This window comes from Halomonas hibernica (assembly GCF_013183775.1).
GTDB classification, from domain to species: Bacteria; Pseudomonadota; Gammaproteobacteria; order Pseudomonadales; family Halomonadaceae; genus Vreelandella; species Vreelandella citrativorans.
The window spans coordinates 1-101,475 of the sequence record NZ_VIFN01000010.1 but is presented as its reverse complement, the minus strand read 5'-3'; the positions used below and the strand labels follow the sequence as shown (position 1 = coordinate 101,475).

Annotated in this window: 98 protein-coding genes, 1 tRNA gene and 2 pseudogenes; 65 read left to right on the top strand and 36 right to left on the bottom strand. The window is 55.4% G+C overall.

The features are described from left to right. Positions 1 to 103: 103 nt before the first annotated feature. The 4 genes from FKN99_RS18150 to FKN99_RS14555 form a co-directional block, all read right to left on the bottom strand. A complete protein-coding gene (locus tag FKN99_RS18150) occupies positions 104 to 232 on the bottom strand; it encodes a BPSL0761 family protein (RefSeq protein ID WP_406565435.1) in 129 nt (42 codons plus the stop codon). An 80-nt stretch (positions 233 to 312) separates the two neighbouring features. Then, entirely contained in the window at positions 313 to 1,269 is a 957-nt protein-coding gene (locus tag FKN99_RS14565; RefSeq protein WP_172118555.1) for a TraI domain-containing protein, read from the bottom strand. Next, a complete protein-coding gene (locus FKN99_RS14560) occupies positions 1,256 to 2,476 on the bottom strand; it encodes a site-specific integrase (protein WP_172118554.1) in 1,221 nt (406 codons plus the stop codon). Before FKN99_RS14560 ends, FKN99_RS14565 begins: the two co-directional genes overlap by 14 nt. Beyond that, complete coding sequence (locus tag FKN99_RS14555) at positions 2,469 to 2,708, bottom strand: hypothetical protein (RefSeq protein WP_172118553.1); 240 nt, start codon at positions 2,706 to 2,708, stop codon at positions 2,469 to 2,471. Before FKN99_RS14555 ends, FKN99_RS14560 begins: the two co-directional genes overlap by 8 nt. 125 nt (positions 2,709 to 2,833) lie before the next feature. Between FKN99_RS14555 and FKN99_RS14550 the strand changes: the two genes are divergently transcribed. Then, positions 2,834 to 3,076, top strand: a complete 243-nt coding sequence (locus FKN99_RS14550) for a helix-turn-helix domain-containing protein (RefSeq protein ID WP_172118552.1) — start codon at positions 2,834 to 2,836, stop codon at positions 3,074 to 3,076. A gap of 190 nt (positions 3,077 to 3,266) precedes the next feature. Here FKN99_RS14550 and FKN99_RS14545 read toward each other — a convergent pair. Next, positions 3,267 to 3,343 (bottom strand) — tRNA-Met (locus tag FKN99_RS14545). 274 nt (positions 3,344 to 3,617) lie between these two features. On the opposite strand from FKN99_RS14545, the gene phbB reads away from it, so the two are divergent. Beyond that, positions 3,618 to 4,364 (top strand): acetoacetyl-CoA reductase, encoded by a 747-nt coding sequence (gene phbB / locus FKN99_RS14540; protein WP_172118551.1) that lies wholly within the window; start codon positions 3,618 to 3,620, stop codon positions 4,362 to 4,364. 99 nt (positions 4,365 to 4,463) lie between these two features. Here phbB and FKN99_RS14535 read toward each other — a convergent pair whose 3' ends face one another. Next, on the bottom strand, positions 4,464 to 7,280 hold the full coding sequence (locus tag FKN99_RS14535) for a DUF349 domain-containing protein (protein ID WP_172118550.1): 2,817 nt from the start codon (positions 7,278 to 7,280) through the stop codon (positions 4,464 to 4,466). 183 nt (positions 7,281 to 7,463) lie between these two features. Between FKN99_RS14535 and minC the strand changes: the two genes are divergently transcribed. The 4 genes from minC to sbcB all read left to right on the top strand — a co-directional run bounded on the left by minC (position 7,464) and on the right by sbcB (position 11,007). Next, positions 7,464 to 8,216 (top strand): septum site-determining protein MinC, encoded by a 753-nt coding sequence (minC, locus tag FKN99_RS14530; RefSeq protein WP_172118549.1) that lies wholly within the window; start codon positions 7,464 to 7,466, stop codon positions 8,214 to 8,216. Between the two features lie 148 nt (positions 8,217 to 8,364). Beyond that, positions 8,365 to 9,183 (top strand): septum site-determining protein MinD, encoded by an 819-nt coding sequence (gene minD / locus FKN99_RS14525; protein ID WP_172118548.1) that lies wholly within the window; start codon positions 8,365 to 8,367, stop codon positions 9,181 to 9,183. Beyond that, positions 9,180 to 9,431 (top strand): cell division topological specificity factor MinE, encoded by a 252-nt coding sequence (minE, locus tag FKN99_RS14520; RefSeq protein WP_018918334.1) that lies wholly within the window; start codon positions 9,180 to 9,182, stop codon positions 9,429 to 9,431. The genes minD and minE overlap by 4 nt, the downstream gene beginning before the upstream one ends. A gap of 82 nt (positions 9,432 to 9,513) precedes the next feature. Next, positions 9,514 to 11,007: an exodeoxyribonuclease I gene (gene sbcB, locus FKN99_RS14515; protein WP_172118547.1), complete on the top strand. Its 1,494-nt coding sequence runs from the start codon at positions 9,514 to 9,516 to the stop codon at positions 11,005 to 11,007. Positions 11,008 to 11,020: 13 nt separating this feature from the next. On the opposite strand, the gene FKN99_RS14510 is transcribed toward sbcB, so the two are convergent. Together FKN99_RS14510 and FKN99_RS14505 are read right to left on the bottom strand one after the other, a co-directional pair. Then, positions 11,021 to 13,861, bottom strand: coding sequence for an insulinase family protein (locus FKN99_RS14510; RefSeq protein WP_172118546.1), 2,841 nt, complete (start codon positions 13,859 to 13,861; stop codon positions 11,021 to 11,023). Then, entirely contained in the window at positions 13,861 to 14,547 is a 687-nt protein-coding gene (locus tag FKN99_RS14505) for an SOS response-associated peptidase (protein ID WP_172118545.1), read from the bottom strand. The genes FKN99_RS14510 and FKN99_RS14505 overlap by 1 nt, the downstream gene beginning before the upstream one ends. A 190-nt stretch (positions 14,548 to 14,737) precedes the next feature. On the opposite strand from FKN99_RS14505, the gene FKN99_RS14500 reads away from it, so the two are divergent. Both FKN99_RS14500 and FKN99_RS14495 read left to right on the top strand, forming a co-directional pair. Then, positions 14,738 to 15,352 carry a TetR/AcrR family transcriptional regulator gene (locus FKN99_RS14500; protein WP_172118544.1) on the top strand — a complete coding sequence of 205 codons (615 nt, stop codon included), beginning with the start codon at positions 14,738 to 14,740 and terminating at the stop codon, positions 15,350 to 15,352. A 53-nt stretch (positions 15,353 to 15,405) separates the two neighbouring features. Beyond that, on the top strand, positions 15,406 to 16,011 hold the full coding sequence (locus FKN99_RS14495; RefSeq protein WP_216658108.1) for a 1-acyl-sn-glycerol-3-phosphate acyltransferase: 606 nt from the start codon (positions 15,406 to 15,408) through the stop codon (positions 16,009 to 16,011). Positions 16,012 to 16,069: 58 nt separating this feature from the next. Here the strand turns inward: FKN99_RS14495 and FKN99_RS14490 are convergent, their stop codons facing one another. Further along, positions 16,070 to 17,350 (bottom strand): HlyC/CorC family transporter, encoded by a 1,281-nt coding sequence (locus FKN99_RS14490; RefSeq protein WP_172118542.1) that lies wholly within the window; start codon positions 17,348 to 17,350, stop codon positions 16,070 to 16,072. An 87-nt stretch (positions 17,351 to 17,437) separates the two neighbouring features. Next, entirely contained in the window at positions 17,438 to 18,235 is a 798-nt protein-coding gene (locus FKN99_RS14485) for a cytochrome C assembly family protein (RefSeq protein WP_087110110.1), read from the bottom strand. A 209-nt stretch (positions 18,236 to 18,444) separates the two neighbouring features. Here FKN99_RS14485 and ffh point away from each other — a divergent pair, with 209 nt between their 5' ends. Continuing rightward, positions 18,445 to 19,872 (top strand): signal recognition particle protein, encoded by a 1,428-nt coding sequence (ffh, locus tag FKN99_RS14480; RefSeq protein WP_172118541.1) that lies wholly within the window; start codon positions 18,445 to 18,447, stop codon positions 19,870 to 19,872. Positions 19,873 to 19,949: 77 nt separating this feature from the next. Here the strand turns inward: ffh and FKN99_RS14475 are convergent, their stop codons facing one another. From FKN99_RS14475 to FKN99_RS14455, 5 genes are all read right to left on the bottom strand, one after another. Then, positions 19,950 to 20,717, bottom strand: a complete 768-nt coding sequence (locus FKN99_RS14475; RefSeq protein ID WP_172118540.1) for a metallophosphoesterase — start codon at positions 20,715 to 20,717, stop codon at positions 19,950 to 19,952. 30 nt (positions 20,718 to 20,747) lie between these two features. After that, entirely contained in the window at positions 20,748 to 21,560 is an 813-nt protein-coding gene (locus tag FKN99_RS14470) for an ABC transporter permease (RefSeq protein WP_172118539.1), read from the bottom strand. Beyond that, entirely contained in the window at positions 21,557 to 22,438 is an 882-nt protein-coding gene (locus FKN99_RS14465) for an ABC transporter permease (protein WP_216658100.1), read from the bottom strand. The genes FKN99_RS14470 and FKN99_RS14465 overlap by 4 nt, the downstream gene beginning before the upstream one ends. Positions 22,439 to 22,524: 86 nt before the next feature. Continuing rightward, entirely contained in the window at positions 22,525 to 23,658 is a 1,134-nt protein-coding gene (locus tag FKN99_RS14460) for an extracellular solute-binding protein (protein ID WP_172118538.1), read from the bottom strand. After that, the gene (locus tag FKN99_RS14455) at positions 23,655 to 24,695 is read right to left on the bottom strand and encodes an ABC transporter ATP-binding protein (protein WP_172118537.1); all 1,041 of its coding nucleotides are present in this window, start codon (positions 24,693 to 24,695) and stop codon (positions 23,655 to 23,657) included. The genes FKN99_RS14460 and FKN99_RS14455 overlap by 4 nt, the downstream gene beginning before the upstream one ends. A 211-nt stretch (positions 24,696 to 24,906) precedes the next feature. Between FKN99_RS14455 and FKN99_RS14450 the strand changes: the two genes are divergently transcribed. The 11 genes from FKN99_RS14450 to FKN99_RS14400 all read left to right on the top strand — a co-directional run bounded on the left by FKN99_RS14450 (position 24,907) and on the right by FKN99_RS14400 (position 35,564). Continuing rightward, positions 24,907 to 25,896 (top strand): LacI family DNA-binding transcriptional regulator, encoded by a 990-nt coding sequence (locus FKN99_RS14450; protein ID WP_172118536.1) that lies wholly within the window; start codon positions 24,907 to 24,909, stop codon positions 25,894 to 25,896. A gap of 274 nt (positions 25,897 to 26,170) precedes the next feature. Next, a complete protein-coding gene (gene rpsP, locus FKN99_RS14445) occupies positions 26,171 to 26,419 on the top strand; it encodes a 30S ribosomal protein S16 (protein WP_009724081.1) in 249 nt (82 codons plus the stop codon). 45 nt (positions 26,420 to 26,464) lie between these two features. Further along, positions 26,465 to 27,010, top strand: coding sequence for a ribosome maturation factor RimM (rimM, locus tag FKN99_RS14440; RefSeq protein ID WP_172118535.1), 546 nt, complete (start codon positions 26,465 to 26,467; stop codon positions 27,008 to 27,010). A 62-nt stretch (positions 27,011 to 27,072) separates the two neighbouring features. After that, positions 27,073 to 27,834 (top strand): tRNA (guanosine(37)-N1)-methyltransferase TrmD, encoded by a 762-nt coding sequence (trmD, locus tag FKN99_RS14435; RefSeq protein WP_172118559.1) that lies wholly within the window; start codon positions 27,073 to 27,075, stop codon positions 27,832 to 27,834. Between the two features lie 191 nt (positions 27,835 to 28,025). Then, a complete protein-coding gene (gene rplS / locus FKN99_RS14430; RefSeq protein WP_087110090.1) occupies positions 28,026 to 28,382 on the top strand; it encodes a 50S ribosomal protein L19 in 357 nt (118 codons plus the stop codon). Between the two features lie 138 nt (positions 28,383 to 28,520). Beyond that, the gene (gene xerD, locus FKN99_RS14425) at positions 28,521 to 29,402 is read left to right on the top strand and encodes a site-specific tyrosine recombinase XerD (RefSeq protein WP_172118534.1); all 882 of its coding nucleotides are present in this window, start codon (positions 28,521 to 28,523) and stop codon (positions 29,400 to 29,402) included. After that, complete coding sequence (locus FKN99_RS14420) at positions 29,377 to 30,168, top strand: DsbC family protein (RefSeq protein ID WP_172118533.1); 792 nt, start codon at positions 29,377 to 29,379, stop codon at positions 30,166 to 30,168. The genes xerD and FKN99_RS14420 overlap by 26 nt, the downstream gene beginning before the upstream one ends. 181 nt (positions 30,169 to 30,349) lie before the next feature. Further along, positions 30,350 to 31,666, top strand: coding sequence for a homoserine dehydrogenase (locus tag FKN99_RS14415; protein WP_172118532.1), 1,317 nt, complete (start codon positions 30,350 to 30,352; stop codon positions 31,664 to 31,666). 6 nt (positions 31,667 to 31,672) lie between these two features. Next, positions 31,673 to 33,061: a threonine synthase gene (gene thrC / locus FKN99_RS14410; protein WP_172118531.1), complete on the top strand. Its 1,389-nt coding sequence runs from the start codon at positions 31,673 to 31,675 to the stop codon at positions 33,059 to 33,061. Positions 33,062 to 33,124: 63 nt separating this feature from the next. Continuing rightward, the gene (locus tag FKN99_RS14405) at positions 33,125 to 34,879 is read left to right on the top strand and encodes a single-stranded-DNA-specific exonuclease RecJ (protein WP_172118558.1); all 1,755 of its coding nucleotides are present in this window, start codon (positions 33,125 to 33,127) and stop codon (positions 34,877 to 34,879) included. Positions 34,880 to 34,946: 67 nt separating this feature from the next. Beyond that, complete coding sequence (locus FKN99_RS14400) at positions 34,947 to 35,564, top strand: YitT family protein (RefSeq protein ID WP_172118530.1); 618 nt, start codon at positions 34,947 to 34,949, stop codon at positions 35,562 to 35,564. 72 nt (positions 35,565 to 35,636) lie between these two features. Here FKN99_RS14400 and FKN99_RS14395 read toward each other — a convergent pair whose 3' ends face one another. Beyond that, positions 35,637 to 38,147, bottom strand: a complete 2,511-nt coding sequence (locus FKN99_RS14395) for a heavy metal translocating P-type ATPase (RefSeq protein ID WP_172118529.1) — start codon at positions 38,145 to 38,147, stop codon at positions 35,637 to 35,639. Further along, positions 38,144 to 38,572 (bottom strand): MerR family transcriptional regulator, encoded by a 429-nt coding sequence (locus tag FKN99_RS14390; RefSeq protein ID WP_172118528.1) that lies wholly within the window; start codon positions 38,570 to 38,572, stop codon positions 38,144 to 38,146. Before FKN99_RS14390 ends, FKN99_RS14395 begins: the two co-directional genes overlap by 4 nt. Positions 38,573 to 38,877: 305 nt before the next feature. Between FKN99_RS14390 and FKN99_RS14385 the strand changes: the two genes are divergently transcribed. Next, positions 38,878 to 40,230 carry an OmpP1/FadL family transporter gene (locus tag FKN99_RS14385; protein WP_172118527.1) on the top strand — a complete coding sequence of 451 codons (1,353 nt, stop codon included), beginning with the start codon at positions 38,878 to 38,880 and terminating at the stop codon, positions 40,228 to 40,230. An 84-nt stretch (positions 40,231 to 40,314) separates the two neighbouring features. Here FKN99_RS14385 and FKN99_RS14380 read toward each other — a convergent pair whose 3' ends face one another. Beyond that, a complete protein-coding gene (locus FKN99_RS14380; protein WP_172118526.1) occupies positions 40,315 to 40,485 on the bottom strand; it encodes a hypothetical protein in 171 nt (56 codons plus the stop codon). Here FKN99_RS14380 and prfB point away from each other — a divergent pair. The 7 genes from prfB to rimI all read left to right on the top strand — a co-directional run bounded on the left by prfB (position 40,484) and on the right by rimI (position 46,773). Then, positions 40,484 to 41,582 (top strand): peptide chain release factor 2 gene (gene prfB, locus FKN99_RS14375; protein WP_172118525.1). Its coding sequence is split into 2 segments (ribosomal slippage): positions 40,484 to 40,558 and positions 40,560 to 41,582, totalling 1,098 coding nucleotides; the frame shifts between segments, so codons are not numbered across the junction. The genes FKN99_RS14380 and prfB overlap by 2 nt on opposite strands. A 34-nt stretch (positions 41,583 to 41,616) precedes the next feature. Beyond that, on the top strand, positions 41,617 to 43,128 hold the full coding sequence (gene lysS, locus FKN99_RS14370; protein WP_172118524.1) for a lysine--tRNA ligase: 1,512 nt from the start codon (positions 41,617 to 41,619) through the stop codon (positions 43,126 to 43,128). Between the two features lie 90 nt (positions 43,129 to 43,218). Beyond that, positions 43,219 to 43,605 (top strand): hypothetical protein, encoded by a 387-nt coding sequence (locus tag FKN99_RS14365; RefSeq protein ID WP_172118523.1) that lies wholly within the window; start codon positions 43,219 to 43,221, stop codon positions 43,603 to 43,605. Between the two features lie 143 nt (positions 43,606 to 43,748). Next, positions 43,749 to 45,149, top strand: coding sequence for an MFS transporter (locus FKN99_RS14360; RefSeq protein WP_172118522.1), 1,401 nt, complete (start codon positions 43,749 to 43,751; stop codon positions 45,147 to 45,149). Between the two features lie 43 nt (positions 45,150 to 45,192). Further along, on the top strand, positions 45,193 to 45,501 hold the full coding sequence (locus FKN99_RS14355) for a BolA family protein (protein ID WP_172118521.1): 309 nt from the start codon (positions 45,193 to 45,195) through the stop codon (positions 45,499 to 45,501). Continuing rightward, complete coding sequence (locus tag FKN99_RS14350; RefSeq protein ID WP_172118520.1) at positions 45,498 to 46,337, top strand: hypothetical protein; 840 nt, start codon at positions 45,498 to 45,500, stop codon at positions 46,335 to 46,337. The genes FKN99_RS14355 and FKN99_RS14350 overlap by 4 nt, the downstream gene beginning before the upstream one ends. Then, entirely contained in the window at positions 46,327 to 46,773 is a 447-nt protein-coding gene (gene rimI / locus FKN99_RS14345; RefSeq protein ID WP_172118519.1) for a ribosomal protein S18-alanine N-acetyltransferase, read from the top strand. Before FKN99_RS14350 ends, rimI begins: the two co-directional genes overlap by 11 nt. Here the strand turns inward: rimI and zapB are convergent. Beyond that, positions 46,766 to 46,948 (bottom strand): cell division protein ZapB, encoded by a 183-nt coding sequence (gene zapB, locus FKN99_RS14340; RefSeq protein WP_172118518.1) that lies wholly within the window; start codon positions 46,946 to 46,948, stop codon positions 46,766 to 46,768. The two genes, rimI and zapB, sit on opposite strands and share 8 nt — an antisense overlap. Before the next feature lie 93 nt (positions 46,949 to 47,041). Beyond that, entirely contained in the window at positions 47,042 to 47,650 is a 609-nt protein-coding gene (rsmD, locus tag FKN99_RS14335; protein ID WP_172118517.1) for a 16S rRNA (guanine(966)-N(2))-methyltransferase RsmD, read from the bottom strand. A gap of 90 nt (positions 47,651 to 47,740) precedes the next feature. Between rsmD and ftsY the strand changes: the two genes are divergently transcribed. The 4 genes from ftsY to rpoH all read left to right on the top strand — a co-directional run bounded on the left by ftsY (position 47,741) and on the right by rpoH (position 52,150). Next, positions 47,741 to 49,342 (top strand): signal recognition particle-docking protein FtsY, encoded by a 1,602-nt coding sequence (ftsY, locus tag FKN99_RS14330; protein WP_172118516.1) that lies wholly within the window; start codon positions 47,741 to 47,743, stop codon positions 49,340 to 49,342. Then, entirely contained in the window at positions 49,339 to 50,007 is a 669-nt protein-coding gene (gene ftsE / locus FKN99_RS14325; protein ID WP_087110053.1) for a cell division ATP-binding protein FtsE, read from the top strand. The genes ftsY and ftsE overlap by 4 nt, the downstream gene beginning before the upstream one ends. Next, entirely contained in the window at positions 50,004 to 51,050 is a 1,047-nt protein-coding gene (gene ftsX, locus FKN99_RS14320) for a permease-like cell division protein FtsX (RefSeq protein WP_172118515.1), read from the top strand. Before ftsE ends, ftsX begins: the two co-directional genes overlap by 4 nt. A gap of 233 nt (positions 51,051 to 51,283) precedes the next feature. Then, the gene (gene rpoH / locus FKN99_RS14315) at positions 51,284 to 52,150 is read left to right on the top strand and encodes an RNA polymerase sigma factor RpoH (protein ID WP_087110047.1); all 867 of its coding nucleotides are present in this window, start codon (positions 51,284 to 51,286) and stop codon (positions 52,148 to 52,150) included. A gap of 94 nt (positions 52,151 to 52,244) precedes the next feature. On the opposite strand, the gene FKN99_RS14310 is transcribed toward rpoH, so the two are convergent. The 6 genes from FKN99_RS14310 to coaBC form a co-directional block, all read right to left on the bottom strand. After that, positions 52,245 to 52,544, bottom strand: a complete 300-nt coding sequence (locus FKN99_RS14310; protein ID WP_172118514.1) for a hypothetical protein — start codon at positions 52,542 to 52,544, stop codon at positions 52,245 to 52,247. A 77-nt stretch (positions 52,545 to 52,621) separates the two neighbouring features. Continuing rightward, on the bottom strand, positions 52,622 to 53,230 hold the full coding sequence (gene slmA / locus FKN99_RS14305) for a nucleoid occlusion factor SlmA (RefSeq protein WP_087110043.1): 609 nt from the start codon (positions 53,228 to 53,230) through the stop codon (positions 52,622 to 52,624). A gap of 21 nt (positions 53,231 to 53,251) precedes the next feature. Then, positions 53,252 to 54,151, bottom strand: a complete 900-nt coding sequence (gene argB, locus FKN99_RS14300; RefSeq protein ID WP_172118513.1) for an acetylglutamate kinase — start codon at positions 54,149 to 54,151, stop codon at positions 53,252 to 53,254. An 89-nt stretch (positions 54,152 to 54,240) separates the two neighbouring features. Next, complete coding sequence (locus FKN99_RS14295) at positions 54,241 to 55,626, bottom strand: phosphomannomutase/phosphoglucomutase (protein ID WP_172118512.1); 1,386 nt, start codon at positions 55,624 to 55,626, stop codon at positions 54,241 to 54,243. Positions 55,627 to 55,698: 72 nt separating this feature from the next. After that, complete coding sequence (gene dut, locus FKN99_RS14290; RefSeq protein WP_172118511.1) at positions 55,699 to 56,157, bottom strand: dUTP diphosphatase; 459 nt, start codon at positions 56,155 to 56,157, stop codon at positions 55,699 to 55,701. A gap of 73 nt (positions 56,158 to 56,230) precedes the next feature. Next, positions 56,231 to 57,481 carry a bifunctional phosphopantothenoylcysteine decarboxylase/phosphopantothenate--cysteine ligase CoaBC gene (coaBC, locus tag FKN99_RS14285; protein WP_172118510.1) on the bottom strand — a complete coding sequence of 417 codons (1,251 nt, stop codon included), beginning with the start codon at positions 57,479 to 57,481 and terminating at the stop codon, positions 56,231 to 56,233. Positions 57,482 to 57,621: 140 nt separating this feature from the next. On the opposite strand from coaBC, the gene radC reads away from it, so the two are divergent. The 7 genes and pseudogenes from radC to ald all read left to right on the top strand — a co-directional run bounded on the left by radC (position 57,622) and on the right by ald (position 63,004). Next, a complete protein-coding gene (radC, locus tag FKN99_RS14280; RefSeq protein WP_172118509.1) occupies positions 57,622 to 58,296 on the top strand; it encodes a RadC family protein in 675 nt (224 codons plus the stop codon). 256 nt (positions 58,297 to 58,552) lie between these two features. Then, positions 58,553 to 58,789, top strand: coding sequence for a 50S ribosomal protein L28 (gene rpmB / locus FKN99_RS14275; RefSeq protein ID WP_172118508.1), 237 nt, complete (start codon positions 58,553 to 58,555; stop codon positions 58,787 to 58,789). Positions 58,790 to 58,815: 26 nt separating this feature from the next. Continuing rightward, complete coding sequence (gene rpmG / locus FKN99_RS14270; RefSeq protein WP_009098622.1) at positions 58,816 to 58,971, top strand: 50S ribosomal protein L33; 156 nt, start codon at positions 58,816 to 58,818, stop codon at positions 58,969 to 58,971. Between the two features lie 180 nt (positions 58,972 to 59,151). Further along, the gene (gene mutM / locus FKN99_RS14265; protein ID WP_172118507.1) at positions 59,152 to 59,979 is read left to right on the top strand and encodes a bifunctional DNA-formamidopyrimidine glycosylase/DNA-(apurinic or apyrimidinic site) lyase; all 828 of its coding nucleotides are present in this window, start codon (positions 59,152 to 59,154) and stop codon (positions 59,977 to 59,979) included. Between the two features lie 49 nt (positions 59,980 to 60,028). Continuing rightward, complete coding sequence (locus FKN99_RS14260; protein ID WP_172118506.1) at positions 60,029 to 61,219, top strand: class I SAM-dependent rRNA methyltransferase; 1,191 nt, start codon at positions 60,029 to 60,031, stop codon at positions 61,217 to 61,219. Between the two features lie 66 nt (positions 61,220 to 61,285). Then, positions 61,286 to 61,720 carry an acyl-CoA thioesterase gene (locus FKN99_RS14255; protein WP_172118505.1) on the top strand — a complete coding sequence of 145 codons (435 nt, stop codon included), beginning with the start codon at positions 61,286 to 61,288 and terminating at the stop codon, positions 61,718 to 61,720. Positions 61,721 to 61,884: 164 nt separating this feature from the next. Beyond that, positions 61,885 to 63,004 (top strand): annotated as a pseudogene (ald, locus tag FKN99_RS14250) (alanine dehydrogenase). A gap of 67 nt (positions 63,005 to 63,071) precedes the next feature. On the opposite strand, the gene FKN99_RS14245 reads toward ald, so the two are convergent. After that, entirely contained in the window at positions 63,072 to 63,320 is a 249-nt protein-coding gene (locus FKN99_RS14245) for a SlyX family protein (protein WP_172118504.1), read from the bottom strand. Between the two features lie 110 nt (positions 63,321 to 63,430). On the opposite strand from FKN99_RS14245, the gene FKN99_RS17795 reads away from it, so the two are divergent. After that, entirely contained in the window at positions 63,431 to 63,985 is a 555-nt protein-coding gene (locus tag FKN99_RS17795; protein ID WP_216658099.1) for a cold-shock protein, read from the top strand. A 132-nt stretch (positions 63,986 to 64,117) separates the two neighbouring features. On the opposite strand, the gene FKN99_RS14235 is transcribed toward FKN99_RS17795, so the two are convergent. The 7 genes from FKN99_RS14235 to map all read right to left on the bottom strand — a co-directional run bounded on the left by FKN99_RS14235 (position 64,118) and on the right by map (position 71,980). Further along, positions 64,118 to 64,507 carry a hypothetical protein gene (locus tag FKN99_RS14235; RefSeq protein WP_087110018.1) on the bottom strand — a complete coding sequence of 130 codons (390 nt, stop codon included), beginning with the start codon at positions 64,505 to 64,507 and terminating at the stop codon, positions 64,118 to 64,120. Then, positions 64,504 to 65,676, bottom strand: coding sequence for a succinyl-diaminopimelate desuccinylase (gene dapE / locus FKN99_RS14230; protein WP_172118503.1), 1,173 nt, complete (start codon positions 65,674 to 65,676; stop codon positions 64,504 to 64,506). Before dapE ends, FKN99_RS14235 begins: the two co-directional genes overlap by 4 nt. Continuing rightward, on the bottom strand, positions 65,663 to 66,688 hold the full coding sequence (gene dapD, locus FKN99_RS14225; RefSeq protein ID WP_172118502.1) for a 2,3,4,5-tetrahydropyridine-2,6-dicarboxylate N-succinyltransferase: 1,026 nt from the start codon (positions 66,686 to 66,688) through the stop codon (positions 65,663 to 65,665). Before dapD ends, dapE begins: the two co-directional genes overlap by 14 nt. 109 nt (positions 66,689 to 66,797) lie before the next feature. Next, entirely contained in the window at positions 66,798 to 67,145 is a 348-nt protein-coding gene (locus FKN99_RS14220) for a Spx/MgsR family RNA polymerase-binding regulatory protein (RefSeq protein ID WP_087110012.1), read from the bottom strand. A 39-nt stretch (positions 67,146 to 67,184) separates the two neighbouring features. After that, positions 67,185 to 68,381, bottom strand: a complete 1,197-nt coding sequence (gene dapC, locus FKN99_RS14215; protein WP_172118501.1) for a succinyldiaminopimelate transaminase — start codon at positions 68,379 to 68,381, stop codon at positions 67,185 to 67,187. Positions 68,382 to 68,513: 132 nt separating this feature from the next. Beyond that, a complete protein-coding gene (locus tag FKN99_RS14210) occupies positions 68,514 to 71,189 on the bottom strand; it encodes a [protein-PII] uridylyltransferase (RefSeq protein WP_172118500.1) in 2,676 nt (891 codons plus the stop codon). Further along, on the bottom strand, positions 71,189 to 71,980 hold the full coding sequence (map, locus tag FKN99_RS14205) for a type I methionyl aminopeptidase (RefSeq protein ID WP_172118499.1): 792 nt from the start codon (positions 71,978 to 71,980) through the stop codon (positions 71,189 to 71,191). Before map ends, FKN99_RS14210 begins: the two co-directional genes overlap by 1 nt. A gap of 369 nt (positions 71,981 to 72,349) precedes the next feature. Between map and rpsB the strand changes: the two genes are divergently transcribed. From rpsB to tilS, 18 genes are all read left to right on the top strand, one after another. Next, entirely contained in the window at positions 72,350 to 73,099 is a 750-nt protein-coding gene (rpsB, locus tag FKN99_RS14200) for a 30S ribosomal protein S2 (protein ID WP_172118498.1), read from the top strand. 217 nt (positions 73,100 to 73,316) lie between these two features. Beyond that, complete coding sequence (gene tsf, locus FKN99_RS14195; protein ID WP_172118497.1) at positions 73,317 to 74,186, top strand: translation elongation factor Ts; 870 nt, start codon at positions 73,317 to 73,319, stop codon at positions 74,184 to 74,186. Between the two features lie 121 nt (positions 74,187 to 74,307). Then, on the top strand, positions 74,308 to 75,081 hold the full coding sequence (pyrH, locus tag FKN99_RS14190; RefSeq protein ID WP_172118496.1) for a UMP kinase: 774 nt from the start codon (positions 74,308 to 74,310) through the stop codon (positions 75,079 to 75,081). Between the two features lie 4 nt (positions 75,082 to 75,085). Beyond that, a complete protein-coding gene (frr, locus tag FKN99_RS14185; protein WP_087109998.1) occupies positions 75,086 to 75,643 on the top strand; it encodes a ribosome recycling factor in 558 nt (185 codons plus the stop codon). Positions 75,644 to 75,729: 86 nt separating this feature from the next. Further along, positions 75,730 to 76,521 (top strand): polyprenyl diphosphate synthase, encoded by a 792-nt coding sequence (uppS, locus tag FKN99_RS14180; protein ID WP_172118495.1) that lies wholly within the window; start codon positions 75,730 to 75,732, stop codon positions 76,519 to 76,521. Beyond that, positions 76,514 to 77,335: a phosphatidate cytidylyltransferase gene (locus FKN99_RS14175; protein WP_172118494.1), complete on the top strand. Its 822-nt coding sequence runs from the start codon at positions 76,514 to 76,516 to the stop codon at positions 77,333 to 77,335. Before uppS ends, FKN99_RS14175 begins: the two co-directional genes overlap by 8 nt. Then, positions 77,332 to 78,528, top strand: a complete 1,197-nt coding sequence (gene ispC / locus FKN99_RS14170) for a 1-deoxy-D-xylulose-5-phosphate reductoisomerase (protein WP_172118493.1) — start codon at positions 77,332 to 77,334, stop codon at positions 78,526 to 78,528. The genes FKN99_RS14175 and ispC overlap by 4 nt, the downstream gene beginning before the upstream one ends. Positions 78,529 to 78,606: 78 nt before the next feature. Continuing rightward, positions 78,607 to 79,965: an RIP metalloprotease RseP gene (rseP, locus tag FKN99_RS14165; protein WP_172118492.1), complete on the top strand. Its 1,359-nt coding sequence runs from the start codon at positions 78,607 to 78,609 to the stop codon at positions 79,963 to 79,965. Positions 79,966 to 80,065: 100 nt separating this feature from the next. After that, the gene (gene bamA, locus FKN99_RS14160) at positions 80,066 to 82,417 is read left to right on the top strand and encodes an outer membrane protein assembly factor BamA (protein WP_406565434.1); all 2,352 of its coding nucleotides are present in this window, start codon (positions 80,066 to 80,068) and stop codon (positions 82,415 to 82,417) included. 59 nt (positions 82,418 to 82,476) lie between these two features. Further along, entirely contained in the window at positions 82,477 to 82,983 is a 507-nt protein-coding gene (locus tag FKN99_RS14155; protein ID WP_087109986.1) for an OmpH family outer membrane protein, read from the top strand. Positions 82,984 to 83,041: 58 nt separating this feature from the next. Then, on the top strand, positions 83,042 to 84,079 hold the full coding sequence (gene lpxD / locus FKN99_RS14150) for a UDP-3-O-(3-hydroxymyristoyl)glucosamine N-acyltransferase (protein ID WP_172118491.1): 1,038 nt from the start codon (positions 83,042 to 83,044) through the stop codon (positions 84,077 to 84,079). Positions 84,080 to 84,212: 133 nt separating this feature from the next. After that, positions 84,213 to 84,656, top strand: a complete 444-nt coding sequence (gene fabZ / locus FKN99_RS14145; RefSeq protein ID WP_087109982.1) for a 3-hydroxyacyl-ACP dehydratase FabZ — start codon at positions 84,213 to 84,215, stop codon at positions 84,654 to 84,656. Further along, positions 84,653 to 85,420, top strand: a complete 768-nt coding sequence (gene lpxA / locus FKN99_RS14140; RefSeq protein ID WP_172118490.1) for an acyl-ACP--UDP-N-acetylglucosamine O-acyltransferase — start codon at positions 84,653 to 84,655, stop codon at positions 85,418 to 85,420. The genes fabZ and lpxA overlap by 4 nt, the downstream gene beginning before the upstream one ends. A gap of 16 nt (positions 85,421 to 85,436) precedes the next feature. Continuing rightward, positions 85,437 to 86,609: a lipid-A-disaccharide synthase gene (gene lpxB / locus FKN99_RS14135; RefSeq protein ID WP_172118489.1), complete on the top strand. Its 1,173-nt coding sequence runs from the start codon at positions 85,437 to 85,439 to the stop codon at positions 86,607 to 86,609. Beyond that, a complete protein-coding gene (rnhB, locus tag FKN99_RS14130) occupies positions 86,599 to 87,216 on the top strand; it encodes a ribonuclease HII (RefSeq protein WP_172118488.1) in 618 nt (205 codons plus the stop codon). The genes lpxB and rnhB overlap by 11 nt, the downstream gene beginning before the upstream one ends. A gap of 65 nt (positions 87,217 to 87,281) precedes the next feature. Continuing rightward, a complete protein-coding gene (gene dnaE / locus FKN99_RS14125; RefSeq protein WP_172118487.1) occupies positions 87,282 to 90,788 on the top strand; it encodes a DNA polymerase III subunit alpha in 3,507 nt (1,168 codons plus the stop codon). 134 nt (positions 90,789 to 90,922) lie between these two features. Next, positions 90,923 to 91,876, top strand: coding sequence for an acetyl-CoA carboxylase carboxyltransferase subunit alpha (locus FKN99_RS14120; RefSeq protein WP_172118486.1), 954 nt, complete (start codon positions 90,923 to 90,925; stop codon positions 91,874 to 91,876). Next, positions 91,857 to 93,140: a tRNA lysidine(34) synthetase TilS gene (gene tilS, locus FKN99_RS14115; protein ID WP_172118485.1), complete on the top strand. Its 1,284-nt coding sequence runs from the start codon at positions 91,857 to 91,859 to the stop codon at positions 93,138 to 93,140. Before FKN99_RS14120 ends, tilS begins: the two co-directional genes overlap by 20 nt. 22 nt (positions 93,141 to 93,162) lie before the next feature. Here tilS and ppx read toward each other — a convergent pair whose 3' ends face one another. Beyond that, positions 93,163 to 94,707, bottom strand: a complete 1,545-nt coding sequence (ppx, locus tag FKN99_RS14110; protein WP_172118484.1) for an exopolyphosphatase — start codon at positions 94,705 to 94,707, stop codon at positions 93,163 to 93,165. 703 nt (positions 94,708 to 95,410) lie between these two features. On the opposite strand from ppx, the gene rho reads away from it, so the two are divergent. The 3 genes from rho to FKN99_RS14095 are packed head-to-tail and all read left to right on the top strand — an operon-like array spanning position 95,411 to position 99,008. Further along, on the top strand, positions 95,411 to 96,670 hold the full coding sequence (rho, locus tag FKN99_RS14105) for a transcription termination factor Rho (RefSeq protein WP_172118483.1): 1,260 nt from the start codon (positions 95,411 to 95,413) through the stop codon (positions 96,668 to 96,670). 48 nt (positions 96,671 to 96,718) lie between these two features. Further along, the gene (ubiD, locus tag FKN99_RS14100; RefSeq protein ID WP_172118482.1) at positions 96,719 to 98,215 is read left to right on the top strand and encodes a 4-hydroxy-3-polyprenylbenzoate decarboxylase; all 1,497 of its coding nucleotides are present in this window, start codon (positions 96,719 to 96,721) and stop codon (positions 98,213 to 98,215) included. A 55-nt stretch (positions 98,216 to 98,270) separates the two neighbouring features. After that, positions 98,271 to 99,008 carry an NAD(P)H-flavin reductase gene (locus FKN99_RS14095; RefSeq protein WP_172118481.1) on the top strand — a complete coding sequence of 246 codons (738 nt, stop codon included), beginning with the start codon at positions 98,271 to 98,273 and terminating at the stop codon, positions 99,006 to 99,008. Between the two features lie 13 nt (positions 99,009 to 99,021). On the opposite strand, the gene FKN99_RS14090 is transcribed toward FKN99_RS14095, so the two are convergent. Beyond that, positions 99,022 to 99,384, bottom strand: coding sequence for a hypothetical protein (locus FKN99_RS14090; protein WP_172118480.1), 363 nt, complete (start codon positions 99,382 to 99,384; stop codon positions 99,022 to 99,024). 25 nt (positions 99,385 to 99,409) lie between these two features. On the opposite strand from FKN99_RS14090, the gene FKN99_RS14085 reads away from it, so the two are divergent. The 4 genes and pseudogenes from FKN99_RS14085 to FKN99_RS14070 form a co-directional block, all read left to right on the top strand. Beyond that, positions 99,410 to 99,565, top strand: a complete 156-nt coding sequence (locus FKN99_RS14085) for a hypothetical protein (RefSeq protein WP_172118479.1) — start codon at positions 99,410 to 99,412, stop codon at positions 99,563 to 99,565. Positions 99,566 to 99,567: 2 nt separating this feature from the next. Then, positions 99,568 to 100,653, top strand: coding sequence for a 3-deoxy-7-phosphoheptulonate synthase (locus FKN99_RS14080; protein ID WP_216658101.1), 1,086 nt, complete (start codon positions 99,568 to 99,570; stop codon positions 100,651 to 100,653). Positions 100,654 to 100,722: 69 nt separating this feature from the next. Further along, positions 100,723 to 101,235: a DUF3087 family protein gene (locus FKN99_RS14075; RefSeq protein WP_172118478.1), complete on the top strand. Its 513-nt coding sequence runs from the start codon at positions 100,723 to 100,725 to the stop codon at positions 101,233 to 101,235. 41 nt (positions 101,236 to 101,276) lie between these two features. Then, a pseudogene (locus tag FKN99_RS14070) lies at positions 101,277 to 101,475 on the top strand (C-type lysozyme, inhibitor); the annotation flags it as partial.

The window sequence follows — 101,475 nt, the reverse complement described above, 5'->3', positions numbered from 1 at the left end:
TGGAGCCCTTGTGCCACGTTATTCTGCAGAGCGTAAAGCAGCCGTCCTGAAGAAGTTGTTACCACGGTAATCCCCCCTTTTGAATTCTCCCGATTTAGTAGCGCTACACTTTAATGTTCTTAAATAGCTGCTTTGCTTGTCTGCGGATAGTTTTTGAAAGGCCATTGTTACGGCTTAGCTCGATCAAGAATACTCGGGTCTGGATAACCGAACGCGTGCGTTCACTTGGCATGGTCATAAAATTTTCTTCTTGCTTTGATAGAACCGCCACACTAAAAGCTGAGGGTTCAGTTCGAAAAATAGAAGACTGCATCAATGAGATACTGCGGCAGGTAGTTGAGGCTGCCAAAAAATATTTTGTCCAATCCGGCTAAAGCCCCACTGGCTTTTGCTACGAAACGCACGTTGTTGGTTATCTGTCATGGCGCTTTGCCCATCTGCATCACGAATGTAACGAGCAAGTGTCATGGCGGCTGGCTGGCCGTAGCGTGCACCCGGGGAGGCACATGTCCAGATATGGCGCAAGGTCATCGCAATATCAGGCTCATGCTGGTCTAAGTAGGCAAGACCGTATGCACACGCTTCAAGTGTAAACGCATCGTGGCTACAGAGCTTCCACGCCGCGTTAGGCTTGCCTTTCGAGTCGTAGGTATACGTCTTACCAATATCGTGTAGCAATCCTGCCACAAAACACGTTTCCTGCATTAAGCGTGACATGGAAGGCTCATTTAAGCGCAGCATCGCCACGGCATTGTTAGCAACGTCCAGTGAGTGTGCTAGCAACCCACCTGCATAGGCGTGGTGGTAGGTCACGCTGGCGGGTGCATTCAGAAACGCCTCGATACGGTCCTTACGTTCCAATACCCGTGTTAAAAAACTGCGTAAGTGCTCCGATTGCAGAGACTGTACGGTCTTCACTAATTGATCGAACACCGCTGGTGCGGGGGCGTACACACGTGGTAGCGATTGTAGCGTGTCCAGTGAGTGGACTTCCTCACGGGTCGCCTTGCGAAACTCATCAAGAAGGAATTGGCCTGATAAGCACTTTACTCCTGATGCAGTAACAAAATCCAAATGGCCAATGCGCTCAGGAACGTGTGTCTTTGCTAAATTCAGCATTGCGATACGATCACCTTCGCAGTCGCTTAGCCGAAGCTTTAGAAAAGGCGTTTTTGCATTGTCGAACTCTACCACGCGCCCCGTAAGGCGATAAGTGCCCGTAAAAGTGCGAGACAGGTGTGCTGTAGCTTGTTGATTAGGCAGTTTCATGGCGGTGCTCCTTCTCGGGCTTGGTGGACGTGGCATTGCCTAATAAACGCTCGAAAGCAGAGCCGTCCATACGCGTGGCATTAGGCACATAGCGCGAATAGACCTTAAACAGCATCTCGGTTGAACTGTGGCCTAACATGCGCGCTACCCACTCTGGATTCTCACCCGAGGCTAGAAACAGCGTCGCGGCAGTATGGCGTGTTTGATACGGGCGGCGTTTGGTCATACCCAGTGACCGTAGTAGGGGATACCACACGCGTTTCGTCACGTTGTTGTGATCAAGCGGCTGTCCCAGTTGATTGCAGAACACGTACTGGCTCATATGCCCAGTCGCGGCGTACTGCGTTTTTAAGGCGTCATATACCTGTCCAAACATGGGGATTTCACGCTGGGAGCCATCGGTCTTGGTGTATTCCGTTTCGCCATTTATCAACGTCTCGCGCACCAAGATTTCTCGTTTAGCGAAATCGACATTTTTCCACTTCAATCCATCTATCTCACCGGTACGCATACCGGTAAAAAAGCGCACCGTATAGTAGTTGCGATAGTCGGGACGCACGTTATCGATGATGCGGTGGACTTCATGGAGCGAGAAGGGCTCGATGTGCGTCTTCTGTAGCTTTAAGGGTTTGATATTTTTGTAGGGCGTCTCGAAATCGAATCGCTCGGCAGCTTCATCCAGCACCATGCGAAGAATGGTCATATGGCTGTTGATGGTCTTTGGCGATACGAGCCCCGTGGTGCCACGCCCTTTGCGCTTGGCCAGCTTGGCGCGAAACCCCATGATGTCGGCCTTGGTGATATCACCAATGGGCTTTTTACCGAATGCGGGCTTCAGCGAGCTATCCAAGATCGAGCGCACATTGCGCATGTGGGAAGCACGCCATTGAACTTTACTCTCTTCAAGCCACTGCTCAGCAAAGTCGTTGAAGAGTGGTGTGTCTAAAACCTCAGCATATTGAGACTCTTTTGTAGGCGAGGGCTGATGGGCTTTCAGTTTTTGTAAATTGCTGCTGTTGGGAAAAAACTCTGCATAATTGAATTCCCCTAGCAGCATTTTTGCTTCCATGCGCTGTAAAAGCTGTTCCAGCTGTTTACGATTTTTTGCATTATCGTCTAGCAGGGTCTGTTCACGAAATCGCTGGCCGTCGTAGCGGAAGTCGATAAAAAGCTTTTTACTTTCTTGGCGAACGCGAACCTTACCCATGGCAGATACCCCCGTTAGCCATCGGTATGGCGACTCGTTGTTGACGAGGTGTCGCTTGCAGCATTTCTTCTTGGATAGCCTCCCAGATATACAGAATTTTCCGACGCCCAAAGGGACGGATGTAATGGGTGCCTTCAATGAGCACGCTGTCTTTGAGTTGCTGGCGGATAGTGCGCGCATCGTATTTGATACGTGAGGCGAGTTCTTCCGTTGTCAGAAAAGTGCAGTCCATGAGATTATCTCCTCATGTGATGATCATTTGATAATATTTTTAATCGCTAGATTAGAAATATATACAATCAAATGATTATTTCAAGCACTTTTTGATAATTTTTATGATCAATAATAGAGAAGACGATGATTCGGTATCACTTAAAAGAGTTGATTGCAGAGAAGGAATTTGCCGAGCGGCGCAGAATTACGATCGGGGAGATAGCGAAAGAAACGGGCATCAACCGGATGACGTTATCGAAAATTATCAATCACCCAGGCCACAGCACAGTGACAGATAATCTAGATAGGCTTTGCTACTACTTTGATTGTGAGATCGAACAGCTAGTGACTCACATCAAGGAGTCCAGTCCAGAACCTGCGCCTTAACTCGGTAGTAAAGAAAAAGAAGGAGATGCTAAATAAAGTTCGGTGCCTGAAGGTCGCCGCCTTTTTCACCTACCGATAGGCATTTTTAAAAATAGGCACGGTGTGGGCACAATTTGGGCACAGAGCTTTTTGGAATGACAGGCAACAAAAAAGGCAGATCATTAAGTAACTGATCTGCCTTTCAAAATATTGGTAGCGGGGACCGGATTTGAACCGATGACCTTCGGGTTATGAGCCCGACGAGCTACCAAGCTGCTCCACCCCGCATCAACGTGAGGCGTATTCTACGGATTTTTTGCGCCACGTCAACCCTTTGTAGCAAACAAAGCACAAAGGCTGATATTCATCGTACTGCAATATGCAAAGAGTAAAGCTATGCTTCCCATGGTCCCAATAAAAAGCTTACTGTCGGTAGGCCGCCTGACAATAAAATCGGTGGCGTGCTGTTGGTGATACAAGCGCTTGACGCTTATTCGAAATGGTTTACGAACCATAACAGTACTTAGCGTCCAAGCCATTTGTCATATCAGGGAGGTAGTCAATGGCCAATCAAGCCCCCGTCGCCTGGGTAACTGGTGGAACTGGTGGAATCGGCACGGCAATTTGTCGTTCGTTGGCAGATGCGGGTTATAGGGTAGTGGCAGGGTATAACAATCCCGAAAAAGCCAAAACCTGGCTGGACACCCAGCAAGCTGCCGGTTATCAGAGTATTACAACACTCGGAGTCGACCTGTCTGACCATAACGCATGCCTGAATGCTGCGCGTGAGATCCACGAACAGCACGGTCCAATTAGCGTGCTGGTAAACTGTGCTGGCATTACCCGCGACGGCACGATGAAAAAAATGGCCTACGAACAGTGGTATCAGGTCATCGATACCAACCTTAATAGCGTCTTTAATACGTGCCGCAGCGTGATCGAGATGATGCTCGAAAATGGCTATGGCCGAATTATTAATATCTCCTCCATCAATGGCCGTAAAGGGCAGTTTGGTCAGGTTAATTACGCTGCCGCTAAAGCCGGTATGCACGGTTTAACCATGTCGCTGGCGCAGGAAACAGCCACCAAAGGCATTACGGTAAATACCGTATCGCCTGGCTATATTGCCACTGACATGATTATGAAAATTCCGGAGTCAGTGCGTGAAGCCATTCGCGAAACGATCCCGGTGAAACGCTACGGTACGCCGGAAGAAATTGGTCGCTTGGTGACGTTCCTTGCCGATAAAGAGTCTGGCTTTATTACCGGCGCCAACATCGATATTAACGGTGGGCAATTTATGGGCTAGGCCACCCATGCCTACGCGACGGCTTATTCCTCACAAGGGAGCATGCAAAACGGGAGGCGAATCGCCTCCCGTTTTGTTGTTGTCGCATTGATGGGGCGGTCAGGGGGGCGGAATATGTCCCAGATCGCGCAATAAGCTATCCAGTTCCCTGGCTTCTTTTTCCCACTGCGCTATCGATACCGGGCCAAGCGCTAATAGCGCGGCTAAGACATCGATAATTTCTTCTTCGCGACTACGCTCCTGGCGAATTCCTTCATTCAAGCGCTCTACCTGAATCGCCAAGCGCAAAGGCTTGTCGCTTTGCTGGATGCTGCCGCTGGTTAATAAAGACAGATGCACCCGCAGCCGAGAAATGGCGTCTGCCCGTGCTGCCTCATCATCCAGCGACAAAGGGAGTGGCGTGGATTGACGCTGGTGGTTACGCGTCTGATGCGCCTCGACAAATACGCTGGGAAGCGGCGTGCTGATGATATCGTCAGCGTTGATAATTTCCGCGGCCCCGCCGTCCAGATAGCGCTGATCGGCGGCCAGGTGTGCGTTAACGAGCGGTAAAATAAGCTGCCATTGCTGAACGGTATCCGCAATCTTCAGACGACTCAAACGCTCGCGCTTGGCGCGCACAATACCGCTTAGGCGACGCTGCATGCCTTCGCTACGCCGGTTTCGCGGCAGTGGCTCAAGCTGGCTGACCTGGTTCAAAAAGTCGTCCAGCGTGCTGGTTTCATTGGCGGTAGTGGGTTGCCAGCTGTCCATTTGATCGATAAGTATTTGCATGGCTTCAAGCTGCTGTTGCTGATGGGCAGCCTGCTCACTCTTGTGGGCTTCGCGCTGAGCAAACAGCTGATCGCACTCGTGCCGGAACGCCTTCCAAAGGGTTTGTTCCGCCCCTTTGGGTGCGCGCCCTAACTGGCGCCAGTGCTGCTGTAGTTGCTTGGTTTGTGTAATGCGTTGCGCCAAAGGCTGTTGCTGGTCGTGACGAAGCGCCCGCACTTCGTCAATGAGTGCCTGCTTTTGAGAGGCGATCTGCTCGGCCCGCTGATCAATTAATGTTTGCAACTGATGGCGGATTTTTCCAAACCGCTGACCAACAGCCTCAGAGCGCTCGCGAGGCACCGGCGAGTAGTGACGCCATTGATGGCGTGCCTTGTCGCGAATTTCACGTAGTACATCCGGGTCAGCGTCCTCCGCTGGCTGGGCGAGCAGTGTTTCAAGCTGTTCACACAGCTGCTCGCGGGCCTGCAGGTTCGCTTCACGCTCCTGACCTAGTTGGTCGCGCCATGGGGCTAGCCGCTCGTGGATGCGGTCAGATGCGGCACGAAAGCGCGCGGACTGTTCGCGATTGGCGGCGGCATCGCCCAGCGACTTCCACTCTTTCACTAGCTGGCGGTGGTGGCGGTCAAGCGCGGTTTCCGCCATGTGCGGGTCGTTGGCCAGTGCTTCAATGCTTGAACATAACTGCTCGCGCTTGGGCCCTGCGACAAAGCCGCGCCAATCGCGTAGCTCGGCAAGGCGCGCGCCGGACTGCTTTAAGCGTGCCTTCAGCGGCTTGGCTTCCGCCATTTGCAGGGCTTCGATTTGCGGTTTTAAGCGCTGGTGAAGATGGCTGGCACTTTTGAAGGCGCCACGCTCAAGCAGGTGCTCAAAGCTATCGAGTTCTGCTTCATAAGTGCTTAATGAAACCGAGGCGTGTGGGCTAGCTGCCGGTGAGTGAGACTCGCTGGCAAGTGTTGCCTGAACGCGCTGTATTAACGCGGGCGGCGTAAATGCTTTTGGCCAGTCGCATTCGTTAAGCAGGCGACGCATGGCGTGGTGGTCATTATCCGCAAGCGCTTGCTCAAGCACGACGCTGACATCTTGCCAGCGCTGCCAGGCATCCAGGCACTGCTCATATTGAATAATGGCTTGCGTGTAGCGTTGGCTTGCAGGCTCGCTGGGCGAGTGTACGTCGGAGATCGCTTGCCAGCGTTGGCTGAAAAGCTGGCGTTGGGCACGCAGGCTGTCAATATCCTGAACGGTCAGCTCGGTAGCATGATGAAGACTTTCAAGCGTCTCCTCCAGCCCATCAAGCAACTGATCACGTGTCTGATCCGCTTCCTCTCGGCGGGCAAGGCTCTGCTGGCGAGCCTGCTCCTGCGTTTCATGGTCGTGAAGCGTTTTACGACAGCCCAGCATGGCTTGATGAAAGCGCTGCTCTTGCTCGGCGCTGGGCGGGGGCGTCAGGCTCTTCCATTCGCGCTCTAAATGGCGAAAGCGACCGCCATAAAGTGGCTCCCAAGGCGCGCGAGCCTGCTGTTCCATCTGGTGAAGAAGATGCTCCAGCTGCTGCTGTTGGCGAGCCAGCCATTCGGCATCGGTTCGCTGCTGGCCGAGCTTTTCGCGGGCAAGGCGCGTTACATAACGATCACGTCGCGCGTCTTTAAGCAGGCGCTTTAGGCCCTCTTCTGTCTCAATGCGCTCGGCGGCGCGATGACGAACAGCCGCGACACCGTTTTGGCACGCTTGCTTAATCAAGTCGTCTTCACTGGTTAGTCGGGCAAGAGCGGTCAGGCGCAGATCAAGGTTGTCGCCTTGCAAGACAATTACATTTAAAAGACGCGGCTCGTCCAGCCCTTCCACCAGCGCTTGGCGTTGTTGCAGTTCGGTACTGCCTTCAAGACCGCTAAGCCGCTGGCTCACGGCATTGAACCATGCCTCTTGCTGGCTGTGGTCAGGGTAAGCCGCCACCAATCCTTCGACATCATCCAGCGCGAGCAGGGCCGCCAAGCGGATGCTGCTGTCACTATCGTGCGCGAGTGCTTGCAGCGCTTCGCGCTGTTCAGCCTGGTGGGGGTCAAGTCGAGAGAGGGCCTGTCGGCGTACCTCGGGGTCGGGGTGTTGCCAACGAGGAGCGAACAGGCGTCTTAACAGTCCGTGCATGGATCATCCTGCGTAGAGGTGCGTAGCATGAAAAAAATTAGCCATTATTGAACAGCGGTTGCAGTCATCGGCGCTGTCGCTTAGCTTTGCCTTGCCAGGGTGTAATAGAAATTGATTCTTCACACCCAAAGGCGCCAAATTGCGCTACCTTTATTTTACCTGAACATGACATGGAGTTCGGCTATGAGCCTCAACGCCGATAGTGCCAACATGGCATTTACCTTTAAAGGCGGCATGCTGCCGATGACCGTCATGGAATTAAGTAGCGCTGACCCTGAGCATATCCGGCGGCAGTTGGCCGGTAAACTGTCTCAGTCTCCTGCCTTCTTCCAGCATACACCGGTTGTGCTAAGCGTGGAAAAGCTTGATGAGCCTCATTTAGCTTTGGAAAGAATATGCGCCGTTTGCCGGGACCACAAACTTTTACCCGTTGCGGTGCGCGGCGGTTCAGAGCCGGTACGCCAGTCGGCTTGGGCATTGGGGCTTGGGTGGTTTGCACCTGTAGAGGAGACGCGCGCTCGAGCACTGGAGAGCGTCAGCAGCAAAGAGGAAGCCTCAAAAAACAATGCCTCTGACGACGACCGTATTGAGGCACACGCCAAGAGTGCGGCAACACGGCTTTATCGCGGTACCGTTCGTTCAGGCCAGCAGGTCAGCGCATCGGATGGGGATCTGATCGTTATTGGTGCCGTCAATGCGGGTGCAGAAGTACTAGCAGCAGGTAGTATTCATATTTACGGTGCTCTGCGGGGACGGGCGCTGGCAGGTATTCATGGTAATACTCAGGCCGGTATTTACTGCCGCGAGCTTGAGGCTGAGCTGCTTTCGGTGGCTGGGAATTACAAACGCCTCGAAGATGTTGATCCCCGGCTTTTGGGCCGCGCCGCAGAAGTCCATTTTATAAAAGAGCAGCTTGAAATTAAGCCGTTGGGTTGATGCTTTCAACGCAGCGTGCATCCATGCTTAATGCTTAGCGACGCTGCCTTGCCTATCCGTTACAGTAGGGCTTTTGTGACATTGACGTTCCCGTTATTCGTTCAGCGTCATGCGCTCGCGATGAACGACTTCAAGAAGGAAGTGAATCTTGGCTAAAATTATTGTTGTGACCTCAGGTAAAGGGGGGGTCGGTAAAACCACTAGCGCTGCAGCAATCTCAACAGGTCTGGCCCTGCGTGGTAAAAAAACCGTGGTCATTGATTTTGATGTGGGGCTTCGAAACCTTGACCTGATTATGGGGTGCGAGCGTCGTGTAGTGTATGACCTTGTAAATGTTATTCAGGGCGAAGCCGGCCTTAACCAAGCGTTGATCCGTGATAAGCGCGTTGAAAATCTGTATATCCTGCCCGCTTCGCAAACCCGGGATAAAGATGCGCTAACCCAGGAAGGGGTGGCGGAGGTGTTGGAAAAGCTTCGAGAAGAATTTGACTTTATTATCTGTGACTCGCCTGCCGGTATTGAGCGTGGTGCGCAGCTTGCCATGTATTTTGCCGACGAAGCGATTGTGGTCACTAACCCGGAAGTCTCATCAGTACGCGATTCTGACCGTATTTTGGGCCTTTTGGCATCAAAAACCCGGCGTGCTGAGCAGGGGGGGGATCCGATTAAAGAGCACCTGCTCGTTACCCGCTATAACCCTGAACGGGTGACCTCCGGGGATATGCTTACCCTTGAGGATATTCGTGAAATTCTGGCCATTCACTTACTGGGCCTGATTCCTGAGTCCGAAGCTGTGCTTCGCGCCTCGAACCAGGGGGTGCCGGTCACTCACGATGCATCAAGTGATGCAGGTCAGGCGTATACGGATACCGTTTCACGTCTGCTGGGTGAGGAGATTCCGTTACGTTTTCATGAGGTGCAGCGCAAAAGTCTGCTTAGCCGTATGTTTGGAGGTAACCGTCGATGAAACTCTTGGAATTCTTGAAGCGTGAGCGCAAGAAATCCGCCTCGGTGGCCAAAGAACGGTTACAAATCATCGTGGCGCATCAGCGAAGCCAGCGTGGTCAGCCTGACTACATGCCGCTACTTGAGCGCGAACTGCTCGAAGTTATTCGTCGCTATGTACATGTTGACGACAATGCCATTCAGATTTCGCTGGATAGCGAAGATAACTGCTCAGTACTTGAGCTGAATGTGACGTTGCCCAAAAGCTGACAAGACAGGAGGGCAACAGGCGGCGAGAAAGGCGCTGGGTGTGCTAGGCTAGGGTTTTTGCTGCCTTGCGGAGTGCTTGTTCATGGCGCCACCTAATGCCGCCCCTGCCAGTTTTTTGTGGCATGACTATGAAACATTCGGGGCCGATCCGCGTCGAGATCGGCCCGCTCAATTTGCTGCGCTGCGTACCGATGCGGACTTAAACGAGATCGGTGAGCCTATCGAGCTTTACTGCAAGCCAGCAGACGATTACCTGCCTCATCCTGCCGCGTGTTTGATTACCGGGATTACCCCACAAAAAGCGCGACGTCACGGTCTGCCTGAAGCGCAGTTTGCCAGTGAAGTGCAGCGCCACATGAGCGAGCCGGGCACCTGTGTTGCAGGATACAACAGCTTGCGCTTTGATGATGAAGTGTCTCGTCACCTGTTCTATCGCAACCTGATCGACCCCTACGCCCGCGAATGGCAAAACGGTAACTCCCGTTGGGATTTAATTGATGTGGTGCGCGCATTTTATGCGCTACGCCCGGATGGCATTGAGTGGCCGCTACGTGAAGATGGTGCGCCAAGCTTTAAGCTTGAGCATTTAACCAAAGCCAACGGGATTGAGCATGAAGGTGCGCATGACGCGGTGGCCGACGTTCGGGCAACCATTGCCCTGGCGCGACTGCTCAAAACGCGTAACCCTAAGCTCTTCGATTACTTGCTTGGCCTGCGCGGCAAACGCGCGGTTGCCCAGCAGCTTGACCTGCCTAATGCCAAGCCGCTTTTGCACATTTCCCGCCGCTACCCGGCCAGCCGTGGTTGCAGCGCCCTGGTAATGCCGTTAGCTGAGCACCCTACCAACCCTAATGGGATGATCGTGTACGACCTGAGTGTTGATCCAAGCGACTTTCTTACGCTTTCGCCTGAGCAAATACGCGAGCGCGTCTTTGTCAGTCAGCAGGATTTAGCGGAAGGTGAGGCGCGTATTCCACTCAAGGTCATTCATATCAACCGTTGCCCGGTGATCTTTCCATCAAGTGTGCTCAAGGACATAGAGGGGCCTCAAAAAGGAGCGTATGGCGCGATTGTTGAGCGCCTTGGACTGGATATTGCAACGTGCCGCCAGCACTGGAAAACCTTGCGCAGCGCCCAGGGAGTGACGCCTAAAGTGGCCGAGGTCTTTAAGACCAACTTTGATGACGCACCCCACGACCCTGACATGATGCTTTACTCCGGCAGCTTCTTTTCCGCCGCCGACCGGCAGCAGATGGAGCAGGTGCGTAAGATGGAACCCTGGGATCTGGTAGGGCAGCGGTTTGCCTTTCAGGACCCGCGCCTTGAGGAGATGCTGTTTCGCTATCGGGCGCGTAGCTACCCTGACACGCTGGAAGGTGACGAGCGCGAGCAGTGGGAGGCGTTTCGCTGGATGCGTATTAATGATCCGGCGATGTCCGGCTTTACGCTTAAGGCCTTTGCTCGGGAGATCGAGCGCTACAATCAGCAGCCGCTCAGCGAGCGTGAGCGGCAGATCCTTGAAGAACTGGTGATGTTTGTCGAGGCCATGATGCCCGCCCAGGCGTTCGATGCCTGAGCGGCACATTCATTTACGGAGTGTTGCGCTGGGCAAACGGCGTTAGTGCTTCGCGGTAAGGCGTTACATCGCTGGGCTCATCACCCGGGTTGAAGCGTATATCAAGCTGGTGGCCAAGTAGCTTTGGCCATGCAGCTTGAATATCCGCAGCGCTAACCTCAAGTGCCAGGTTGGCCAGCTCTTCACGACGGTCAAAGCGGATCTCATCCAGCGCGGTGGCCTGCCAGTAACGGTTGGCCATGCCCGCAAGGCTGGTATCACGCTCGCTCAGACTGGCATGGACCGCTTTGCGATAGGCGTCGAGTTCAGCATCGTCGAGTTGCTTAAGTGCTTCGCCAGCGTCAGCTAAAAAGGCATCCATGTGCGCAGCGACCGTTTCGCTGTCCACATCCGGCGATTGAACGAGTAGTGCAATGCCTGGCGCCTCAAGCAGGGGTGAATAACCCGCGTTCACAATATAGCCCAGCTGTTCTTCCGTGCGCAGCTGTTGATAAAAGGGCGTCTCCAGCCACTGGGCAATCACACTAATGGTTGCTTGTTCTTTAGCGCTCTGGTCGCGCCCTTGCAAGTAACGCAGCACCAGGGACTCGTCGCGGGTGCTGTGCGGGTGCAGTACGCTGGAAGTCGTGCCAATGGCCAGCGGGCTAAGCGTTGGAATATCTTCTCGCGTCAAGCCTGGGCGCAGTTTGCCGCGCACCCGCTCGGCTTGTTCCTGGGCGAGTGCTTCATCCAGGTTGCCAATCGCCATGGCGTCGATATAGAGCCCGCCCAGAAAGCGCTTACGGAAGTTCTCAAGATGCTGCTGGTCAAGGCGCTGACTGGCGTCAAGTAGTTCGGCTGTCGACCAGCGTGGGGTCAGCAGGGCTTCACCCAGCGTGCGGCTTGCCTGGCCATAAAGCGATGATTGCGGCGCATTAACCAGCTCTCTCTGTAGCTGATATTGCACGCGATCAAAGGCGCCTTCGCTAATCTCAGCCGTTTTAAGCTGATCAATGGCTTGTTCAATAAGCGGTGTCTGGCCATCACGCCAACCGGAAAATGATAGCGTCATCCCACGTGCGTGCGGGTAGGCGCTAAACGATTGACCGGCCATCCATGCGGGATAAAGTGATTCATTCAAGCTGTCGTTTAGCCACCCAGCCAGCAGCTGCGTCAGTACGACCTCTTCGGCCGAATAGCTGGCGTCGGGATACTGCAAACTGACCCGCCACTCAACGCTTGGTGTATTAAAGCGTGAGTCCTGCATGTGCCAAACCTTAAAGAATGGCGTGTCGATCATTAGGCTTGGGTGCTCGTCTTGGCCTTCAATAAGGGCAAGGTCGCTGGCAATAAAGGGGTTGGGTTCAGGCAGAGCTAAACCCTCAAGCGCGAGACCTTCTTGAACAGGCGGTTGTTCTCGCCACTGGGTCGAGAACCAGGGCGAAACCGTGTCACTTTCCACCTCGGGCGCAGAGTAAAAGCGCAGCATGTTGTCCGGCGTTAACGCAGCCAGATACGCTTGCTGGCGCTCAGTGTCCGGTGCATCCATGCGATACGCGGCATACTGCACATCCTCAACCGGGTAGCGGGACAAATTCATGGCGAGCTGAGTGGCTTCCTGCTGGGGTGCGCCGTGCTGTTGAAAACGAAATGCCTGCTCGCTCAAATCGCGCAGTTCAGTATAGCGCCAGTCAGCCAACCCATCGTCACGCAGCTGATCAATGGCGGCAAATAGCGTAGCCTGGATATCATCAAGCCGCTCGGCACCGGCAGGCGTCAGGCTAATGGAAACCGTAAACAGGGCGTCCTGACCATCACCGCGCTGAACACCTGCGGACAGGCCGTCGGCCAAACCTGCGTTACGCAGTACCGCCAAAAGGCTGCCGTCCCCTTCATCGCCCAGCAAATGCGACATTAAATGAGTGGGTTTTGCGTGGTACTCATTTTCGGGGTCAGGGATGGGGAAGTAAAAACGCAGCTGGCGGCGATCTTGCAGTGACTGACGCTCAACGTAGCGTGGCAGGGTATCGGTATCTACCAGCGGTGCATCAATCGTAGGAACGCTCAGGCCATTGTCAGGAATATCCGCAAAACGCTCCACCACCCACTCTTCGAGTGTATCAAGCGACTGAGGGGCAACGACGGCCAGGTTCATTACGTTGGCATCGTAATGTTGGTGATAAAAATCGATGACACGTTCGCGTAGCGTCGCTTCTCCCGCCGGTGGGCTGGCTAACGTCTCGCGGCTGCCAACGGCAAATCCTGTGGTGGCATTGTCAGGGTTGAGCAATTGGTTAAGCACGTCGTTTTCGCGTCGGGACTCATCGCGAATTCTTGCCATGTACTCAGAATGAACGATATTGCGCTCGCTCTCTAAATGGTCGGCATTAAACAGCGGTGACAGGAAAAACTCGCTAAAGCGATCAAGCGCTTCCGGCAGAGCGGAGGGCTCGATATCAAAAAAATAGTTGGTATCTTGCTGAGCGGTAAAGGCGTTATGGGAGCCCGCGTGGTCAGAAATAAAGCGCTGATAGGCGTCTGGAGCGGGATACGCCTCGGTACCCAGGAACAGCATGTGTTCAAGGAAATGGGCAAGCCCTTGCAGATCATCTGGATCCTGGGCGCTACCGACTCGGACGTTCATGGATGCAGCGGCTTTATCGGCGTCAGGATCGCTTACCAATAGCGCTTGTAGACCATTTTCAAGCGTCAGCACGCGATAGTCGCGACTGTCAAAGGGGCTGGCAATCGGGATGACAATGTCTTCTATCGGGTCATCACCAGCGGCCAGCACGCCGGGAGAAAACCATACGGAGCTGAGCACCGCTGCCAGTACAACGCGCGAATAAAATAGTCTACTTTTCGGTCGTAACATTACGGCTCCTGTGGGACGGTCCATTGCAGCATTGGCCCAACCGGGTGGGCGCAAGCGGCTGATTGATAGGCAGGATTGTTGACATGCTTGGATACTGGAAACGCACCTAATAGTTCCAAGGGCGCGGGTGTTAATAACGTTTTAACGGTTTCCAAAGGGCTATCGGGATCAAGCCATGTGGTCAATGCATGCGGAGGAATGACCACCGGCAATCGGCCGCTAAGCGGTGCCAGGCATGCGTTGGCCGGTACGCTAATCAGTGCTGTTGAGTCAGTAAACGCGGTAAGCGTTGTATGGTAGCGACACCATAACGCACCGAGCAGTAAGGGCGCGCGCCTCACCTCTGTGACCAGATAAGGCTGTTTGTGTCGCGGCAGTGCTTTCCAGACGTAAAAACCGCTGACAGGAATAACGCAGCGACGAGCCTGAAACGCTTCATGGAACATGGCTTTTGAACTGAGTGTCTCAGCTCTAGCGCAGTGTGGAGCGTGATCCAGCACCGTTAACCACGGGGGGGTTAGCCCCCAAAAAACTGATTCGAGCTGCAATTCACCCTGGGCTAAACGAATAGCCGAAACGGGTTGGCGGGGTGCCAGATTGGGGGATTCCACCAGCGCGGATGTCGCCTTGAGTGAGGGCAGAAGACGCTTGAGCGGTAAGTTGTGTACATGTAGGCGTCCGGTCATGCCAGTCTCCTTAAGCAGAATCGGCTCAATCATGTCATGGGAGAGATTACAGATGCACAAGAATGCGCTAAATGTGGCGTTTTAGTGTCGAAAACAGTGTTCGATATAAGGTATCCTATATCACCCCTTGCTCACGCTAAAGCGCTGTGAGGCATTCTTTCTTGTTATTCGTTGACCTGAAGAGATCGCCATGGCCCGTCCTAGACAGCATGCGCCCGATGCCCTCCATGCGCAGGTCATGAAAGCTTGTGATGATTGGTTGGCTGTACAGTCAGTCCACGATTTATCCCTGCGTGCCCTGGCTAGAGAGGTTGGCTGCGCGCCCAGTACGCTGCTTAAACTTTACGGCAGCTTTAACAACTTATTGCAGCACGTTAACGTCGAAACGTTGGCGGGCTTGAAGCAGACCATTACGTCATTATCGGCAGACGCGCCAGAGCCTTGGCTGCGTGCGCTGGCGCATGCGTACTGGCACTTCGCCGAGCAAGACTGCTACCGCTGGAAGCTGCTGTTTGATTATCCTTTGGCGCAAGAAGGGGAGCTTGATCAGCGTCAAAGCCATCTCATTGAAGCGCTGTTTACCCAAGTGGAATCCGCCCTCAAAGAGTACCAGCCCACGCTTGACGATCTCGAAGCTCGGCGGCTGGGGCGCACGCTATGGGGCAGCGTACATGGGCTGGTACAGCTGGGCTTAAATGAACGCTTGGGGTATTGGCAAGGCCAGCAGCTTAAAGTGGATGAACTGCTGGATCAGTTGGTCAGTACGGTGCTGGCGGGGCTTCGGCGCCGGGAGCCGGCGTCGTGAGATGGTGGATCAATGCTGTCCGCCAAGTGCTGCGTAGCCTGATTTATCTGGCTATGCGACTTTGCTATCGCTTGCATGTGCATGGGCGTTATCACCTCCCCAAACGCGGCGGTGCGCTGGTTGTGTGCAACCACGTAAGCTTTATGGATGCTCTGGTCTTGGGGGGCGGTAGCCCTCGGCCACTGCGTTTTGTTATGGATCAGCCAATTTTCGATTCGCCTTGGCTCAAGTGGTGGTTTCAGCTTGTCGGCGCTATTCCCATTGAGTCCAAGCGGCGTAGCCCCGGCGCCTTGCGGCGTACGCTGGATGAAGTGAGCCTGGCACTGCGCCGAGGGGAAGTCGTTATGGTATTTCCGGAAGGGCGGTTAACGCCAGACGGTGATATCCATACCTTCAGACGCGGGCTGGAAACTATTCTGGCACGCGATAATGTGCCGGTGATTCCTGCCGGGCTGGCAGGCTTGTGGGGCTCCTGGACATCACACTACAACGGTAAAGCGCTGAAAAAGTGGCCAAGCCGCTTTAGGGCGCCGGTTAGCCTGCATTTTGGCCCACCCATTAATGTGCAAGAGGTGGATGGGGTTACGCTGCGTGGCTATTTGGAAACGCGGGTGCGAGCGCTAAAAGTGGCCGCCGATAAAGATATTGACGCGCGCTAACGCGCTTCATGTCGTCCCCAGTGCTGTCCATTTCAAGTGCTATCTGTCTCAAGTGCTGTCAGGGCTGGCGTCTTGGAAGACGCACGTTTTGCCAGCAGCGGGCAGAGGTGATCAGGTTGTCGCGGATCTCCAGTATTTCCATACGGATATTGTTAATTTGCAGGCTGGCGGGGCCTTCGGGGAACGCTTCAAGGTGCTCTAAAATCAACCCGTTCAGGGTCTTGGGACCATCGGTTGGTAAGTGCCACCCCAGCATTTTATTGATTTCACGGATGTTGGCCGTACCCTCAATGACATGGCTGCCGTCGTCCTGCTGATGAATCTCTTCATCTTCCGATACGTCCGTGGTGAACTCGCCAACGATCTCTTCCAGAATATCTTCAAGCGTTACCAACCCTTCGACATCGCCATACTCATCTACCACGATACCGATACGCCGCTTCTGTTTTTGAAAGTTAAGCAGTTGGGTATGGAGCGGTGTGGACTCAGGAATAAAGTAGGGTTCGCGTGCTTCCTGGACAATTGCCGCCTTGGTTACTTCGTCACGGGATAAAAAGCGCGCGGCATTGCGCAAGTGCAGCATGCCGATGATGTTGTTGATATCGCCTTTATATACCGGTAAGCGGGTGTGCTGGCTGGTACGAATTTGGGTCAGAATATCTTCCAACGAATCGTCCAGGTCAATCCCCAGCACTTCATGGCGCGGCACCATAATGTCGTTGACCGTGACATTCTCAAGATCCAGGATCGACAGCAGCATGGCCCGGTGGCGGTAGGGAATCAGCGTGCCGGCCTCATGTACCACGGTACGCAGCTCGTCGCGGGTAAGGTTGTCGCCGCCATTCTCCACGCTTTTCACGCCCAGTAGGCGCAGTAGGCCGTTCGAGATCATATTCACCAGCCACACCAGCGGATAAAGCAGCTTCAAAAGCGGCTCCAGCGCCATAGAGCTGGGGTAGGCAATACGCTCAGGTTTAATCGCCGCGTAGGTTTTGGGGGTAACCTCGGAAAAAATTAAAATAGTAATCGTTAAAATGGCAGTAGAAATCGCCGGGCCTGATACTTCGCCGAAAAAGTGAATAGCGATGATGGTCGCAATGGATGCCGCAAGATTATTGACGAAATTGTTGCCGATTAGAATGACGCCAATCAAGCGGTCAGGGCGGGTAAGTAGGCGCATGACCCGTTTGGCGCGCCGATCACCGCTGTTGGCCTGATGGCTCAGGCGGTAACGATTAATCGACATCATGCCGGTTTCAGAGCTAGAGAAAAATGCCGATAGCAGTACCAGTAAGCCAAGAAGGCCGAATAGTAATCCCAAGGGGAAGTCGTCGCTCAAGTCGAAAATTCCTTTATGCCGTATCAAGCACGGTTTGTAGAAGCTAGAAGAAGGTGTGTCAAGACAGCCATAGCCGTGTATATGGGCTTAGCGATTGAGCAGTATCTCAAGCACAAACTTACTGCCAAAGTAGGCCAGTATCAAAAGCGTGCAACCACCCAGCGTCCACCGTACTGCGCGCATGCCGCGCCAACCGAAACGATAGCGGCCAATGAGTAGGGTTGTGAAAATAACCCACGCACCTAACGAGAGAACGGTTTTATGTAATAAATGCTGGGCAAAAATATTATCAAGAAAGATAAAGCCGCTCACAATCGAGAGCGTTAGTAGCAAAATGCCTGCCCAGACCAACTCAAACAGGACGCGTTCCATCGTGGTTAGCGGAGGAAGCGACTGCACGATACCGCGAATATGGTGATGGCGTAGCGCCTGGTTTTGTAATCCCACCAGAATTGCCTGTATCGCTGCAATCGCGAGCATGGCAAACGCCAGCGCGGAGCTAATGGCATGCAGCAGAATGCCGGGTGTCAAGCCGGTTTGGCTAGTGTGGCTGGGGAGCCAGGTGGCGGTAATCAGCGCGACACCCGCTAAAGGAAAGAGAACGATGCCGACGTTAAGCACCGGCTTGAAAAGGCTCGCTATCAACAGCACATTAACGGCGACCGCCATGAAAAGCGTCGCGCTGGTGGTAAACCCAGGCAGAAGGCCTGGGGATTGCCCCATCAGTTGGACGACCACCGGGATATGGAGCAGCAGGCCCAAGGCGCCCAACAGGCGCACCATGCCTTGGCGTGGCGGCACGCGGCGAAAAAGGGTCATGCCCTGCCAAGTGGCAGCAGCGACATAGAGTACAAAAGCGATCGTGGCGAAAGGCAGCGCCTGCATGATGCTATCCGTGCGCGCATTTCGCGCGTTGCAGTAAAAAACAGTTAAGTTAACGTGTACCGACTACTATAACCAATCAAAGCAGTATCGCACAGCCATCGTTAGCCCGCGCGGACAGTCATGGAGACTCAAGGCGTGAGCGCGTATAATCCATGCACATCAGTCCAGGGGCGTAGGCCCGGCGACAGCGACGGAGGCAGAGAGGCCCCATGTTTCAGAATCTCAGTGAGCGTCTTTCCCAGACGTTGAAGTCGATTAAAGGTCAGGCGCGCCTGACCGACGACAATATCAAAGATACCCTGCGCGAAGTGCGCAAAGCGCTGCTTGAAGCCGACGTAGCGCTGCCGGTCGTCAAGGCCTTTATCGAACGCGTTCGCGAGCGGGCGGTTGGGCAAGAGGTGTCCAAGAGCCTATCGCCCGGTCAACAGTTCGTCAAAATCGTCCAGCAGGAGCTGGAAGCCATTATGGGCGAGGCCAACGAAGGCCTAACCCTCAAAGGCTCGCCAGCCGTTGTGTTGATGGCCGGTTTGCAAGGGGCGGGTAAAACCACGTCGGTAGCCAAACTTGCCCGCTACCTGCGCGAACGCGAGAAGAAAAAAGTCCTGGTGGTGTCGGCCGACGTTTATCGCCCGGCAGCCATCGACCAGTTGGAGACGCTGGCCAAAGAGGTTGAAGTCGACTTCTTCCCGTCGCGCTCTGACCAGAAGCCTGTTGATATTGCCGAAGCGGCGATCAAACACGCCAAAATCCAGTTCCACGATGTGGTGCTGGTAGATACCGCGGGTCGCTTGGCAATTGATGAAGCCATGATGGCGGAGATCCAGGCGCTGCATAAGGCGATCTCACCGCAAGAAACGCTGTTCGTCGTCGATGCGATGACTGGCCAGGATGCGGTTAATACCGCGAAAGCATTCCACGATGCGCTGCCGCTGACCGGGGTTATCTTAACCAAGGCTGATGGTGATGCGCGTGGCGGTGCGGCGCTGTCGGTACGTCATATTACTGGCAAGCCCATCAAGTTTATGGGGGTGGGCGAGAAAGTTGACGCTCTGGAGCCCTTCCACCCGGATCGTGTGGCATCACGCATCCTCGGCATGGGCGACATGCTGTCGCTGATTGAGGAAGCCGAGCGCACGGTTGATAAAGACAAAGCTACCAAGCTTGCCAGCAAGGTCAAAAAAGGCGATGGCTTTGATCTGGAAGACTTCCGCGACCAATTGCAACAGCTCAAAAAGATGGGCGGCATGGGTGGCCTTCTGGGCAAGCTACCCGGCATGGGGCAAATGGCCGAAATGGCCCAGGGCCCCGGCCCTGAAAAGGAGCTGGGTAAGCTTGAAGCGCTGATCAACTCCATGACGCCCAAGGAGCGCCGCGCGCCGGATATTATCAACGGCTCGCGCAAGCGCAGGATTGCCGCCGGTGCTGGCCTGCAGGTGCCCGACCTGAACCGTCTGCTCAAGCAGCACAAGCAGATGCAGAAGATGATGAAGAAAGCGGGCAAGAAAGGCGGCATGCAGAAAATGATGCGCGGCATGTCCGGCATGATGGGCGGCGGCGGAGGTCCTGGCGGTCCAGGTGGAATGGGAGGCATGGGCGGTGGCGGTATGGGTGGCCCCGGCGGCCTGCCCTGGCGCTAAGCACACGCCTGGAACCTGGTGGCGAGCCAATTAAAGGCCCGCACGCTTTAAAAGCCAGCACCCTTCGGTGCTGGCTTTTAGGTTATATGGCGCAGGTGAACCAGAACGCTGCCATCTGGCTGGCAGTCATGTAGCGGATAGCTGTAAGGCACATCGCTGAGTGTCGGGTTCGCTTGGCTGCCCGGCACCAGGTCGTATTGAAACGCAGGACTGCCCGCAATGGCGCTGTAGTGTTGCCCCCACAAGGTGTGGAAGGGCTGATGAATATGCCCACATAGAATGCGTTTGGGAGACGCGCTGATAATAGCCTCGAAACGCTCTCGGCCCTCGATCAGGCTGTAGTCATCCCAGTGAGGGTTGCCCGTCATAAAGGGCGGGTGATGCATCACCAGGAACGTTAACGGCTGGGTATGGCGAAGCTGATTTTCCAGCCAATCCAGGCGTTCGCTACATAGCGCGCCTTGAGGTTTGCCAACAATAATTGAGTCCAGGCCCAGTAACGTGACACCGACTGCTTCCACACGGGAGTGCAGAAACTTGCCTGGCTGCAAGCCCGAAAGTCGGTCACCCAGCACTGCGCGCATGGCTTCACGCCGATCGTGGTTGCCCGGGACGGCCAGAATGGGCATTTCCAGTGGTGCCAGCAAGCGGCGAATCAGTCGATAGTCGTCTTCGGTCCCGCCGTCGGCCAGGTCACCGCTGATCACAACAAGATCGGGCGGTGGGCTAAGCGACACAAGGTCGCTCACGATACGTTCAACCACGTGGGCGATATCCAAACGTGACTCGCCGGTTTCAGACTGTGTAGTAAACACATGAAGGTCAGATAAATGGGCAATCAGCATGTACAGAACTCGATAACATGACGCGGGCCGTTAACGGCCCACGCGTGACAGGACATCGGCTTTTAGAAAACGCTCGATGACCAACATGAAGCCGACCGACGGGATCAGCAAAATCAACGCAGTAATGGCCGCCACCTGATAGTTGCCACCCATGGAGGCGTTAAACATCAACAGTGGCAGCGTGGTAATTTCCGGTGCGCCGACAAAAAACGTCCCGGTGAACTCATCAATGCTGTCGAGGAATACGAAGATGGACGCGGCAAGCAGGCCAGGCAGCGCCTGGGGCAGGGTGATACCGGCAAACGTACGCAGCGGAGAGGCACCCAGGTTGCGGGCCGCTTCTTCCAGCGAGCGGTCCACCGTAGAGAATGCGGCGGTCGCGATCCAAACGGCATATACAAGGCCCGGAAGCGAATGCACCAGCACTACGCCAATTAGCGTTCCGTTGAGCCCCCACTGATAAAAAATGGCGGCGATATTGACGAAAATCGGCAGATTGGGAAATGCCTGGGGCAATAAAAAAAACAGCATAATCACATTACGCGCGGGTAACGCCTGACGTGCCAGGGCGTAGCCTGCAGGAATGGCCAGCGCCATTGAAAGTATAACGGCGGAAAAGGCAACCAGTACGGTATTGAAAAGCGATGTCCAAGCGCCGGCACGTGGGCGGAACACGCGCTCCCAAAAGGAAAAGCCCCAGCCGGTAGGCAGTCGATTCGGGTAAAACCACTGCTCGGCAAAGGCCCAAAGAGCAAGATTCAACAGCGGCCCGAAAACAATAAAGGCAACCACGCCCAGTAAAAGGCCCAGCCCTATCGGCGAAAGTGCGCGGGTGATACTCATGAGGTCACCTCGCGGCGCAGGGTCAGACGCAAATAGATCCATGCGGTTACCGCCGTTAACGCGTAGGAGAACAGCCCCAGCGCATTGGCGACGCCGTAGTCACCGTAGTACGTGATTCGATGGGCCATCATTGAGGTCATCATGGTGGGGTTACCGGCAATCAGCATCATCGGTACCGAGAGGACCGAAAGCATCGCGACCAGCGACAGAATCAACCCGACCCAGAGGGTGGGCGCTGCCTGAGGCAGGATAATGCCGAAAAGGCAGCGCAGGCGGCTCGCGCCCATGTTGCGGGCGGCTTCAATATGGCTGCGGTCAATCGCGGCCATGGCACCGGCCAAGAGAAGCGTCACAAACGGGATCTGTTTCCAAGCAAAGGTCAGCACTAATCCTCGCCAATCCAAAAAGCTCTGCGCGCTCTCGGGCATCATTAGGCCTGTTTCGATCAGTACGCCGTTCATCATGCCGTTGGTCGATAAAAATGAGCGGGCAATCTGACCACTTACTACGAATGGAATAAACAGCGGCCAGCGGTAGAGCCAGCGCAATAAGCGAACGGCCCAGGGCGTGGTGCCCAGCACCAGATAACCTGAAATCGCAATGGAGATAACGGCGATGAGCGCAAGTGCTGCTGATACGACGCCGATAGAGAACAACACGTCGCGGCCATACAGCGAAAAGGCGCGAACGAGGTGGTCGGTGGTCCAGCCGCCATCACTGCTACGAAAAGCTGTCACCAGCGAGCGTAGCAAGGGCAGCGCATAGAGCAGCGTAATCGCGGTTAGCGCAGGCAGAACCAGCAATATACCCAAGCTTATTCGCGGGAATCGCTTGCCAGACATCGCAATGGGATAGGTTGAAGAGGGCGAAGTCGTCATAAACGCTTTCCACAGTGAAGGGGGCGCGAAGGCCCCCGGGTAATGATCATCAAAGCGTTATCATCGAGCGCTTGATCGTCCAGCGCTTAGCGGCTGACGTGGCTTTCATAGGCTTCGAGAATGGCACGGAAGTAATCCGCTTGCGGCATGGAGCGGCCACGTTCAGCAAGTGTCTCTGGCGATACGTCAGCATAGAGCTGAGCCCACTGTTCGTCGCTCAGTTCACTGCGAACGTGCTCGGCATCAATACCGGGGAACCAGTTAAACGTGCCGACAATACCTTCAGCCTGTACCTCAGGGCTCGTTGCCAAAGCAATGAATTCAGCCGCCAACTCAGCATGCTCTGCGCGCTCAGGAATCGCGTAGTACATCGGCTGGCCGGGCATGCCGGGTTCGAGCAGTAGCAGGCGGAAATCGGGGTTGAGGCGACCATCGGTCATCCAGGTGTAGTACATGTCCATCCACACCGGGCCCATGGCGATTTCGCCGCGGTTCATGGCGTCCATGGTGCCCGCATTGCCGGGTGTCAGGGTGACGTGCTGGTTAAAAGTACGCAGCTGATCAAGTGCTGTTGTCCAGTGCTCAGACGCGCCCTCTTCCCAAGGACCGTTTTGCAGCGTGTCGGCCATGTCAGTAAAGGCGTACATCCAGCCGAAGACAAAGCCTACGCCTGCCATGCCGCCGGTGATGCCGTTATAGCCAAACTGGTCGGGGTTCTCCTCAACCCAGTCGGCAAGCGCTGCGTAGCTTTCCGGCGGCTGTTCTAAAAGGGCCGGGTTGTAGGCGATGGCAATCTGGCTCTGAAACATCGGCATAACATAGCCTTCGACATCAACGCCCAGCGCATTACGCGCGCTGTCCGCGCTGACCAAATCACCGGTTTCAAGCGCGCCGGTATAGGTGCTTAGTAAACCTTCTTCCACCATCTGCCCGGCCATGCGCTGGTGGATGACTGCAACGTCGACGCCCCACGTCTCTTTATCACGCTGAGCGCTTAGGGTTTCGTAAATAGCTTGGCTTCCTGCATCGCCGGGGCCGGTGCCCATGGCGCGGACGCTGACATCCGGATGCATGGCTTCAAAGCGAGGAGCGAGAAATTCATTAATGTACTCGACCATGTTGTCGTCGCCTGCCGTAAACACGTTAAGCGTTGTGGCGGCCATGGCGGGCGCAGTGATGGCGCTGGCGATCAGGCTGAGCGTAAGGGCGAAGGGTTTCATGCAATATCCTCTTGTCGATCAAGTGGCGGCAGATGCCGATCGTCCGGCCCGAAAGGGATCAGGGCCGATTGCGGTACCTGAACAACGGCAAAGGTACCCGGAGCAATAGGAGTGGCCGACGTAGCACAAAGCTCAGTCTGTTCGGCACAAAGCGATATCTGATAGCCATCGCCGGTATAAACGCATTCAGTGACCTGCCCTTTGCGCGTCAGCATCGCAGGGTGCTGGGGGGCATTGATCAAAGCGTTACGCGTACGAAAGCCAAATGTGGTGGCAGCAGAGGCAATTGCGGGGTCCGAGGTTTGCCGAGTAACGGTGTTATCCACACCCAAAAAGCGTGCGGCGGCCACGTCAGCTGGCTGGTGATAAAGCGTTTGGGGTGGCGCTACCTGCACGACATGGCCGCCGCGCATCAGGACGATCTGGTCGGCCATTTGGAGCGCTTCTTCCTGGTCGTGGGTCACCATGATAGTGGTGATACCCAGTGACTTCTGTAGGCGGCGTAGTTCGCTGCGTAGGCTGCGCCGAATCGCGGCATCCAGGTTGGAAAGTGGCTCATCAAGCAGTAATAAAGGTGGGTCGATAATTAGCGCACGCCCCAAGGCAATACGCTGGCGCTGCCCGCCGGAGAGTTGAGTGACCGCACGGCTTTCAAAACCACCAAGCTCCATACGCTCCAGCATGACGGCAACTTTTCGGGCGCGCTCCTCGCGAGGGACGCCGCGCAGTTTCAGCGGGTAGCCAAGGTTTTCCCCCACGCTCATATGCGGCCATAGCGCATAGGACTGAAACACCATGGCGGTCTGGCGCTTTTCAGGTGGCAGGTGGGTGATAGACCGTTTGCCCAAGCGTATGTCGCCACGGCTTAGAGGCGTGAAGCCAGCAATGGCGCGCAGCAGCGTCGTTTTTCCGCAGCCGGACGGACCCAGCAGGCAGGTGAAGCTTCCTGGCGCGACATCAAGATGGATGTTTTCCAGAATGCGTTTCTGCCTGAGGTCAATCGTCACGTCATTGAGCGTCAATGCCTCGGTGCTCATTCTCGGGGCTCCATAAAAGGTAGAAGACGAATAACAAGCGTAATTTTTGAACGCGCGTGCAAAATTTTAATAAGGTGATTTTACGAGGCGTTGATGACGCTTTGATGTACATTTTAAAACGCTTAAAAGGCAACCAAGGGGTGCTAGGATGGCGGAATTATCTTGTTGATTGAGCGGTCATCATGTTGAAAAACACCCGAGGCGCTGGCGCATGCCGATACGCGTAACCGCCGATGATGTAGCCCAAGCGGCAGGCGTATCTCGCGCCATGGTCTCACGCGCTTTTACAGCCGGAGCGTCGGTGTCGGCAAAAAAGCGCGAACACGTTTTAGCCGTGGCTCAGGCGCTGGGTTATCGGCCCAATCTTATCGCTCGGGGGCTGACGGGGCGTAGCACTGGATTGATCGCGGTGGTGGCCGGAGAGATATCGCGTCCTTATGAGGCTTGGCTACTTGAGCATTTGGTGTTTGAGCTCAGCTCCCGTGGCTATCAGCCGCTACTATTGCCAGCGTTGCGCGGCGGTAACGTCACCGAGGTGATCGACCATGCGCTGGCCTATCAGGTTGAGGGGGCTATTGTGGCGGCAGGCTCGGTGAGTCGCGAGATCGCCGACCGCTGCCGGGCTTCAGGGGCGCCGCTGGTATTGATTGGACGCGTGCTGGAAAGCAGTGGGGCTGATGCCGTGTGTTGCGACAATATAAAAGGTATGCATTTGCTGGTGGACCGGTTGGTCCAGCAAGGGCGCCGACGGATTGCCTGGTTGGGCGGCACTGAGGATACGTTTTCTGACCAGGAGCGCAGGCTGGGCGTCGAGCAGGCGCTGAGCCACCACGGCTTGGCGTTAATGGCCGTGCACCGGGGAGATTTCTCGCTGCAAAGTGGGCTGAATGAAGGGCTGGCGCTGCTGGATGCCGGACAGTCATTGGATGCAATTATCTGCGCCAACGATGCCATGGCGCTGGGCGTTGTCGAAGCCGCTGCACAGCGCGGTATGCGGGTGCCGGATGAGATAGCGGTTACGGGGTTTGACGATGTTCCAGGCGCTGCTTGGGGGCGCTGCCCTTTAACGACGGTGCGTAACCCGGTACAGGAAACGGCTCTTGAGGCACTGCGCCTGCTTGAAGCAAGAGTAAAGACGCCTACGCGCGCCACGCAGGTCGTGAGAGTTGGCGTGACGCTTGTTGAGCGTGTCAGTGCTTAGCCGTTAATGCAGTGGTTGACGTATTGTGAGTTTTCTGGCTGTCAGGCTTTCCAATCAGGGCGCATTTGCGTAGAATGCGGCCTCTTCATGCGTGGGTGTTGGCAAAATATGTGTAAGCATTGCCGCCACATCCGGTTGTGAAGGCCTAAAATGGTACAAAGCAGCCACTTATCTTCAAGTGAGCCGCGTATCAAGAAAATAGTATGATGAGTGTTCTGGTGGCGGTTTGCGCTATTTTCCACTCTCGTAACCTCAACCGAAGGATAGTTATCGTATGGTTACCATTCGTTTGGCACGTGGTGGCGCCAAGAAGCGTCCCTTTTATCACCTGACTGTTACTGACTCGCGTAACGCCCGTGACGGCCGTTTCATCGAGCGTATCGGCTTCTTCAACCCGGTTGCCCGTGGTCAGGAAGAGCGTCTGCGCGTTGATCTAGAGCGTGTTACTCACTGGCAGAGCCAAGGCGCCCAGCTGTCTGGTCGTGTTGCTGAGCTGGTTAAAGAAGCGCGTAAACAGGCGTAAGTCTGTTCACGGTAGAATCTGGACTGCTGTACGTTGAGGTCGTCGATGACGCGTTTTGAAACAAGCCAAACTGACGACACGCATGTGGTGTTAGGCAAGCTGACTAGCCCCCACGGGGTGCAGGGTTGGCTCAAGGTGTATTCTTACACCAGCCCCATGGACAGCATTTTGGATTACCCCGAATGGTGGGTGCGCCAAGGGGAAACCCTGACGCGAATGACCATTGTTCAGGGACGTCGGCAAGGTAAAGGCCTTGTTGTGCAGATTAAAGGCGTGGATGACCGCAATGCCGCTGAAGCACTGGCGCAAGCGGATATTTTACTGCCCAAAGATGCACTGCCTACACTGGCAGCCGATGAGTATTACTGGCATGAGCTTGAAGGCTTGGCTGTCTTCACTCAAGCCGGCGAGCGGTTAGGACGGGTAAGCTACCTGTTTGAAACCGGCGCCAACGATGTCATGGTGGTTCGCGGCGATGACGACGCGATCGACAAACGCGAGCGGCTACTCCCGTTTTTGCCTGATGACGTGATTGTCGAAATCAGCCTTGAAGATGGCCGTATGGTCGTTAACTGGGACCCTGAGTTTTGATCAATGACGAAGCGGCCGATGTGCAAACAGCGGTGCTTGGCAATGATGTGGATACGCCCGCTATGTGGATCGGCGTAGTATCGTTGTTTCCTGAAATGTTCGATGCACTCACCCAGCAGGGCGTAGTAGGTCGGGCGATAGAGAAGCAACGTATTGCCCTGGAGTTCTGGAACCCGCGAGATTACGCCACCGACCGCCATCGCAGTGTGGATGATCGCCCTTATGGCGGCGGCCCGGGTATGTTGATGAAAGTCGATACACTCCGTGGCGCTATCCACGATGCCCGTGAACGGGCACATCAAGCCACCGGCCAAGTGCCTACGGTGATCTACCTTTCGCCCCAAGGGCGTAAGCTTGATCAAAAAGGCGCTCAGGCATTAGCCGCTGCTGGCCCCCTGGTGGTGGTGGCAGGGCGCTATGAAGGGATTGATGAGCGTGTGGTGGAGAGTGACATCGATGAAGAGTGGTCGATTGGCGACTATGTGCTGAGCGGCGGTGAGCTGCCCGCCATGGTGCTGATTGACGCAGCGGCGAGGTTGGTGCCCGGTGTATTGGGGCATCAGGACTCCGCTATCGAAGACTCGTTTAATGACGGTCTTTTGGACTGCCCGCACTATACCCGTCCAGAAAGTATCGACGGGCGCCAGGTGCCGGATGTGCTACTAAGCGGTAATCATGCAGCCATCAAGCGCTGGCGGTTGAAGCAGTCGTTAGGCCGCACATGGCAGCGCCGTCCCGACCTGTTAGAAGGGCGCGTGCTTAATGCCGAGCAACAGCAGTTGCTGAACGAGTTTATCGAGGAACACGCTCTGTCTGCCAAGTAGGTTATTTTCAACGACCTGGTGCAGAGCGGCGGTGCAGGACGGAAAGGGCACGTCGTCTACATATCGACGGCAAGCCTACGGACCTGTGTCACCCATAACGACTCCCGTGTGGCTCGATTCGAGCGCCGGGATCACGGTTTGCCCCTTCCACAACTGCGTGGCAAACCATTCCGTTATTTAGGAGTATGAAGATGAGCAGCAAGAACAAGGTGATCCAGGCGATCGAAAACGAGCAGATGGGCAAAGAGATTCCTTCTTTTGCGCCGGGCGACACCATTATCGTTCAAGTAAAAGTCAAGGAAGGCACCCGCGAGCGTCTGCAGGCGTTTGAAGGTGTTGTTATTGCCAAGCGTAACCGTGGCCTGAACTCCGCTTTCACCGTACGTAAAATTTCTCACGGTGTTGGCGTTGAGCGTACTTTCCAGACCTACAGCCCGCTGGTTGACTCTCTTGAAGTCAAGCGTCGTGGTGACGTGCGTCAAGCCAAGCTGTACTACCTGCGTGAGCGTAGCGGTAAGTCAGCACGTATCAAAGAAAAGCTGTCCTAAGCGACGCTTTCTCGGGCGCGCACTGTTCTTGACGTACGTCTTGGGCACGTGTCGCACCGGATACCAGAACCCCGTCACCGCTTTGCGGGGCGGGGTTTTGTTTATGTGTTCATATACTCAGCAGGAGACGATTAACGTATGAGCGTCATTGATGCTTTCCTGGACGCCCTTTGGTTAGAGCAAGGCGCCAGTGATCATACGTTAGCCGCCTATCGGCGCGATTTAATCGCGTGGCAGCACTACCTGGTAGCAGAAGGTGAGGATATATTGTCTCCCACAGGGCAGCGGCTTCCCGTATGGTTGGATGCCCGCCGAGAGCAAGGCTATCAACTGCGAAGCAATGCCCGGCTGTTATCAAGCCTTAGAAGTTTTTATCGCTGGGCACGCTTACACGGGCATGTGGTTAGCGACCCGCTGGTGGATGTTAAGCTTCCCAGAGTGCAGCCAGGCTTGCCCAATACGCTGGAAGAGGCGGAGGTCGAGCGCCTGCTGATGGCGCCTGATGTTGATACACCGCTGGGCGTGCGCGACCGCACCATGCTGGAGCTGCTGTATGCCTGTGGACTGCGCGTATCGGAGCTTGTGTCGTTAACCGGCGATGCGGTGAACCTGCGCCAAAATGTGGTGCGTGTGCGTGGTAAGGGGGATAAAGACCGCTTGGTGCCCATGGGGGAAGAAGCCGCAGATTGGCTTGCGCACTATATGAAAACGGCCAGACCTGCGCTGATGAGCGACCCGACCAGGTCAGCGCTTTTTCCAGGGCGCCATGATAAAGCCATGACGCGACAGACCTTCTGGCACCGTATAAAAGCGCATGCCATCACGGCTGGTATCTCGCGTCCGCTGTCTCCGCATACGCTGCGGCATGCTTTTGCGACACATTTATTGAATCATGGGGCCAATTTACGGGTCGTACAGCTGCTGTTAGGCCACAGCGATTTATCTACGACTCAAATTTATACGCATGTTGCCCAAGCCCGCTTGGAGCATTTACATGCCGAACACCATCCGCGAGGTTGAAGATAGAATGCGTCAACGTACGGTTACTCCTTCTTTACGCACGGCATTACTCACGCTCGCCATCGCCAGCGTTTTGCCGGTCGCCGCTCACGCAGATGCCGTCACGCAACGACTGAGTGAGTCGCTGAGCGTTAATGGTCAGCCGATGCCGGTTGAGCACGTAACGACGACCCCGATGGAAGGCATTTACCACGTGCGTCTGGAAAGCGGCGAGTCATTCTACACCAATGCCGATGGCAGCCACTTTTTGGTGGGTGATCTTTTCGAAAATGCCGAGACGGGGCTGGTCAATTTAACCGAGCAGTCCAAAAATCAGGAGCGAGTTGCGGCACTGGCAAGTATCCCCGAGTCTGAGCGCGTTGTGTATCGCGGTGTCGATGAGCCAAAAGCCACCGTGGTAGTATTTACCGACCCCACTTGCCCCTACTGTGAGCGTCTTCACGAAGCCGTGCCTGAGCTTAATGAGCGCGGGATTGCGGTACACTATTTAGCATTCCCACGGGCGGGTATGGGCAGCGATGCGGCGACCTCCATGCAGCAAGCCTGGTGTTCGGATAATCGTAGTGAAGCGATGACCCGTGCCCAGCAGCGCCAGCCGTTATCGGGGCCTTCGGATTGCGATAACCCGGTGGCTGAGCAGTATGAGCTGGGTATGGCGCTGGGTGTACAGGGCACGCCCGCGATTATTCTGCCCGATGGCCAAATGGTACCAGGCTATGTACCGCCAGAAAGGCTTGCCGTCATGTTAGGCTTGGGCGACGTCTAAGCCTGATCTGGCAGGCGCTTTGAAACAGGCGCCTGGCAACAGAAACGTAGCAACAGAAACATAGCAATAGGCACGCCCAACAAGTGCCCACCAATAGAGAGCACCGTTAACGAGCGGTGACGCTGAGACACTGAATTTAAGACCAGGCGCCAAGGGCGCCCACCACGAAAGGGGATGTATTTTGAAACCGGTAAGAGTAGGCATTTGTGGGCTAGGCACGGTTGGCGGCGGCACGTTCAATGTATTGACGCGCAACGCTGATGATATTGCACGCCGTGCAGGCCGCCCTATTGTGATTGAGCAGGTGGCTCATCGCAGTATTCACCCTGACTGCGATATTACCGGTATTAACGCAACCACCGATGTTTTCGAGGTGGCAACTAACCCTAACGTTGATGTGCTGGTCGAGCTGATTGGCGGCTATGACATGGCGCGTGAATTGGTACTCACCGCGATTGCCAATGGCAAACATGTGGTCACTGCTAACAAGGCGTTGATTGCTGTTCACGGTAATGAAATCTTCAAGGCGGCTCATGAAAAGGGCGTTATCGTCGCCTTTGAAGCCGCCGTTGCAGGCGGTATTCCGGTTATCAAATCGCTGCGTGAAGGCTTGGGTGCCAACCGCATTGAGTGGGTGGCAGGCATCATTAACGGCACCGGCAACTTTATTCTGACGCACATGCGTGACGAAGGCCGAGCCTTTGAAGACGTACTTGCCGAAGCGCAGGCACTGGGTTACGCCGAAGCCGACCCCACGTTTGACGTGGAAGGTATCGATGCGGCGCACAAGCTGACCATTCTGGCCTCGATTGCTTACGGTGTACCGCTTCAGTTTGAAAGAGCCTTCACCGAAGGTATTTCACGGATTACTGCTGAAGATGTCGAGCAGGCCGATAACCTGGGCTACGTTATTAAGCACTTGGGTATTTCCAAGCGTACCGACCAGGGGCTTGAGCTACGCGTTCACCCCACGTTGATCCCCAAAGAGCGTTTGCTGGCCAATGTGCATGGCGTCAAAAACGCCATTGCCATCATGGGTGATGCGGTAGGTCCCACGCTTTACTACGGTGCCGGTGCGGGTGCTGAACCAACGGCTTCCGCCGTGGTTGCTGATGTGTTGGATGTGGCTCGTGATATTACAACTGCCCACCACTATCGCGTGCCCTATTTGGCGTTCAGCGGTATTGATGAAGATGTCAGCCAACTGCCGATTATGCCGATGGAAGACATCATTACGGCGTATTATCTGCGCCTGTTGGCGGTGGACCGCCCTGGTGTACTGGCCCGCGTGGCCACCATCCTTTCGGAGCAGGGCATCTCTATTGAGGCACTGATCCAGAAAGAGGCAACCGAAGGCGAGCTGGTGCCGATTATTTTGCTGACGCACCGCACCAAAGAGAAGCAGATGAACGAAGCAATTCGTGAAATCGAAGCGATGGCCGATATCGCCGGACCGGTGACACGCATCCGCGTGGAAAGCCTGAGCGAAGGGGAGTAACCCACTATGCGCTATATCAGTACGCGTGGGCAGGCGCCCGCGCTCTCGTTTGAAGAAGTCGTACTAACCGGTATGGCCAGCGACGGCGGCCTTTACGTGCCGGAAGAGCTGCCCACCCTCTCGAAAGAAGCGCTGGCCGATATGGCCGGGCTTTCTTACGCCGAGATTGCTTTTCGGGTCATGAAGCCGTTTGTAAACGGCGAGATCGACGACGACACTTTCCGCACCATCGTGACCGACGCGTATTCCACCTTCACTCACGATGCGGTGGTGCCGCTCAAGCAGCTCGACGCCAATCACTTCCTGCTTGAGCAGTTCCATGGCCCGACGCTGGCATTTAAAGACGTCGCGCTACAGCTTTTGGGCCGCCTGTTGGATCACTTTTTGAAAAAGCGCGGCGAGCGCGCGGTGATCATGGGCGCCACCTCGGGCGATACCGGGTCGGCGGCGATTGAAGGCTGCCGCCACTGCGACAACCTGGATATCTTTATTCTGCACCCGTACCAGCGAGTGTCCGAAGTGCAGCGCCGCCAGATGACCTCGGTGCTGGCTGATAACGTCTTCAATATTGCTATCGAAGGCAATTTTGACGATGCTCAAGCCATGGTCAAGGCAAGCTTTGCCAATCAGGACTTCCTGAACGGTACGCGCCTGGTAGCGGTCAATTCGATCAACTGGGCGCGCATCATGGCTCAGATTGTTTACTACGTAGCGGCGGGTGTGGCGTTGGGTGCTCCGCATCGCGAGGTCAGCTTCTGCGTGCCGTCGGCCAATTTTGGCAACGTGTTTGCGGGCTACATGGCGTACAAAATGGGGCTGCCGGTCAAGCAGTTCATCATTGCCACCAACTCCAACGACATTCTGCACCGTACGCTGGCCGCCAACGACTTCTCCAAGAAGGAGCTTGAGGCAACGCTCGCACCTTCCATGGATATCGTGGTGTCGTCGAACTTCGAGCGTCTTCTGTTTGATGCTTATGAGCGTGATGGCGCCGCCGTGGCGGCACTGCTGGAGCGCTTTCAGCAAGAGCCCACCGCACTTGCCGATGCGCCGCTTGCCAAGCTGCGCGAGAAGTTCTCAAGTTTTAGTGTGGACGATGACACCATTCTGGACGTCATTCGCGAAGCGCATCACCGTACTGGTGAAATGCTTGATCCGCATACCGCCACGGGCTACCGCGCTGCTGAGCGTGTTCGCGCTGATCACTCAACGCCGATGATAACGCTTGCCACCGCGCACCCGGCCAAGTTTGCTGAAGCGGTGGTAAAAGCAGGTTTCCAGGGCGTACCGCTGCCCACGCATATGGATGATTTGCTGGAGCGTGAAGAGCGCTACACGGTATTGCCAGCTGAGCTGAGCGCCGTGCAGCAGTTTGTGGCGGATAACCGTCGTTAACTCATGATAACTGCTTTGCCAGATGCCAATCCGCCTGTTACACCTCAGCACACCACGCAGCTAATGCTGGAGCCTCGTCCGCTGGACGAGGCTGTCTACGCCCGTGCCCAGGCACAAGGCTTGAGCGAGCTTCAGGCGCGCCTTCTCGCCTCACGGCTGCCCGGCTATCAGGGCGAGCTGGCCCCGCTGGTAACGCCCAGCCTGCGCTACCTGGCCCACCCGGAAAAGCTCGCCGATGGGCGCCGTGCCGCCGAACGTATTGCTCAGGCGGTTGCGGAGGGTGAGTCCATCGGGATTTTGACCGATTACGATGTGGATGGGATTACCTCCCACGTCGTCATTCGCCGCACACTGGTTGAGCTGTTTGGTGTGCCCGAGCACAAGCTGCATAGCCTGATTGGCCACCGTATTCACGATGGCTACGGGATCAGCTTGCCGTTGGTTGAGCGCACGCTGGCGCTTAAGCCATTTCCGACCCTGGTGATTACCGCCGACTGCGGAAGCAGCGACGAGCCGCGTATTGCGCGACTCAAAGCGGCAGGCATTGACGTGGTGGTCAGTGATCACCACGCGCTGCCGTTGGAAGGCCCGCCCGCGTCGGCCTACGCCTGCGTAAATCCCACCCGTGACGATTGCACTTATCCAGATAAAACCATCGCCGGGTGCATGGTGGCGTGGCTGTTGATGTCGTTGGCGCGTGGCGTATTGGTGGAGTGGGGGGCCTTGCCCGAGGCTACGCCCAAGCTTTCGCCGTGGCTCTCTTATGTGGCGCTGGGCACCGTGGCGGACTGCGTGTCGCTGGGCGGAAGCCCCGCTAACCGCGCCGTGGTGAGCTATGGATTAACTCTGATCAACCGCATGGACGCCGCCTGCTGGCGCGCCATGGCCGCACGCCTGGGCGCGGACAGCGTGCCGTTTAATGCCGAAACGCTGGCCTTTCAGATGGGCCCGCGGATTAACGCGCGCTCGCGGCTGGATGACCCTTACGCTGCGCTACATTTCATGCTGGCCGAGAGTGACGCCGTCGCTAACCGTCAGTTGGAAGTGCTGGACCAGGATAATCAGTCGCGTAAGGCGATTGAGGCTGATATGGCCGAAGAGGCACGGGCGCTGGCCGCCAGTGCGCTGTTAGCCGATGAGCCTGCTGTGGTGGTGTTTCTGGAAGATGGCCACCCCGGCGTTCAGGGCATTGTGGCCTCCCGGCTGGTGCAGTCTTACGGGCGCCCTGCGCTGGTGCTGACGCAGGCGGCGGCACCCAATATGCTTACTGGTTCAGGGCGCTCAATCGATGGTTTGCACCTGCGCGATGCGCTGCAGCGTACCTTTGAACTTGCGCCTGAGGCGCTGCAGCGCTTTGGTGGGCACAGCGGTGCCGCAGGAGTGGGCGTTCCCCGCGAACAGCTGGACGTGTTTAAACAGGCGTTTCTCAAGGCCGTAGCGGAACAGCTGGAAGGGCGTTCGCTCTATCCCCGGCTATGGACGGACGGCGAGCTTTCCACCGCGCAGCTCTCTCTTGCCACGCTTGAGGAGATCGACGCGCTGGGCCCCTATGGGCGTGAATTTGACGCACCGCTTTTTGAAGGGCGTTTTATCGTCGAAGCGCTGCGCCCAGTGGGTGCCGATGGCGCGCACTTGATGCTTGAGCTCTCCATGGGTGCCATCACCTGTAAAGCAATCTGGTTTCGTGCCTTAACGCCAGGTGAGCTGCCCGCGTTCGCCATCGGCGACACGCTGCACTGCGCTTACAAGCTTAACCGTAACCGCTGGCGGGGGCGGGAGTCGTTGCAGTTGATGGTTGAGCACGCAAGCGCAGTTTAAAACGCTTTCATCAACCCGGTCCATTAACCCTGTTCATCACCCCAGCACACTTCATAAGGGCGTTTAAATGCGCGTGGAAGATTTACCCAAGGACCCGCACCGTCTCTATGAGGATGTAATGGCGATGCTGCTGGGCACGTTCTTCGTTGCCTTGGGCGTTACCTTTTATACCCAAGCGGTGCTGCTAACTGGCAGCACTGCGGGCTTGGCGCTGCTGCTTAATTACGTGACGCAGTGGGGGTTTGGGCTGTGGTTTTTTGCCATCAACCTGCCGTTTTACTACCTGGCGATCAAGCGTATGGGGTGGAGCTTTACGCTGCGTACGTTTATAGCCATTGGCCTGGTATCGCTGTTTTCTGAACTAACCCAGGGCTGGGTGCAGTTTGCAAGCGTGCCTTCGCTCTATGCGGCACTCATGGGCGGGGCATTGATGGGCATTGGCATGCTGATGCTGTTTCGCCACCGCACAAGCCTGGGCGGCATCAACATTCTGGCGCTCTACCTGCAGGACCGCCACGGCCTGCGGGCGGGCTATGTGCAGCTAGGCATTGATGGGATGATTTTACTGGTAGCGCTTACCCAGCTACCGTTAGACCGCGTTGGCTACTCGGTGCTGGGAGCGCTGACGTTGAACTTGATTATCGCCCTTAACCATAAGCCCGGGCGATATATCGGCGTGAGTTAGCGCTCTAGCTAAGCCAGAACCACCAGACGACCAGGGCAATGAGCCCCACGCCCGCCGCGTTAACCAGTAAGCTCATGAGGCCTCCTGTTGAGTGGGCTTCCAGAACCGCAGGCGATTGGCGTTACTCACCACGGTGATGGAGGAGAGCGACATGGCGACCCCCGCGATAATCGGTGAAAGCAGCATGCCGGTTACCGGGTAGAGCAAGCCTGCCGCAACCGGGATGCACAATACGTTATAACCAAAGGCGCCCACCAGGTTCTGCTTGATGTTGGCAAGCGTGGCGCGGCTGATTTCAATGGCTGAGGCCACGCCGTGAAGCGACCCACGCATTAACGTAATCCCCGCACTTTCCATGGCGATATCCGTTCCCTGACCAATTGCAAAGCCGACGTTAGCGCGCGCCAGCGCCGGGGCATCGTTAATACCGTCGCCCACCATGCCGACGATTTCGCCTGCCTGCTGTAAGCGCTCAATCTCGGCGTGCTTGTCCTCGGGTGTCAGGCCCGCTTTGAACGTCGTAATGCCCACTTCGAGGGCAATCGCCGCGGCGCTATGCTGATTATCGCCGGTCAGCATGACCACGTTCAGGCCATCCTGCTGCAAGCGTTTAACGGCCGCGACGGCATCGTGACGTAGTGGGTCGCTAATCCCGAAGAGCGCCGCTAGCTGATTATCCACTGCCAGATATACCAGCGTACGCGCCTTGTGTTGTAGCGTGTTAACCGCTTGCTGGGCAGATGAAAGATCAACTCCGGCAGCCTCAAGCAGGCGCGCATTGCCCAGCAGTAGCGCTTTTCCATCGCGGGTTTCGGCTTTTACGCCACCACCCGTAACACTTTCAAACCCTTGAATCTCAGCAGGCGCGGCGCCCAGCGCATCCGCGTAAGCGATAAGAGCTGCCGCCAGCGGATGCTCAGAACCGCGCTCCAGGCCATGAACCAGGCCCAGCACCGTGGCTTCGTCTACACCAAACACCTGCCCATCGGTGACACTGGGTTTGCCTTCGGTGAGCGTGCCGGTTTTATCCACCACCAGCGTGGTGAGCTTGCTGGCGGTTTGTAGCGCTTCGCCACTTCTTACCAGCACGCCTTGTTCGGCGGCCTTGCCTACGCCAATCATGGTGGAAATAGGGGTAGCAAGGCCCAGCGCGCAGGGGCAGGCAATAATCAGCACGGTGGTGGCCGCCACCAGCATATGAATCACGCGTGGCTCAGGGCCGACGTTAAACCACGCAAGTGCCGCCAGTACGGCAATAATGATGACGGACGGCACGAAGATGCTCGATACTTTATCCGCCAGTTCACCAATTGGTGGGCGCGAATTCTGGGCGCTGGCGACCTGCTCGGTGATTTGCCCAAGCCGGGTATCGCGGCCCACGCGGGTCGCGCGATACACCAGCCCGCCTTGGCCATTGACCGTGCCTGCGCTGACGTCATCTCCGGATTGCTTGCTGACGGCCAGCGGCTCACCGGTCAACATGGACTCATCAATGTGGCTCTGGCCTTCGGTGACTTCGCCATCTACCGGTAAGCGCTCGCCGGGGCGCACGCGGAGTTGGTCGCCTTCACGCACCTCATCCACGTCTACCTCTTGCTCTTGGCCGTCGCGAATGACGCGTGCCGTGCGGCTTTGCAAATCAAGCAGGCGCTTTAACGCATTGCTGGTACGCCCACGAGCGCGAAGCTCCATGGCGTTACCCAGCAGGATAAGCCCAATCACCATCGCTGAGGCTTCAAAGTAGATCCCCTGAGCTATTTCAGGCAACCAGGGTGCAAACAGCACCACCGCCATGGAGTAGAGCCAAGCGGTGCCCGTACCCATCGCCACCAATGTATCCATATTGGCCTGATGACGTTTGAGGTTCTTCCACGCATTGACAAAAAAGTGGCGCCCGGGAAAGGCAAGCACGCCCAAGGTCAAGAGGCCAATCACCAGCCAGTAAACGCGGCCCAGGCCCATAACGTGGGGATGATAGATAAACATGCTGAGCATCAGGGGGATGGCCAATGCCAGCGCGATGGTGCTGCCCCGCAGCCGCTGCCGATAGGTAGTGGCATCCTGCTCGGCGCGAACGCGCTCGGCTTCACGCATATCCACAATCGGCTCCGCCGTGTAGCCCGCTGAGGCGACTGCGTTGATAAGGGTTTGCGCATCGGCACTGCCCACTACCTGGGCGGTGTGGGTCGCGAAGTTAACGCTGGCGGCTTCCACCCCTTGGGTATTTTTCAGCGCATTCTGAACGCTTTTAACGCAGCTGGCGCAGGTCATGCCGCTAATTGCCAAGCGCAGATTGGGCCCAGCCGTGGCCGGTATCTCAGTTGCCTCTGACGGTGCTTCAGGTGCTGTCGGCGAGGCGGGTTCGCTGCTGGCCGGGTAGCCGGCTTTTTCCAGCGCCGTGTTCAGGCGGCTATCGTCCAGGTTTGTAGTAACTTCAAGGCGTTTTTCAGCTGGGGTGCCCACTACCTCAGCCGCTGGGTCTTCTGCCTGAATCGCCGCGCGCATCCGCTTAACGCAGCCCTGGCAGCTCATGCCACCTACCGTACGGAAAACCGTATGACGTGAAGTGGTTGTGTCGTTCATAAGGCCTCCCTGGAGGAGGGCTCGTCGGGAAAGCTTTCAATAAGGCGGCACACGCTATGCCCATCGGGTGTGCCGTCAGGCATATGCTCCCAGCTTCCCAGCGCCTGCTCCATGCGCTGGGCCAGCGCTTCAAGTTCGGCAATCCGTGTACGGATCTGCGGCAGGCGGCTGGCCAGCAGGTCGCGCACCAGCGGGCAGGGCGAGTCGCCCTGGTCGGCATGCAGGAGAATGTCGCGTATCTCCGCTACGCTAAACCCCAGTTTGCGTGCTCGCTGAATAAAGTGCAGCCGCTCAAGGTCGGTGCTTGAGAAAAGCTGATAGCCGTTATCTGGATGGCGGCTCGGGAGAAGTAAGCCTTCGCGGGTGTAGTGGCGCACTGTCTCTGCCGTTACACCGCCCTGTTTGGCAAGCTCGCCGACTTTCATCGCGTACTCCTGTGAGTCTTCGTCTGCTGTTAGTAAACAGTGGGAATACACGTAGTGTAAAACCTATGGGTAACACGCAGGTCAAGGTGGGCTGTTCAATAATTCGGTAAAAAGGGCTTAAAACGAATAAAACAATGATTTAAAACGGTCGTACGACTAATGTATGAGCGAAAAATAAAATAAAACGCTCGTTTGCCCTTGAACCAAGGGCCGCATTGGGCGAAAACTGAGGTGTATGCCTACGCTATAAGAACAGTACCAGCGGATGTCGCCATCCACGGGATCATCGGGACAAGAGGCCGACCATGTATAATAAATTTAATAAACTCACTCTAGCAGCTGCGGTTTCGGCAGCTGTCTTCGCAAGCCAGGCACACGCTGGCGGTTATCAAATTAACGAGCAAAGCGTTAGTGGCCAAGGGTACAGCCATGCTGGGCGTAGCTCTAACGTACACGATGCCACCATTGTGTACGGCAACCCGGCAGGGATGTCGTTTCTTGATCGCGCGCAGATCACGGTGGGGGGCACCTATCTTCATGTAAATACCGATGTCAATAATGCTACCTCTGGGCGTTCTTTGGAAACGCCTGCGGGCTCATTGCCTTTGGGATCAGTAACAGGAACCAATGAAGGTGACATGGTGCCTGGTACGCTGGTTCCTTTTGCTTTTTATGCACAACCGGTCAATGAGCAGTTAGCGTTTGGTTTCGGCGTATATGCACCGTTTGGTTCAAAAACAGAGTATGAAGGTGGTTTCGAGGGGCGTAACCAGGGGAATTATACGGAGGTGAAGGTAATGACTGCCCAACCAACCGTCTCCTACCGCTTTAACGAGCAGTGGGGCGTCGGGTTGGGGATTACCTATAACCGCGTTGATGGCGAACTGCACCGACAGGTGCCCGTTGCTGTTGGAGTGGCAGCCAATGGGGACCCGATCGTTACTGAGGTGGATTCACGCGTTGAAGGTGATGATGACGCATGGGGATATAACTTGGGGGTGATTTATCAGCCGGTGCCCGAAACCACATTGGGCTTAACGTACCGCTCAAAAGTGGACTTCAATTTGGACGGTAACTTTTCCGCAAGTTCCCCTGTGCTTGATCAGTTAGGTATCGGAACCGTAACGGATACGGCTGCTCTGGACTTGACCACGCCTGAGACGGTTAACTTCTCGATAACCCAGCAAATGAGCGACAACCTCAAACTCATGTTTGGGGCTTCCTGGGCTCGCTGGAGCCGCTTTGATCAAATACTGGTTACCGGCACTGAGCGTGAAGAGATCACTAACGAGCAGCAAAATTACTCCAATGCTTGGGCGTTTGCCACCGGCGGGGAGTATCAGTTAACGCCTGAGCTGGCGTTGCGAGCAGGGCTAGCGCTGGACTTTACACCAACGCAGGATGCGACACGTAGCGTGCGTATTCCTTCTGATGACCGGCGTATTTTCTCGCTGGGTGCTGGTTGGAGCCCTACACCAGACCTAACGCTTGATTTCGCTTACTCTTATCTAACCGAGCGCTCAACCCAAGTGGATCAAACAAAGACGGATAGCTTCACTGTGGCTGGACAGCAGACACCGCCCATTACGTCTACCTACTCTGCCGGCTATAAAAACGAAGCCCACGGCTTTGGTGCTCAGTTGACCTATCGTTTTTAAGCCCATATTTTAGGCGTCTCGATGAAATAAGTTTCTCGCGTGTTAAATCGGTAGCTCTACTCCTGAACCCGGCACTCGCCGGGTTCAGGCATTCGCCGTCATGGCGAGTGGATGCGAGAAACGCCAGGTTTCGTTACAATGGGTTTTCAGAATTTCGCCGCTGTGGTGCTGGCTTGGAATCATCAAGCCAAGACGCCACAGCGGCGCGTCTTTCTTTTGAACCATGTCATATTGACCAAGGCCAGGGCGATCCATGTTGGAAACCAACCCGATACATAACCAGATCAAGGACCTGTCTGAGCGGACAGACGTTCTTAGGGGGTATCTTTGACTATGCCGAGCGTAAAGATCGGCTAGAAGAAGTCTCTCGCGAGCTCGAAGACCCGAATGTCTGGAACGACCCGGACTACGCACAAAAGCTGGGTAAAGAGCGCTCTTCCCTGGAAGCCATTGTGGCAACCATCGACGAACTGGACCAAGGCCTTGGCGACAGCCGCGACCTTCTGGAACTCGCCGAGATGGAAGAGGATGAGGACACGGTTGAAGAAGTGCGCCAAGAGCTTGATGGCCTTCAGGTCGCGCTTGAAAAGCTCGAATTTCGTCGCATGTTCTCCGGCGAAATGGATGAAAATAACGCCTACCTGGATATTCAATCCGGTTCGGGCGGTACGGAAGCGCAGGACTGGGCCAATATTCTGCTGCGCATGTATCTGCGCTGGGCAGAAAGCCACGGGTTCAAGGCTGAAATAACCGAAATTTCCGCAGGCGAAGTCGCAGGTATCAAGTCGGCCTCGCTGCATGTTCAGGGCGACTATGCGTTCGGTTGGCTGCGTACTGAAACCGGTGTTCACCGGCTGGTGCGTAAAAGCCCGTTCGACTCCGGCGGCCGTCGTCATACGTCGTTTGCGTCGGTATTCATGTCCCCGGAAGTTGATGACAGTTTCGAGGTTGATATTAACCCTTCGGACCTGCGCGTTGATACGTATCGCTCCAGCGGTGCGGGCGGTCAGCACGTTAACACCACCGATTCGGCGGTGCGGATTACCCACGAACCTACCGGTATTGTGGTGGCTTGCCAGAACCAGCGTAGCCAGCATGCCAACCGTGACTTCGCCATGAAGCAGTTAAAGGCGAGGCTCTGGGAGCATGAAATGCAAAAGCGTAATGCCGCCAAGCAGGAAGCGGAAGACTCCAAGGCCGATATCGGCTGGGGCAGCCAGATTCGCTCTTACGTGCTTGATGACCAGCGTATCAAGGATTTGCGCACCGGCGTGCAGTCCAGCAACTGTGACAAGGTACTCGACGGCGACCTGGACCAGTTTATCGTCGCCAGTCTCAAGCAGGGTTTGTAATCTTTTTAGCGTTCGAACATGAATAGGGTGCCCCATGGCTAACCAAGACGCGTCTTCTCCTGAAAACGAAAATCATCTTATTGCCGAACGTCGCGCCAAGCTCACCGCGCGTCGTGAACTGGCCGCAGAGCAAGGGAAGAGTGCTTTCCCGAATGACTTTCGCCGCGATAGCCTGACCGTTGAGCTGCAGGAACGGCTGGGCGAGAAGGAAAAAGCCGAGCTGGAAACGCTTGATCATCACGCATCCGTGGCGGGGCGCATCATGCGCCAGCGCGGTCCGTTTATCGTGATTCAGGACGTGGCGGGGCAGATCCAGCTTTACGTGGATAAAAAAGGCCTGCCGGCGGATGTGCTTGATGACATCAAGAGCTGGGATATTGGTGACATCGTGGCGGCGCGCGGCCCGGTGCATAAATCCGGTAAGGGCGACCTGTACGTGATGATGGTCGATGCCCAGCTTCTGACCAAGAGCCTGCGCCCGCTGCCGGATAAATTCCACGGCCTGACGGACCAGGAGGCGCGCTATCGCCAGCGCTATGTGGATCTGATCATGAACCCGCAGTCGCGCAAAGCGTTTGAAACGCGGGCGGCGGTGATCAGCTCCATGCGCCGTTTCTTTGAAACGCGTGGCTTTATGGAAGTGGAAACGCCGATGCTTCAGGCGATTCCTGGCGGTGCGACGGCGCGTCCGTTTGTGACTCACCACAACGCGCTGGATATGGATATGTATCTGCGCATCGCGCCTGAGCTTTATCTTAAGCGTTTGGTGGTGGGTGGTTTCGAGAAGGTCTTCGAAATCAACCGCAACTTCCGTAATGAAGGTCTTTCGACGCGGCACAATCCTGAATTTACCATGGTCGAATTCTACTGGGCGTATGCCGACTATAACGACCTGATGGATATGACCGAAGCGATGCTGCGCACTGCAGCCGAAGAAGTGCTGGGCACCACCACGCTTGAGTACCAAGGGGCAAGCTACGACTTTGGCCAGCCGTTCAAGCGTTTGACGCTTAAACAGTCGATTCTGGATCACGGTGACGGCATTAGCGATGCTGATTTGGATAGCCTTGAAGCGGCGCGCGTGACCGCTCAGGCGCTGGGCATCAAGGTCAAAAACAGCTGGGGCCTGGGGAAAGTCCAAACGGAAATTTTCGAAGAAGTGGCCGAGCATAAGCTCGACCAGCCGACGTTTATTACTGAATACCCGGCTGAAGTCAGCCCGCTGGCGCGCCGCAACGATGCTAATCCGTTTGTCACTGACCGCTTCGAGTTCTTTGTGGGCGGGCGTGAAATTGCCAACGGTTTCTCGGAGCTAAACGATGCCGAGGACCAGGCCGAGCGCTTCCGCGCACAAGCCGCCGAGAAAGATGCAGGCGATCTGGAAGCGATGTACTACGATGCTGACTACGTGCGTGCGCTGGAGTACGGCATGCCGCCTACCGCCGGTGAGGGTATCGGGATTGATCGTTTGGTCATGCTGTTTACCGACAGTGCGTCCATACGTGATGTATTGCTGTTCCCAGCAATGCGCCCTGAGGCTGAGTAGCACGCTGGATGGAATGAGGTAGACTAAAAGTTGGTAAGGGCGCGATTTAGCGCCCATAATGGTCAACGTTTCGACGGCGAGGAGAATCCCATGAAACTGCTAAACCGCTCCGCTCTGAGCGTCAGGCCGACCCAGCCCTTTGTGGACTGGATCAATGCGCTGGAACCCACCATGGGAGACGACGACCTGACACTGGACGACGTCGAACGTGAAAGTACCATTTACCTGATTCCTGAAATGGATACCCCGGAAGCGCTCGAAACCTTCGTGCACGACCGCTATGTAGAAATCCTCGAAACCGAGTTGCGCGCTTGGGAAGAGGATGAGCGCCAATGGCCAGAGCCGCTTGATTGGGCGCTGTTCAAGTCATTTCTTAGCGTTGAGCACAGTTATCTCGCCATCGATCTGGATGATGAGACAGCGCTTGAAATTTCTGACGTTGATGATGCGTTACTGCTCGACAGCGACCAGGATTAACGTTCGGCACTAGTTAGGCGCTATCTCATCATGACGTAACTCATGACGCACTTCTGCTCTTGGGCAGTTGTGCTCAGACACGTTAAAACCGGCTTAGGCCGGTTTTAACGTGTTAGCCGTTTCGTTTTAGGAATACCCCACTCATGCGACTGTTTCAAACCCGTCCTGGAGACGACGGCCTGCCCGGGCCGGAGCGTGCCTTGGCGGTATTGGCCCTGATTACTGGCACGCTAATGGCGGTGATGGACACCACCATGATTAATTTGGCGCTGCCGACCATTGCAGCAGATTTAAACGCCTCTGCCGCACGCTCGGTGTGGATCACCAACATGTTTCAGGTGGTGTGTGCCGCCTTCTTGCTGGTGTTTGCCGGGATCAGCGAGCTGGTAACGCGGCGGCGTATTTATCTGTTTGGGCTTGGCACGTTTATGGTGGGCGCATTAGGGGCGGCACTGTCGCGTAATTTAGAAACGCTGCTGGTGTTTCGTGCCTTGCAGGGGCTGGGCGCCGCTGCCACGCTCTCTATTGGCCCGTCGCTTTACCGGGCGATATTTCCCTCTCGCCTATTGGGTAGTGCGTTAGGGTTAAGTGCGCTTGTTGTCGCAGGGGGATACGCCGCAGGGCCAACGCTGAGCGGTGTTATTTTATCCTTTGCGGACTGGCCGTGGTTGTTTGCGCTTAATCTGCCCCTGGGGCTGTGCTCGTTATGGTTTGCCAAGCGCGCACTGCCTCGGGATAAGCCCCGGCAAGGAAGTTTTGATGTTCTGGGGGCGCTGTTGTCCATGCTGATGCTGGCGAGTTTCTTTCTGGCCATGGACGCGGTGGGGCACGCAGCACCGTTTGGCCTGGTGGGCGCCTGGATACTGCTTACCATAGCAAGTGCTGCCGGATTTATTATGCGCCAACGTCGCGCGCTTTATCCCTTGCTACCGCTGAGTATGTTTGCTGAAAAGCGCTTTACGCTTGCGGTATCCGCCTCAGGCCTTGCGTTTATTGGTCAGGGTCTGACCTTTGTCGCATTGTCGTTTTATTACCAGGAGCAAATGGGGCTTTCGCCCCTGGAGACCGCTTGGCTGTTTACCCCGTGGCCGCTTGGGATCATGCTGGTAGGGCCGTTGGCGGGTCGTTTGGCGGATCGAATCAATCCAAGCGTGCTTTCAAGCACCGGCCTGGGGTTGATCATTATCGGTCTGGTCGCGCTGGCACTGGTGGATGAAACCATGGGCGTCATGGAAAGCCTATGGCGTACGGCGCTGTGCGGTATCGGTTTTGGTCTGTTCCAGCCACCCAATAACCGCGAAATGATGGGCAGCCTTCCGGCGGAGCGCAGTGCCAGTGTGTCAGGCGTGATGAGCACTATTCGCACGGTAGGTCAGTCGTTTGGGGTGGCGATAGTTGGGGCAGCATTAGCGCTTGGGTTTGAGGTTCAGATAACCCTCTGGCTGGGAGCGGCAACGTCGTTTCTGGCGCTTTTGGCAAGCCTTTCAAGAGTGTCGCTTGCCCGGCGTGCACTGGTTGAACGCCGGGCATCGTCTGGTGGCTAGTAAGCGCGTACAATAAAAATGTTGAATATCGAGGAGAGCATTAATGACGGTGCAAGCACAGATTGAACAGAAGTTAGCGGCGCTAGTGCCTGAAGTAGTGCGCGTGGAGAACGAAAGCCACATGCACAGCGTGCCCGCCAACTCCGAAACCCACTTCAAGGTAACGCTGGTTAGTGACATTTTCGATGGCCTGATGCCGGTGAAGCGTCACCAGAAAATCTACGCACTGTTGGCCGATGAGCTTTCCGGCCCGGTGCACGCGCTAGCTCTGCATCTTTATACGCCGGTTGAATGGCAGGCGAGAGGCGGAGAACGTCCTGATTCACCCAACTGTCGTGGCGGCGGCCAGTGACGCCAGAGGTTACCCGGCGCCACTACCTGGATGCCATGGGCATTACCGCCTGGGCATCGCGCTATCAACTGCCCAATGCGCTGCCGACCGAAGCTTGCGAGTGGGATGAGACGCCGCCGGAAAGAACGCCCCCGCGTGAGCGTCTCCAGGCGTTGCTTGACGACGCGCCAACCCCGCGTAGCGAGCCCAAGGCGCCGAGCGTTAACTCGCCTGCGCCAGCGCCTTCTTCAGTGCGTGCTTTGCTCGGCCAAGCGCCAGCGGATAAGCCGCCTACTGAACCAATGCCCGTTGAATCAGTACCCGTTGAAGCCGTACCTGGCTCGATGCCTGCGGTATCAGCTAAACCGCTGCAATTTTCGCTTTCCTGCGTGTGTATAGGACAGCGATGGTTGAGCTTGCACCCTGGCGAGATAACGCCCCAGGCGCAGCGCCTGCTTGCCAACATTTGGCAGGCCGTTGGTATCGCGCCGGATGCGTTGTCCAGCGTCACGCTGTTTAAGTGGCCGTTAATGGCCAATACCTTTGCAGAAGACCCTCTTGAAGAAGCCAGAGAAGGGCTCTCTGCGTTTATGTCAGGCTGTGCGAGTCGACAGGGCTGGGCGCTTGAGCGCGTACTCTGGTGGGGGGAGCAACCCGAAGACGATAGCGCTGCTGATATCCTTAGCGTTTTGAATATTCAGCAAGCGCGTAGCGATACGCTGGAACTGCCAATATGGCAGGGCGTAGCGCTTGAACATCTTGCTAAAAATGGCGCTGCCAAGCGTGACCTTTGGCCCCAGCTGTACGCATTAGGCCAGCAGTGGAAAACGCTTAACGACCTCGAAAATGATCGCTGAGCTTCAGGCAAGCGACGGCCTACGCTTGGTCACTCTTGAAGCGCAGGCCCAAAGTGGAGCGAGTGAGCGCCAGCTTAATGCGGCATTAACCGATACGGATGCCTGCGTAGTGGGCTGTTTTCAAGAAAATGCCCTGGTAGGCTATGCGCTGGTAGCGCGCTTACCCTTTGATGCTGAGCTTCAAGCCATTGGTGTAGACCCTGCTCACCGCCATTTAGGGCTGGGGTATGGGTTAATGCAGGCAGTGATGTTAAAAGCGGCTGAGTGGCAAAGTGAGCGTGTACTGCTGGAAGTGCGGGCGAGCAACAAGGCTGCGATTAGCCTTTATCAACGTTTTGATTTTAAGGTGGATGGGCAGCGCAAAGGCTACTACCCGGCAGTACAGGGTGCCGCCGGGCGTGAAGACGCACTGCTAATGTCGCGTACGCTTAGTTAGCGATCCCTTCAAACTTGCTGAGTAAGCTGTTCAAACGGCGTTCCCACTCTTCGCGCTCTTGCTTGAGTTTGGTGTTTTCGTCGCGTAGCTCTTCATTTTCCAGCTTCATCATTTCCAACGCTTCCACCGTATCGGTGACTTTTTGCTCAAGCTGATTGAACAGTTCCAGGCTCATGTAAACCTCCAGGTTATGAAAACAAACAACAGGCGTGCCAACAGGTTGAATCAAGCGAGCGTAACGCCCGTAGGCGTCATCGGCAAGCGCTGTTTACGGGGTCTGGCGTTGATAAAGCCGGGCAGTACTTTCACCCGCTTGGGTTTCGCGGTGTAGCTGCCAGTTAGCAGGAGGCGTTGGGTCTAATGAGCGTTCGGTTTCCAGGTAAATCATGGCGTCGGGCGCGAGCCAGCCAAGAGTCTCCAGTGCGTTACAGCAACGTGTAGCAAGCCCCTGGTGAAAGGGTGGGTCAAGAAATACCAGGTGATAAGGGCTAGGCGGCTGGCTCAAAAACGTGTTTGCATCGCATGCAGTGACTTGGCCACGGGTTGCGCCAAGTGTGGCCAGATTTTGGGTAATATAGGCGGCTACACTGTTGTCACGTTCGATAAAGTCAACGTGAGCGGCACCGCGCGAAAGCGCTTCAATACCCAGTGCGCCGGTGCCCGCGAACAGGTCCAGCACATGTTGGCCATAGAGCTGCTGCCCCAGCCAGTTAAACAGCGTCTCACGTACTCTGTCTGGCGTTGGCCGTAAGCCGGGCCGGTCAAGCACAGGTAGCTGGCGGCGGCGAAAATCACCACCGATAATACGAAGCTTGCCAGGCTGCCGGGTGGGCGTGCCTTTGGAAGCGGATGGGCGAGAGGAGCGTTGTCGTGTCATATCGGGGATTGTAGCGGGCTACTTATCCAAAGTCTTGGTTGGCGGTGGTAGGATGGTCACAATGTTCACCTTTTAAGTCGGATGACTCCCATGTTTGGTTTTTTCAAACGTAAGAAAAAGCACGACTCCCAACAGGAGCCGCAAGAGCAACGCCCGCAGGAACTCAATGATGATGCGCAGCTTGACGAGCCGCCGCAGGAACCGCTAGCCGACGTTGAAAATGGCGCGCCGGTGACAGAGCCTGAGCCCGAGGTTAAGCCAGAGCCGCCTGAGCCTGAGGTCGAGCCCACGCCAGCGCCTTCTGAGACTAAGCCAGAGACGTCCGAGCCTGAGGTTGAGCCTGCGCCAGCGCCACCTGAAGTTAAGCCAGAACCGCCTGAACCTGAGGTTGAGCCCGCGCCAGCGCCACCTGACGTTAAGCCAGAACCGTCTGAGCCTGAGGTTGAGCCCGCACCTGCGCCACCTGAAGTTAAGCCAGAACCGCCTGAACCTGAGGTTGAGCCCGCGCCAGCGCCACCTGACGTTAAGCCAGAACCGTCTGAGCCGGAGGTTGAGCCCGCACCTGCGCCTCCCGAGGTGAAGCCGGAATCGCCGGAACCCGAAATTAAGCCAGCGCGTGAGCCCGACATTAGCCCGGTTCCTGAGCCTGAAGTCGACCCGGAACCGGCTGAGCTTGACGTTCAGCCGGAGGGCCAGCCCGAGCAGAAGCCTGCACTTCAAGAAAAGCCGGTGGCCACTAGTGGCGAGAAGAAGGGCTGGTTTGCGCGAATTAAGTCAGGCTTGGGCAAAACGCGCGCTAACTTAACCGACGGCATCGCCGATCTGTTTTTGGGAAAAAAGCAGATTGATGATGAGCTTTTAGAGGATCTGGAAACCCAGCTGCTGATGGCGGATGTGGGGATTGAAGCGACCAGCGAGATTATTGGACGCCTTGAAGCACGCGTCTCGCGTAAAGAGTTGAATAACCCTGAGGCGCTTTATCGTGCGCTTCAGGAAGAGCTGGCTGCCATGCTTGGGCAGGTGGCAACGCCGCTGGATATGAATAAGCAAACGGACGGCCCCTTTGTGATTTTGGTAGTAGGGGTGAACGGCGTGGGTAAAACCACGACGATTGGCAAGCTGACCCAGCGTTTTCAGCGCGAGGGAAAAAGCGTCATGTTGGCCGCAGGGGATACCTTCCGGGCGGCGGCGGTTGAGCAGCTTAAGGTGTGGGGAGAGCGCAATAGTGTACCGGTCATTGCTCAACATACTGGCGCCGATAGCGCTTCGGTCATTTATGATGCAGTCGCCGCCGCTAAAGCGCGCGGCGTAGATATCCTTATTGCCGATACGGCAGGTCGCTTGCACAACAAAAGCCATCTGATGGAAGAGTTAAAGAAAGTCCATCGTGTGATGCAAAAGCTCGATACCACAGCGCCGCATGAAGTGATGCTGGTGCTGGATGCAGGTACGGGGCAAAACGCGATTGCGCAGGCGAGTACATTCCACGAAGCCGTGCCCATCACGGGGATTACGCTAACCAAGCTGGACGGTACGGCCAAAGGGGGAATTATTTTTGCCTTGGCCAAACAGCTCGAGACGCCCATTCGCTTTATCGGCGTAGGCGAAGGGCTGGACGATTTACGCCCCTTCGAGGCAGACGACTTCGTTAGCGCACTGTTTGACCGCCAAGAGGACGATGCCAGCGCATGATCGCTTTTGAGCATGTCGGCAAGCGCTATGGAGGGCGCTTTGAAGCCCTGGCGCATCTGGACTTTCGTGTGGCCCGCGGTGAAATGGTGTTTTTGACCGGCCACTCGGGCGCGGGTAAAAGCTCTTTGCTGCGCCTGATTATGCGACTTGAAAAGCCTAGCCGTGGTCGTGTGATCGTGGCGGGGCACGATATTGCCCAGCTTCATGCAAGCCAGGTGCCTTTTTATCGGCGCCAGATTGGGGTGGTGTTTCAGGATCACCAACTGCTGTTTGATAGAAGCGTGTTTCATAACGTCTCGCTGCCGCTGGATATTCAAGGCATTGAGCCACGGGAGTCGGCGCGCCGCGTGCGCGCCGCGCTCGATAAAGTGGGGCTTTTACACCGTGAGAAGGCGCTGCCCGTTGAGCTTTCCGGTGGTGAGCAGCAGCGGGTCGGCATTGCCCGAGCGGTGGTTAATAAGCCCGCGCTTCTCCTGGCCGATGAGCCAACCGGTAACCTGGACCCCCAGCTTTCCGCCGATATCATGGCGCTTTTTGAAGACTTCAATCGCATCGGCACCACGGTAATGATCGCAAGTCACGACCTTGCGCTGATTGCTCGTTTGCGCCACCGTATTTTGCGCTTGCGTGATGGGCGCTTAGTGGCTGATGAGGGCGCAGTATGAAACCATCGGCAACACCGCGTCGCGCAAAAGGCGCTGCACCGAAAGCGGGGCGCAAAGTATCTACCCAGCGTCAGGAATCCCCACCTCCCAAACGGCGCGGAGCCAATTCGCAGCAAACGCGTTTTTCAAGCCGTTTACGTGCCTGGGGGCGCCACCATCGGGCGATGAGTTGGGACAGCTTTTATCGGCTGTTGCGCCACCCCGTCGGCAGCCTGCTGACAATGCTCGCGATTGCTATTGCCCTCGTGCTTCCGGCTGCGCTATGGCTGACGCTGGATAGTGCTCGATTGCTGGATGCCGAGTTGGATGAGAGCGCGACCCTCACGGTATATTTAGAAACCACCGTTGACCCGGCTCAAGCGGCGCGGATTGATGAGGCGGTAAGCGCTGAGCAGGCGGTGCTAGAGACGCGCTTGATCAGTGCCGAGCAGGGCATGGTCGAGTTTCAAGAGTCGCTGGGGCTGGACGATGCGCTGGCGGGGCTGGATGCTAATCCGCTTCCCGCGAGCATCGTGGTGCGTCCACAAAGCGTGGAACTGGCATCCATGGAGCAACTGTCTGTTACGTTAGCCTCTCTGACAGGCGTTGATGAGGTTCGGGTGGATTTGGCCTGGGTGGAGCGCTTACGCCATTTGGCTGCACTTGGTCGACGCGTTGCGTTAGCGCTAGGTCTGCTGTTTGGATTAGGGGTGCTCTTGGTGGTCGGTAATACGATTCGCTTGGCCGTTGAAAGCCGACGCCGTGAAATCGAGGTGGTCATGCTGATTGGTGCCACGCACGCTTTTGTACGTCGCCCGTTTTTATACAGCGGGGCGTGGTATGGTCTTGGGGGCGGTATATTGTCGCTGGGTTTGCTGGGCTTGGGGAATCACTGGCTGTCGCTGCCGGTCGCCGCGTTAGCGGCTAGCTATGGTGCAAGCTTCTCGTTGCCGCAGCTGGATATCACAGGCTCTACAATTTTGCTATCCTGCAGTACACTATTAGGTTGGTTGGGCGCTTGGCTGGCAGTGACCCGTCATCTTTCCAGTATCCGCCCCCGCTAAGCGTGTGTGGCGCTGTCTGCGAACGGTAATAATGTTTTATTACTCTGGCTAGCGCCGACGCAATCTGGCTTAAGCCGATGGCACATTTCGGCAAAACAGGCAGCAGAAACAAGTGAACTTTGCCGCTTAGGCAAGGTCTTAATGGTTAATTGAGGCGTACGGACGTAAATACAACGACGTCATTACAACTACGTATGCCAATCACGATAGATGATAAGGGAGACCACCTGCACATGAGCACTAGTCTTCTACCGGTGGGACAGCTTTCTCCAGGTCACGACTTGGGCGGCTACATTCGAGCAGTTAACGGCATTTCGGTGCTGAGCGTTGAGGAAGAGCGCGAACTTGCTTTTCGTCTTTATGATGAAGCTGATTTAGAGGCTGCGCGCCGCTTGGTTCTCTCGCACTTGCGCTTTGTTGTGCATATTGCTCGCAGTTATTCAGGCTATGGGTTGCCCCAGGCAGACCTGATTCAGGAAGGTAACGTCGGCTTGATGAAAGCCGTAAAGCGTTTTGATCCTAACCAGGGGGTACGCCTGGTATCGTTTGCGGTTCATTGGATCAAGGCTGAGATACACGAATTTGTACTGCGTAACTGGCGGATTGTTAAAATCGCCACGACGAAAGCTCAGCGTAAGCTGTTCTTTAACCTGCGCAGCGCCAAGAAGCGCCTTGCCTGGTTGAACAACGATGAAGTAGATGCCATCGCTAAAGACCTCGACGTTAAGCCGGAAGTCGTGCGGGATATGGAAGGCCGCCTTTCCGCTTATGATGCAGGCTATGATGCTTCACCGAGCGATGACGAAGAGAGCACGTATCAGGCGCCCGCTTACTTTTTGGATGACGCCTCTGCTGACCCGGCGACCAAGCTTGAAGACAGTGATTTTGAGGAAGACTCAACGCGCCGTCTGCAGCTTGCTTTAAAAGGTCTGGATGAGCGTTCGCGGGACATTTTGCAGCGCCGCTGGCTGACCGATAATAAAGCGACCCTGCATGATTTGGCCGATGTGTACGGCGTTAGCGCTGAACGTATTCGCCAGCTCGAGAAAAACGCGATGAAAAAGCTGCGCCAAAAGATGGGCGATGCTATCGCGGCGTAAGTCTACGTAGTTAGCTGTTCATAGCCAAAAACCGGCCTCTATCAATTAGAGCGCCGGTTTTTTTATGGCTGTTTTATGCGTATGAAGTGGTTTTTTAACGCCGTGCTCTGACATATTTCCACAGCCCGCCGCCAGGCAGTATTAACGCGATAAAGCAGCAGGCTGCTGCGGGCGCTGCAACGTCCAAAAACGAGTCCAACGTCCAGTGGTTGAATAAACCATAGAGGTACCACACCTCGTTGGGCCCGCCACCCACATATTCATGCTGGGCTACCTCACGGCCTAAAAGGATGGCCACCACCAAAGAGCCCGCCACCCAGCGGCCAACAAACGGCCATAGCAAGCCTTGAAAGATCAGCGCGATAATCGTGTGCTCAAGGTGGGTAATATTCAAAAGTGCCTTCCTGTGGCAGGGGAGAGAGCATGTTAACAAAGAATGAGCCAACGTCCCTGTTGACCAACTTGATACTCTTAGGCGGGTTGTGGCGCTTCGAGCAGTAACTGCCTTGATAGAAGCGTCCACTGATCTTCCCAGTACTCAGTGGGCAGGCGTTTAAAGTCGCTGCGCACGTATTGAGAAATGCGTCCTTCCGCCTGGGCGGCGAGCAGGTTAGCGGCCGCTGAAGCTGGAATGCTGGCGCGGCGTCCTTCGCGCAGTTCGGCCTCACGAATAATCTGCTTGAGTTGTAGTTCCAAACGCTCAAATAGCTGATGAACGCGCTGGCGCAGGCGGGCTGTTTCGCCGGTCAATACATCGCCGCCCATCACTCGGGCAAGTCCTGGGTTCTTTTCGGCAAAGCCCAGTAGTAGCGCCAGGATAGTGCCGCAGCGGGGGATGGCGTCGGGCACCTCTTCTAAAATACGCGTAATGCGCGCAAAAATGCTCTCTTCAATAAAGTCGATTAAGCCCTCAAACATTCGCGCTTTGCTGGGAAAGTGGCGGTACAGTGCCGCCTCGGAAACGCCGACCTGGCGTGCAAGGGCGGCCGTGGTAATACGCTTTCCACTATCTTCTTCCAGCATTAACGCGAGTGCTTGAAGAATCTGCTCGCGACGGCGAGGTTTACGGTCGTCACTCATGACGTTAGCCCTCCGTTGCAGTTAGCTCGCGTCGGTAATAAGCGTACCTACGCCAGCGTTGGTGAAAATCTCCAACAACACTGCATGGGGAACACGGCCGTCGATAATATGCGCACTGTTAACGCCATTTTTAACGGCATCAAGCGCACAGCGTATTTTGGGCAGCATGCCGCCATAAATGGTGCCGTCGGCAATCAGGGCATCCACTTGAAGCGTGCTTAGCCCGGTTAATACCTTGCCTTCCGCATCCATGAGTCCGGCGACGTTGGTCAGTAGCATTAGCTTTTCAGCGTTTAACGCCTCGGCTAATTTACCCGCGACCAGGTCGGCGTTAATGTTGTAGCTATGGCCTTCATCGTCAACGCCGATGGGCGCGATCACTGGAATGAAGTCGCGGGCAGCGAGCATTTCGATCAGGTCTGTTGAAATGAACTCGACTTCTCCCACATGCCCAATATCGATAATTTCCGGAACGGTCATTTCGGGGCTTTGGTGCTCGACCTTGAGCTGGCGAGCACGAATTTGTGCGCCATCCTTCCCCGTTAGGCCTATTGCCTTGCCTCCGCTTTGGTTAATTAGGTTGACGATGCTTTTGTTCACCAGTCCGCCCAGTACCATTTCAACCACGTCCATGGTCTGGGAATCGGTCACACGCATCCCGTTCACAAAGCGCGATTCGATATTAAGCTTTTCAAGCAGGCTGCCAATTTGCGGACCGCCGCCATGAACCACTACGGGATTAATGCCAACTTCTTTCATTAGCACGATATCACGTGCGAAAGAGTTGATGAGCGTGTCTTCAGTCATCGCATTGCCGCCGTACTTGACCACAACGGTTTTGCCGGAGAACTGCTGAATATAGGGGAGTGCTTCGGAAAGCACCTCCACAACGACCTGCGGGTCGCGACTGGCTGAATTCATCGTGTTGTCCCTTGCTTGCTGTTTTCTTTTATCCAGATGATACGTGGCTAATGAATATTGTTATCGTGCTGCATATCACGAGTGCGCGGTTAAGCTGGCATCTCGGGAATTTTGAGTGCCGGTGCCACACGAGCTAACGCGTTGACAAAACATTCCCGTATACGCATTAGTGCCACGGCATTTTTCCCTTCAAAGCGCATCACCAAGGCAGGTGTCGTGTTGGATGCGCGACATAAGCCCCAGCCATCGGGGTAATCAACGCGAATGCCATCCAACGTGGTTTTAATACCTTCGCCGAAGTCACCTTCACGGGCAAGTGCCTCGATCAGGCCAAATTTTTCGTCATCACTAACGATTATATTAATTTCTGGCGTGCTTGGATCTTGAGGAAAGCGGTCAAAAAAGGCGTCTGCATCTTCGTTATAAAGCGCCAGAATTTCCAGCAGGCGCGCGGCGGAATAAAGGCCGTCATCAAAACCATACCAGCGCTCTTTGAAGAAAATATGGCCGCTCATTTCCCCGCCCAGCAGAGCGTTGGTTGCCTTCATGCGCGCTTTAATCAGCGAATGGCCGGTACGCCACATTTCTGGCTCGCCGCCCGCTTCGCTAATGACTCGGGCAAGGTTACCCGTACATTTAATATCATAGACCACCCTGGCGCTTGGGTTACGCGAAAGCATGTCGGTCGCAAAGGCCATCAGGAGGTGGTCAGAGTAGATGATGCGGCCGCGCGGTGTAACAACGGCAACTCGGTCGCCATCACCGTCAAAGGCAAGCCCGATATCCGCGCCGGTTGTCTGAACACTCTTGATCAGGTCTTGCAGGTTTTCAGGCTTGCCGGGGTCAGGGTGGTGGTTAGGAAAATGGCCGTCAATCTCACCAAACAAGACCGTTGTTTCAACCCCCAACTGCTTGATTAGCTCGGGTCCTAGCTCACCGGCGACGCCGTTACCGCAGTCTACAACGGCTTTGATAGGACGCTTGACGCTAACATCTTCCAAAATACGGGTAAGGTACGCGTGCCGGATGTCGTATTGATGAACGCTGCCTTGGCCGCTGGTGAGATCATGGGTGTGAATGCGGTCATACAGCGCGGCAATAGCGTCGCCTGATAATGTTTCACCTGCCAGGACAATTTTGAAGCCATTGTAGTCGGGCGGGTTATGGCTGCCGGTCACCATGACGCCTGAGCAGCTCTCAGGCATCACGTGGGTGGCAAAGTAGAGGACAGGCGTGGGCACCATGCCGATATCAATAACGTCGCGCCCAGCGGCTGTTAAGCCTCGAATCAGGGCGGCTTGCAGGCGCTCGCCGGATAAACGACCGTCTCTGGCAACGATGACACACTGCTCACCCCGGGCGGCCGCTTCTGAACCAATCGCACGGCCAATCCACTCTGCGGTGGATTCGCTCAGCGTGTTATCGACAATGCCACGGATATCATAGGCACGAAAAATCGAAGCAGGTACATCCATTGGCTACTCCTGTCAGTGCGTAACGTTCGCCCGAGCCTTGTTAATGACGGACAGTATTAATGCCGCCCCGTATTAATGACGGCCAGTGCTGCCAAATCCGCCGCCGCCTCGGGTGGAGTCGGTAAAGGCATCAACAATAGAGAGCTCTGCTTGCACCACCGGCACGAGAACATACTGGGCTAGCCGCTCAAAGGGCGACAGTGTAAAAGCGCTTTGGCCACGGTTCCACACCGAAATCATCAGCTCACCCTGGTAGTCTGAATCGATTAGACCTACCAGATTGCCCAATACAATGCCGTGTTTATGGCCCAGGCCCGAGCGGGGAAGAATCATGCCAGCAAGGCTTGGGTCTTCAATATAGATGGCAAGACCCGTTCGTACGAGTTGGCATTCGCCAGGATTGAGCGTTAGCGGTTCGTCGAGCAGCGCCCGCAGGTCCATGCCCGCAGCGCCATCAGTGGCGTAGTGCGGCATGTGGTCGTGTAAGCGCTCATCAAGCACTTTGCACTGCAGGCGGGGACGGGTGGTCATGTAGAACTCCAACATTTAAAAAAACGATAGTAAAAAGGATATTGAAAACAGCTTTAAAAACAGGTGCTAAGGGCTAGAGCAGCGCTAGCGCTTGACGAACAATGACCTGCGCAAGCTGAGTTTTTGGCTGAGGGGATTCCAAACGCTGCTCGGTGCCTTGCGCTGTGCGCCAGAGCAGCAGCGCGGCATTCTCATTGCTGCCAAAGCCCAGGCCCGCTTGAGAGACGTCATTGGCGACAATCATATCAAGCCCCTTGCGGTTAAGCTTATCGTGGGCGTAATGCTCCAGTTGCTGTGTCTCTGCGGCAAACCCTACGACCAAGGGGCGTTGTTCGGTAGGCAGCGCGGCCACATCGGCAATGATGTCAGGATTTTTGATCAGTGTAAGCGTGAACGTATCGCTATCTTCCTGCTTTTTAAGCTTGTGCTCGGCAGGCGATGCCGAACGGTAATCAGCCACTGCCGCGCAGCCAATAAATAACGCCGCCTCAGGCGCCCGGTGCATGGCTTCTTGATGCATTTGCTCGGCCGATTCAACGTCAATACGCGTAACGCCGTTGGGCGTTGGTAGGGCCACAGGCCCGCTAATCAGAGTAACCGTAGCGCCCTGCGCCACCGCAGCCGCTGCCAAGGCGTAACCCATTTTACCTGAGCTGTGATTGGATAGGTAACGCACGGGATCAAGCGCTTCACGGGTAGGGCCTGCGGTAATGACTACATGAGGGGCGTTGCCTGCCTGGGGGGCACCTGAAAAGAGGCGTGCAACAACCTCAAAGATAGCATCAGGCTCGCTCATACGCCCTGGACCTACATCGCCACATGCCTGGTCGCCCGCCGCGGGGCCGATAAGTTGCCAGCCATCAGCGTGCAGTTGCGCTACATTGCGTTGCGTCGCCGGGTGGCGCCACATGGCCTGGTTCATGGCCGGGGCGATCAGCCTGGGGGCTTCACTGGCCAGGCACAGCGTGGTGAGTAAATCATCCGCCATGCCGTGGACCAGTCGCGCCATCAGGTCCGCCGTTGCGGGAGCGATCAGGATAATATCCGCCCAGCGGGCGAGCTCAATATGCCCCATCCCGGCTTCCGCTTCCGGGTCAAGCAGAGACGTGCGCACCGGCTCGCCGGATAACGCCTGTAGTGTCAGTGGCGTAATAAACGCCTGAGCACCACTGGTCATTACCACACGCACTTCACAACCGGCTTGTTTAAGCAGCCGCACGATCAGCGCGCTTTTGTAAGCCGCTATGCCTGCACTAATGCCCAACAGAATGCGTTTACCTGCAAACGTTGAGAGCGTCGTTGGAGTAACAGAGGCAGAAACCATGGTAAAGGGCCCATATGCGCGTTCTTAAAGAGGCTTACCATACCATTCGTCTTGCTAATTTGGCATGTTGCTACAAATAATGCGTAAGCCAGGTTTACTGAGCTTTTTACGTGCATGTCTTTGGGGTGAGGAGGTAGGGGATGGGGATAAATCATTGGCCGGAGGGTGAGCGGCCACGAGAAAAGCTATTAACCATGGGCGCGCAGACGCTTTCTGATGCAGAGTTGCTGGCGATTTTTTTGCGCGTGGGCGTGCAGGGGCGCTCGGCGGTTGATTTGGCGCGTGATCTGCTCACCGCATTTGGCGGCCTGCGTCCGCTGCTGGAAGCGGACCAGGCAAGCTTTTGCGCGGCGCACGGTCTGGGGAGTGCCAAGTTTGCCCAGCTGCAGGCCACGCTTGAGATTTCAAAGCGCCATTTAGCCAGCCAATTGGCACGTGGCAACGCGCTGACATCGCCTGAACTGGTGCGTCATTACCTGAGCTCTCAACTGCGCCATTTGGGGCATGAGGAGTTCGCGGTAATTTTTTTAGACACGCAGCACCGAATTATTCGCTATGAATCCCTGTTTCGCGGTACCCTAGACAGCGCCTCCGTTTACCCCCGCGAAGTTGCCAAGCGTGCATTAGAACTTAGCGCTGGCGCCGTTATCCTGGCCCACAATCACCCCTCCGGTGTGGCTGAGCCAAGCGATGCTGACCGTCGTATCACCGAACGCTTAAAAGAGGCCCTTGGCCTCTTTGACGTACGTGTCTTGGATCATTTCGTGGTGGGAGATGGAGACGTGGTCTCTTTTGCTGAGCGCGGCTGGCTATAGGCAGTAGATAGAGGGCAGGCATTTAATGTCTGCTGCCTAGGTAAAATACCTAAAAAGTGGCTTTTTTACGCCTTTTTAGACGGTTTTGCTTGCCGGTGGTCCGGTGCTCTGGTATAAAGTGCCACCTTTAAACTTGGGTTGAATAACGGATTTGGGTACAGCTAGACGGTTAACGGCGTCGACTCCCTCTCTTCCGGTTTGCCCGACAGTTTTGAACACTCAGGCTTATATCCTGGCCAAGCGGTTGGAGGCTCTCATGTCCAAAGTATGTCAGGTTACCGGCAAGCGTCCGGTAACTGGTAATAACGTTTCACACTCCCAGCGTAAGACACGTCGTCGTTTCTTGCCGAACCTGCACTCCCATCGTTTTTGGGTTGAAGCCGAAAACCGCTTCGTCAAGCTGCGCGTTTCCTCCAAGGGCATGCGCATCATCGACAAGAAAGGTATCGAGACGGTTCTGGCTGATATCCGTAAGCGCGGCGACGCCATCTAAGACAGCATTTTTGGGAGAGTAAAACCATGCGCGATAAGATCAAGCTGGTGTCCAGTGCCGGTACAGGCCACTTCTACACCACTGATAAGAACAAGCGGAACACGCCGGATAAGTTCGAATTCAAGAAATACGACCCGGTTGTCCGTAAGCACGTTATCTACAAGGAAGCCAAGATCAAGTAATCGCGTAAGCGATGATGATCGGCTTCCACTGCAGGCGAGCGCCTGTTGAAAAACCCGGCCCGTGCCGGGTTTTTGCATACATGGGGTTTGCAGATGCAGGCGACTTAATAGTGGCTCCGCATTGCCTGCCTTGTAAGTGTCTATCCTGTCGATATCCCTATCGTTAATCAGGTTCTCTTCATGCCCGAACTGCCCGAAGTCGAAACTACCAAGCGCGGTATTGCTCCCTATCTGGAAGGCCAGGAAATTACCGAGGTGCGTGTTCGTCAGCCGCGCTTGCGTGTTCCGGTGCCTGACGATTTGGCTGAGCGTTTGGTCGGTGCGCGCATCGGCACCCTGACGCGGCGTGCCAAATACCTGCAAATCCCTGTAAAGCAGTCGCCAAACGATGCAACGTTGCTGTGGCACCTGGGAATGTCGGGCAGTTTGCGCATTGCCCAAGTGGGGGATATCCCCAAAAAGCATGATCATGTCGATGTGGTCACCGCAGACGGCTATGTGTTGCGCTATCATGACCCACGTCGCTTTGGTTTTGTGGATTGGCAGTTAGGCGATGGGACGGCAGACCGGCGCCTTGTCCACCTTGGGCCTGAGCCGTTTGATGAGGCCTTTAATGGCCAGTGGCTATATGCGCTTTCGCGTAACAAGCGCGTGGCGGTAAAACCCTTTTTAATGGATAACCGGGTCGTGGTGGGCGCGGGGAATATTTACGCCACTGAAGCGCTGTTCATGGCCGGTATTGACCCACGTCGTGCAGCCGGGCGTATTTCTCTTGCCCGCTATGAGCAGTTGGCGGCGGCTGTGAAAGAAGTATTGGCGGCGGCTATCACTCAAGGTGGTACCACGCTGCGCGATTTTGTGAGCGGCCAGGGTGAGCCTGGTTATTTTGCTCAGCGGTTAAATGTTTATGGGCGCCAGGGGCAACCCTGCTTACGCTGCGGTAGGGAGCTTCGGCGTATTACGCTTGGCCAGCGCGCCAGTGTGTTTTGCCCTGGCTGTCAGCATTGATAGCTGATTACCCTTTTGTTATCTGTTGTCTACGCTTTTGGAGACTGTTGTGACTCAACGCCTGCGCTTAAATAAAAACGCCGATCGCCGCTTAAAAGCAGGCCATCTGTGGATCTACTCCAACGAAGTGGATATTAAAGAAACGCCGCTTAAGAATTTCACTGCTGGCGAAACCGCGTTGGTCGAGGCCTCTAACGGTAAAGTCCTGGGCGTGGCGTATATCAATCCGCACTCGCTGATTGCGGGCCGCGTGATGTCCCGTGATCCGGATATGCGTCTGGACCGTTCGCTGTTTGTACACCGTTTCAATCAAGCGCTGTCACTGCGTCAGCGTTTATATGCCAAGCCTTTTTACCGCCTGATTCACGGTGAGGGTGACCTGCTGCCAGGCCTGGTGATTGACCGTTTTGGCGATGTATTGGTTGTTCAGCTAAATACCGCCGGCATGCAGGCGCTGGCCGATGAGATTGTCGATGCGCTTGAGAAAGTGGTTAAACCTGACGTCATCGTGTTCCGTAACGATACCGGCGGGCGTCGTCAGGAAGGGCTGGAAGCTCACGTCGACGTAGTGAAAGGCACGCTGCCCGACGAAGTATTGATTGAAGAGAACGGCACACGCTTTGCCGTGCCGGTGCTGAACGGTCAGAAAACCGGTTGGTTCTTTGATCACCGCGAGAACCGCGCTTGGCTGAACCGCCAGGTGGCTGGCAAGCGCGTGCTGGATGTCTTTAGCTATGTGGGTGGCTGGGGTGTCCAGGCGGCGGCCAATGGCGCCTCTGAGGTGCTGTGTATCGATGCTTCAGGCCCCGCGCTTGAGCAAGTGGCGCGAAATGCTGAGCTTAACGGTGTACAAGAGCAGGTCGCCATTGGCGAAGGCGATGCCTTTGAAGCTTTGGCAGCACTGAAAGCCGACGGCGAACAGTTCGACGTGGTGGTTCTGGATCCGCCGGCGTTTATCAAGAAGCGTAAGGATATTCCTAATGGCGAGCGGGCCTATGCGCGCTTAAATCGCGAAGCGATGCGTTTGCTGGGCCGCGATGGCCTGTTGCTTTCAGCGTCGTGCTCCATGCACCTGGGGGAAGATCGCTTGGTAGATGTCGTGCGAGGCGCGGTACGTCATCAGGATCGCCATGGGCAGGTGATCTTCCAGGGCCATCAAGGGCCAGACCACCCCATTCACCCGGCCATTCCAGAAACCGCTTATCTTAAAGCGCTGGGCGTGCGCGTATTTCGCGATTAACCCATTGAGTCATTAGGCGGGGTGGGCAAGCTGGATTAGCACGATAGTGGCGCAAGGAGCAGAGCAATGGAGTGGGCGTTACCCGATCCCTTTGTGATCGATATTCATGTTAGCGAAGCGGCGATAGATGATTATCAGCACGTGAATAACAGCGAATACCTGCGCTGGGTTGAGCAGGTTAGCTGGGCCCACTCCGAAGCCTTGGGGCTTTCCATCGAGCGCTACCGCGAGCTGGACCGCGCCCTGGCCATACATCGCCATGAGCTGGACTATCTTGCTCCTGCCTTTGCGGGTGATGAGCTTCAATTAGCGACGTGGGTCGTCGCGTGTGATGGGCGCTTTAGCCTTACCCGGCGTTTCGAGCTTAAGCGGGTGCGAGATGCCAAAATACTCTTCCAGGCGCGCACCCGGTTTGCGTGTATTGCGCTTTCAAGCGGGCGCCCCAAGCGCCTGCCAGAGGAGTATCAGAGAATCTACGGCGGGGCCTTAATAACAGAGTGACGTTAAATTTTCGGTATAAAACCTTCAAACGCTGGATTTTTACTCCTGTAAAACGCCTTAACCGGCGTTTTTTTGTTTTGTGCTTAAGGAAGTGGTGGGTCGCTTGAGCTGTGCTGTAATGCTAAGACCGTTGTTTAATCTTACGCACAAAAAGAGAGATCGCTATGCAGATTGCCGTCTCCAAAGAGATCAAAAACCATGAATATCGTGTCGCCCTAACACCCACCGGCGTGCGTGAGCTTGCCCAGCGTGGTCACACCGTTAGTGTGCAGGCAGGCGCAGGAGAGGGCGCTGGTTTTAGCGATAGCGACTATGAGGCTGCGGGTGCGCAGATCGAAAGTGATGTCGACGCCTTGTGGAAGAATGCTGAGCTGATTCTTAAAGTAAAAGAGCCGCAGGTGGAAGAGGTTGCGCGCCTCACTTCCCGGCATACGCTGTTTACCTATCTGCACCTTGCAGCGGAAGAAGCCCTGACGCGGGGCTTGATGGAGAGCGGGGCTACCTGTATCGCTTATGAAACGATTACAGATGCCTATGGTGGGCTGCCGCTGCTTGCGCCAATGAGTACTGTGGCCGGGCGTATGGCCGTTCAAGCAGGGGCGCATGGTCTGGAAAAAGCCCAGGGGGGGCGCTGGCGTTCTGTTGCCCGGCGTGCCGGGGGTTGCACCGGCAACCGTCACCGTAATAGGCGGCGGCGTCGTAGGTGAAAACGCCGCGAGAATGGCGCCACTGCTGGGTGCGGATGTCACTATTCTGGATAACTCACTGGCGCGGCTAGACGTTCTGGATAGCCGCTACCAGGGGCGTATCAAAACGGTTTATTCCACCGCCGATGCGCTGGATAACGCTGTGCGCGAGTCTGATATGATTATTGGCGCCGTGTTAATACCTGGTGCGGCGGCGCCCAAGTTGATTACCCACGCTATGCTGAGCGATATGAAGCCAGGTAGCGTGCTGGTGGATGTAGCGATTGATCAGGGTGGCTGCTTTGAAACCAGTAAGCCCACCACTCACGCCGAGCCCACGTATATCGTGGAGGGCATTGTTCATTACTGTGTGGCCAATATGACGGGCGGCGTGTCACGCACGTCAACCCTCGGCCTCACCAATGCCACGCTGCCCTTCGTGCTGGCGCTGGCCGATAAAGGCTGGCAGCAGGCGCTACACGACGATCCTCACTTTCTGCCAGGGCTTAATGTGCATGCAGGGCAGGTGACCTACCAGGCCGTTGCCGATGCCTTTGGTTTGGCGTGTATCGCCCCAGCAAGCGTGGCAGCACGATAAGTACGAACTACCGATCAGGTGCGCTAACCCGCAGGGCGCGACAGTGGGTTTTTAATGTTTGTCATCGTTAGTAATGAGGCGGCACCTCGTCTTCAGGGCGGCTTTCCCCCTGATGGTCGCCCGTCTGGAACGCTTGATGCTGTTCACGCAGTCGTTCACGCATTAATGCGCTAAGCTGTTCTAGCTTGGCAAGCCGCTTTTCCTGTTGGGCGACCGCTTGGTCAAGCGTGTCCAGCCAGTGTTCCTGGTAAGCCAGGCGGCTTTCAAGATTTTCGAAAAGTTGATTTAGCTCAGCAGGAGAAAAGTCTTGTGTCATGGTAACATGGCAACCTTGTGTAATATGTCCGGTACTGTTAGGAATGGGCCTGATGGTTCGGGTATTGTCTTTCGTTCGTTACCCATACAACAAGAGAGCTTTTATCATCTATGAATCCAAAAGTTGTGTTTCGCTGTTTCTTAATCAGTGTATTACTAGCCGCCCCCACGCCGCTTTTGCTGGCGGGGATTGTTCATTTAACCAACGCGCCTCTGGCCGATTTATGGCAGGCAGAGTTAGCCATTAGCGGTATCAGTGGTGTTTACATTGCCGTTGCCTTGGGCAGCTTCATCGTTTTATTTATAGGTACGTTAGCGTCGGCTGCTCTGGCTCCTCCGCTAGTCGTTAAACCGAAAGTAGAAAGCTCAGGCGACACGCGTGTTAAAGCTGCGCCGCGTCAGCCCCAGCCTGCCGACGAACGGGACGATGAAGAGGAAGACGTCATCGACCCCAACGACGGTCGGGAAGAGGGTGAAGTAAAGTGGTTTAACACCAATAAAGGCTATGGCTTTATTACTCGTGATAATGGCGAAGATGTGTTTGTTCACTTTCGTGCTATTCGGGGTCGCGGCCCGCGTATGCTGGCAGAAGGCCAAATTGTGCGTTACCACGTCATCAAGAATGACCGTGGTTTACAGGCCGATGATGTGAGCATTATTGAGTAGCATGTCCACAAGCGTAGTATCAATGTGAACATAATCGACCCCGCCCCGGCGGGGTCGATTGCATTTCAAGAACAGTCTTCAAAAAAACAGTCTTCAAAAAACCGTCTTTATGCCGTCTTCTTTCAGGCAGCGTTAGCGGCCTGAGTCGGGCCACTCAATAGCGCCTTCTTTTCCGCCGGGTAGCACCTGCCAGAAGCGGTCAGGGTCATCGCCTGGGTGCCAGCCGCCAAGCGAGCAGCGCACTTCCGTTTGCAGCGCCTCTGCGGCGTGTTGCGCGCACTCCTGGTCGGTCATCCAGGGCGTATGGCTACTGTCAAACCATAAGCTTGCAAAGCGGTCAGCTGCTTTTTCGACCAGTAGTATGGGCACCTCTTTCCCCTGGTGTTGGCCATGGGTTTTCCACTTGCCTTTGCCGGCAGGGCTTAATGGCGGTGCAGCAAGCGCACTGGCAAGCCATGCGTTAAGCGCTTCCAGTGAAATGCTGGCGACATACACTTCAATGTCCGGGTAGCGCTCCATCATACGTTGACCTCATCAAGCGTGAGTAGGGCCTGAAGCGTTGCCTCATAGATGCGGCTCAAATCATCCAGGTCGCTAGCGCGTACGCGCTCATTCACTTTGTGGATAGTGTCGTTAAGCGGGCCAAGCTCCACCACTTGAGCACCCAATGTGGCAATAAAACGCCCATCAGAAGTACCGCCGCTGGTGGATAGCGCCGGGCGCTTGCCGGTCACGGCTTCAACACCGCGTACGGCTGCATTAACAAGCTCGCCTTCTGCGGTTAGGAATGGCTCGCCGTTCAGTGTCCAGTCCAACTGATACGCCAGGCCGTACTGGTCAAGAATCGCTTCTGTACGCGCCTTAAGCTGCTCATGCGTCACTTCTGTCGAGAAGCGGAAGTTGAATACTACTTCTACTTCGCCGGGGATGACGTTAGTCGCCCCAGTGCCCGCTCGCAGGTTGGAAATCTGAAAGCTGGTGGCCGGGAAAAAATCATTGCCTGCGTCCCAGTGCTCATTGACGAGCGCATCCAGCGCGGGCATCGCCTGATGAATGGGGTTACGCGCCAGGTGAGGGTAGGCCACGTGCCCCTGAATCCCCTGAATACGTAAAACTCCGCCCAGCGAACCGCGGCGGCCATTCTTGATCACGTCGCCAAGGTGCTCGGTAGAGGAGGGTTCACCGACGATACAGTAATCAAGCCGCTCATTGCGTTCGCGCAGCTGCTCGACCACGGCGCGAGTGCCATTCACCGCAGGGCCTTCCTCATCGGAGGTGATTAAAAACGCAATACGCCCATCGTGGTCGGGGTAGCGAGCCACGAAACGCTCCACGGCGGTTAGCATAGCGGCCAGGCTGCCCTTCATATCGGCGGCGCCACGGGCACAAAGCATGCCGTGATCGTCAATACAGGGAGCAAACGGCGGGAATTCCCAGCCGTTTGGTGGCCCGCTGGGCACGACATCGGTATGACCCGCAAGGGCAATCACCGGGCCGTGGTGGCCCCGCACTGCCCAGAAGTTCTGTACATCGCCAAACGGCATACGCTCAATATGAAAACCGAGCGCCGTTAAGCGCTCGATCATTACGTCCTGGCAGCCTTCATCATCCGGCGTCACTGACGGGCGGCTGAGCAGCTCAAAGGCAAGCTGTAGCGTGGGCGACAGCGTGTCAGGCTCAGTTATGGGCATGCAGCGCCTCATTTAGCGCGATGGCGCTTTTATTGGTCAGGCACTCGACGCGGCCATTTTTAGAGTTGCGGCGTAGCAGCAGGTCGTTTTGGCCCGCCAGTTCACGCGCCGCTAGGGTTTTCACTTCGTTGCCCTGGTCGTCCAGCAAGGCCACTTTGGTGCCTGCGGTGATATACAAACCGGACTCCACCGTGCAGCGGTCGCCCAGCGGAATGCCGATACCGGCATTGGCACCGATCAAGCAGCCTTCGCCCACCTTGATAACAATATTGCCACCGCCTGACAGCGTGCCCATGGTGGAGCAACCACCGCCCAGGTCAGACCCTTTGCCGACCATCACGCCCGCTGAAATACGGCCTTCAATCATGCCGGGGCCTTCGGTGCCGGCATTGAAGTTAACAAAACCTTCATGCATTACCGTGGTGCCTTCACCCAAATGAGCGCCCAGGCGTACCCGAGCCGTGTCGGCAATGCGTACACCGGCCGGCACAACGTAATCGGTCATTTTGGGGAATTTATCGACACAGTCGACAGACAGCGCACGACCGGCGAGGCGGGCTTTCAGGCGACGCGCTGGCAGCTCTTCGATATCGATGGCGCCTTCGTTGGTCCAGGCAATATTGCGCAGCAGGCCAAACATGCCGGTCAGATCAAGACCATGCGGCTTGACCAGACGATGCGATAGCAGGTGCAGCTTAAGATAGACCTCTGGCGCCGTTTGCGGAGCCTGATCCGTTTCCAGGAACATGGCCACTAATGGGCGCTGGCTGGTGGCCAGCGCCTCAGCAAGCTCAGCCTGTTCAGGATGCCCGGCTGCCTCAAGCGCCTTGGCTAAGCGGGTGCAGTCTTCTGGCAAAAAGCTAACGGCGACATTGCCCTGCGGCGCATCAAGCGCTTGTTTGGCCGCATTTATCAGGCTTTCCTGCGGGCTAAAGAGCGGTGCCGGGTAGTAAATTTCCAGCCAATCGCCTTGAGTGTTTTGCGTGCCAATTCCAAGCGCAAAGCTCAGCATAAAAGTTCATCCTGTTGTTGATAACGTTGTTAACCGGGTCATTAGCTAACGTAAAAGCGTCGGTATAACAAAGTGTTGATTCAAAAATAAGCAAAATAGTGGCGTTGGATCAGCCACTGATTTTATCGTAATCGCCGTCGCGATAGCCTACTTTTAAGGCGTCACTGCCGGTATCCAGCAGTGGTCGTTTAAGCAGTGTTGGGTGTTGGAGCAACAGTTGGCGCGCAGAGTTGGCATCCAGGCTGTCTTTGTCTTCCTGGGGAAGGTCGCGCCATGTCTTGCTGCGCTTATTGACGACTTCCAACAGCGGTGCCCGCTCTAAAAGATGCTCAAGCAGGCTCGCCGAAAGACCATCTTTACGCAAATCATGGGTTTTAAAAGGCACGCCGTTCGCTTCCAGCGCTTTGCGCGCCTTACGACACGTATCACAGGTATCAATGACATAGAGTGTAAACATGGTATCTCCTTTCGAGCTGTTGGTGCCGTAAAAGGTGAATTAACCGCGCTCAATAAGCTGGCGGATACGCTGCGCTGCTTCCAGGGTGGGGGCAAGCTCCGCCACCAGGGCTAGGCGCAGCCGCCCCGTGCCTGGGTTAATGCCCTGAGCATCAGGGCGGCCCATCAAGCTGCCGGGCAGCACGCTCACGTGTTGCTCGGTGTAAAGTCGCTGGGTGAAGCCAATGTCATCCCCCCCTGGTACCGCGGGCCACAGGTAAAAGCTTGCCTCTGGCGTTGGGAAGTCCATCACCGGGGCCAGTACCTCCACCACGGCGCTGAATTTTTCACGGTACGCATCGCGATTGGCGCGTACGTGCGCTTCATCCTGCCAGGCTGCTATTGAAGCATGTTGAACTGGCAGCGACATGGCGCAGCCATGATAGGTACGGTAGCGCTTGAACGGCGTAAGAATGTCCGCATCGCCTGCCACAAAGCCTGAGCGCAAGCCCGGCAGATTGGAGCGCTTGGAGAGCGAGTGGAAGACGACGCAGCGCCGGTAATCGTTACGGCCCAGCTCAGCGCAAGCCTGTAATAGCCCCGGCGGTGGCGCGTTTTCATCCAGGTAAAGCTCGGAATAGCACTCATCAGAAGCAATGATGAAATCGTGCTCGTCGGCCAGCGCAATCAGCTGTTTAAGCTCATCCATTGACGTAACCGCGCCGGTCGGGTTGCCTGGTGAGCAGATAAATACGATTTGCACATCACGCCAGGTATCGGGGCTGATACTGGTAAAATCTGGCCGAAAGCCGTTCTCAGCCGTGCCGTTTAAATACACCGGTTGACCGCCAGCCAGCAGCGTCGCACCTTCATAAATCTGGTAAAACGGGTTGGGCACTATCACCCTGGCTGGCCGAGTACGATCCAGTGCGGCCTGTACAAACGCAAAAATGGCTTCACGCGTGCCATTAACCGGCAGTACCTGGCGCTCGGCATCAAGACCCGCAAGCTTAAAGCGCTTGGTCGCCCACTCAGCGAGTGCTTCACGCAAGCTTGGCAGGCCGTTGGTGGCCGGATAACGTGCCATATCAAGCTGATGCTTTACCAGCGCATCAAGCGCTGCTGGGTAGGGCGCGTGCTGCGGCTCGCCGATGGTTAAGGGAATATGCGCCAAATGGGCAGGCGGCGTAAGGTCAGCTTTGAGGCCGGCCAGTTTCTCAAACGGATAAGGGTGTAGGGCGGCGAGATCAGAATTCATGGCGTATCCGTTGAGAGCGTTCTATTGAGAGCATGCCCTGCAGGCGTATTAAACGGCAGGCTAAGCGCCGATTATAAGCAAGCCTCGGGGTTGGGCTCAAATTTAACCACGGGGCACGGCGTCTTTAAGTGTTTACACGCCCAGCACCTCAATTAATCGCTCGCGCAGCTCTTGCTGGCGTACCGGGTCGGTTAATGGTTCGCCTGCTTTCGTGGTGATAAAGAAAACGTCCTCAACACGCTCGCCCAGCGTGGCGATTTTGGCCGCCGAGAGGGCGATGCCCTGCTCCATAAAAATACGCCCTACGCGGGCCAGCAGCCCTGGTCGGTCAGGGGCCGTTAGCTCAAGGAGTGTGCGCTCGTTAGCCGGGTCCTGCTCAATCAGCACTTCGGTGGGTACCTTGAAGTGCTTTAACTGACGCGGCGTATGGCGGGTTACAATTTCTGGGTAGTCGTCTGGGTCATCCAGCTCTTCGATTAAGTGCTGACGCATCTCTTCAATACGCGCCGTGTCGCGAATCGGTTGACCGTGGCTATCCAGCACAATAAAGGTGTTTAGCGTCCAGTTATTGCGCGAGGTAGCAATGCGGGCATCATGAATGGAAAGCCCGAGCTGCTCCATGGCGGCGGCGGTGGCGGCAAACAGGTCATCCACCGAGCGTGTGTGGATAAACACTTTAGTGCCACCCTCTGCCATATCAAGCGTCGGTGCGCTGATTAATACCAGCGGCAAGGGGGAGGCGTTATGCGCCAGGATGCCTTGGGTTTGCCAGGCAATCTCGCTGGGCGCGTACTGGAGGAAATAGTCTTCCCCAAGCGGTTCCCACAATGCATCAATCTGCGCGCGCCCAAGCCCCATGTTCTGGAGTAGCGAGCGTGCTTCAGAGCGTGTTTCCCGTACCCAGTCATCACGGTCCGGTGGGTGTTTTAGCCCGCGACGTAAGGCGCGCTTGGTTTCAGCATATAGCTGGCGCAAAAGTGATGCCCGCCAGCCGTTCCAAAGCGTGGGGTTGGTGGCGTTAATATCGGCCACGGTGAGCACGTACAGATAATCCAGACGCATTTCGTTACGCACGATCAGTGCAAAGTCGCGGATCACGTCAGGGTCGCTAATGTCGCGCTTCTGAGCGGTCATCGACATGAGTAAATGGTGCTCGACCAGCCAACTGGCAAGCTTTGTATCGTGGGCTGAAACATGGTGATGCTGGCAAAAATGCGTAACGTCTTTGGCGCCGATTTCCGAGTGGTCGCCCCCGCGACCCTTGCCGATATCGTGAAACAGGCCCGCTATCCACAAAATGTCCAGCCTGGGAAGCTGGTGGATGAGCGCAGCCGCCACGGGAAAGTCGTCTTTGGCATCGGGTTTGCGAAAGCCGTGTAAAAACTTCAGCAGGCGCAGCGTATGCGCATCCACGGTGTAGATATGGAACAGATCATGCTGCATCAATCCTACGGCTCGGCCAAATTCGGGCAGGTACTTGCCCAGTATGCCGTAGCGGTTCATGCGCCGTAGCTGGCGCGGTACGTTGCCGGGGGCGCGCAGTATTTCCATAAACAGCCGCTGATGGTGAGGATCATCGCGGTAGTGATCATCAATCTGATGGCGGTGGTCGCGAATCAAGCGAATGGTGTCCGCCCGTACGCCTTCAATTTCCGGGTGCCTGGCCATGAGCAGAAATAGCTCCAGCATGGCTTCAGGCTGCTCGCGAAACAGCGTGCGCGAGCGTGCTTGAATATAGCCGCCCTTGGTTTCAAAGCGCTCGTTCAACTGGATGGTTTCCAGCGCCTCTTTGCCGCGCAAAATCACTTCATCGAAGTGCTGAAGCAGCATGTCGTTAAGCCCGGCCAGCGCCGTTACGTGGCGATAGTAGCGCTTCATGAACTGCTCAACGGCTAACCGCTCGGGCGTGTCTTTAAAGCCAAACAGCTCAGCAATCGTGCGTTGATGATCAAACAGCAGGCGGTCTTCGGCGCGGTCGGTCAACATATGCAGCGCATAACGCACCTGCCACAAAAATGCCTGGCCCTGGCTTAAGATACGCAATTCGGCATCGTTCATAAAACCGTTGGCGACAATGTCGGTGTACTGTTCCGTACCGAAGTGGCGCTTAGCGACCCAGCCAATCATCTGAATATCGCGTAGGCCGCCAGGCGAGCTCTTCAGATTCGGCTCAAGGTGGTATTCGGAATTGTTGTAACGGTAGTGGCGAGCAATCTGCTCTTGCCATTTGGCTTCAAAAAAACGGTCGGCCGGCCAAATATGCTCGGCACTTAAGCGCTCGCGCATTTTTTCGCGCAGTGATGCAGGGCCTGCAATCAGGCGGGACTCAAGCAGGTTGGTGATGACGGTGACATCCGCCTTGGCTTCACGCTCGCAGTCGTTTAATGAGCGTACGCTGTGGCCAATTTCCAGGCCGATATCCCATAAAAAAGTGATAAAGGCAGTGAGCGGTTCGCGGTAAGCGGTGTCGTCGTCATCTTCAAGCAGCAGCAGAAGGTCGATATCCGAATGGGGGTGTAGCTCCCCTCGGCCATAGCCGCCAACAGCAATCAGTGCGACGCCGTCATCGGGCCAAGCGTGCTGCGCCCAGGCAATGGCGAGCAGTTGATCCAAGTACCAGGCCCGCCCTCGCACCAGGTCGCGTATATCGGCGCCCGCACGAAACCGGTCATCCAGCTTGGCCTGGAGCTCACGAAGCGCCGTTTTAAACGGCGCTATGGGTGAGCGCGAGCCAGATAGCTCTGTACGAAAAGCCTCAAGGTCGTAAAGCGACGTATCCGGCTCGAACCGGTGGTGGTGGAGGAGCATTAGTTATCTAAAAAACTAAAGTCTTCATCGCTACGCGCGGTCAGTACTTCAACCCCGGTCTCGGTGACCAGCAAGGTGTGCTCCCATTGCGCTGAAAGGCTCTTGTCCTTGGTAACGGCGGTCCAGCCATCGCGCAAGACTTTGGTTTTGTAGCCACCCACGTTGATCATGGGTTCGATGGTAAAGCACATGCCAGCCTCTAAGGCGATATCAGCGTCTGGTGCGTAACCATCGTAATGCAGGAACTGGGGGTCTTCATGGAAGCCTGCCCCAATACCGTGGCCGCAGAAATCGCGAACGACCGAGTAGCCATGGCCTTCGGCGTGCTTTTGAATTACTCGCGCAAGCTCTGAAAGGCGTACGCCTGGCTTTACCAGCGCGATGCTTTTATACAAGCACTCCTGGGTAATCCGGCACAAGCGCTCGCCCTGTATGGTTTCGCCGATGATAAACATGGCGCTGGAGTCACCGTGATAGCCATCAGGGGTTTTAACGGTAATGTCCAGGTTCAGAATGTCACCTTTCTTGAGCTTTTTATTAAAATCCGGAAAGCCATGACACACCACATGGTTGAGCGAGATGCACGTGGCGTGGGTATACCCGTGATAGTTGAGCGGAGCGGGAACTGAGCCCAGTTCGTTAACAATATAGTCGTGACAACGCTTATCAATATCGCCGGTGCTTACGCCTTCTTGTATGTAAGGAGCAATCATTTCCAGCACGCTGGCGGCTTGGCGCCCGGCTTCGCGCATTTTCTCGATTTCTGAAGGTGTCTTGATAGGAACGTTCATGAATTCTCGATATGGGTTCAGGCTGAGGTAGTAAGTAACAGCATTAAATGACAGCGTTAAAGCGACAGTATTAAGTGACAAATAAACATCGTAACACGGGCTGTGACTTCATCTTGGTAATGATCTATGGTATAAAGCCGCGCGCTTTCCTGCAATCGCTCGCTCGCTTCTTTGTGGTGAGTCGGCGATCATGGCAAGGCGAACAACCCGCAGCGGGTTCACTTTGAAGACGCTGCTTAAATAGCAAGCCTTGAAAACACACATGCACCGACACATGGTCCCGGGTGCCGCTGATAACGTTTTATACGTGGTCAATGGTCGGATCCATGGGGTGCGTGGAGGCCTAACCCGAGTTTCAGGAGTTTTACCATGTCTCACGTTAATATGCGTGACCTGCTCAAAGCAGGTGCTCACTTCGGTCACCAGACTAAGTACTGGAACCCGAAGATGAACAAATTCATCTTCGGCGCACGCAACAAGATTCACATCATCAACCTTGAGCACACTCTTCCGGCGCTGAACGAAGCCGTTGATGTGGTTGAGAAGATGTCGGCATCCAACAACAAAATTTTGTTTGTTGGCACCAAGCGTAGCGCTAGCAAGATCATCAAAGAAGAAGCGAATCGCGTTAGTCAGCCGTTCGTCAACCATCGCTGGTTGGGCGGTATGCTGACTAACTTCAAGACCATTCGTCAGTCCATCAAGCGTCTGCGCGAACTTGAAACCATGCGCGAAGACGGCACGTTCGACAAGCTGACCAAGAAAGAAGTCCTGATGGCAACGCGTGAGCAAGATAAGCTTGAGCGTTCTATCGGTGGTATCAAGAACATGGGCGGCCTGCCGGACGCACTGTTCGTTATCGACGTTGACCACGAGCGCATCGCGATCAACGAAGCCAACAAGCTGGGTATCCCGGTTATTGGCGTGGTTGATACCAACTCTAACCCTGATGGCGTTGATTACGTTATCCCGGGTAACGATGACTCCATTCGCGCTATTCAGATCTACGTGAAAGCGATTGCTGACGCGTGTGGTCGTGCGAAAGAAGGTCGTCCGGACGAGTTCGTTGAAGTGACCGAAGAAGCGGCTTCAACCGACACTGACGCTGCTGCTGAGTAAAATAGTAGCGGTTGCGGCGGGTAGTTAAGCCGCATCGTGTTGAAGAGGGGGCCTATGCCCCCTTTTTCCCGCTTTGGATGGACATCCGGGTGGGCCGATTACGCCGGACACCAAGCGCCGGCAAGCGACCTTCAAAGTGATATATGATAGTCATTTATCGTGGCTACACTCTGTAGGGCGTTTAACTCTCATAGAACCATTTCCGAGGTGAATTCTCATGGCAGCTATCAGCGCCTCTCAGGTCAAGGAACTGCGCGAACGTACTGGTCTCGGCATGATGGAGTGTAAAAAAGCACTCACCGAAACCGACGGTGATATTGAAGTCGCGATCGAAAACCTGCGTAAAAATTCAGGCTTAAAAGCCGCGAAGAAAGCCGATCGTATTGCTGCAGAGGGTGTTGTTGTTACCCGTGTAGCAGAAGACGGTAGCTACGGCGTAATGGTTGAAATTAACTCCGAGACTGACTTTGTTGCGCGTGATGACAACTTCATTGCGTTCGCTGACAAAATCGCCTCCGCTTTCTTTGCCGCGAAAAGCGAAGATGTTGCTGCCGTTATGGCGGGCGACCTTGAAGCTGCCCGCGAGCAGCTGGTTCAGAAAATCGGTGAGAACATCGGCGTACGTCGCGCGGTAGTTGTCAACGCCGTTGACGGTGGTCTGGTGGGCGAATACGTTCACGGTGGCCGCATTGGCGTTCTGACCGTACTTAATGGCGGTACTGCAGAAGCAGCGAAAGACGTTGCTATGCACGTGGCAGCTATTAATCCAGCCGTTGCTCACCCGGCCGATATGCCGCAAGAGCAGCTGGATCAAGAGAAAGCCATCATCCTGGGTCAGCCGGACATGGCAGGCAAGCCTGAGCAGATTGCTGAGAAAATGGTTCAAGGCCGTCTGAAGAAATACCTGGCAGAGAACAGCCTGACCGAGCAGCCGTTTGTTAAAGATCCGAACCAATCCGTTGCTGAGTTTGTTAAATCAGCCGGTGGCGAAGTGGTTAGCTTCACGCGCTTTGAAGTGGGTGAAGGTATCGAGAAAGAAGAAGTCGACTTCGCTAAAGAAGTTATGGAACAGGCTGGCCGTCGTTAAGGTCAGACGTTCTAGTCAGAAGATGGCGTGCGCGTAAGCGCACGCCTTCGTGTATCCGGCCCCTGCTAAATAGGGGGTTGCTTCGCCCACCTGTGTCCAAGTCTGCTTCAGGAGAGATGCCATGTCACGAGATGTTCAAGAGCCTACCCCGCTTGTTGTGCCCCATAAACTTGAAAAGTCGAAGTCAAAATACAAGCGTATTTTGCTGAAACTTTCAGGCGAGGCGCTAATGGGAGAGCACGATTTTGGTATTGACCCTAAAGTGTTAGACCGTATGGCGCTGGAAATCGGCCAGCTGGTGGGTATTGGTGTGCAGGTCGGGATCGTGATTGGAGGCGGCAACCTGTTTCGGGGTGCGGCGCTCAGCGAAGCCGGAATGGATCGGGTCACAGGCGACCACATGGGAATGCTGGCAACGGTCATGAATGCGTTGGCCATGCGCGATGCACTGGAGCGTTCAAATATTCGTTCGCGGGTAATGTCGGCGATTCCCATGAGTGGTGTGGTAGAGCATTATGACCGCCGCACTGCCATCCGTTATTTAACGTCAGGAGACGTGGTACTGTTTTCGGCAGGAACCGGTAATCCATTTTTCACAACCGACTCGGCCGCTTGTTTACGCGGTATTGAAGTGGACGTGGATGTGGTCATTAAAGCGACCAAAGTGGACGGGGTGTATAACAAGGACCCCCTAAAACATGCTGATGCCGTAAAATATGATCAGCTCTCCTACGATGACGCTCTGGACCAAAAGCTAGGCGTTATGGATTTGACCGCTATCTGCCTGGTACGTGACCATGATATGCCGGTGCGGGTATTTGATATGAATAAGCCTGGCGCCCTGCTGAACCTGGTAGTAGGGGGCAAGGAAGGCACGCTAATAGATAGAGGGTAAGAACGTGATTAATGATATTAAGAAAGACGCTGAATCTCGTATGAAAAAAAGCGTTGAAGCGCTGAACAGCAACTTCAACAAAATCCGTACCGGGCGTGCACACCCCAGTATTCTGGATGCTGTTACCGTCGATTATTACGGCAGCCAGGTGCCGCTTAGCCAGGTGGCATCGGTTAACGTTGAAGATGCGCGTACGCTTGCGGTCGCTCCCTGGGAGCAGGGCATGGTGCCGAAAATCGAAAAGGCTATCATGACCTCTGACCTGGGCTTGAACCCTTCAAGCGCGGGTAATGTGATCCGTGTACCGATGCCCATGTTGACCGAAGAGACACGCAAGGGATATATCAAACAGGCACGTAGCGAAGCTGAAAATGCTCGCGTGGCTGTGCGTAACGTGCGTCGCGATGCCAACGGTGATTTCAAATCCTTGCTAAAGGATAAAGAGATTACCGAAGATGATCAGCGTCAGGGTGAAGATGAAATCCAAAAATTGACCGACAAATATATTGCCGAAGTCGATAAAGCGCTTGCCGCGAAAGAGCAGGACTTGATGCAGGTATAAGCACCTGCCTTTTATTTAGCTGCGGGTAGCCAGGCTGCCCGCTAGGCCTATGGCTTTACTATGACTGAGCTTTTGTGCGAGACCTCATGACGTCACCGCAGTTTCCTCAAGAACCGCCGTACGACGCAAGCACGCCACCTAAGTGCCTGGGTGAAGCACTGCCGTCGCATGTCGCGATCATAATGGACGGCAATAACCGCTGGGCAAAGGCCCGCGGCCTCTCTGGCGTACGTGGTCATCGTGCAGGCGTCGAAGCCGTCAGAGCGGTCATTCAGCGCGCAGCCGAGCGCCAGGTAAATACGCTGAGCCTGTTTGCCTTTTCAAGCGAGAACTGGAAACGTCCAGCGGCTGAAGTGAATGCGTTGATGGAGCTCTTTTTGATGGCGCTCAAGCGCGAAGTTAAAAAGCTTAATGAGCGCAATATTCGGCTAACGATTATTGGTGAGCGGCGTGGCTTCTCTCACGCCATTCAGAAGTATATACAGCGTGCAGAAGCGCTGACCGCAGATAATACCGGCATGCACCTGGTGATCGCTGCCAACTACGGCGGGCAGTGGGACATCGCACGTGCAGCGCGACATTTGGCTGGGCAGGTATCCGCCGGTGAGTTACAGCCTGGCGATATCGATGAAGCCTGCTTTGACAGGGCAATGGAAGCAGACCATGTGCCTCCTGTTGACCTGTGTATCCGAACAAGTGGCGAACAGCGATTGTCGAATTTTATGCTGTGGCAGTTAGCGTATGCTGAGCTGCATTTCTCGCCCTTACTCTGGCCCGATTTCGGTGCCGATGCGCTGGACAGTGCGCTGTACGACTTTTGTCAGCGGCGTCGGCGTTTTGGCATGACCGACGAACAAATAGAGGCGCAAGGTGCTTAGACAGCGGATTATAACCGTAGCCTGGCTGGCGCCCTTGGTGCTGGTGGGGCTGTTTGGATTGCAAGGTGGCGCGTTTGCGCTTTTTACCGCTTTGATGGTGTTGCTTGGGGCCTGGGAGTGGACGAACCTGGCAGGCGTTATCCGGCAGCGTCAGCGTGTTCAACTGGTCGCCGGGCTTGCGGTGGTGATGCTACTGATGTGGCTTACCGGTGCCGCGTTTGCAGTATGGCCTTTATGGTGCGCCGCCCTTGGCTGGCTGGTTAATCTTTACTGGGTGACCCATTACCCGGGAAAAGGGCTGCAGTGGCAGTCAACGCCACGCCGCTTGGCGATGGGGCTATGGGTGCTACTGCCCTGCTGGGTCGGCTTTAATATTCTGCGCGATAGCGGCGGCGTATGGCTGTTATTTGTATTGCTACTGGTGTGGGCGGCGGATATCGGCGCCTATTTTGCCGGGCGTCGTTTTGGTAAGCGCAAGCTCGCCCCAAGGGTTAGCCCCGGTAAGTCCTGGGAAGGCGTTATTGGCGGGCTGGTTGCCACCACGCTACTGGCGCTTGTCTTCGCCTTTTGGCAGTCGTTAACCCCGGGTGTAGCTGTTGGCTTGGTGGTAGTCACCGTTATTGTCACGCTTATTTCAGTGCTGGGTGATCTGCTGGAAAGCATGCTCAAACGCTACCGAGACATCAAGGACTCAAGCCAGCTGCTACCGGGCCATGGCGGCGTGCTGGACCGGATTGATAGCTTGACGGCGGCGATTCCGCTCTTTGCGCTGCTCTATTTGCCCGTTCTTCAAGGGCAGGTGCCTGTCTTATGAGTCAATCGTCCTGCCAGTGGATTACCGTGTTGGGCTCAACCGGTTCTATCGGGGTGAGCACCCTGGATGTCATCGCCCGTCATCCCGAGCGTTATCGGGTGTATGCGTTGACGGCACATACCTCCAGGGAAGTGCTTCTGGAACAGTGCCTGGCCCATCATCCCCGTATCGCGGTACTCGATCATAGTGACGATGCGCAATGGCTTCGCCAAGCGCTTGATGACGCTGACCAACCGACCGTCGTGCTGGCGGGTCGTGAAGCACTCTGCCAGGTTGCCCGTGAGGCGTGTGTCGATGCCGTTATGGCCGCCATCGTTGGGGCAGCGGGGCTGCTGCCTGCGCTGGCCGCTGCAGAAGCGGGCAAGCGTGTACTACTTGCTAATAAAGAAGCGCTGGTGATGAGCGGCGCGCTGTTCATGCAGGCGGTTGAGCGCTCTGGCGCCACGCTGTTGCCTATCGATTCTGAGCATAATGCTATCTATCAGTGCCTGCCGGTAAAACATCGCGGCGGGCTTGAGCGTCACGGCGTTCGACAGCTGCTACTAACAGCGTCTGGCGGGCCTTTTCGCACCTGGAGTGCGGACAAGGTTGCCAATGCGACGCCCGACCAGGCCTGCGCCCATCCTAACTGGTCGATGGGGCGCAAGATTTCGGTTGATAGCGCCACCATGATGAACAAAGGCCTTGAATTAATTGAAGCGTGCTGGCTGTTTGATGCAACGCCCGAGCAAATTCAGGTGGTAGTGCATCCGCAGAGTGTGATTCACTCCATGGCAGCTTACATTGATGGCTCTGTCATCGCCCAGCTGGGCAACCCGGATATGCGTATACCCATTGCCTATGGACTGGCATGGCCCGAGCGTATTGAGGCCGGTGTAGAAGCCCTGGATCTGTTCCAGATCGCGCAGCTGGATTTTGAAGCACCGGATGAAGCGCGCTTTCCCTGCCTACGCTTGGCCCGTGAAGCCATACAGAAGGGCGGTGCCGCGCCGGCAATTCTCAATGCAGCCAATGAAGTCGCTGTTGAGGCGTTCCTGGCGGAAAGGCTCAGCTTTGGTGAAATAGCCAACGTGGTTGAAGAGGTTGTATCGCAGCCCTATGCAGGCAGCGCCGATACGATTGAAAATATCTTGGCTGCAGACCACTGGGCGCGTCAGCAGGCAGCGCAAAGGGTCATGTTACAAGCAGGCTAGACACTGCCGTACCGAATATTGAGAAGCAAGTAGGTCACTTAAGCATCGGCTGATGTGCAGGGTGCCAGGGAGTTTATTGTGGGCCTGTTACAAAACATTTTAGCGATCATCGTCGTGCTGGGTTTGTTGATCACCTTTCACGAGTTTGGCCACTTTTGGGTGGCGCGCCGCTGTGGCGTCAAGGTGTTACGTTTTTCGGTGGGTTTTGGCAAACCGCTCTGGTCCACCGTCGACCGCCAGGGGACGGAGTACGCGATAGCGGCCATTCCGCTGGGCGGCTATGTCAAAATGTTGGACGAGCGTGAAGCGCCGGTACCGGAAGATCAGCTTGACCAGGCCTTTAATCGCAAAACGGTATGGCAGCGTATCGCCATTGTTGCCGCTGGGCCTTTGGCAAATTTCCTGTTGGCTATTGTTGCCTACTGGGCGCTCTTTGTATCCGGGACGACCGTGGTCGCTCCCATGGTGGGAGATGTGCTGCCTGATTCGCCGGCAGCTGAAGCAGGCCTTGCCCACGGCGACGAAATTATCGCTATTCAAAATGACGCCGTACGCTCCTGGGAGGAGGTCAACCTAAAGCTTATCTCTATGATTGGTTTTAGTGGCTCGCTAACCATCAATGTGTTGCCTGAGGGCAGTAGCAGTGAACGAGCTTACGCGCTAGAGGTCGATAACTACTTGGCCCGCCAGGACCCGCCCCAGCCACTGCAATCCTTGGGTATGACGCCTTGGCAGCCAGAATTCCCAGCAGTATTAGGCCAGGTGGTCGATGGCGAAGCTGCCGCCAACGCGGGGTTGCAAGCAGGCGATCATATTCTTGCGATTGACGGCACACCGGTGGAAGATTGGATGCAGTTTGTCACGATGATCCGCCGTAGTGCGGGTGAAACGCTTAGCGTAGCCTATGAGCGAAATGGCGAGCAGGGCACACTAACACTAACGCCGGGTAGCAATCTGCTGGAGAGTGGCGGTGAGGTTGGGTACATTGGTGCAGGCGTTGAGTCGGTAACGTGGCCTGAGTCGCTACAGCGCGAAATTCGTTATGGGCCTATCGAAGCGGTTGGACAAGCGCTATCGCGTACCGGTGATATGATTTTATTAACCGTTGATGCGATTCGTAAAATGTTGGTAGGTTTGATTTCACCTTCCAACCTTTCCGGTCCTATTACGATTGCGCAAATTTCGGGTGATTCGGCCCGTGCCGGAATGGAAGCCTTTGTAGGCTTTTTAGCGTATTTGTCCATCAGCCTTGGCGTGCTTAATTTATTGCCTATTCCGGTGCTCGATGGTGGACACTTGCTTTACTATTTCTTGGAAATCGTACGTGGGCGGCCGGTCTCTGAACAAACCCAAGCCATTGGATTACGCATTGGGCTTGCCATGGTTGGCGGCCTGATGGTGATGGCTCTGTATTTTGATCTGATGCGCCTTTGGTAATGACGCGTGTAGCGCGCAGGATGCCTTGTCATCTGCCTGCACAAATGTATATGGTGCTTATCTAACGTGATAGGCAGACCAACGCGAGCGAACTGACAGCATGAAAATCAAGACCCTTGGAATGGCAGCACTCTTGCTGGTAGGCGCTAGCGGCGCCCAGGCACAATCCTTTGATGTTTCGGACATTCGAGTGGAAGGACTACAGCGGGTATCCGCTGCATCGGTCTTTAATGCGTTTCCTGTCAGTACGAATGATCGGGTTAGCGAGCAGCAGCTAGCGTCAGCCGCACGCGATTTGTTTGCCACTGGTTTATTTGAAGATGTTTCGCTAGCTCGCGAAGGCGATGTATTGGTTATTCAGGTAGTTGAACGACCGACCATCGCGCGCTTGAACCTCACTGGCAATAAGCAGATTTCAGAAGAGGACCTGCGTAACGGCTTACGTCAGTCAGGGTTGTCGGAAGGGCAAGTGTTGCAACTCTCGACCCTTGAAGAGATTCAGCGTGAGCTTGAAGGTGTTTACCAGAGCCAGGGACGCTACAGTGCTCGCATTACGACCGAGGTTGAACAGGTTGATGAAGGGCGTGTACAGGTCAATATCAATATTAATGAAGGCGAGGTTGCCAAGATTCGCCAGATTAATATTGTTGGCAATGAAGATTTTGACGATGAAACGCTGCGCAGTGTGTTCGAGCTTAATGACCGTCCCGGGCGAGTTTTTGGTTGGTTTTCAAACGATGAGTACTCGCGTGAGGCACTGTCTGGTGATATAGAGCGCCTTCGCACCTTCTATCTTGATCGTGGCTATGTAAATTTTGATGTTACCTCCACGCAAGTCTCCATTGGGCCTGAAAAGTCCGAAATATTTGTTACGCTTAATGTTGATGAGGGTAACCAGTATCGAGTAGGTGATGTCCGCTTTGTGGGTGACATGCAAATCAGCGAAAGCGAAGCACGTCAACTCATGGAGATCCATAGCGGAGACATTTTCTCTCGTGGTCAGGTGAACGCATCGACCGAAGCGCTACGCCAGCGTTTGGGCGCTGAAGGTTTTGCATTCGCCGATATTCAGGGTATTCCTGAAATGGCGGATAACGGTGAAACGGTTGACCTGGTCATCGCGGTTGAACCTGGCCAGCGCACTTATGTTCGACGTATTGAGTTTTATGGTAATACCACCACCCAGGACGAAGTGCTGCGTCGGGAAATGATTCAAATGGAAGGCGCCCCCGCATCGACCGACTCAATTGCTCAGTCGCGCCAGCGCCTTGAACGGCTTGGCTTCTTTAGCCAGGTAGAAGTGGATACCCAGCCGGTACCAGGTCAGCCTGATCAGTTGGACGTCACCTACAATGTGGAAGAGCAGCCCTCAGGCTCGGTGTCTGCCAGCGTGGGCTTTTCGCAAAGTGCCGGGGTAATCTATGGAGTTGGACTGGCACAAAACAACTTCCTGGGTACGGGTAACCGGGTCAATGTTGGCGCGCAGCGCAGCGACACCTTCACCAGCGTCAACTTTGCCTTCACGGATCCTTACTGGACACTTGACGGTATTTCTCGCGGCTACAACATATTTTACCGTGAAACGGACTATGCCGACTCGGATATCTCTACCTACTCGACCGATGCGTACGGCGCGGGTATCAACTTCGGCTATCCGGTAAGTGAACTGTCTCGCCTCAACTTCGGGGCGAGTATTGAAGAACTTAAAATTAAAACTTACAACGATACGGCGTCAGAAATTCATCGCTATGTGGATGACGAAGGGGAGCGCGCTCAAAGCCTTAAACTCACGGCGAGCTGGACGCGTAACAACCTTAACCGAGGCGTGATGCCGACAGCCGGTAACTATCAGCGCCTGTCGCTTGAAACTGGCGTGCCAGGTGGCGATGCAGAGTACTATAAGCTGCGCGCTCGGGCTCAGCAGCTATATCCGCTCAATAACGATGAGAGTTGGGCGCTTAAGTTTAGCGGTAACCTTGGCTATGCCAATACGTTTGATTCAAACGATCCTTTTCCCTTCTATGAGAATTTTTACGCAGGTGGTTTAGGATCGGTACGTGGTTTTACATCCAATACATTGGGGCAACCTACCACGCCGGGTGTTGAAGGGGGGCGTGATCGCACAATGGGCGGTAATGTGTTGGTGGAAGGTAGTGCCGAAGTTATCTTCCCCATGCCTTTTGTAGAAAACCAGCGTTCTGTGCAGCCTTCGCTGTTCCTGGATGCCGGTAATACGTTCTTGAGCTCTTGCTACAAGGTATTAGAAGCTGATGTGGGTCGTCAGCAGTGTAGTTCTGGCGTCGACCTGGGCGATTTGCGCTATAGTGTGGGCGTTGGCCTTTCCTGGTTAACACCGGTTGGTCCGCTGACCTTTAGCATCGCGGAGCCGCTTAAAGACAAAAGCGGTGATGACACACAGTTCTTCCAGTTCTCGCTGGGACAAACATTCTAACTTTGCTAAAGGGGCGCGCCCTTGGTAGCGCCCCCGCTTGATGATAAGGAAGTGACTCGATGCGTAAACTGACAGCGGCCGTGTGCTTATTTGGTGCGATTGTTTTACCGGTTCATGCAGCAGAAGCTGCAGAGGTTGCCGTGCTGGATTGGCGAGCTGCGCTGATGAATACCCAGTCGGCTCAAACCTCGCTAAATCAGCTGGAAAACCAGATTGGCAGTCAGCAGAGTGAAGCTCAAAGCCTGGGAAATGAGTTACAGCAGTTGCAAGAACGCTTGCAGCGCGAAGGCGAAACGATGTCTCAGTCGCAGCGCGAAACACTGATCGCTGAGCTGCAGCAGAAAGGTTCGCGTTTTGAGCAGTTACGTCGTGATGTTATGGAGGCTCAGCAGCGTTCAGAGCAGCAGTTTCTGGAAGGTGCGGAACTCAAGCTTGAGCAAGCGGTGGAGCAAGTGCTGAACCGTCACAATATTGATGTACTGGTTGAGCCTCAAGGAGTGCTTCATTCCTCGGTTGATTTGCCTAATGTGACTGATGAAGTTACGCAAATATTTGATTCGATGTAATTAATTTTTTAATGACTGTTGGTGTAGCTGTGCTGCACTATTGCTTTATTGGGCTCCCATGACGCACGCATCTCACCATCTTACACTTGCGGACATTGCTCGCCATTTAGGGGTCACCTTTGAAGGTGATGCCGCGCTACCCATTCGTGGTTTAGCAACACTTAAAGAGGCCACATCTGATCAAGTGGCCTTTTTAACAAATCGCGCTTACCTCAAGGATTTGGCCACCACTCAGGCGGCAGCCGTGCTGCTTCACCCTGAGCATGGCAAGAGTTGCCCGGTGCCAAAGCTTGAGATGGAAAACCCCTACCTGGGGTATGCCAAGCTCTCTCAGCTATTTGACCCACTGCCTGCACGTGATAAGGCCGGTATTCATCCCTCCGCGGTCGTTGCCGACAGCGTAACGCTGGGTGAAGGCGTCTCGATCCAGGCCCACGCCGTAGTAGAAGCGGGTGTAACACTGGGTGACCACGTTGTGGTGGGCGCTGGGAGTGTCGTTGGGGCTGATAGCGTTATCGGCGAAAATACTCGGCTGCATGCCAATGTGACCGTGTGTCATGGCGTGATTATTGGCAAGCGGGTCATTTTACAAAGTGGTTGTGTGATTGGTGGAGACGGTTTTGGGTTTGCCCACGACGGTGAAGGTTGGCACAAAATTGCCCAGTTAGGTGGCGTTGTGCTGGGTGATAATGTCGAAGTTGGCAGTTGCTCAAGCATTGACCGTGGTGCGCTAGGCGATACCCTGATTGGCGATGACGTTAAAATCGATAGTCAGGTACAAATCGCTCATAACGTCACTATTGGTGCCCATAGCGCTTTGGCGGGCTGTGTCGGTATTGCAGGGTCCACCAAAGTAGGCAAGCACTGCATGTTGGGTGGGGGGGTTGGATTATCAGGCCACCTAACGATTTGTGATGGCGTTCAGGTCACCGGAATGAGCCTTGTGACCAATTCGATTCATACTCCCGGCGTCTACTCGTCAGGTACGGGGGCAATGAGTAATTCGCAGTGGCGTAAAAATGCGGTGCGGTTTAAGCAGTTGGATGATATAGCCAAGCGGTTGTCTCGGCTGGAAAAAACGACGCGTGACGCCTAAAAGCCATATTGTTTACTAAGTAAGTAGCTTGAGACGAGAGGGCGGCAGGGTATAATTCCTTGCCCTTTAACCAGACGAAGTGCTGGTATTTGCCTGATGCCTATCAGGCGTTTTTCATTTTGAGGTCGTTACGATGGTTATGGATATTAACGAAATTCGCGAATACTTGCCCCACCGCTATCCGTTTTTATTGGTGGATCGAGTGACAGCATTAACTGTGGGCGAATCCATCGTTGCGTTCAAAAACGTTAGTATTAACGAGCCATTTTTCAACGGCCACTTTCCACATCATCCGATTATGCCGGGTGTGCTGGTAGTCGAGGCACTGGCCCAGGTTTGCGGTATTTTAGGCTTTAAAACAGTTAACAAGCTGCCAGCGGATGGCTACGTGTACTACCTGGTGGGTAGCGACAATGTACGTTTCAAGCGCCCGGTTATGCCTGGTGACCAGCTTCAACTGGAGGCTAACGTAATTCGTGGCAAGCGAGGCATTTGGAAATTTGCGTGTCGCGCCACGGTTGACGGAGAGCTTGCCTGTGAAGCAGAAATTATTTGTGCTGAGAGGAAGGTTGCTTGATACATCCTACTGCACTGGTTGACCCAACGGCAACGCTCGCAGATGACGTTGAGGTTGGCCCTTTTAGTGTTATTGGGCCTAACGTCACGATCGGCGAAGGCTCCATAATCGGCCCGCACGTAGTGGTCAAAGGACCCACTGTGTTGGGGAAGCGCACGCGTATTTTTCAGTTCGCCTCGGTAGGTGAGGATTGTCAGGACAAAAAGTACGCTGGTGAACCTACTCGTCTGGTCATGGGCGACGATAACGTTATCCGTGAAGGCGTGACGCTTCACCGTGGTACGGTACAAGACCGTGGTGAAACGACGATTGGTTCCCGCAATCTGTTTATGGCCTACGTACACGTGGGCCATGACTGTGTCATCGGCAATGACTGTATCCTTGCCAACCAGGTAACGCTCGCCGGGCACGTAACGCTGGGTGATTACGCTATCCTGGGTGGCCTGTCTGCCGTGCACCAATTTTGTCACTTTGGTGAGCATGCCATGGCGGGCGGTGGCTCTATTATCACTAAAGACACGCCTGCCTATGTCATGATTAACGGCAACCCGGCAGAAGCGCGTGGTCTGAACCTGGTCGGCTTAAAACGCCGCGGCTTTAGCCGTGAGGCAATTAATGCACTGAGCGTTGCTTATAAATTGGTCTATCGCCAGGGGCTTACCGTCGAGCAAGCGCTTGAAGAGATGCGTGCGCGCTTTGATATAGAGGAAGTGACGGAGTTCGCTGACTCTATCGAACGTTCGACCCGCGGCATTACGCGCTAACCATGTCCATTCGCTTATGACCTTGCAGCGTGTTTATCTGGTGGCTGGCGAGCTTTCGGGGGATATCCTTGGGGCTGGTCTGATGCGTGCGCTTAAGTCGCGCCATCCAGAGGTTGAGTTTCGTGGGATTGGCGGGCCTCGCATGATCGCTGAGGGGATGCAAAGCCGCTTTCCGTTGGAAACGCTTTCTGTGATGGGGCTGGTTGAGGTCATCAAACACCTGCCTGAGCTGGTAGGTGTGCGCCGCACGCTGCGTCGCGAAGCGCTCGCCTGGCAGCCGGATATCATGGTGGGTATCGACGCGCCTGATTTTACGCTCGGCTTGGAAAAGCAACTGCGTAATGCCGGAATCAAAACGGCCCACTACGTCAGCCCTTCTGTTTGGGCGTGGCGGCAGGGGCGTGTGAAAGGCATTGCCAAATCCGTTGATGGCATGCTCACTCTGCTGCCCTTTGAGGCCGATTTTTACCGGTACCACAGTGTTCCTGTTGTGTTCGTGGGTCATCCGCTTGCCGATGAGCTGCCGCTTGAAAATGACCGCATCGCAACGCGACAGGCACTAGGTCTTGATGAAGATGCGCCGGTACTTGCTTTGTTGCCAGGCTCGCGCAGCAGCGAAATACGTTTCCTGGGTCATACGTTTTTAGCCGCCGCTGAACTGCTGTGCCAGCGCCATGCCACGCTAAAGGTTTTGATTCCGGCTGCCTCAGCACTGCGTCATGACGAAATTCAGGCGCTCTTGTCTCACTATCCAACGCTTGCCGAGCGTGTGCAGCTGTTAAATGGCCAGGCGCGAGAGGCAATGGTTGCCAGCGATGTCGTGCTCTTGGCATCCGGGACCGCCGCGCTTGAAGCCATGCTGTGTCACCGGGCGATGCTGGTTGCGTACAAGATGGCGCCGGCCACGCATTGGCTCGCCAAGCGTATGGTGAAAACCCAGTGGATATCGCTACCCAATCTGATCGCGCAGCAAAGCGTGGTACCTGAGCTTATTCAGGACGCGGCGACACCGGAAGCTATCGCAGACCGGCTTTATGAGTTGCTTAGCGATCACGAAGCACGATTGGCGTTAGAGGCACGCTTTGCAACGATGCACGCCGACTTGCAGCGCAACGCCAGTCGACGCGCCGCTGAGGCAATCACCGCTATCGCCTTAGGCCAGTCACTGGAGCAGCACAATGCCCGCTAAATCAGGCGATTTTCCGCCGCTTGAGATCGCCTATGTGGGTGAGCGCTTGGCGGGGGTCGACGAGGTTGGGCGTGGGCCGTTAATCGGTAGTGTCGTGGCCGCGGCGGTAATTCTGGACCCAGCACGGCCCATTGACGGTCTGACTGACTCTAAAAAGCTCACCGCCCGTAAGCGTGAAGCGTTAGACGTGCTGATACGCGAACAGGCGTTAGCCTTTGTGGTCGCTGAGGCAAGCGCTGCCGAAGTTGATCAGTTCAATATTTACCACGCCACGCACTTGGCAATGCGTCGTGCGATTGATGGTTTAGCCCCTGCGGCCGAGTATTTGCTGGTGGACGGTAATCGTTTGCCGGGACATAGTTTGCCGGGGCAAGCCGTAGTCAAAGGCGATGCGCGCCATCCCGCCATTGCTGCGGCGTCGATTCTTGCCAAGGTCGCGCGCGATGCCCAGATGGTTACGCTGGATATGCGCTATCCTGAGTACGGCTTTGCACGTCACAAAGGCTACCCAACGAAAGAGCATCTTGAGGCGCTATCCGCTCACGGGCCGCTTGAAGAGCACCGCCGAAGCTTCGCCCCCGTTCAGCGCCAATTAGCCCTCATTTAAGTGCTGTCGCTACGTTAAATTAACGTTATTTCATTTCTTTTTACCGAGATTCTACCGAGAGTGTCATGACGGTACCGTTTGTTCATCTACGTTTGCACAGTGAATACTCCCTGGTCGACGGCTTGGTAAAACTTAAGTCGTTGGTCAGCACTACCTTTGATCGCGGTATGCCGGCATTGGCGCTAACCGACGAAACAAACCTGTTCGGCCTGGTAAAGTTTTACAAGGCCGCTCAAGGGGCCGCACTCAAGCCCATTATTGGCAGTGACTTATGGCTCTTTAATCCCCACGATGAGTCACATCCTTACCGTATAACGCTGCTGGCGATGAACGATGTCGGCTATCGCAACCTGACCGAGCTGATCTCCAAGGGTTGGACCCACGGCCAGCGTCAGGGGCGGGCCATTTTGGATAAGCGCTGGGTGCTTGAACAAAGTGAAGGCCTGATTGCGCTTTCCGGGGCGCGGGAGGGCGAAATTGGCCGCCATCTGCTTTCCGACCATGAACGTGAAGCGCGCCAGCTGCTTGAAGAGTGGCAGGTTGCCTTTCCGGATCGTTTCTATCTGGAGCTGATTCGTACCGGGCGTCCGCTTGAAGAGGCGTGCGTGCATGCCAGCGTCAAGCTTGCCATCGATACCGGCACGCCAGTGGTGGCTACCAATGACGTACGCTTTCTTGAGCGGGAGGATTTCTGGGCGCATGAAACGCGTGTCGCCATTGGTGAAGGCAAGGCGCTGGACGACCCGCGCCGTGAACGCCGCTACACCGAAGAGCAGTATTTAAAAAGCCCGGACGAGATGGCAGCACTGTTCTCGGATATCCCCGAGGCGCTGGAAAACAGCGTGATGATTGCCGAGCGCTGCAGCGTGGATGTACGTCTGGGTGAGATATTTTTGCCTGAGTTCGAAATCCCTGAGGGAATGACCCTGGATGAGTTTTTCCGCAAGGTCTCCCACGACGGCCTGACGGATCGTCTGAACTTCCTGTTTCCTGTCGAGCGCTACCCGCGCGACAGTGACGAATACAAGGAAATTGATCAGCGTTACCGCGACCGGCTGGAGTTTGAACTCAACGTTATTATTCAGATGGGCTTCCCCGGTTACTTTCTGATCGTCATGGACTTTATCCAGTGGGCCAAGGATAACAACGTACCGGTAGGGCCCGGGCGAGGTTCCGGTGCGGGCTCTCTGGTTGCCTACGCGCAAAAGATCACCGACCTTGATCCCATCGGCTACGACCTGCTGTTTGAGCGCTTTTTGAACCCTGAGCGTGTTTCCATGCCCGACTTTGACGTCGATTTCTGCATGGAAAAACGCGACAAGGTGATCGAGTACGTGGCCGAGCGCTACGGGCGCGACGCGGTATCGCAGATTGTTACCTTCGGCACCATGGCGGCCAAAGCCGTGGTACGCGATGTGGCACGTGCTCAGGGCCGGCCGTACTCACTGGGTGACAAGCTCTCCAAGTTGATCCCGTTTGAAGTGGGCATGACGCTTGGCAAGGCGATTGAGCAGGAGGCTGCGCTTAAAGAGTTCATTGCTAACGACGAAGAAGCTGAAGAGATCTGGGAAATGGCCCTCAAGCTTGAGGGCACGACCCGGGGCACCGGCAAGCACGCGGGCGGCGTGGTCATCGCGCCCACCAAGCTGACCGATTTCTCGCCCTTACTGTGCGATGAAAGCGGCAATGGGCTGGTGGTTCAGTTCGATAAAAACGATATCGAAGACGCGGGGCTGGTCAAGTTCGACTTTTTGGGGCTGCGTACGCTGACCATTATCGACTGGGCGCTTGAGATGGTCGATAAGGTTCGCGGCGTGAATGGCCAGGAACCGCTGAACATTGATGCGATTCCGTTGGATGATGGCAAAACGTTTGAAATGCTCAAGCGTGCTGAAACCACGGCCGTTTTCCAGCTCGAATCTCGCGGCATGAAGGAGCTGATCAAGCGCCTACTACCGGATTCGCTGGACGACATGATCGCTCTGGTGGCACTGTTCCGCCCCGGCCCGTTGCAGTCAGGCATGGTCGATGACTTTATCAACCGTAAGCACGGCCGTGCCGAAGTATCTTATCCACACCCGGATTACCAGCACGAGCTGTTAAAACCGGTGCTGTCGCCTACCTACGGTATTATCCTTTACCAAGAGCAGGTTATGCAGATCGCTCAGGTAATGGCCGGTTATTCGCTGGGCCAGGCCGATATGCTGCGCCGGGCGATGGGTAAGAAAAAGCCCGAAGAGATGGCCAAGCAGCGTTCAGGCTTTATGGAAGGCTGCGCGGCCAATGGTATCGATAAGGATCTTGCCGGTAATATCTTCGACCTGGTGGAAAAGTTCGCCGGTTACGGGTTTAACAAGTCGCACTCTGCCGCCTACGCGCTGGTGTCTTACCAGACTGCGTGGCTGAAAGCCCATTATCCAGGGCCATTTATGGCCGCGGTTATGTCCACCGAGATGGACAACCTGGATAAGGTAGTGCCGCTAATCGAGGAGTGCCGTAACCTCAAGCTGACCGTTACTCCGCCGGACGTTAACGTAGGCGGCTACAAATTTACCGTGGATACCGAAGGGCGCGTGGTTTACGGCTTGGGGGCGATTCGCGGGGTGGGCGAGGGGCCCATCGGGGCAATTGTCGAGGCGCGCCAGACGGGTGGGCCGTTCACCGACCTGTTCGATTTCTGCCGTCGGCTTGACCCTAAACGTATGAACAAGCGCACCCTTGAAGCGCTGATTCGCTCAGGGGCGCTGGATAACCTTGGTCCTAACCGGGCCGTGCTGGCGGCCTCTATGGAAGATGCCCTGAAGGCCGCCGCCCAGAACCACACCAACCAGAGCTTGGGCATGCTGGATATGTTCGGCGAGGCTTTTGCTGATGCCGAAGACGAAGCGCTCGACGTCTACACTGAGTACCTCGGGGCGCGGGAATGGACCGACCGCGAGCGCCTTTCAGGTGAAAAAGATACCCTCGGGCTTTATCTTACCGGGCATCCGATTGATGAATATGAGCGTGAATTAAAACGCTTTGTATCAACACGTATTAGCGATTTAAAACCCTCCCGCGAACCTCAGCGGGTGGCCGGGCTGGTGGTTGCGATGCGTACCATGAAGTCCAAACGTGGCGATACCATGGCGTTTATCACCCTGGATGATCGCACCGGGCGTATTGAAGCATCGTTGTTTGGTGAGCTATTCGACCAGTTACGTGGTCAGATAGAGGCTGATCAGGTATTGATTGTTGAAGGCGAAGTTTCCAGTGACGATTTCTCTGGCGGGCTGAGACTGCGTGGAAAAGATGTAACGCCTATGGTCACTGCCCGTATTCGCTATGGCGATGCCGTTGAGCTTGCACTGGACGCCGAGCGTATCAATGGCCGCTTGGTCGAGAGTCTGCGCGATAGCTTAGCGCCCTACCGGGATAATGGCGGTTTGCCGGTGCGGTTGCAGTATCGCCATGCCCAAGCCGTCGGCTGGCTGGAGCTTGCCGGTGAATGGAAAGTCGCGCCCAGTGATGACTTGCTGCTTGCGTTGCGCGATGTGGAAGGGCAAGCGGGGGTTCAGCTACGTTACCGCTAAACCTGACCGTATGACGGTTGGGGAGTGTCGTTGAGCAGACCCTGCCTTGCGTGGCAGGGTCAGGATGCGATAATACGTCTATTAGATACTCGTTTCGACAAGGCCTTTTTATAGGCAGCTTACAGGCAGAGCCGATGAATCCCAATTATCTCGATTTTGAACAGCCCATTGCCGAGCTTCAGGCAAAAATTGAGGAGCTACGTTTGGTTAGCTCCGACAGCGTTAATCTCTCCGATGAGATATCCCGGCTGGAGGAGAAAAGTCGTAAGCTGACCGAATCGATCTTCAAGGACTTGACGCCCTGGCAGGTCTCTCAGCTATCGCGCCATCCTCAGCGCCCTTATACGCTCGACTATCTTGAGCACATGTTTAGCGACTTTGACGAGCTACATGGTGACCGTAACTTCGCTGATGACGCTGCCTTGGTAGGCGGCGTTGCGCGCTTGAATGATAAGCCGGTAATGGTGATCGGCCACCAGAAAGGGCGCGATGTTAAAGAGAAGGTGCGCCGTAACTTCGGTATGCCTCGCCCGGAAGGTTATCGTAAAGCGTGTCGTCTGATGGAAATGGCCGAACGCTTCAAAATGCCGATTTTAACCTTTATCGATACCCCCGGTGCTTACCCAGGCATTGACGCGGAAGAGCGTGGCCAGAGTGAAGCGATTGCCTACAACCTGGCGGTCATGTCGCGCCTGAAAACACCGATTATATCAACGGTTGTTGGCGAAGGCGGCTCCGGTGGGGCATTGGCGATCGGTGTATGCGATGAGCTGTACATGCTTCAGTACTCCACCTACTCGGTTATTTCACCAGAAGGCTGCGCGTCTATTCTCTGGAAAAGTGCCGAAAGAGCCTCTGATGCGGCCCAGGCAATGGGGATCACCGCAGAGCGCTTAAAAGAGCTTGGCTTTGTAGATGGGCTGATTAAAGAGCCGCTTGGCGGTGCGCATCGTCATCCGATGACGACGGCGGAGCGTGTGAAAGAGACCATCACCGAAGGCCTTGAGCGCCTTCAGGCACTGGATGCCGATGCCCTGCTGGAGCGCCGTTATAAGCGCTTAATGAGCTATGGCGCCCCAACTGCCTAATCAGCTTGAACGCCTGTTAAACGACGCCCTGGTGGAAACCCCACCGGGGCGCTCTATTTGGGTCGCGCTCTCCGGGGGGCTTGATTCCGCATTGCTGCTGACGCTGGCAGCTTCTGTTTGCCGCCAGGCCAATCGCCCACTGCGCGCCATCCATATTCATCATGGCTTGCAGGCCGCCGCCGATGACTTTGAACAGCACTGCCAAGCGCTTTGCAAGCAGCTTGGCGTGCCGCTTAGGGTGGTGCGCGTTACGGTAGACGCCGCTGGCGGTATTGAAGCGGCAGCGCGTCAGGCGCGCTATGCTGCGTTTCATGAGCATGTTCCCACGGGAGACACCGTTTGGCTGGCCCAGCATCAGGATGATCAAGCGGAAACCTTTCTGCTGGCTGCACTGCGGGGAAGCGGTATTCGCGGGTTAGCGGGAATGCCACACTGCCGTCATGCACACGGCCTTACCTTCGTTCGGCCCTGGCTCTCGATTGCCCGGTGCTGCCTGGAGGGGCGAGCCTGCCAAATCGGCCTTGAATGGCGCGAAGACCCCACTAATAGCGATGTCACACTTGATCGTAACCGCCTGCGTCATGACGTCTTGCCTCTTCTCAAAGCGCGCTGGCCCGACATGGCTGGCGCGTTTTCCCATAGCGCTAAGCATGCCGGGGAAGCGGATGCGCTGCTCAGTGAGTATGCGCAAGCGGAATTGGAGGCGCTTCGCACAGATGCTAACCGCACTGACTTGGAGCGTATTGATGCCCTCGCGTTGGCCACGCGCTCACGGCCTCGCCAGCGATTGCTGGTACGCTCCTGGTGCCAGCAGCGATTATTGCCGACCCCGCCTCAGCGTCGCCTGGAGACGCTACTTGATCAATTAACGGCCGCACCGGACGCGAGTGTGCACGTCACGTGGCCAGGAGCGGAGGCTCGGGTGTGGCAACAGCGGCTTTATCTAATGGCACCGCTTAAGCCGCTACCGGCCTGGCAGTGTGCCTGGGATGGCAGGGCAGGGCAGGCAACACCGTTAGGTGCGCTGGAACTCTCGTTGAAGTCCGATACGCCGCTAACATTGCGCTGGCGCCAGGGAGGGGAAGTGATTACGCTTGCCGAGCGAGGGCGCCGAGACGTTAAAAGGCTGCTTCAGGAGGCCCAAATTCCCCCATGGGAGCGCGAGCGGCTGGTGATGGTAATGGCGGAAGACACTTGCCTTGGCGTGGTTCAGCCGCCAGCCAGAGTGCTCTGGAAAGCGGCTAACGTAAGGTTTGTCTCGTAGGCGGTGCGCCCGTCTGTCTCTTTTAGCTTTCCTGTATGACGTTCAGCGTGAAGCCTGCGGCATCCATATACGCCTGTTCCTGCTCAATATCGGTGCTGAGTAGCGTTGGCTCATCGCTGGCGGGCAGTGCCAGCGTTAAGCTGTCAGCATCAACACTAATATTTGGTAAGGGCGGGGCGTTTTCGGGGCGTGAGTGGTTAATCAGCACCGCCAGGCGTAGCAGTAGGGCAAGCCGTATGCTGTGCGCGTGCTGCGCCTTGGGGAGCGCCTGCCACTCTTTGAGCGGGAATTTACGCCGATGGGCACGTACTAGAAAGGCCAGCTGATGCTGCTCCGGGCGTGAAAAGCCCGCCAGGTCAGAGTTTTCCAGCAGGTAAGCGCCATGGCGATGAAACTGGCTATGGGAAATAGCCAAGCCAATTTCGTGTACATGGCTGGCCCACTGAAGGTAGTAACGGTGCTCATGGGTGAGCGACCAGGCGCCTTGCACCTGTTTAAACAGACATAGTGCGGTCTCGGCCACGTTATCGGCCTGTCGGGTATCCACGTCGTAAATGCGCTGGAGAACGTCAAGGCTTTTGGAGCGTGTGTCTTCTGCGCTATTGCGTCCAGCCATATCATAGAGCACACCCTCGCGCAGGGCGCCGTCGGCAAAACGCATTTGGTTCAGGTCAAATGCCTCGAAGATAGCGCTTAAAATGGCCACCCCAGCAGGGAAAACTCGTGCGCGGTCAGGCTTTAATCCGTCGAGTTCGACTTTGCACAGCTGTTTGCACTTGAGCAGGCGCTCACGCAGTTTTTTGAGCCCGCTGCGCGTAATTACACCTTCAGAGGGGGTGTCACCATAGGCGAGAAGAACGCTAGCCACTGCTTTAATAGTGCCACTGGAGCCTACCGGGTCTTCCCAGCCAAGGCGCAGGTAGGGGCGCTGAATATGGGCAAGTTCTGATAACGCGGCCAGTTCGGCGCGGCGCATGCGCTTTTCACTCATCTCGCCGTCAGGAAAGTAGCGGCTGGTAAAGGTCACACAGCCCATGCGCAGGCTTTCCAGCGCCTTGGGTTCAAATTCTTCACCAATGATAAATTCGGTTGAGCCGCCACCAATATCGACAATCAAGCGGCGCCCGTTTTCGGCCAAGGCATGAGCCGCCCCTAGATAGATAAGCCGGGCCTCTTCACGGCCCGCAATAATTTCGATGGGGTGACCAAGTTGTGTTTCAGCCCGTTCAATAAACGCCTGGCTATTATGGGCGTCACGCAGGGCGTTGGTGCCCACGATGCGCAGGTTTGCGCTCTCAATATCACTTAAAAACGGCGCGAAGCGGCCCAGGCAATCCAGGGCGCGCTGAATGGCTGCTTCGTTAAGCTTGCCCTCTTCATCCAGGCCAGCCGCCAGTTGGACTTTTTCACCCAATCGTGCAACGACTTGAAGACGCTCATTTTGATAGTTGGCTACCAGAAGGTGAAAACTGTTGGAGCCGAGGTCAATGGCGGCTAGCCGCTGTGGTGCTGCGTTTTCCAGTTCGCTAACAGGAGCGCTAACGGGGGGTGAAATGTCCTTGGGCATGAGCTATCCTTCGTATTGGCTTTGCCAAGGTTGCGGTGCGCTTGGGCTATTGTCAATTGGCAAAGACTTGCGTTTATCGCGGGCCTTGACTACCATCGAACGACAGGTCTGACACGACCTTGCCTGCTACAAGGCTGATTGCTAGAAATTACCCAAAAAATTACTAGTAATAGCTCTGCTGACAAGAGATCGTTGATAGCGTGTCGATTCAGTTGTCTTGGTTGCCAAGCTTTTCTGGTGCTAGGCTTTCCTAGTAGTAAGCTTTCCTGGTACTAGGCTTTCTTGGTATTATCGGGACTTATTGAACGTCGTATTTATTTAATGCTGTACTTACCTTGGCTAAGCACGCGATGATTGTGCTACGTATATTGACTAACTAACGCTTATCCAGCATGTTAACAAGATACTGCTTATCCAGATAGCATCAGCCATATTTCCAAGTCGTCAGATGACCCGCTGATTGGTTCTTTCCTTATGCCAATCAGAACAAACAACTGCATGTACCCTCGAACTGAGCAATAACTCATTGCCTCATTGCACCAATGCCATGAGTTTTCACATGCCCAGCGGCTTACCATCGAGTACGTGCTTTATCGGGACCTGAACGCATCACACGGCGCCTAGCCATATCAGTACGTGCTACGCCTCCTGTCTTATTCTGGCGCCTTGCGCCTAGCTTCCAGAGCAACTTTCTAACACGCCGATGAATCTCACTGAACTCAAGCAAAAAACCGTTCCCGAGCTGCTCGATATCGCCCGCGAAATGGGTATCGATAACCTGGCCCGTTCGCGCAAGCAGGACATCATTTTCGCCATCCTCAAACGACACGCTAAAAGCGGTGAGGACATTTACGGCGACGGTGTACTGGAAATTCTTCAGGATGGCTTTGGCTTCCTGCGCAGCGCCGACAGCTCTTATCTTGCCGGACCGGACGATATCTACGTATCGCCCTCGCAGATTCGCCGTTTTAACCTGCGTAAAGGCGACTCCATTTCCGGCAAAATTCGCCCGCCGAAAGAAGGCGAGCGCTATTTTGCTCTGCTCAAGGTTAGCCAGATCAACTTTGACCGTCCGGAAAATGCCAAGCACAAGATTCTCTTCGAGAACTTAACGCCGCTATTCCCGAATGACCGTTTGCGGATGGAAATCGGTAACGGTTCTACCGAAGATCTAACGGCCCGTATCATCGACCTGACTGCGCCGATTGGTAAAGGTCAGCGTGGCCTGCTGGTGTCTCCGCCTAAAGCGGGTAAGACACTGATGCTGCAGAACATCGCCACCTCGATTACGCGCAACAATCCTGAGTGCCATCTGATCGTACTGCTGATCGATGAGCGCCCGGAGGAAGTGACCGAAATGTCGCGTACCGTACGCGGTGAAGTGGTGGCTTCCACCTTTGATGAACCGCCAGCGCGCCACGTTCAGGTCGCTGAAATGGTCATCGAAAAAGCCAAGCGTTTGGTTGAGCACAAAAAAGACGTGGTTATCCTGCTGGACTCGATTACCCGCTTAGCGCGTGCCTACAACACCGTCGTGCCGAGCTCCGGTAAAGTGCTGACCGGTGGTGTCGATGCGCATGCGCTTGAGAAGCCTAAGCGTTTCTTCGGTGCGGCGCGTAATATCGAAGAGGGCGGTAGCTTGACCATTATCGCTACGGCCCTGGTGGATACCGGTTCGAAGATGGATGAAGTCATCTTCGAAGAGTTCAAGGGTACCGGTAATATGGAAGCGCACCTTGATCGCAAGCTGGCGGAAAGGCGCGTCTTCCCGGCAATCAACATTCGTCGCAGCGGCACGCGGCGTGAAGATCTGCTGGCGTCTGAGGAAGAGATGCAGCGCATGTGGATTTTGCGCAAGCTGCTCAACCCGATGGAAGACACGGCTGCCACGGAATTCCTGATTGATCGTCTGAAGGATACCAAGACGAATCTTGAGTTCTTTGAAGCGATGAAACGCCGCTAGGATTGATGAAAATCACTATAGCGGCGCAAGCCTAGCGGGGAGTGTGTCTTGAAGTATAACGACTTGCGCGACTTCATCGCGGCGCTGGAAGCGCGCGGTGAACTCAAGCGTATCCAAGCCGAAGTTGATCCTTACCTGGAAATCACCGAGATTTGCGACCGCACGCTGCGTGCCGGTGGCCCGGCACTCTTGTTTGAGAATGTGAAGGGCCATGATATGCCGCTGCTGGGCAATCTTTTCGGTACGCCAAAGCGCGTGGCGCTAGGAATGGGGCAGGAGTCGGTCGAAGCGCTGCGCGAAGTGGGTAAGCTGTTGGCCTTTTTAAAAGAGCCTGATCCACCCAAGGGGTTGAAGGACGCCTGGGATAAGCTGCCTATCTTCAAACAAGTGCTTAGCATGGGGCCTAAAACCGTTAAGCGGGCGCCAGTGCAGGAAGTCGTTTTTGAAGGTGACGAGGTTGATCTTGATCGCCTGCCTATCCAGCACTGCTGGCCGGGCGATGCGGCGCCTTTAGTCACTTGGCCGTTGGTCATTACCCGTGGCCCGCATAAAAAGCGTCAGAATCTGGGGATTTACCGGCAGCAGAAGATTGGCAAGAACCGCCTGATCATGCGCTGGCTCTCCCACCGCGGCGGGGCACTGGATTTCCAGGAGTTTCAGCAAGCGCACCCTGGCGAGCCTTTCCCGGTTGCCGTAGCGTTGGGTGCTGATCCGGCTACGATCCTGGCGGCCGTGACCCCCGTCCCTGACTCACTCTCCGAATATGCGTTTGCCGGGCTTCTGCGCGGCTCGCGTACCGAGCTTGTTAAGTGCGGCCATTATGACCTTGAGGTGCCTGCCTCCAGTGAGATTATTCTGGAAGGGGTTATCTATCCTGATGATATGGCGCCTGAAGGCCCGTACGGTGATCACACCGGCTATTACAACGAGGTGGATCACTTCCCGGTCTTTACGGTAACGCGCATGACCATGCGCCGTGATGCCATTTATCACTCCACCTATACCGGGCGGCCGCCGGATGAGCCTGCCGTTCTCGGGTTGGCGCTTAACGAAGTGTTTGTGCCGATACTCTGCAAGCAGTTTCCTGAAATTGTCGACTTTTACCTGCCGCCTGAAGGCTGCTCGTATCGCATGGCGGTTGTTACCATGAAAAAGCAGTACCCAGGTCACGCCAAGCGCGTGATGATGGGGGTATGGAGCTTTTTACGTCAGTTCATGTACACCAAGTTCGTGATTGTGCTGGATGACGACGTTGATGCGCGCAACTGGGAAGACGTGATCTGGGCGATTACCACGCGTATGGACCCGGCGCGAGATACCGTGATGGTTGAGAATACGCCTATCGATTATCTGGATTTCGCCTCGCCTGTCTCTGGCCTGGGTTCCAAACTGGGGCTCGATGCGACCAACAAATGGCCAGGCGAAACAGACCGCGAGTGGGGCACGCCCATCGTGATGGACGAGACAGTCAAAAATCGCGTTGACGAGCGGTGGGAAGAGCTGGGGATTGGTATTCCTCTGCCAGCACCGCGGCATGGCGGTTAAGAAGGCAGTTAAGTTTAGCGGCGCACGTTGATCGATTTTTCACATAGAGGTTTTCATGAGCGCAAGGACGTTAACCTGCCAGGTAACGGCCGTTGAGGATTTAAATCCTGACGTATTTGGCGTGACGCTAAAAGGGCGCGCAGAATCAATGCAGCATGCGCCTGGGCAATATCTAGAACTTAAATTGGATGACAACACTTGGGTGCCCTTTTCAATTGCCAGTGCCGAGCAGGGCGATGGCGTCATTGAACTGCATATTCAGCACTGGCCTGAGCGCGATAATTCAGTACGACTTCGAAATTTGCTCCAGGTGGCCAATCAGCTAACGCTGCGCTTGCCCGGCGGTGAATGTGTGGTTGACGCGCAAAGCGAGCGTCCGCTGCTGCTGATTGCTGCTGGCACAGGGTTTTCACAAATGAAAGCGATTGTTGAGGCCACCCTGCGTGACCAGCCTGAGCGGCCAATCTCACTCTGGTGGGCTGCCCGTGAGCATCGCGACCTTTACGCTGAAAGCCTGGCGACTGAGTGGGCGCAGCGCTATCCCAATGTAACGTTTAAAGCGGTCACCGAATTTCCGCTAACTGAGCCTTTGGCAAGCGGCGAGCGTATTCATCACCATCAGGGCCGGGTTGATCTTGTACTGGAGAAAGCGGCGCTGACGTTCAGCGATTATGACGTGTATCTCTCCGGCTCGCCCGGCATGGTATACGCCTGCCTGGATGTGTTGGAAACCAAAGGCGTGGTGAGTGAGCGGGTTTTTTCCGACGTATTTGCTTATGCGCCGCGTGGGTGATTGACCCACAGCGTTAGTCTGTCACTTTTTGGCTATGGCGCTGTTTGTTAATCAACAGTTGCCATTTGCCAAGCTTAAGGGCAGGATAAAGATATACCTTTTTTAAAACGATTTTTTGCGGCCCCTTGGCTTGCCAGTCATCAGGAAAAATATGCACACACAAGCGCCTTTCCACACTGCTAACCGCCTGCCTTTTATGGCGGTTAGTGTGTGCATGAGCGTTGTGGCCTATTTTGGATATTGGTTTAGCCACGGTGTGCCCGCGGCCGACGGTTAACGTCGCGCTACTAGGCACACCTTCCAGGTTGCCTGCCGAATCTTCAAGCCCCGGTTGGTAACCCCACCGGGGCTTTTTGCGTTTAACGGCTTTTGCCATAGGAATTTCATTAAGGAGCTGCACCATGATGTATCGCGCTTATAACGTCACTATCGCTACCGGCTATGTGGGCTATGGCTGGCGATTTAGCGACGCGCGGTCGGTGCAAGCTGCCACCTCCGACCGTGCCCGTTTGGGTGGTAACGCCAATCAACGATGTCATGTGATACCGGAGAGTTAATGATGAATGCCCAGGCAAGCCTAGCCCCGATCAAGAATGCTAACGCCAAACTCCTTGGCGACAGTACGCCCAGCCCTGTTAATCACTTACCGACACCCGCCGAGTTACGCCAAAGCGTTGCCGTTGATGCTCGGTTAGGCCAGCAAATTTCTCAACAGCGAGAAGCAGTTCAGAAAATATTAAGTGGCCAGGATAAAAGATTATTGGTGGTGGTAGGCCCCTGTTCTATCCATGACCCGGACGCAGCGCTTGAGTACGCTGACCGTTTGGCGGTGCTAAGTGAGCAGGTGGATGAGCAGATTTTACCGGTAATGCGGGTTTACGTTGAAAAGCCGCGTACGACGGTTGGCTGGAAAGGGCTGGCCTATGACCCTGATTTAGACGGTCGTGGCGATATGCCCAAGGGCATTACCCTCTCTCGTGAATTGATGCATGCCGTTGCCGCCCGAGGCCTACCGGTGGCCACCGAGCTGCTTCAGCCCATGCTCGCGCCTTACCTGGATGACCTTTTAAGCTGGGTCGCGATTGGCGCGCGTACTACAGAGTCGCAGCTGCACCGTGAGCTGGCCAGTGACCTGGCCGCGGCGGTCGGGTTCAAAAATGCCACCAGCGGAGATGTGCAGGTCGCGATTGACGCCATACAAGCTGCCGCTCATGGGCACCAGCGCTTTGCTCAAGACAGTCATGGACGCCCCATCATGCAGCAAACAGCCGGTAACCCGCATACGCATGTTGTGCTTCGCGGCGGGCATGGCGAGCCGAACTATCAGGCAGCGCATGTTCAGGCAGCTATCAAGGCGCTGCATGAGGCAGGTCAGAACCCACGTTTAATGGTCGACTGTAGCCACGCCAATGCACGTAAAGATCATCGTCGTCAGAATGAAGTAATGCTGGATGTACTGGCCCAGCGGCAGGCGGGCAACGCCAATCTGGTCGCCTTGATGCTTGAAAGCCACCTGTTTGAGGGCAAACAGCCGTTAAACCCTAGTGCACTGCGTTACGGTGTTTCGGTAACCGATGCCTGTGTTGGCTGGGAGGCAACCGAGCGGTTGTTAAAAATGGCTGCAGAGCGATTAAGCGCACATTAAGCGACTCAGGCTTGTTTGCGTTGGTCAGCCCCGTATTATAGAGCTCTCATTTGGATTGCGAGGTTGGCCATGGTTTTTACCCTTGAGCCGCATGATGTACAACGCTACCGTCGTAAGGCGCGCATGATTAGCTTTGCGATGGCGGGACAACTGGTCATTTTTGGAATGCTGTTTTCCATGCTGCTGACCTCTGCCTTGGGCAGCAGCTTATGGCTCTACGCGCTAGGTATCTTCCTGGGACTTCTAGCCACCAGCGCACTCTTTGCGGTGCTGCGCGAACGGCCCTGGATGACCGAGATGCGCTACGTATGGCAGTTAAAGCAACACCTGTCGCAAATCAGGGGGTATTTACCTACGCTTAGGCGTGCACTTGAAGATGATAATCAAGCCGCGCTTAATATCGTGACCTTTTACCATCAAGGGATAACGCAGCTAGCCGAGCTAAATGGTCGTGAGCCCTCTCAAGACCCCACGTGGCTGGCCGAGAAGCATCACTTGGCGGAAAAGCGGGCAGCATTGGGATTGCCGCCCAAGTTTGATACCTTTGATCCACAGGATCTACACGCCTTTAAGCGAAGCTAGTGCATTACACAATAAATCACGCGCGCAGGGAGCCTTGATAGATGACGTTTTTTACCCCCCTTCGATTAGCCGCTGTGGGTGCTTGTTTGATGGCACTCACCGGCTGTGCCTCTACGTCTTCACCAGCAGACGAGTCTGGCACAATGACCGTTAACAGCAGTGCCCCGTTGTTGCCCTCGGTACTTTTTGCTGGAAACGCCGAGCAGTACCAGGGCTGGCACTGCCAGCCCGCTGACCAGA

What these genes read in the sequence shown, in the direction of transcription:
- ftsE (WP_087110053.1), top strand. Translation starts at nt 49,339, where the DNA reads ATGATCGCTTTTGAGCATGTCGGCAAGCGCTATGGAGGGCGCTTTGAA.
- FKN99_RS14095 (WP_172118481.1), top strand. Translation starts at nt 98,271, where the DNA reads ATGAGCGCAAGGACGTTAACCTGCCAGGTAACGGCCGTTGAGGATTTA.
- slmA (WP_087110043.1), bottom strand. Translation starts at nt 53,230, where the DNA reads ATGAGTGACGACCGTAAACCTCGCCGTCGCGAGCAGATTCTTCAAGCA.
- argB (WP_172118513.1), bottom strand. Translation starts at nt 54,151, where the DNA reads ATGAATTCAGCCAGTCGCGACCCGCAGGTCGTTGTGGAGGTGCTTTCC.
- rsmD (WP_172118517.1), bottom strand. Translation starts at nt 47,650, where the DNA reads ATGACACGACAACGCTCCTCTCGCCCATCCGCTTCCAAAGGCACGCCC.
- xerD (WP_172118534.1), top strand. Translation starts at nt 28,521, where the DNA reads ATGAGCGTCATTGATGCTTTCCTGGACGCCCTTTGGTTAGAGCAAGGC.
- dnaE (WP_172118487.1), top strand. Translation starts at nt 87,282, where the DNA reads ATGACGGTACCGTTTGTTCATCTACGTTTGCACAGTGAATACTCCCTG.
- trmD (WP_172118559.1), top strand. Translation starts at nt 27,073, where the DNA reads ATGTGGATCGGCGTAGTATCGTTGTTTCCTGAAATGTTCGATGCACTC.
- dut (WP_172118511.1), bottom strand. Translation starts at nt 56,157, where the DNA reads ATGACCACCCGTCCCCGCCTGCAGTGCAAAGTGCTTGATGAGCGCTTA.
- lpxD (WP_172118491.1), top strand. Translation starts at nt 83,042, where the DNA reads ATGACGCACGCATCTCACCATCTTACACTTGCGGACATTGCTCGCCAT.
- lysS (WP_172118524.1), top strand. Translation starts at nt 41,617, where the DNA reads ATGGCTAACCAAGACGCGTCTTCTCCTGAAAACGAAAATCATCTTATT.
- FKN99_RS14460 (WP_172118538.1), bottom strand. Translation starts at nt 23,658, where the DNA reads ATGAAACCCTTCGCCCTTACGCTCAGCCTGATCGCCAGCGCCATCACT.
- FKN99_RS14485 (WP_087110110.1), bottom strand. Translation starts at nt 18,235, where the DNA reads ATGCAGGCGCTGCCTTTCGCCACGATCGCTTTTGTACTCTATGTCGCT.
- FKN99_RS14385 (WP_172118527.1), top strand. Translation starts at nt 38,878, where the DNA reads ATGTATAATAAATTTAATAAACTCACTCTAGCAGCTGCGGTTTCGGCA.
- FKN99_RS14295 (WP_172118512.1), bottom strand. Translation starts at nt 55,626, where the DNA reads ATGGATGTACCTGCTTCGATTTTTCGTGCCTATGATATCCGTGGCATT.
- tilS (WP_172118485.1), top strand. Translation starts at nt 91,857, where the DNA reads ATGGCGCCCCAACTGCCTAATCAGCTTGAACGCCTGTTAAACGACGCC.
- FKN99_RS14405 (WP_172118558.1), top strand. Translation starts at nt 33,125, where the DNA reads ATGCTGGAGCCTCGTCCGCTGGACGAGGCTGTCTACGCCCGTGCCCAG.
- FKN99_RS14400 (WP_172118530.1), top strand. Translation starts at nt 34,947, where the DNA reads ATGCGCGTGGAAGATTTACCCAAGGACCCGCACCGTCTCTATGAGGAT.
- FKN99_RS14355 (WP_172118521.1), top strand. Translation starts at nt 45,193, where the DNA reads ATGACGGTGCAAGCACAGATTGAACAGAAGTTAGCGGCGCTAGTGCCT.
- rpmG (WP_009098622.1), top strand. Translation starts at nt 58,816, where the DNA reads ATGCGCGATAAGATCAAGCTGGTGTCCAGTGCCGGTACAGGCCACTTC.
- rnhB (WP_172118488.1), top strand. Translation starts at nt 86,599, where the DNA reads ATGCCCGCTAAATCAGGCGATTTTCCGCCGCTTGAGATCGCCTATGTG.
- rpmB (WP_172118508.1), top strand. Translation starts at nt 58,553, where the DNA reads ATGTCCAAAGTATGTCAGGTTACCGGCAAGCGTCCGGTAACTGGTAAT.
- FKN99_RS14505 (WP_172118545.1), bottom strand. Translation starts at nt 14,547, where the DNA reads ATGACCGGACGCCTACATGTACACAACTTACCGCTCAAGCGTCTTCTG.
- FKN99_RS14085 (WP_172118479.1), top strand. Translation starts at nt 99,410, where the DNA reads ATGATGTATCGCGCTTATAACGTCACTATCGCTACCGGCTATGTGGGC.
- FKN99_RS14455 (WP_172118537.1), bottom strand. Translation starts at nt 24,695, where the DNA reads ATGAGCACCGAGGCATTGACGCTCAATGACGTGACGATTGACCTCAGG.
- map (WP_172118499.1), bottom strand. Translation starts at nt 71,980, where the DNA reads ATGAACGTTCCTATCAAGACACCTTCAGAAATCGAGAAAATGCGCGAA.
- ffh (WP_172118541.1), top strand. Translation starts at nt 18,445, where the DNA reads ATGTTTCAGAATCTCAGTGAGCGTCTTTCCCAGACGTTGAAGTCGATT.
- rpoH (WP_087110047.1), top strand. Translation starts at nt 51,284, where the DNA reads ATGAGCACTAGTCTTCTACCGGTGGGACAGCTTTCTCCAGGTCACGAC.
- FKN99_RS14235 (WP_087110018.1), bottom strand. Translation starts at nt 64,507, where the DNA reads ATGATGGAGCGCTACCCGGACATTGAAGTGTATGTCGCCAGCATTTCA.
- zapB (WP_172118518.1), bottom strand. Translation starts at nt 46,948, where the DNA reads ATGAGCCTGGAACTGTTCAATCAGCTTGAGCAAAAAGTCACCGATACG.
- radC (WP_172118509.1), top strand. Translation starts at nt 57,622, where the DNA reads ATGGGGATAAATCATTGGCCGGAGGGTGAGCGGCCACGAGAAAAGCTA.
- FKN99_RS14090 (WP_172118480.1), bottom strand. Translation starts at nt 99,384, where the DNA reads ATGGCAAAAGCCGTTAAACGCAAAAAGCCCCGGTGGGGTTACCAACCG.
- ftsX (WP_172118515.1), top strand. Translation starts at nt 50,004, where the DNA reads ATGAAACCATCGGCAACACCGCGTCGCGCAAAAGGCGCTGCACCGAAA.
- rpsP (WP_009724081.1), top strand. Translation starts at nt 26,171, where the DNA reads ATGGTTACCATTCGTTTGGCACGTGGTGGCGCCAAGAAGCGTCCCTTT.
- fabZ (WP_087109982.1), top strand. Translation starts at nt 84,213, where the DNA reads ATGGTTATGGATATTAACGAAATTCGCGAATACTTGCCCCACCGCTAT.
- FKN99_RS14365 (WP_172118523.1), top strand. Translation starts at nt 43,219, where the DNA reads ATGAAACTGCTAAACCGCTCCGCTCTGAGCGTCAGGCCGACCCAGCCC.
- FKN99_RS14155 (WP_087109986.1), top strand. Translation starts at nt 82,477, where the DNA reads ATGCGTAAACTGACAGCGGCCGTGTGCTTATTTGGTGCGATTGTTTTA.
- FKN99_RS14420 (WP_172118533.1), top strand. Translation starts at nt 29,377, where the DNA reads ATGCCGAACACCATCCGCGAGGTTGAAGATAGAATGCGTCAACGTACG.
- tsf (WP_172118497.1), top strand. Translation starts at nt 73,317, where the DNA reads ATGGCAGCTATCAGCGCCTCTCAGGTCAAGGAACTGCGCGAACGTACT.
- rpsB (WP_172118498.1), top strand. Translation starts at nt 72,350, where the DNA reads ATGTCTCACGTTAATATGCGTGACCTGCTCAAAGCAGGTGCTCACTTC.
- rimM (WP_172118535.1), top strand. Translation starts at nt 26,465, where the DNA reads ATGACGCGTTTTGAAACAAGCCAAACTGACGACACGCATGTGGTGTTA.
- phbB (WP_172118551.1), top strand. Translation starts at nt 3,618, where the DNA reads ATGGCCAATCAAGCCCCCGTCGCCTGGGTAACTGGTGGAACTGGTGGA.
- FKN99_RS14560 (WP_172118554.1), bottom strand. Translation starts at nt 2,476, where the DNA reads ATGGGTAAGGTTCGCGTTCGCCAAGAAAGTAAAAAGCTTTTTATCGAC.
- dapE (WP_172118503.1), bottom strand. Translation starts at nt 65,676, where the DNA reads ATGCCCATAACTGAGCCTGACACGCTGTCGCCCACGCTACAGCTTGCC.
- thrC (WP_172118531.1), top strand. Translation starts at nt 31,673, where the DNA reads ATGCGCTATATCAGTACGCGTGGGCAGGCGCCCGCGCTCTCGTTTGAA.
- FKN99_RS14500 (WP_172118544.1), top strand. Translation starts at nt 14,738, where the DNA reads ATGGCCCGTCCTAGACAGCATGCGCCCGATGCCCTCCATGCGCAGGTC.
- FKN99_RS14465 (WP_216658100.1), bottom strand. Translation starts at nt 22,438, where the DNA reads ATGACGACTTCGCCCTCTTCAACCTATCCCATTGCGATGTCTGGCAAG.
- bamA (WP_406565434.1), top strand. Translation starts at nt 80,066, where the DNA reads ATGAAAATCAAGACCCTTGGAATGGCAGCACTCTTGCTGGTAGGCGCT.
- FKN99_RS14565 (WP_172118555.1), bottom strand. Translation starts at nt 1,269, where the DNA reads ATGAAACTGCCTAATCAACAAGCTACAGCACACCTGTCTCGCACTTTT.
- mutM (WP_172118507.1), top strand. Translation starts at nt 59,152, where the DNA reads ATGCCCGAACTGCCCGAAGTCGAAACTACCAAGCGCGGTATTGCTCCC.
- ispC (WP_172118493.1), top strand. Translation starts at nt 77,332, where the DNA reads ATGAGTCAATCGTCCTGCCAGTGGATTACCGTGTTGGGCTCAACCGGT.
- FKN99_RS14390 (WP_172118528.1), bottom strand. Translation starts at nt 38,572, where the DNA reads ATGAAAGTCGGCGAGCTTGCCAAACAGGGCGGTGTAACGGCAGAGACA.
- FKN99_RS14550 (WP_172118552.1), top strand. Translation starts at nt 2,834, where the DNA reads ATGATTCGGTATCACTTAAAAGAGTTGATTGCAGAGAAGGAATTTGCC.
- FKN99_RS14395 (WP_172118529.1), bottom strand. Translation starts at nt 38,147, where the DNA reads ATGAACGACACAACCACTTCACGTCATACGGTTTTCCGTACGGTAGGT.
- pyrH (WP_172118496.1), top strand. Translation starts at nt 74,308, where the DNA reads ATGTCACGAGATGTTCAAGAGCCTACCCCGCTTGTTGTGCCCCATAAA.
- FKN99_RS17795 (WP_216658099.1), top strand. Translation starts at nt 63,431, where the DNA reads ATGAATCCAAAAGTTGTGTTTCGCTGTTTCTTAATCAGTGTATTACTA.
- rplS (WP_087110090.1), top strand. Translation starts at nt 28,026, where the DNA reads ATGAGCAGCAAGAACAAGGTGATCCAGGCGATCGAAAACGAGCAGATG.
- dapD (WP_172118502.1), bottom strand. Translation starts at nt 66,688, where the DNA reads ATGCTGAGCTTTGCGCTTGGAATTGGCACGCAAAACACTCAAGGCGAT.
- ftsY (WP_172118516.1), top strand. Translation starts at nt 47,741, where the DNA reads ATGTTTGGTTTTTTCAAACGTAAGAAAAAGCACGACTCCCAACAGGAG.
- rimI (WP_172118519.1), top strand. Translation starts at nt 46,327, where the DNA reads ATGATCGCTGAGCTTCAGGCAAGCGACGGCCTACGCTTGGTCACTCTT.
- FKN99_RS14360 (WP_172118522.1), top strand. Translation starts at nt 43,749, where the DNA reads ATGCGACTGTTTCAAACCCGTCCTGGAGACGACGGCCTGCCCGGGCCG.
- FKN99_RS14475 (WP_172118540.1), bottom strand. Translation starts at nt 20,717, where the DNA reads ATGCTGATTGCCCATTTATCTGACCTTCATGTGTTTACTACACAGTCT.
- FKN99_RS14245 (WP_172118504.1), bottom strand. Translation starts at nt 63,320, where the DNA reads ATGACACAAGACTTTTCTCCTGCTGAGCTAAATCAACTTTTCGAAAAT.
- FKN99_RS14535 (WP_172118550.1), bottom strand. Translation starts at nt 7,280, where the DNA reads ATGCACGGACTGTTAAGACGCCTGTTCGCTCCTCGTTGGCAACACCCC.
- FKN99_RS14495 (WP_216658108.1), top strand. Translation starts at nt 15,406, where the DNA reads ATGCGACTTTGCTATCGCTTGCATGTGCATGGGCGTTATCACCTCCCC.
- FKN99_RS14210 (WP_172118500.1), bottom strand. Translation starts at nt 71,189, where the DNA reads ATGCTCCTCCACCACCACCGGTTCGAGCCGGATACGTCGCTTTACGAC.
- FKN99_RS14255 (WP_172118505.1), top strand. Translation starts at nt 61,286, where the DNA reads ATGGAGTGGGCGTTACCCGATCCCTTTGTGATCGATATTCATGTTAGC.
- minC (WP_172118549.1), top strand. Translation starts at nt 7,464, where the DNA reads ATGAGCCTCAACGCCGATAGTGCCAACATGGCATTTACCTTTAAAGGC.
- FKN99_RS14380 (WP_172118526.1), bottom strand. Translation starts at nt 40,485, where the DNA reads ATGGATCGCCCTGGCCTTGGTCAATATGACATGGTTCAAAAGAAAGAC.
- FKN99_RS14510 (WP_172118546.1), bottom strand. Translation starts at nt 13,861, where the DNA reads ATGTTACGACCGAAAAGTAGACTATTTTATTCGCGCGTTGTACTGGCA.
- lpxB (WP_172118489.1), top strand. Translation starts at nt 85,437, where the DNA reads ATGACCTTGCAGCGTGTTTATCTGGTGGCTGGCGAGCTTTCGGGGGAT.
- rho (WP_172118483.1), top strand. Translation starts at nt 95,411, where the DNA reads ATGAATCTCACTGAACTCAAGCAAAAAACCGTTCCCGAGCTGCTCGAT.
- FKN99_RS18150 (WP_406565435.1), bottom strand. Translation starts at nt 232, where the DNA reads ATGCCAAGTGAACGCACGCGTTCGGTTATCCAGACCCGAGTATTCTTG.
- FKN99_RS14220 (WP_087110012.1), bottom strand. Translation starts at nt 67,145, where the DNA reads ATGTTTACACTCTATGTCATTGATACCTGTGATACGTGTCGTAAGGCG.
- FKN99_RS14555 (WP_172118553.1), bottom strand. Translation starts at nt 2,708, where the DNA reads ATGGACTGCACTTTTCTGACAACGGAAGAACTCGCCTCACGTATCAAA.
- coaBC (WP_172118510.1), bottom strand. Translation starts at nt 57,481, where the DNA reads ATGGTTTCTGCCTCTGTTACTCCAACGACGCTCTCAACGTTTGCAGGT.
- minE (WP_018918334.1), top strand. Translation starts at nt 9,180, where the DNA reads ATGAAACTCTTGGAATTCTTGAAGCGTGAGCGCAAGAAATCCGCCTCG.
- FKN99_RS14470 (WP_172118539.1), bottom strand. Translation starts at nt 21,560, where the DNA reads ATGAGTATCACCCGCGCACTTTCGCCGATAGGGCTGGGCCTTTTACTG.
- sbcB (WP_172118547.1), top strand. Translation starts at nt 9,514, where the DNA reads ATGGCGCCACCTAATGCCGCCCCTGCCAGTTTTTTGTGGCATGACTAT.
- ppx (WP_172118484.1), bottom strand. Translation starts at nt 94,707, where the DNA reads ATGCCCAAGGACATTTCACCCCCCGTTAGCGCTCCTGTTAGCGAACTG.
- uppS (WP_172118495.1), top strand. Translation starts at nt 75,730, where the DNA reads ATGACGTCACCGCAGTTTCCTCAAGAACCGCCGTACGACGCAAGCACG.
- dapC (WP_172118501.1), bottom strand. Translation starts at nt 68,381, where the DNA reads ATGAATTCTGATCTCGCCGCCCTACACCCTTATCCGTTTGAGAAACTG.
- FKN99_RS14120 (WP_172118486.1), top strand. Translation starts at nt 90,923, where the DNA reads ATGAATCCCAATTATCTCGATTTTGAACAGCCCATTGCCGAGCTTCAG.
- FKN99_RS14075 (WP_172118478.1), top strand. Translation starts at nt 100,723, where the DNA reads ATGGTTTTTACCCTTGAGCCGCATGATGTACAACGCTACCGTCGTAAG.
- FKN99_RS14450 (WP_172118536.1), top strand. Translation starts at nt 24,907, where the DNA reads ATGCCGATACGCGTAACCGCCGATGATGTAGCCCAAGCGGCAGGCGTA.
- FKN99_RS14080 (WP_216658101.1), top strand. Translation starts at nt 99,568, where the DNA reads ATGAATGCCCAGGCAAGCCTAGCCCCGATCAAGAATGCTAACGCCAAA.